We start from the raw sequence: 115,343 nt of genomic DNA, 5'->3' as shown, positions 1-115,343 counted from the left end.
GCGACGTGCGACGGCTTTCCCAGCTGGTGTCCGACGGCGGCAAAGCCTCCGATCCGGCACTGGTCGTGGCGCTGGCGCATCCCGAGCGGCTCGCGCGACGGCGTGCCGCGGGGGCGCAGGTGTACCTGATGGCCGGCGGAACCGCGGCAGAACTGCCACGCGGCAGCGGACTTGCCGACGTCGAATGGCTGGCCGTGGCCGAAGCGACCCGGGATCCCGGCCGCGCGCAGGGAATCATCCGCCTGGCCGCGCCGGCGGACGAAGACCTCGCCGTGCGCGCCGCAGCGAATCTGGTGTCCTCGGCAGACGAAGTGCGGTGGTCTTCGGGCGACGTGGTGGCGCGGTCGGTGCGACGGCTCGGCGCGATCACGCTTTCGGAGAAACCGTTGCGCTCGCCCGAACCGGACGCGATCCGCGCCGCGTTGCTGGACGGGTTGCGCACCGAAGGGCTCGGCCTGCTGCGCTGGACCGACGACGGCAAGCGGCTGCGCGAGCGGCTCTCCTTCCTGCATCGCGTGCTCGGATCGCCGTGGCCCGCGGTCTCCGACGCGACCCTTTTGTCCACTTTGGACACCTGGCTCGATCTCGGTTCCGCTCGCCGCCGATCGGATCTGACCGCGCTGGACGCGGGCGCCGCGCTGCGCGGACTGCTGCCCTGGCCGGAGGCGTCGCGTTTGGACGAACTGGCGCCGGACCGGCTGGAGGTACCGTCGGGCTCGCGGATCAGGGTCGACTATTCGGGTGAGCAGCCGGTACTGGCGGTCAAATTGCAGGAGACCTTCGGCTGGCTCGCGACGCCGAAGCTGGCGGGCGTCCCGGTGGTGCTGCACCTGCTCTCCCCCGCCGGACGGCCCGCGGCGGTCACCGCTGATCTGGAATCGTTCTGGCGCAACGGTTACGCGGCGGTGCGCGCCGATCTTCGCGGTCGTTACCCGAAACACCCGTGGCCGGAAAACCCGCTGAACGCCGCGCCCACCCGGCGGACCTCCCGAGGTCAGTCCATCAGCTGATGCTGCGGCCTGGTCGGCAGCTGTGCCGCCAGCTCCTCGTCGTCCTCGCGTTCGTTCAGCCCCAGCTGCACGGCACTGCGGATCTGTTCCCGGTTCTCCCGCACCACATGCGCGAAGAACTCGTCGATCCGCGGGTCGGTCAGCACTTCGAGGATCACGCGCATCGCGGTGTCGATCACCGACCGCACCACTTCGTCGTGGAACGGCAGTTTCGAAAGCCGTCCGGCCTGCGGATCGTTCTTGAGCTTCTCCGCGATGATCCCCCGCAGCAGGGTCTGGTTCTCCCCGAGTGAGCGCGCGAGGTTCTGCGGATAGTTCCCGGTTTCCAGCACCTTGACGACCTCGTCGAGCACCGCGATCGTGATCGGTTTCTTGATCGCGAGCACGATCGGCCGGGACAGCCGTTCGACCAGCCGCTGGGTGAACCTTTCCCCGAAGGCGCGGTCGGCGGTGCGCGCGAGCCGGACGAGCACCACGATGATCCGCAGCAGCCGGAACCCCCGCAGCGCCGGATGCGCGATGGGGATCATGCCGAGGATCTCGTACCAGTTGCGCAGCGGGAACCGCTTCTCCCAGCCGTTGCGCCGCCACCGCCAGAGGAATTCCAGCGCGAAGATCCCGCACACCGTCGTGTCGATGACGAAAACACGATGCGCCGTCTCCTCCGAATGAGGGAAGAACGTCACGTAGGCGAGCAGCCCGACGGAGAACACGGCGAGGACGAGCATCACCAGGTCGAGCGGATTCACGCGCCGTTGTTCGCGGGTGGTCATGGCGCCGATTGTGCCTTTCCGCGGCGACTCGTGCCGAGCGGCACCTGCCGAAAGTAAGGGGTGCCCGATGACTTCGGGGCACTGCGCCCGGCCGCCCCAGCGCCGGAGGATTCAGGGACACGAAGGAGGACGCGGATGATCACGCTTCGAGGACTCACGAAGCGCTACGGCGAGAAGACCGTCGTCGACGGGCTGACCTTCGCCGTCGAGCCGGGCAAGGTGACCGGTTTCCTCGGCCCCAACGGGGCGGGCAAGTCGACGACCATGCGGATGACGCTCGGCCTCGACGCGCCGAGCGCGGGCGAGGTGCGCATCGACGGCAAGCGGTACGAGGACCTGCGGTTCCCGCTGCGCGAGGTGGGCGCGCTGCTGGATGCCAAGGCGCTGCATCCGGGACGGAGCGCGGGCAAGCACCTCCTGGCGATGGCGCGCAGCAACGGGATCCCGGCGAGCCGGGTGGACGAAGTGCTCGCGACGGTGGGCCTCACCGACGTCGCGGGCAAACGCGCCGGGACGTTTTCGCTCGGCATGGGGCAACGTCTCGGGATCGCCGGCGCCCTGCTGGGCGACCCGGGCGTGCTGATGTTCGACGAGCCGGTGAACGGCCTCGACCCCGACGGCGTCCGCTGGGTGCGGCACCTGATGCGCCTCCTCGCCGAGGAGGGCCGCACGGTGTTCGTGTCGAGCCACCTGATGAGCGAAATGCAGCTGACCGCCGACCGGCTGGTCGTCATCGGCAAGGGAAAGCTTCTCGCCGACGCGCCCGTCGACGAGTTCATCGCGGGCAATTCGCGAACGTCGGTCGTGGTGCGGGTGCCCGCACCCGATGACCTGCGTGTCCTCGACCAGCGGCTTCGCGCCCTCGGCGCGACCACGGAAACCGACCAGGACGAACTGCTGGTGCACGACCTGCCCGTTCATCTCGTCGGCGACGCGGTGCACGAACTGGGGATCCGCGTGCACGGGCTGACCGAACGGACCGCGTCGCTGGAACAGGCGTACATGGAACTGACCGCGTCGTCGGTCGAATACGGAACGGGAGTCGCGGCATGAAGTCCCTCATGGTCCTGGTGGCGGTGATCGCCGGCCTGCTGGGGGTGCCGGCGGCCGCGTCGGCGGCTCCGGAGCTGTCGCTGCCCGCGCCGGGCGGCCCGCTTCCGATCGGCTTGCGCACGCTGCACCTCACCGATCAGCGGCGAGCCGACCCTTGGGTGCCGGAGAAGCGGCGCGAGCTGATGGTCAACGTCTGGTACCCGGCCGTTCCGATCGGGCGCGCGCCGCTGTACATGACCAAGGCCGAGTCTGCCGCGACGGTCTCCGGGCGGAAACTCGACCTGCCGCCGGACGCGCTGAGCAAGGTGCGGGTCCACTCACGGGAGAACGCGCCTTCCCTGCCCGGACGTCGTCCGCTGGTGGTGCTTTCGCCAGGCGCGGGCAACAACCGGATCACCCTGACCTCGGTGGCCGAACACCTTGCCGCGCAAGGCTTCGTGGTCGCCGGGATCGATCATGCCTACGAAGCCTGGGCGACGGAGTTCCCCGACGGGCTGCGCCAGTGTGTCGCTTGTGGACTCCCCGGTGAGCCGTGGCCCGCCGCGATCGCGAACCGCGCCGTGGACACGACGTTCGTCGTCGACACGCTGCTGAAGGACCGGCGCTGGTCGATCGACGCGACGAAGATCGGGATGGCCGGCCACTCCGCCGGAGGTTCGGCGACCGCCGCCGCGATGGCCGCCGACCGGCGGATCAAGGCGGGCGTGAACGTCGACGGCCCGTTCTACGGCGTCGTCTCGCTCGACCGGCCGTTCCTGCTGCTGACCAGCCCGACCGGCGAGAAGTACTTCCGCGCGTCCTGGGACGAGACCTGGCCTCGGCTCACCGGCCCGAAAAAGCAGGACCTCGTCGAGAACAGCGGCCATTCGTCGGTGACCGACGCGGCGATCCTGATCGACCAGCTGGGGCTGCGACCGCAGCTCCCGCCGTCCGAGATCGAGAACCAGTACGGATCGATCGGCTCGCGGGGGGCGCTGGAGTTCTTCCGTGCCGAGCTGACCGGTTTCTTCAAGCAGTGGAGCGCACGATGAACGCGATCTCTTCGGAATGGACCAAGTTCTGGTCGGTCCGGTCGACGTGGTGGTGCCTGATCAGCGGGCTCTTCCTCATGCTCGCCTATTCGGGCGCGCTGGGCCTGATGTCCCACACGGGCACCGAACGGCAGGTGGCGCCCCACGCCGTGGTGACCGGGGCGGCGTTCTACCTCACGCAGTTCGCCGTGGTCGCGCTGGCGACGCTGTTCATCACGAGCGAGTACGCCAGCGGCAGCATCCGCTCGACCCTGCAGTGGATCCCCGTGCGAAACCGCGTCCTCGCCGCGAAATCGGCCGTCCTGGTGCCGGCGCTGTTCGGCTACGGCGTCCTGAACACCCTCGCCGGCGTCGCGATCTCGGCGCCGCTGATCACCGATCGGGACTCCTCGGTGGGTGATGTCCTCGCCACCTCGGCGGGGATGGGTGCTTACTTCGCGCTGCTGGGCCTGCTCTGCCTCGGTCTGGGGACGGCGCTGCGCTCGACGGCGGGGACGATCGTGTCGATGTTCGTGCTGCTGGTGATGATCCCGATGTTCGCCGGTTCGCTGGGCGGGGAAGACCTCGTGAACTACTTCCCGGGCTTCGCGGGCGTCAACGCGATGGTCACGCCGGGGCAGCCGAACCCGATCTTCGGCGGCGTCGCGCCCTACGCGCCCTGGGTCGGCGTCGCGCTCTGTGCGGCTTGGGCCGCGGCTGGGCTGGTCACCGGTTCCACGGTCCTCAGGCGCCGGGACGCCTGAGGGGGAGCAAGGGACCTTTGCTACCGCTTGGGCACCCGGCACGTCGCGAAAGCCACTTTCAGGACATCAGGTGTCCCGAAAGTGGCTTTCGCGGCATCCCGTTCTTGAGCCTGCGGGCGACGCGCGTGTCTCAACATTGAGAGAGTGGTAGCAAAGGTCCCTTGCTCTCTTTCCGCAGGTGACCGTGTGGGTTTCAGGTCATCCAACGCACCAAAACCCACACAGTCGGTCATTACCGCTACACGGAGCAAAGGGTGTGTGGAAATAGGGACACTCAACGTCCCTATTCCCGCACACCCCCGGCGACAGCAAAGGTCCCCCGCTCACTTTCCGCAGGTCAGAGCCCCCAGCGGTAGCAAAGGTCCCTTGCTACAGCGCCACCCCGAGCCCGGCCAAAACCTCCCGCGCCCCCACCGTCAGCTCCTCCAGCCCCGGCGGCCGCAGCGACCCGGTCCCGGCCAGCGCGTCGAAGACCGTCCCCTCCAGCCAAGCGACGAGGACCCGCGCGTGCCGCTCCGGCTCCGCCGATCCGCATGCGGCGAGCACCTCCGCACACCGCCGCCGGATGACCAGCCCACCCCGGTCGTAGGCCTCCCGCAGCTCCGGCCGCCGCGTCGCCTCCAACGCGAATTCGTATCGCGCGAGCATCCGCGTCCGCCCGTTCGTGATGGCCGCGTGAGCGAACCCCGCCACGTACTCCGCCAGCCGTCCGGGCGGCGGGTCGAGGGTGACTTCGTCGAGTTCGACCATCCGCGAGATCGCCAGCTCCAGCAGCGCCGCCCGCGTCCGCGCGTAGTACGAGGTCGAACCCGGCGGCAGCCCGGCGAACCGGTCGACCGCGCGATGCGTCAGCCCCCGCATGCCCTCGGCCGCGATGACCTCGATGGCCGCGTCCCCGATCGTCGCCTTTCGCACTCTACAAGTGTAGTAGTACTCTACAAATGTAGAGGAGGTCGATATGCGCAAAGCGATCGTGATCGGCGGGGGAATCGGCGGGCTGAGCGCCGCCATCGGGCTGCACGGCATCGGCTGGGAGGTCACCGTCCTCGAACAGGCGCCGGAGCTCACCGCCGTCGGCGCGGGCATCTCCCTGTGGCCGAACGCCCTGCGCTCACTCGACACACTGGGCGTCCGCCTCACGGGGCAACGCGAACAGTCCTCCGGCGGCCTCCACGACCGCGAGGGCCGCCGCATCACCCGTTGGGACGCCGAGGCGTTCCGTCGTCACCACGGCCGCCCGCTCGCCGCCATCCACCGCGCGGATCTCATCGGCGCGCTCCGCGACGCCCTCCCCGACGGCTGCGTCCGCACCGGCGTGGAGGTCACCGGCCTCGGCGAACTCGACGCCGACGTCATCGTCGCCGCGGACGGCATCCACAGCATGGCCCGCAAGGAACTCTGGCCGCGCCATCCCGAACCGGTCTACAGCGGCAGCACCGCCTTCCGCGCGGTGACCGCCCTCCCCCACCCCGCAGAACTCAGCACGAGCTGGGACGACGGAGCCGAGATCGGTGTCATCCCGCTGCGCGACGGCCGCGTCTACTGGTGGGCGAGCTACGTCGCCGAGGCGGGCGTCCGGCACGAGGACCCGAAGACGTATCTGCGAAACCGCTTCGGCGGCTGGCACGAACCGATTCCCGAACTCATCGACGCGACGGCGCCCGAAACGCTGCTCCACCACGATCTCTACCTGCTCGGCACTCCCCTGCCCACCTACGTCAAAGGGCGGGTCGCGCTTCTCGGCGACGCTGCCCACGCGATGCCGCCGTTCCTCGGCCAGGGCGGCTGTCAGGCGATCGAAGACGCCGTCGTCCTCGCCGCCGCGCTCAGCACCACCGAAGACGTCGACACGGCATTGAGGAGCTACGACGAGCAGCGCCGCCCCCGCAGCCAAGGCGTCGTGAAAGCCTCGGTCCAGGCGGGAAAAGTCGGGCCGCAGCTGCGCAACCCGCTCGCCGTGGCGGTCCGCAACGGCGTGTTCCGGCTGCTCCCCGGCGCGCTCACCGCCCGCATCGGCGCCGGCGTCAGCGGCTGGACTCCGCCTGTCCCCCGCCGACCAGCCCCGCCTCGTACGCGGTGATCGCGGCCTGCACCCGGTTCCGCGCGCCGAGCCGGTTCAGGATGGTGCTGACGTAGGCCTTCACCGTGCCCTCGACCACGAACAGCTTCGCGGCGATGTCCGCATTGGACAGTCCGGAACCGAGCAACGCCAGCACTTCCTGTTCACGCGGGGTCAATTTCCCGATCAACGCCTTCGCCTCTTCGGCACGGGAGACCTGATTGCCGGAGAAACGGGCGATGACCCGCTGCGCGACCTTCGGCGAGAGGAACGCCGCCCCACCCGCGACCGCGTGGATACCGCCGAGCAGTTCGCGGGGATCGCCGGACTTCAGCAGGAAACCGCTCGCGCCGAGGCCGAGCGCGCGTTCGATGTAGGCGTCCTCGCCGAAGGTGGTCAGCATGATCACACCCACCTCGGGCAGCAACCGGCGGATCTCTTCGGCCGCCTTCAGCCCGTCCATGACCGGCATCCGGATGTCGAGGAGCACGACGTCCGGCCTGGTCGCGCGGGTCTGCTCGACGGCGGCGCGCCCGTCCTCGGCTTCCGCGACCACCTCGATCCCGGCGTCCGCGGCCAGGATCGCCGACACCCCGGCACGGATCATCGCCTCGTCATCGGCCAGCACCACCCGGATCATCCGGGTCCCCCTTTTTCTCGTCTTCGCTGATCACGTCCTTCGCCACGAGTTTCCCCTCGGCGAAGCACAGCCTGTAGGCCTCGTAGTTCAAGTTGAACACGCTGCGCTCGGTGCCGTAGTACTCGCATGTCGCCCCCGCGGGAACCGGCGGCTCCACCGCGCGCGGCCGCGCGATCCGTTGACCGCCGGGCAGAAGGGACGCGATCTCCGCCCGCGTCTGGCCGATCCGGATGCGGTCGTAGTCGCCGACGGCGAGTTCGGAGCGGTACCACTGGACGAGGAACACCGCGCCGCTGATCCCGACCACCAGGCCGAACAACCCGATCGGCACGACGACCGCCTGGATCAGGCTGCGCCGGACGTCCCGGCGGGCGCGTTCCAGTTCCCTCGCCGACGTCGACTGCCCCACCTCGGCGTCCATCGCCGCCTGGCTCTCGGGTGACTCCTCCGACGGCGCGGCGTCGTGCGGCAAGGTCGCGCTGACCTCGAATCCGCCGTCATGGGGGCCCGCCCGCAGAGTTCCACCGACCAGCCGGACCCGTTCACGCAGGCCGATCAGCCCCCGTTTGCCCGACGTCCTGCCCGGAAGCGGCCCCGCGGGCGGCGCGGCGTTGGTGACCACGACGTCCGTCCGCCCTTCGGACCGCACGACCCGGACCGCGACCGCGGCACCCGGCGCGTGCTTCACCACGTTCGTGACCGATTCCTGGACCACGCGGTACGCGGCGCGGTCGACCATCCGCGGTTCGCCGTCGAGGGGTGCGTCCACAGAGGACTCGATCAGCACGCCCGATGCCCTGGTGCGGTCGAGCAGTTCGTCGATGCTCTCGTGCACCGGCTCGGTCGGCGCGTCGTCCTCACGCAGGACCCCGATGATCTCGCGCAGCCGTTCGGTCGCCGTCGCGGCGCTCTGCCGCAGCTCACCCGCCGCCTGCCGCTGCTGTTCGTCGAGCCCGCCCGCGACCTCCAGTGCCGCCGCGCGCACCGCGATCAGGCTGAGTTCGTGGCCCAGCGAGTCGTGCATGTCGCTGGCGATCCTCGTCCGTTCGCGCAGCCGCGCGCGGTCGGCGACGAGCCGCTGACGGCTCTCCATCTCCTCGGCGCGCCGCCAGCCGTCGCGTGCCATGTCCTCGCGCTGCCGGATGTAGCGGCCCAGCAGCCAGGGCGTCACCCCCGCGAACACCAGGACGCCGAGCAGCGCACCCCAGGACGCGAACCCGTCCTTGCTCCACACCAGCGCCACGGGGACCGCGATCACGGAAACGACGGCGAACAGCCGCAGCATCGGCTTCGCGACCGGCCGCCGGTAGCCGGCGAGGTAGCTCACCGCGACGAGCACGAACCCTTCCCAGATCGGCACCCGGCCACCGAAGCTGCCCATGACGACGAAAGCGGCGAACATCGCGATGGCGAGAGACACGAGCGGGTACCGGCGCGCCACCGCGATCGCGGCCGTGGTCGTGGTGAGCCCGAAGAGCAACTCCCAGTGCCTCGTGCTGGATCCGGCGTCGATCACCACCCAGCCGCAGAGCCCGAGCCACAGCGCGACGTCCATGACCAGCCGCCGCCCGCGCCGCACGGGTTCCTCAGGATCCTTCACACGACAGGACGCTACAAGCCGTGACGAGCGCTCCGCCATGGACGAAAGTAAAGGTCCCCTGCTTCCCCACGGTCGATGAGGCATGATGATCGACCATGGCCGAGCGCACACTCACCGGTCAGCTAGGCGGTCCTGTCCCGGCAGGCATCGAAGCCCTGGCCGACAACGAGAAGCAAGACCTCTCCGACGCGCTGCGCGACGCGCGCCACCGCCAGGCCAAGGCCTTGGCCGAAGCGGGCGAAGAGGGCCTGAAGTACGTACCCGCGCTTCTGCGCGGCGCCGTACGCAAGGTGGTGGGCCTGTGACCACCGAAAACTTCGCCGCGCAGGCGGAGATCCTCAAGCTCGCCCGCGTCCTCGGCACCACCCCGGAGCGGCTTTCGTACCTGGAGCGCGTGGACGCCGCCGAGCTCCAGGCGTTCCGCGAGCAGGTCACGGACACGCTGTTCGACGCCAACCTCGCCGCCCTGGAGCGGATGGCGATGGCGAGCAAGCTCGTGCCGAGCCCGATCCTCGCGAAGATCGCCGAGAAGGTCTTCGGCCCGCTTCTGTGCGCACGCATCGCCGGGCTGGTCGACGTCTCCCGTGGCGTCGACGTCGCGAAGCGGCTGAGGACACCGTTCCTGGCCGACGTCGCGGCCGAGCTGGACCCGCGCCGCGCGAGCGCGATCATCGCCAGGATCCCGCTCGACACCGTCGTCGACGTGGCCGGTGAGCTGGTGCGCCGCGAGGACTGGATCACCGTCGGCCGGTTCGTCGGCCACCTGCCCGATCCGACCGTGCGCCGGGCGCTGGCCGTCATCGGTGACGAGGCGCTGATCCGGATCGCGTTCGTCCTCGACGACAAGAGCCGGATCGATCACGTCCTCGGGCTGCTCTCCGAAACCCGGTTCCGCGGTCTCCTGGGCGTCGCGGCCGCCGACGAGGACCTCTGGGCGCCGGTGCTCGACCTGCTCACGCACCTGAGCGAGAAGAGGGTCGAGCAGTGGTCCCACCTGCTCGACGAGCTCCCGCCCGCCCTACGTGCGCGCGTCCAGGAAACCCTCGACCGAGCCTCCTGACCGCCGCGGGGGAGCAAGGGACCTTTGCTACCACTTTGCGGCGAAACCGCTGGTCAGCCGCTTCCCCCGCCGCCACACCCCAGCCGTCAGCGGCACTCCCGGCCGGTATGCGAGGTGCGTCGTCGAGGGCGCCTCCAGCACGTGAAGATCGGCGCGCGCCCCAGGCCGCGCGAAGCCCACATCGTCTCGCCGCAACGCGCGAGCCCCGCCCGCCGTCGCTGCCCACACCGCCTCGTCGATCGTCATCCGCATCTGCAGCACGGCGGTCGTCACGCAGTACGCCATCGAGGTCGTGTACGAGCTGCCCGGGTTCGCGTTGCTGGCCAGCGCCACTGTCGCCCCCGCGTCGAGTAGCCGCCGCGCGGGCGCCAACGCCTGCCGCGTCGACAGGTCACACGCCGGCAGCAAGGTCGCGACAGTGTCCGAAGCGGCGAGAGCCTCGACGTCCGCTTCGCTCAGGTACGTGCAGTGGTCGACACTGGCCGCCCCCAGCTCGACGGCGAGCCGCACTCCCGGCCCCTCCCCCAACTGGTTGCCGTGCACCCGCAGCCCGAGACCGCGCTCCCGCGCAGCCTTGAGCACCCGCCCGGACTGCGCCTCGTCGAACGCGCCGGTCTCGCAGAACACGTCCGCCCACCGCACGAGCGGCGCCACGGCGTCGAGCATGTCACCGCACACCAGGTCCACATAGGACTCCGAGTCCGCGCCCGGCGGCACCAGATGCGCGCCGAGGAACGTGACCTCGTCGGCCACTTCGGCCGCGATCCGCGCCGACCGAGCCTCGTCCTCGACGTTGAGCCCGTATCCGGTCTTCGTCTCCAGACAGGTCGTGCCCTGCCTCGCCGCTTCGTCCACGTGACGCCGCAGGTTCGCTACCAACTGCTCGTCGGAAGCAGACCGCGTCGCGTCGACCGTGACCGCGATGCCCCCGGCGCTGTACGCCTTCCCGGCCATCCGCGCCTCGAACTCGGCGGTGCGGTCCCCGGCGAAGACCAAGTGCGTGTGACTGTCCACCCAGCCGGGCAGCACCGCTCGCCCCTCGACGTCGACCCGCTCGTCCGCATCGGGCGCGTCCGCTGCCGAACCGACCCACGCGATCTCTTCGCCCTCGATGACGACGGCCGCGTCGCGGAGCTTGCCCAGTTCGGCGTCGTTCGTGGTGAGCTCGCCGATTCCCGTGATCAGGACTGCCACAATGCCTCGATCTCCTTGGCCAAGACCGTTTCCGGCCGGTCGATCAGCTGATGCACGCCGTCACGGACGATCTCACGCCCGGCGACGACGACGTCCCGGACGTCCGCGCCGGAAGCGGCGAAGACCACCCCGGACGGCTCGATCCCCGCGGTCCGGACCGATCCGAGCCCGACCGTGACCAGGTCCGCGCCCGCGCCCGGAGCCAGTGCGCCGACCTCGTCCCAGCCGACCGCGCCGTGATCCGTGGCCGCCGCGAGCAGTTCCTCCGCGGTGAACCGGCCGCGTTTCTCGCTGGCGAGCCGCTCGTTCAGTTCGAGCGCCCTGGTCTCCTCGAACGCGTCGACGACCGCGTTGCTGTCGCTGCCGATCGACAGCCGCACCCCCGCGTCCAGCAGCGTCCGCGCGGGGCCGATGCCGTCGCCGAGATCCCGTTCGGTCGTCGGGCAGAAACAGGCACGGCTCTCCGCCTCGCCGAGCCATTTGATGTCCCCTGGTGTCAGGTGCGTCGCGTGCACTGCGGTGAGCCGCTCAGTGAGCACACCGTTGTCCCAGAGTAGCCCCGTCGGAGTCCAGTGATAAGCCGCCATGCACTGCTCGTTCTCGGCCCGCTGCTCGGAAAGATGGATGTGCAGCGGACGATCCTCGGGCGTCCCATTGTCCACTTCGGACAATTCGTCCTCGGGAACGGCGCGCACCGAATGGATCGCCCCGCCCACCCGGAACGTCCCGTCCTCCCGCAATTCGCCGGCTCGTTGCGCCCACCTGGTGGCCGTCCCGTCGGAGAACCGCCGCTGAACCTCGTCGGGTTCGATGCCGATCCCACCCGCGAGGTAACACGTGTCGAGCAACGTCAGCCGGATCCCGGCGTCCCTGGCGGCCTGACGCAGTGCCTCGCCCATAGCATTCGGCTCGGCGTAAGGCTTTCCGCCCGGAGCGTGGTGCAGATAGTGAAATTCGCCGACACTCGTGTACCCCGCGAGCACCATCTCCGCGTAAACCCCGCGGGCCAGGCGGTAGTACGAGTCCGGATCCAGCCGGGACGCGAGCGAGTACATCCGCTCGCGCCACGTCCAGAAGGTTCCGCGGTCATGGTGCGTCCGCCCGCGCAGCGCCCGGTGGAACGCGTGCGAGTGCCCGTTCGCGAGGCCCGGCAAGGTCAGTCCACTCAGGACAGTTCCCACGCGAGGCGCGTTCGCCGTCACCGAAGTGATCGTGGCACCGTCGACCTCGATCCGGACGGCATCGGCGATCCCGTCCGACAGCCAGGCCCGTTCACACCAATATGTCGTCATGTCGACAACTTCTCCAGCACGTCCGCGAGTGCGCGAGCACCATGGTCGACGTCCGCCGCCTCGGAGAACTCCTCCGGCGAATGGCTGATGCCGGTCGGATTGCGCACGTAGAGCATCCCGGACGGGACGAACCCGGCGAGGATCGCCGCGTCGTGCCCGGCGCCGGTCGGCAGTTCCGGCGGCCCGCCCAGCCACGTGCTCAGGTCACGGCGCAGCGCGTCGTCGAAGATCACGTCGTCGGAGTACGACTCCCTGCTGACCTCGACACGGCAGCCTTCCTGCGCGGCCGACTCTTCGGCCAGCTTCGCGATCTCCGCGACCAGCTCGGGCGTATCCGTGCCGGGCACCCGCGCGTCGAGCCACAAGTCCACAGTGGACGCGATGACGTTGGTCCCGCCGGGAGTCGGCACGAGCCTGCCGACGGTCGCCCTCGCGTCGGCCGTCGCCTTCGCCAGTTTCCGCACGGCGAGCACGGTCTCCGCCGCCGGGATCATCGGATCACGACGATCGCCGATCAGCGTCGCACCGGCGTGGTTTCCCTGCCCCTGGAAGGAGAATCGCCACCGGCCGTGCGCGATCACCGTATTGCCGATGGCGACCGGCGAGCCGAGATCGATCAGCCCCCGCCCCTGCTCTACGTGCAGTTCCAGGAACCGCCCGATCAGCCCGAGCCGCTCGGCGTCCCGGCCGACCAGGTCGGGATCGAGGCCGGATTTCGCTGCGGCTTCGGCGAACGTGACGCCGTCCGGGTCGCGCAGGCTCCGCGCCTTGTCGGCGTCGATGGTCCCGGTCAGCAGACGCGATCCGAGGCACGGCACACCGAATCGGCCGCCCTCCTCTTCCGCGAAGACCACGACGGCGAACGGCTTGGCCGGGCGGAATCCCTTGGCCTGCAAGATCTCCACCGCGTCGAGCGCGCTCGCGACACCGAGCGGACCGTCGAACGCGCCCCCGCCGGGCACCGAGTCGAGATGGCTCCCGGTGACGACCGCGTCCGGGCCGGGTGTGCCCCACCAGGCCCAGATGTTGCCGTTGCGGTCGGTCTCGACGCCCAGACCCAGCCGCCCGGCGCGCTCGACGAACCACGCGCGCAGCTCGGTTTCGGCCGCGTCGAAGGCATGGCGGGAATAGCCGCCACGCTTCGGGTCGCGGCCGACGTCCGAGATCTCCTCCAGCAGCGAGGACGCGGTCACTCGGCGTCCCGCATCGGCACCCGCACGCCACGCTCGTCGGCGACTTCGGCGGCGCGGTCGTAGCCCGCGTCGACGTGCCGGATGACGCCCATGCCCGGGTCGTTGGTGAGCACGCGCTCGAGTTTCTGCGCCGCCAGCGGGGTTCCGTCGGCCACGCTGACCTGGCCCGCGTGGATGGACCGGCCCATGCCGACGCCACCGCCGTGGTGGATCGACACCCAGCTGGCCCCCGACGAGGTGTTGACCAGCGCGTTCAGCAGCGGCCAGTCGGCGATCGCGTCGGAACCGTCGGCCATGCCCTCGGTCTCGCGGTACGGCGACGCGACGCTGCCCGAGTCGAGGTGGTCACGGCCGATGACGACCGGCGCCTTCAGCTCGCCGCTGGCGACCATCTCGTTGAACCGCAGGCCCGCGAGGTGCCGCTCGCCGTAGCCGAGCCAGCAGATCCGCGACGGAAGCCCTTGGAAGGCCACACGTTCCCCGGCGAGCCGGATCCAGCGCGCGAGGGATTCGTTCTCCGGGAACAGTTCCAGCATCGCGCGGTCGGTCGCCGCGATGTCCTCGGGGTCGCCGGACAGCGCCGCCCAGCGGAACGGGCCGTTGCCCTCGCAGAACAGCGGGCGGATGTAGGCCGGTACGAATCCCGGGAAGTCGAACGCGCGCTCGCAGCCGCCGAGTTTCGCCTCGCCACGCAGGGAGTTGCCGTAGTCGAAGACCTCGGCGCCCTTGTCGAGGAAGCCGAGCATCGCCTCGACGTGCTCCGCCATCGACTCGCGGGCGCGCTCGGTGAACTCGTCGGGCTTCTTGTCCGCGTAGTCCTGCCACTCGTCGACGCCGATTCCCTTGGGCAGATAGGAAAGCGGGTCGTGCGCGGACGTCTGGTCGGTGACGATGTCGACCTCGACACCACGGCGCAGCAGTTCGGGCAGGACCTCGGCGGCGTTGCCCACCACACCGACGGACAGCGCGCGCTTCTCCTTCTTCGCGGCCTCCACCCGGCGGATCGCGTCGTCGAGGTCGTCGGCGACCTCGTCGAGGTAGCGGGTCTCGACGCGGCGATGGGCGCGCTGCGGGTCGCATTCGATGACGAGCGCGACGCCGTCGTTCATCGTGACCGCGAGCGGCTGCGCGCCGCCCATTCCGCCGAGACCGGCGGTGACGGTGAGCGTGCCCTTGAGGCTGCCGCCGAACCGCTTCTTCGCGACGGCGGCGAAGGTCTCGTACGTGCCCTGCAGGATTCCCTGGGTGCCGATGTAGATCCAGGACCCCGCTGTCATCTGGCCGTACATGGTCAGGCCCTGGGCTTCCAGGCGACGGAACTCCGGCCACGTCGCCCAGTCGCCGACGAGGTTGGAGTTCGCGATCAGCACACGCGGCGCCCATTCGTGCGTGCGGAACACGCCGACGGGCTTGCCGGACTGGACGAGCAGCGTCTCGTCTTGCTCCAAAGCGGTCAGTTCGCGGGTGATCGCGTCGAAACTGGCCCAGTTACGGGCGGCTTTGCCGGTGCCGCCGTAGACCACCAGGTCCTCAGGGCGCTCGGCGACCTCGGGGTCGAGGTTGTTGTGGAACATCCGCAGCGCGGCTTCGGTCTGCCAGTTCTTCGCGGTGAGCGTGGTGCCTCGGGCGGCACGGACCGTGCGGGTCATGGGCTCAGACCTCCAGTTGGGCCGCGGCGAGGACGGCACCCGACGCGACGAGTTCTTCGGCGGCGGCGATCTCCGGCGCCAGATGACGATCGGGGCCGGGGCCCTCGACCTTGGTGCGGACGAGATCCCGGACCCGGCCGGTGACCGGCGACGGGACCAGGGGCGCGCGCATGTCGAGGGCGCGCGCGGCGGTGAGCAGTTCGATGGCGAGGACGGTGTTGAGGCCCTCGACGGCCTTGCGCAGCTTGCGGGCGGCGGACCAGCCCATGGAGACGTGGTCCTCCTGCATGGCGCTGCTCGGGATCGAGTCGACCGACGCCGGCACCGCGAGCCGCTTGAGCTCGCTGACCACGGCCGCCTGCGTGTACTGGGCGATCATGTGGCCGGAATCGACGCCGGGGTCGAACGCGAGGAACGGCGGCAGGCCGTGCGAGCGGGCCTTGTCGAGCATGCGGTCCGTGCGGCGTTCGGCGATGCTCGCGACGTCCGCGAGCGGGATCGCGAGGAAGTCGAGCACGTACGCGACCGGGGCGCCGTGGAAGTTGCCGTTGGACTCGACACGGCCGTCGGACAACACGACCGGGTTGTCGACCGCGGAATGAAGCTCACGCTCGGCGACGAGTTCGGCGTGCGTGAGACTGTCGCGGGCGCCGCCGTGCACCTGGGGCGCACAGCGAAGCGAGTAGGCGTCCTGGACGCGGTTGCAGTCGGGACCGCGGTGGCTCTCGACGATCTTCGAGTCCTGAAGCGCCGTCCACATGCGGAGCGCACTGCTTGCTTGCCCGGGGTGCGGGCGCAGCGCCTGGAGATCGGCCGCGAAGGCGCGATCGGTGCCGAGGAGCGCTTCGACGCTCATCGCCGCGGTGATGTCGGCGGTGTCGAGCAGCTTGCGAAGGTCTGCGGCGGCCAGCAGGAGCATGCCGAGCATGCCGTCGGTCCCGTTGGTGAGAGCGAGACCCTCCTTCTCCGCGAGAACGACCGGCTCGATTCCCGCGTGCTTCAGCGCTACGGCGGCCTGGACGACTTCGCCGTTGTACTCGACTTCGCCCTCCCCCATCAGCGCGAGCGCGACAGCGGCCAGAGGCGCGAGGTCACCGGAGCAGCCGAGAGATCCGTACTCGTGTACGAGCGGCGTGATCCCGGCGTTGAGCAGGGCCGCAAGCGCTTGCGCGGTCTGCGGCCGGATGCCGGTGTACCCGCTGGCGAGGGTGCGGAGACGCAGCAGCATCAGCGCGCGCACGACCTCGGTCTCGACGACCGGCCCCGCGCCGGCCGCGTGCGATCGGATCAGCGATCGCTGGAGCGCGGTGCGGCTCTCGAGCGGGATATGCCTGGTCGCGAGCGCCCCGAAGCCCGTCGAAACGCCGTACGTCGGCGACTCGGCGTGCGCGAGGTTGTCGATGTGCTGCCGCGTCGCGGCGAGGTTCTTCTCGGCCGCTTCGCTGACCGCGACGGGCGAGTGGTCACGGGCGACCGCGACGACCTGTTCGGGCCGAAGCGGTTCGGAGCCCAGAAGTACGGTTTCCGGCATAGCCCCATTGGACAACGCCATGCCCGCTGGTGGGCGGCACCAACCGGTGGTTGTGTCTGGTATCCAAGACACGCACGGTGGGAGCAAGGGACCTTTGCTACCACTTTCGTCGCCGGGTTCGGGGTGTGTGGAAATAGAGACGTTGAGTGTCCCTATTTCCACACACCCCCTACCCCGCGTAGCGGCGACTACCGACCGTGTGGATTTGGTGCGTTGGATGACCCGAAATCCACACAGTCACCGCTCCCACCTGCGAAAAGGGAGCAAGGGACCTTTGCTACCGCTCTCTCAACGTTGAGACAAGCGGTAGCAAAGGTCCCTTGCTCCCCCGCCGAAGCGAAACAGGAGGTCGACATGGGCGAGAGCAGCGAGGTACCAGCCCTCCGACGCGGCCTAAGCATCCTCCGCGCCCTAGCCGCGAGACCCGGCCCAGTGTCGGCGGCCGCGATCGCGCGCGAACTCGGCCTCCCGCGGTCGACGACGTATCACCTGCTCGCCGAACTCGAAGCCGCCGGTTTCGTGACACACCTGTCCGCCGAGCGCCGGTACGGCCTCGGCATCGCCGCGTTCGAGCTCGGCTCGGCCTACCTGCGGCACGACCCGCTGGAACGGCTCGCGCTCCCACTGCTGCGCAAACTCGCCGACCGCGTCGGCCACACCGCACACCTGGGCGTGCTCCACGGCAACGAGTCGCTCTACCTGGTCAAAGAGCGCCCCACCCGCCCGGAAACCTTGGTGACCGAGGTCGGCGTCCGGCTCCCGGGCCAGCTCACGGCGTCGGGCAGGGCGATCCTGCGGCACCTGCCCTCACCGCATGTGCGAGCGCTCTTCCCGGCCGCGTCGGCGTTCGTCCTGCGCACCGGTCGCGGCCCGCGCACCCTCGCCGAACTGCGCCGCACGCTGAACGCGGAGGGCAGGCTCGGCTGGGCGGTCGAAGACGGTCACGTCACCGAAGGATTCGCCTCGGTGGCCTGCCCGGTCTTCGACCATGGCGGCCGGCCGATGGCCGCGATCAGCGTGACCCTCCGCCACCTCTGCCCGGGAGCCGAGGGGTGTGAGGAGACTTGGCCGGACCTCGCCGAGGAGGTCCGGCTGACCGCGGCCGAACTGACCAGCCGGATCGGGGGTCAGGTGCGCTGAGCGTGCTTCTTCTGGACTCCCTCGAGTCCGAGCATCGCCAGCAGTTCCGCGCAATCGATCGCATCCGAGGCGTGCCCTGCGACGGTTCGAGCGGCTCTGCCGTTCTGCAGGGTGAGGCGGACTTCTTCCTCCGCACGCACACCGGCCATCCGGCTCTGGTCTTCAGCGGGGTCGGGACGACTGGAATGCCTGGCCCAGGTCATCTGCCACCTTCTTCCGGCTCTCCGGCGACACGGGGTCGTTTCGAAAGAGAGCCATGGTCGGACACACAGCATGACACTTCGCCGGAACAAGATCGCCATTGCGGGTGAATCGAGATGAAATCAACTACCCTCTGTGATTCAGAAAATCTTCCAAAAGCTCGTTGAACGGCGCGCCCGTGTCGGGCACCAAATGCCCCATTCCGCGCACGGTTTCGCGCCGAGCGCCGGTCCCGTCCACGATCGCGTCGGCGATGATCTCGTACTCCGGCCGGTGGCCGCCGGTGATCACGAGCATCGGGAAGCCCGCCGAAACCAGCAGGTCGAGCGGCAATTCCGCGTCTCCCGGCGGCCGCATCCCGATCAACGCGCGAGCGCCACACCGCAGCGTCTCCGGTACCGGATCCGGGATCGGCAGCGGCACGCCGGCCAGCGGGAAGAACGCCTTGAACACTTCGCGAGGATCTTCGAGCGGCCCGTCGAGAAATCGCCGCAGCTCGCCGTCCCACGCGTCGACGACCTCGTCCCCTTGGACGACTCCGGCCGCGGGCGGTTCGATCACTGTCAGCGTCCGGACCATCTCCGGTCGCCGCGCGGCGGCCAGCATCGCGACGATCGCGCCGTAGGACAGCCCGACCAGATGCGCGGGCTCGTCGAGCACCTGCTCAGCGATCAGCTCGGAGTCGACTTCGAAATCCTGTACGCCGTCCGGTGATTTCCCGTGACCAGGACGATCCGGTGCGAGCAACGTCCACCGCTCGGTCAGCGGGCGCTGAGCCCGCCACGCCTCGCGGCCGCCGAGCAGCACGCCGTGTACGAGCACAACACGCGGCCCGGAACCCCACTGATGCACATGAAGGCGCATGACTTCGAGGCTATTACCGGAAGCGGGATCGGCCCATGTCCGAAGGTGCATGGTGCCGGCACCTGCCGCACAGAGAAGCGGCCCCACCCCTGAGGGGTAGGGCCGCTTCGGCGAAACGGTGGAGGTGCCGGGAATTGAACCCGGGTCCTCTGGCGCATCACCAGGGCTTCTCCGTGCGCAGTCCGCTCTGTCTCTACTTGGCCCCTTCAGTCACGCGAACAAGCTGAAGTGACGAGCCCAGCCACTGTTTGATTCCCAACCACACCCCGTAGCCGGGTGTGACGGTAAGCCTCCTAGCTGATGCCGGTGACCGGGTCGGAGGCGACCCCGGACCGACAGAGTTGCTCTACTGCTTAGGCAGCAAGAGCGAACTCGCGCTGGCTCTTAGGCTCGGCGCTTATTGGTTTGCGATGACGCTTACGGTGGTCTCTCGCCTGCACCGGCACGCTTCTCCTGATTCAACGTCCAAAGTCGAAACCGTTCACCCCCTTGATGGGACACAACCTGTACATCATAACGCGGGCGGCAACCGGGTTAATCCCGCAGGTGGGGCTAGCCCTACCTGGGAGATGCCCGCGCGCACCATGTCTCCAGGCCCCGCCGGGCGCGATGCTGGACTCCTCACACAGGAGAGGAGCACGACCATGAGTTCGCTGGCGGCCGAGCGGGAGCTGAGCAGGTCCGATCCGTCGTTCGGCGGCTCGCTGGTCTACCTGCTGATGAATCTGCCGATGGGCGTCCTGGCCTTCGCGCTCCTGACGTCCTTGATCTCGGCGGGGATCGGCACGGCGGTCGTCTGGGTCGGGTTGCCCGTCCTCGCGCTGGTGATCCTGACGGTCCGCGGCGCGGCCCGGATGGAGCGCGCCCGGGTGTACGCGCTGCTCGACCGCTACATCGACCTGCCGTACCTTCCGCTGCCCGTCGCCGGCCAGTCCGTGCGCTGGAAGGCACGGCTGAAGGACGGCTCGACCTGGCGCGACCTCGGCTACTTCTTCCTGCTCTTCCCGCTCGGGATCATCGAGTTCGTCCTGGTCACGGTCTTCTGGTCGACCAGCCTCGGCCTCGCCGGGCTGCCGATCTACTACCGCTTCCTGCCCGGCGGCGAGTACCGCTTCCCGACCTGGGAGAACGCGTGGTTCACCGTCGATTCGACGGTCTCGGCGCTGCCTTGGGCGGCGCTCGGAGTGCTCTGCATCGCTCTCTCGGTAGCGTTGACGAAGGCGCTGGCCGGGACACACGCCCGGCTCGCGGCGGCGTTGCTCGGGCCGACCTACGCCCAGCGCCGCCGTCTGGACGATTCTTGGGGCGAGGTTCACGGATGACGATCGACCAGCAGGTACAGCAGGTGGGGATCCCGCGGCCGCGGCCGATGCGAACGATCGCCTACATGTTCGTCAGCTTCTTCTTCCGGCTGCTCCAGTTCGTCCTCATCGTCGTCGGGCTGGCGGTCGGCATCGCGACCGCGGTGGTGTGGATCGGCTTCCCGATCCTGATGGCCACGACCAGCTTCATCCGCTGGTCCGCCGACCGGGAGCGGGCCTGGGCGCGCACGATGCTCGAAACCCCGCTGGAGCCGGTCGAGCGGCTCCCCCTCGAAGGACTTTCGCTGGTCAAGCGCTGGCTGACCCGCTTGACCGACGCGACGACGTGGCGCGACCTCGCCTACCTGATGGCGGCGTTCCCGTTGGCCTGTCTGGAGCTGCCGATCGCGATCGCGTCGATCGTGCTCCTGCCGATGGCGATCTGGGTGACCCCGTGGGTGGGGTGGCTGCACGGCAACCTGGCGTACTCGCTGCTCGGCCCGAACCGCGCCGCGAAGCTGGAGCAGAAGGCCGAGCGCCTGCAGGCGTCGCGCGCTCGCGGTGTCGACGCCGCCGAGGCCGAACGCCGCCGCATCGAGCGCGATCTGCACGATGGCGCCCAGCAGCGCCTGGTCGCCGTCGCGATGAGCCTCGGCCGCGCGAAGTCGAAGTTCGATCAGGACCCGAACGCGGTGCGCGAACTGATCGACGAAGCCCATCTCGACGCCAAGCTCGCGGTGTCGGAACTTCGTGATCTCGCTCGCGGGATCTACCCGGCCGTGCTCGGCGACCGCGGTCTCGACGCCGCGTTGTCCGCGCAGGCCGCTAAATCGCCGATCCACGTCGACGTCGAGGTGGATGTCGAGCCGCGACCGCCGGCGGCGGTCGAGACGACGGCCTACTTCATCGTCGGTGAGACGCTGACCAACATCGCGAAGCACTCGGGCGCGACCGAAGCGGGCGTGAAGGTGTGGCGCACCGAGTCGATGGTCATCGTCGAGATCACCGACAACGGGCACGGTGGCGCCGAAGTCCGGCCAGGTGGCGGCCTCGCCGGGCTGGCAGACCGCGCCGCCACGATCGACGGCGTCATCACCGTCGTCAGCCCGCCCGGCGGTCCGACGGTGATTCGCGCGGACCTGCCGTGCCAATGGTGACCCGCTCGTGAGTGAATAGGTTCTGCCATTCACTCACGACGCTGGGGGCAGCATGCGGGTTGTCATCGCCGAAGACGCGGTTCTGTTGCGCGCGGGGGTGATCCGACTGCTCGCCGACGAGGACATCGAGACGGTCGCCGCCGTGGACAACGGCGACGACCTGCTGGGCGCCGTCAAGGAGCACCGGCCGGACCTCGCGATCGTCGACGTCCGCATGCCGCCCACCTTCACCGACGAGGGCCTGCGCGCGGCGCTGGGCGCCCGTGAGGCCGTTCCCGGTCTTCCGGTTCTCGTGCTTTCCCAGTACGTCGAAGAGAGCTACGCCGTCGAGTTGCTGTCCGGCGGCGCGGGCGGAGTCGGTTACCTGCTCAAGGAACGCGTCGCCGACGTCGGGGACTTCCTCGACGCGGTCAAGCGGGTCGCCGGCGGCGGCACCGCCATCGACCCGGACGTCATCGCGCAGCTGATGGCCAGGGGGCGCAAGAACCCGCTCGACGCGCTCACCGCCCGCGAGTCCGAGGTGCTGGGGCTGATGGCGCAGGGCCTGTCGAACACCGCGATCGCGAACTCGCTCGTCGTTTCGCACGGCGCGGTCGAGAAGCACATCGGCAACATCTTCGCGAAGCTCGGCCTCGAAGCCAGTTCGGTGGAACACCGCCGGGTCCGCGCGGTGCTCACCTACTTGGGACGCTGAAGTAGCTCTTGGTGGCGAAGCCGTCACTCACCTAACATGGGCAGACTGTCAGATGAGTGCCGAGCCGAACCGAGGGGGACCCATGACCGACAGGCCCTCCCACAGCGCCCGCTTCTTCGGCGGCCCTCTCGACGGACGCGTCCAGGAGCTCGGTGACACCGAGCCCGTCGCGGGCACCGTCCTCAAACACGTCCATCTGCACGACGGGCCGAAGATCGAGACCCGGTACGAACTCGGTCTCGCCGAGGACGACCGCTGGGAGTTCCGGCTGTGCCCCGCCCCGCTCCCGGAGCCCGAGACCGACGGCGTGGGGTAGGGAAAACTCCACCTTCCGAGGACGAAAACAAGAAGATCGATACGGCGGCCCGCACCGCTGTTTTCACCGCCCCGAAGCACCAGGCTCTTTTCCATGCACACAAGCGGGAAACAGGGCCGGGACAGGTTCCTGGACATCGTCCGAGCGGTCGCGATCCTCGCGGTCGTCGTCCAGCACTGGGGAATGCCGGTGCTCTCCTACGCCGACGGCCGGCTCTCCACCGGCAACGCTCTCGCGACGCCCGGCTGGTGGATCATCACCTGGCTCAGCCAGGTCATGCCGCTCGTCTTCTTCGCCGGCGGCGCGGCGAACCTGATCTCGCTGAGCCGCGCCGAAAGCTCCCGTTCCTGGCTCGCGGCGCGCCTCAAGCGGCTGATGCTCCCGGTGCTGCCGCTGGTGGCCGTCTGGCTGTTCGTCCCGGACATCCTGCGCGGCATGGGCGTTCCGGAGCAGCCGTTGCAGGTCGGCGGCGCGATCGCCGCACAGCTGCTGTGGTTCCTGGCCGTGTACGTGCTCACCGTGCTGCTCACCCCGATGCTGGCCGCGGCACATCGCCGCTGGGGCCTGAAGGTCCCGCTCGCGATGCTCGGCGCCGCCGTGCTCGTCGACGTCGCCCGCTTCAACGACCTCGGCCTGATCGGTTTCGCGAACGCCGTCTTCGTCTGGATGGCCGTGCACCAGCTCGGTTTCCACTACACACAAGGACGTCTCGGCTCGCTGAGCCGTAACGCCGCGCTGGGGATGTCCGCAGCCGGTTTCGGCATCACCGCGCTGATGGTCGCCTTCGGCCCGTACCCGGCGAGCATGATCGGCATGCCGGGCGCCCCGGTGTCGAACATGAGCCCGCCGACCGTGCTGCTGGCCTTCCTCGCGATCGGCCAGATCGGGCTCCTGCTGGCCTTCAAGCCCCAGCTGAACGCCTTGGCCGCCCGGCCGAACCTCGACGCCGCCCTGAAGTGGATCGGCCCGCGGTTCATGAGCGTCTACCTGTGGCACATGCCGGCGCTGATCGTCGTCTCCGGTGTCGCGGTCTACGGCCTGGGTTACGAAACCCCCGAACCGGGTTCCGTGCTGTGGCTGACGATGCTGCCCGCGTGGCTCGGCGCCTGCGGGCTCGTGCTCCTCGGTCTGCTGCGGATGTTCGCCCGCTTCGAAGCGCAGGGTTCCGGCCCCGCCTCGACCGCCCACACGCCTCAGCTGGTGGTGGCCGGGCTGGCGATCGCGGGCGGCCTGCTCGGCCTGGCCGCGCACGGTTTCGCCCCGCTGAGCGACGGTCTCGCGCAGGGCCCGGCGCCGTGGGTGGCGCTGGCGACGGGTGGATTCCTGCTGGCGGGCAAGCAGATCCCTGTCTCGGAGCTGGGGACGCGGCTGCTCGGCCGCGCCGTGTCGGTCACCGAGGTGGCACAGCTCAAACGCTGAGCAGTTTCGCGGGGGTGTCGTGCAGCACCGCCCGCAGGAACGGCTCACCCAGGCGATCGTCGGCGGCCCAGCCGGCGATCGCCTGCAGCTGCGTGGCGTACGAGTACGGGATGTTGGGGAAATCGGTGCCGAGCACGACGCGATCCGGGAACTCCGCCAGCAGGTCCTGCCAGTCCGGCGGGAGCGGGTTGCCCCGCAGCGTGAACTCCACCCCGACCATCGTGGTGTCGAGGTACACGCGCGGATACTTCCTGGCCAGCTCGAACGCGAAATCGATCTCCGGCATACCCGCGTGCGCGAGCACCAGCGTCAGGCTGGGATGCCGGACCAGGATCTCCTCGAACAGCCGTAGCCCGGTGTAGGCGCCCCTCAACGGACCGTGTCCACAGTGGACGACAACGGGGACACCCGCGTCCGCCAGCGCACCCCAGACGCCGTCCAGCAGCTCGTCACGCGGGTCGTAGGCGCCGACCTGGACGTGCGCCTTGAAACAGCGGGCGCCCGCGCGCAGCGCACCGTCCACAACGGACAGCGCGCCGGGCTCCGGGTAGAACGTGCCGGTCGGCACCGCCTCCGGCACGCGCTCCGCGAACTCCAGCACCCACGAGGTCAGCCATTCGGCCATACCCGGCTTGTGCGGGTAGACCAGCGGCGCGAACCTGCGCACGCCGAACGAACGCAGCGTTTCGACGCGTTCTTCCTCCGGTGTGCGGTAGTGCACCGGCCAGGCCATGCCGTAGTGCTCCTCGGCCTGGTCGAAATAGGCCCACACCTTGTCCATCACCGGCTTCGGCAGGAAGTGCAGGTGAAGGTCCACGAGCCCGTCGATGCCCAGCGCCGAGATCCAGCCGGGGATCTCGGCGTCCGACGCGGGCCCGTGGATCAATCGTTGTACCGGCCCTTGAGCGCCCGGCCCATGGCCCGGCTGATGGTGCGCTCCGCGTCCCGCTTGGCGATGTCCTGCCGCTTGTCGTAGGACTTCTTGCCCTTCGCCAGCGCGATCTCGACCTTGACCTTGCCGTCCTTGAAGTACATCGACAGCGGGACCAGCGAAAGGCCGCTCTCCTTGGTCTTGCCGATGAGCTTCTCGATCTCCTGGCGGTGCAGCAGCAGTTTCCGGGTGCGCCGCGGCGTGTGGTTCGTCCACGTGCCCTGCACGTACTCCGGGATGTGCACGTTGCGGAGCCAGACCTCGCCGTCGTCCACCGTGGCGAACGCGTCGGCCAGCGATGCCCGTCCTTCACGCAGGCTCTTCACCTCGGTACCGACGAGCACGAGACCGGCTTCGTAGGTGTCGAGGATGGAGTAATCGTGGCGAGCCTTGCGGTTCGACACGATCACCTTTTGTCCACGTTCCTTGGGCATGACGGCGACTCTACGTGAGTTTCTGTGTTCGGGCAGGTGGTTATCGGGCGGCTAGTGGCGCACGTACAGACGCAGCGTCACGTAGCCGGTGATCGCCGAGATGACGATCGAAACGGCGAGCAGGATCGGCGCCACCGGGAACAGCAATTCGAGCATGCCGACCGCGGGGAACACGTCCCCGGTGAGCACCAAGTCGAGCAACAGCACCTTGGTGAGGATCAGGAAGACGATCCCGATGATCGCACCGACCAGGCCGGCGACCACCGCCTCCAGGAGGAACGGCAGCTGCGTGTACCACCGGGTCGCGCCGACCAGCCGCATGATGCCGACCTCGGTGCGCCGCGTGAACGCCGATACCTGGATCGTGTTGGCGATCAGCAGCAGCGCGGCGATGGCCATGATCAGCGCGGCACCGAAGGCCAGGTTCCGCACACCGTTGAGCGCGTTGAACACGCGGTCGAGCGCCTTCTGCTGGTCGTCGACCTTGGAGACGCCCGGCTTGCCGGTGTACTCCTGGATGATCGCCTGGCTGCGCTCCGGGTTCTTCAGCTTGACGTGCAGCGACGCGGGCAGCGCCTCCGGCCCGGTCAGCGCGAGCAGTTCCGGCTGGCTCTCGAACATCTTCTTGAACCGCTCGTAGGACTGTTCACGGTTCTCGAAGACGACCGACTCGACGCCTTCGTTGCCCTGCAGCTCCTGACGCAGAGACTGGCAGGCGGACTGCGAGCAGTTCGGGTCACCCGCGCTGATGTCGTTGACCAGATAGACCGAAACCTCGACGTCGGCGAGGAAGTTGGCCTTCATCTTGTCGATCGTGCCGACGGCCAGCAGACCGAAGCCGAGCATGGCGAGGGAGACCGCGGTGGTGAGGATCATCGCGATGGTCATCGTGACGTTCCGGCGCAAGCCGGTGACTACCTCGCTGAAGACGAAACTGGCGCGCATCGGGGTTGATGTCCCTTGGAAGTCGTGGGTTACGGAGGAGGGCGGGGCCGGTCAGCGGCCGATGCCGTAGACGCCTCGGGCGTCGTCACGGATGACCTTGCCGAGCTGGAGCTCGACGACCCTTCGCCGCATCGAGTCCACGATCGAATGGTCGTGGGTGGCCATCAGCACCGTCGTGCCGGTGCGGTTGATCCGCTCCAGCAGCAACATGATGTCCTGGCTGGTGTCGGGGTCCAGGTTCCCGGTCGGCTCGTCGGCGAGCAGCACGAGCGGGCGGTTCACGAACGCGCGGGCGATCGCGACGCGCTGCTGCTCACCACCGGAGAGTTCGTTGGGGAGACGGTCGGCCTTGCCGTCGAGGCCGACGAGTTCGAGCACCTCGGGCACGACCTTGCGGATCGTGGGGCGCGGCTTGCCGATGACTTCGAGCGCGAAGGCGACGTTCTCGGCGACGGTCTTGTTCGACAGCAGACGGAAGTCCTGGAAGACGCAGCCGATGGTCTGCCGCAGCCGCGGCACCCGGCGACGGGCGAGCTTGGCGACGTCGAAGTTGGAGACCATGACGCGACCCTTGCTCGGCACCTCTTCGCGCAGCAGGAGACGCAGGAAGGTCGACTTCCCGGATCCCGAGGGACCGATCAGGAAGACGAACTCGCCTTTGTCGATCTCGACCGACACCCGCTCAAGGGCGGGACGGGTCGAGGTCTTGTAGACCTTGGAAACCTCTTCGAGCCGGATCACGGTTCGGCATACTACCCATGCCCGCCGTTAAGCCCGGGTAGCCCGGTCCCGGCGGCCAAGCGAGCAAGGGACCTTTGCTGTCACTCTCTCCCGGAGAGTGACAGCAAAGGTCCCTTGCTCTCTCACGCAGGGTTGTTACGCGGCTCCGGACTGCTTGCGCCAGCGGATGCCGGCCTCCAGGAAGCCGTCGATCTCACCGTCGAGAACGGACGACGGGTTGCCGACCTCGAACTCGGTCCGCAGGTCCTTGACCATCTGGTACGGGTGCAGCACGTAGGAGCGCATCTGGTTGCCCCAGCTGGAGCCGCCGTCCTTGAGCGCGTCCATCTCGGCGCGCTCCTCCTCCTTCTTCCGCTGCAGCAGCCGCGCCTGGAGCACCTTCATCGCGGCCGCCTTGTTCTGCAGCTGCGACTTTTCGTTCTGACACGAAACGACCACGCCGGTCGGGATGTGCGTGATCCGCACCGCCGAGTCCGTCGTGTTCACGCTCTGGCCACCGGGCCCGGACGAGCGGTACACGTCGACGCGGATGTCCTTCTCGGGGATGTCGACGTGGTCGACCTCCTCGACCTCGGGCATCACCTCGACGTGCGCGAAGGAGGTCTGGCGGCGGCTCTGGTTGTCGAACGGCGAGATGCGCACCAGCCGGTGCGTGCCCTGCTCGACCGAGAGCGTGCCGTAGACGTACGGGGCGCTCACCTTGAAGGTGGCGGACTTGATGCCCGCTTCCTCGGCGTAGGAGATGTCGTAGACGTCCGTCGGGTAGTTGTGGCGCTCCGCCCACCGCAGGTACATCCGGAGCAGCATCTCGGCCCAGTCGGCCGCGTCCACGCCGCCCGCTTCGGACCGGATGGTGACCACGGCGTTGCGCGGGTCGTATTCACCCGACAGCAGGGTGCGGACCTCGAGCCCGTCGATGTCCTTGGTGAGCGCCGTCAGCTCGGACTCGGACTCGGCCACACTGGCGGAGTCGCCTTCGGCCTCGGCCAGCTCGTAGAGGACGCCCAGGTCGTCGAGCCGCTGCCGCAGCTCGGAAATGCGTCGCAACTCACTCTGCCGGTGGGACAACTGGCTGGTGACCTTCTGCGCCGCTTCGGGGTCGTCCCAGAGGTTCGGGCTGGATGCCTGTTCCTCCAGCTCGGCCACCTGGGCACGCAGCGCATCCAGGTCCATCACCGACTCGATCTGCGTCAGCTTGCCGGCCAGGTCCTTCAGTGCCGCATCGAACTCATCACTCACGTCGGCCAAGGTTACGGCAAAACCCACGACCGGTTGCGGGGAACCGGCCGTGGGCACCTGTCCGGGTCAGGACTGGGGGATGGAATCCAGCAGTTTCAGTGCGGCTTTCGCCTGCGCCTGCGCGAACTCGGCGACGGCCTTGGCGTACGGGCCGTCGGCGGCCTTGGTGGCGGCCTTGGCCTCGTCGAGCTGCTGGGTGTAGCTCGCGCGGGCCGACTCGAGCAGGGCCGAGCGCTGCTTGACCGTCAGCGAACCGGCGTGCACGAGACGCAGGATCAGCGGGCTGCGGAGGTGGTCAGGACCGGCTTCGGAGGTCAGCCACGTCTTGAACGCCTTCTTGCCCGCCGCGGTGATGAGGTACTGCTGGCTCGACCGCGGGCCCTGCTTGCCGAGGCGGACGAGGCCTTCCTTCGACAAGGCGGGGAGCTCCCGGTACACCTGGCTGCGGGTCACGCTGAAGAAGGCGCCGAAACGCTCACCCGCCCCCGCGACCAGTTGCCCGCCCGTGGCGGGACCGTCGTGGAGCAGACCGAGCAGTGCGGCGGCTGTTGCATTCAATTCGGACACGTCCTCTACGGTCCCACTTTTCGGAACCTGTGTCCACTGTGGTCAACACATCTGTCCATTGTGGCTAGTGATATGCGCTCATTCGGCCCAACGCGCTACGCCTGTCCACAATGGACCGGCACGCTACGCGACGACGCCTGCCACGGACAGCCGTACCCGTCCCCCGCCCCGACCAGCGACAGGGAGTGATCGGCCCGCGAACCACGGAAACCCGGAAACGAAGAAGCGCGGATCTGCGATTTCCGCAGATCCGCGCTTCGTTTTCTTCAGTAGCGGGGACAGGATTTGAACCTGCGACCTCTGGGTTATGAGCCCAGCGAGCTACCGAGCTGCTCCACCCCGCGTCGTTGTGTGTCATTAGATTACACGGGGGCGAAACCGGGTTTCAGGTGGGTACCCCTAACGTCCCAGCGGGCCGTTGACCAGCCTTTATGACCCGACTTTGTCATCCAGCCAGCCGAAGACGCCATTGAGCACCATGGTCAGCCCGTCGGCGAACCTGCCCTCGATGTCCTCATCGAACACCCAGGCCGTGGGCGTGACGTCGTAGCGCGGGTCCCGTTCGCCCGGAACCGGGTAAACGGCCTGCTCCTCAATGGTGAAACCGACGACATAGCTGTAGACGGTGAACAACGCCCGCCCGGCCAGGTGCGGCTCAAGTCCCGCGTCGACGCGCGCTTGAAACGGATTGTCACCGAGAAGACTGTCATCGGTCATGAAAGTCCCAGCGAAGACCTTCGCCCCGTCACGGTAAGCAAGCATCATCCGGCGCAAACCCTGTGACGCCAGCTCGAGAGCCTCCCGCTCCCCCGTTCCTTCGGGAACACGGCCCGGCATCGCGTCCGCGTACATCCGCGTCGCCATCTCGTCGAGCAGCTCCTGCTTGTTCTTCATGTGCCAGTACAGCGCGGGCGCCTTGACGCCGAGTTCCTGCGCGATCAGGCGGAGCGTCAGCCCGTTGAGCCCGACGTCATTGAGCAGCCGAAGCCCGGCGCGGACGATGTCCTGCCTGGTCAGACCCACTTTCATACCTCGTCCCCATGGAAGCGCCTTGACAATTTAACGATGTTAAGGGCACGCTGGCCGCAGGTCAATTTAACGTCGTTAAGGAGTGGTATGAACAACCTGGGGACGGACGTGGTCGTGGCCGGAGCGGGGCCGACGGGACTGATGCTGGCCCACGAACTCGCGCTCGCCGGCGTCGATGTCGTGGTCCTGGAACGACATCACGAGCGCACGGGACTGTCGAAGGCGCTGAACCTGCAGCCGCGGACCGCTGAAATGCTGGAGCTACGCGGACTTCTGGACGGCGCCGAGGCGCGTTCGTTCGCGACGGTGCAGGACGGGCATTTCGCGATGATCCCCATCGGCTACGACGGCTGGGACACTCGATTTCCTTTCCAGCTGGGGATTCCGCAGGAAGAGGTCGAGGCGTACCTCGAGGAACGGCTTGCCACACAAGGAACAAAGGTGGTCCGCGGCGCCGAAGTAATCGATTTCGTGCAGGACAAGGACTTTGTCTCTGTTCGGTACCGAACAGACAGTGGCGAGAACCGGCTGCACGCGAAGTTCCTCGTCGGCTGCGACGGCGCTCGAAGCGTTGTACGAAAACGACTGGACGTGGACTTTCCCGGCGTGGACGGTGAAGGACACGGGGTGGTCGCCGACGTCCTGTTCGACAAAATCCCCGCCGGTGCGCAAAAACAGTGGCGAACGATGCGGAACGTCGGCGAGCCGACCGGGGCGACCACGTTCAAAGGCCTGATTCCACTGGGAGAACCTGGTCTCTACCGCTTCATCTACGGTGATCGGGCTTCGCGCCCCATGGACATCCGGTCCGCCATCTCGCACGACGAAGTCCGGCAGGCCCTGCTGGACTCGTACGGTGAGACGGCGACGGTGTCGGAAATCCGCTGGGCGTCACAGTTCTCCGACGCGGCGCGACAGGCGGAGCGCTACCGCGTCGGGCGGGTACTGCTGGCGGGCGATGCCGCGCACATCCATTTCCCGGCAGGCGGCCAGGGGTTGAACCTGGGTGTGCAGGACGCCATGAACCTGGGATGGAAGCTCGCCGCGACCGTGCGCGGCTGGGCCGGTGACGACCTGCTCGACACCTACGAGGCCGAGCGGCACCCCGTCGGCGCTCAGGTGCTGCACAACGTCGCCGCTCAGCTGGGGCTGACTCCGCGGTCGCACGAGTCTCGCGCGCTCCGCGCCCTCTTCGGCGAGCTTGCGGAGCTGCCTGAGGTGAGCCGGTACCTGTCGGGCATGGTTTCCGGCCTCGGCATCCGCTACCCGACGCACGGCACGTCGCATCCCGCGCTCGGCTCGCGGCTCACCGACCAGGACGTCACGACGGAGGCCGGCCCGCTGCGTCCCAGCACGCTCTTCCGCGAAGGCGGCTTCGTGCTCCTGACGACCACTCACGCCCACGTCGATGCCGCTCGCGCTCACGCTCGTACGCCCCGTCTGACCACCCAGCTGGTCACAACGCTGCCGTGGCCTTCGACGGATGCCGTCCTGTACCGCCCCGATGGCTATGCCTGCTGGGTCGCCCCCACGCGGTAGCAAAGGTCCCCCGCTCCCCCGGCGATAGCAAAGGTCCCTTGCTCCCCCCGCCACCTCGGGCACCCCCCAGTACCGACTACTCCGGGGGTCCAGGGGGCGGAGCTCTCCTGGCGGGGGTCCGGGGGTTCGACCCCCGGGACAAATGCGAAAGAGGCCCGTGTCTGCGTTTTCCGCAGACACGGGCCTCCTACCTCTGTAGCGGGGACAGGATTTGAACCTGCGACCTCTGGGTTATGAGCCCAGCGAGCTACCGAGCTGCTCCACCCCGCGTCGTGACACCTACCTTACGCCTGCGTTTCGAGCAGGCGCAAAGCAGGTGCCCTTTAGGTAAGCGACGTCACCCTCCAGGCTGGCCGGAGGTCGGGGGCGCACCGGACGCCGGCGGGGTCGCCTTGGCCGACTCGTAGGCCTTGGAGGCGGCTTCGAGTGCGGCCAGGGCGGCACCCTGGTCGGCGTAGTTCCCGGATTGCTGGGCGGCGCGGAACTTGACCCAGGCGTCGTGCATGTCGCCCGCGGCCTTGTCGAGTGCCGGGTTACCGCTGGCGGGCGGCTGCGGCGTCGTCGTCCCCGGTGGCGGAGGCGTCGTGGGCCCGGGGGTGCCGCCGGTCTGCGGTGGTGTGACCCCGGAGCCCGTGCCCGCGCCGAAGACCTGGTCGAGCGCTTCGTTCAGCGTCGGCGCGAATCCGATCTTGGTGCCGTAGGAGACCAGGACCCGGGCCAGCTGCGGATAGCTCAGCTGGTTCCGTTGCCGGATGTAGACCGGTTCCACGTAGAGGAAGCCGTTGGCGACGGGCAGCGTGATCAGGTTCCCGTAGGTGACGGTGACGTTCGGGTTGTTGAACAGTGTCCGGTCCTGTGCGACCCGTGGGTCACTTTGGAATCTGTTCTGGACCTGGACGGGACCGTCCACCTGGGTGGCCCCGCTGGCACCTGTCGGCAGTCTGAGGACGCGCATCTTCCCGTAGTCCTCGGGATCCGAGGACACCGACATCCAGGCCGCCAGATACTGCCGTTGGAGACCGGTCAGCGAACTGGTGAGCTGGAACCGCGACTTGGTGTCGCCCGGCGCGGTGGCCAGGACGTAGTAGCCGGGCTGGTTGGCGATCCCGGAGGCGGACGCGTTCACGCCGCCCTCCTGCGTCGGATCCTGCGGGACGCTCCAGAAGGCCTGCTGGGCGTAGAACTCCGCGGGGTTGTTCACGTGGTACTTCGACAGCAGTTCCCGCTGCACCTTGAAGAGGTCTTCGGGGTAGCGGAAGTGCGACCGCAGGTCCGGCGAGATCTCACTGCTCGGCTTGACCAGCCCCGGGAAGACCTGCTTCCAGGCGTTGAGCACCGGCTCGTTGTCCTCGACGCCGTACAGGGTCACAGTGCCGTCGAACGCGTCGACGGTGGCCTTGACCGAGTTGCGGATGTAGTTGATCGAGGAGTTCGCCTGACGGGTGGTGCCGCTGAGCGAGTCGTTGGTCGCCTGGCCGAGCTGGGTCTGCTGGGCGTACGGGAAGTTGTTCATCGTCGTGTAGCCGTCGACGATCCACTTGATCTTGCCGTCGACGACCGCCGGGTACGGGTCGCCGTCCAGCGTCAGCCACGGAGCGATCTTGGCGACCCGGTCCCGCGGTTCGCGGTTGAACATGATCTTCGATCCGTCGCCGATGGCGTCGGAGAAGAGGATGTTGCGCTCTCCGTACTCGGCGGCGAAAACGAGGCGGTTGAACCAGTTGTCGATCGGCACGCCGCCGGAACCCTTGTAGATGTAGGCGCGGTCGACGGCGGTGTCGTACTCGCCGGGCGCCTGCCCGGCCTTGCCGCCGACGATCGCGTACGCGGCGTCGGTCGCGAGCTCGCCGTAGTAGATCCGGGGCTCGTCCACCTTGATGCCCGGCTTGCTCGGGTCGGTCGACCCGGCGCCCGCCGGGTTCTGCGTGTCGCTGGTGGTGGCGATCGGGTAGCCGCCGTCGGAGTTGGCGTCCTTCAGCGCGCGGTCGATGGTGTTGGCCGGCGCGGCGACGAACCCGTTTCCGTGCGTGTAGACGAGGTGCTTGTTGATCCAGTTCGTCTGGTTGCCGGTGAGGCCTTCGGTCTTGATCTCCTTGGCCGCGACGATGTAGTCCTGCGTGACCCCGTTGAGGGTGTAGCGGTCGATGTCCAGCTTGGACGGGAAGCCGTAGAAGTTCTCACGGCCGACGCGCTGGGTGAAGGTGTCGCTGAGGATGTTCGGGTCGAGGAGCCGGATGTTCGGGACGGTCCCCTTGTCCGCCTTGATCTCCGCGGAGGTCGCCTCGGACTTGCCGGTGTAGTCCTTGTACTCGACGTCGGTCAGGCCGAACGCCTGACGGGTCGCGTCGATGTTGCGCTGGATCGACGCCGACTCTTTTTCGTTCGCGTTGGGTTTCACGGAGAACTGGTCGAGCACCGCGGGCCACGCGACGCCGATGAGCACGTTCGAGAGGATCAGCAGCACCAGCGCGATCGCGGGCAGCTGCAGATTGCGCAGGAACGCACCGGCGAAGAACGCGACGGCACAGATCACCGAGATACACAGCAGGATCAGCTTGGCGGGCAGGACCGCGTTCAGGTCGGTGTACGTCGCACCGATGAACAGCGGATAGGCACGATCCGACAACAGCAGGTTGTAGCGATCGAAGAAGTACTCGACCGCCTTCAGCAGCACGAAGATGCCGATGGTGATGGCGAGCTGGGCGCGGGTCGGGCCGGCGAGCTGGCCGCCCTTACCCGCGAGCCGGATGCCGCCGAAGATGTAGTGCGAGATCAGCGCGCCGAAGAACGCGATGACGACCGAGATGAACAGCCAGCCCAGGAGCCAGTTGTAGAACGGCAGGTCGAAGGCGTAAAAGCCGACGTCGTTGCCGAACTCGGGATCGGTCTGTCCGAACCGCGTGCCGTTCAGGAACAGCTGCACGACCTGCCAGTCGCTCTGCGCGGACGCGCCGGCGATGAGCCCGGTGAGCACCGGGATGCCGATGCCGAACAGGCGGATCCGGCCGACGATCGCCGACCGGTAGCGCGCGAGCGGGTCGTCGTTGCCGGAAATCGGCACGAAGACGGGCCGGGACCGGTACGCGATCATCAAGCTGACCGCGAGCGAGCCTCCCACCAGAAGCCCTACGGCGAAGAACAAGACGACACGGGTGATCAACACCGTGCTGAACACCGTCCGGGCGCCGACCTCGCCGAACCACAACCAGTCGACGTAGGTGTCCAGCAGTCTCGCGCCCAGCAGGAGGGCCAGAATGACTACGGCGGCGATGATGAGCAGTATCCGGCTGCGCCGGGACAGCTTCGGCAGGCTCACGGGGGGCCTAGTGGCCACTGCACACGCTCCTGGTTTGGTGAACTTTTCGCGGGGGCGCGCGTACCGCGTGCGGCCCCTGATGCTCTAACTCTACGGATGCCGTCAGAAGTTCCCGGAACCCGCCCAAACCGGACTCGGAGGGCCGCTGCCCGGACCGCCTGGAACGATGTGCCAATGGCACCGAGTGAGCAGCAGGGCGTGGCCGGGCTGGCCCGCGAAGTCGAGGAGTTCGTCGCTTCGGGAGGCTGGGACCAGCCCCCGCAGTTGTTCGCGCTGGTCCCGACCGCGGCTCTGCTGGACGAGCAGCCCGAACTGGCCGGTCAGCTCGACGCGTCGGCTCCGCTGACGCCGGTCGCTCAGGAGGCCCTGCCCGACGGTGACCTGGGTGAAGCGCTGGCGCAGATCGCGTGGCCCGATCTGGTGCTGGGCTGCGCACTCGCGCAGGAGATCATCGTGCTGCCGCCGGACGCCGAAGCCGAGCTTCCCGTCGTGCCCGAGACCGACGCCGAACGCCTGCGTCAAGCGGCCGCCGACCACCCGCGCCGGACGGAAGCCCGCCTCGTCGCGGCCGTGCTGCGCGATGGTGCCGGAGCGTGCGTCATGCGGCTTCGTGGTGCCGGGCAGTCGTCCGAACCCGGTGACGTCCCCGTCGACGAGATCATCGAGAACCCGGAGCTGGCGCCCAACCTTCTGGAAGCCCTGAAGGCCACCTTGCTGCCCTGACCTGCAGAAAGAGAGCAAGGGACCTTTGCTACCGCCTGCCCAGCCACGCGGCGAGTGATAGCAAAGGTCCCTTGCTCTTTTCAAGCAGACCCATGAGGCGGTAGCAAAGGTCCCTTGCTCCCCCGAGGGTCAGCAGGAGGCGGTCGGCCTACCCGCCTTGAGGTTGTCGAGCTGCGTGATCGCCTCGTCCAGGGTGGACACCTTGATCAGGTTCAGGCCCTCGGGCGCGGACGTCTTCGCCTCGGCGCAGTTGTGCGCGGGCACGAGGAAGTCGGTGGCGCCGGCCTCGCGAGCACCGACCACCTTGAACGAGATGCCGCCGATCGCGCCGACGTCACCCTTCTCGGAGATCTCGCCCGTCCCGGCGATATGCCTGCCACCGGCGAGGTCGCCGGGCTCCATCTTGTCGACGATCGCGAGCGCGAACATCAGGCCCGCCGACGGGCCGCCGACGTCCTGTAGCGAGATCTTCACGTCGAAGGGAACGTCAGCACGGTCCACCGCGGTCAGGCCCATGAAGCCTTCCGGCCCATCGGGCCGCTGCGCGAGCGTGAGCGGCACGGTGCGTTCGGCCTGCCCGTCGGATTTGAAGGTGATCTGGACGGTCTGCCCGGGCTTCGTCCCGTTCAGCGCGGCCCGCACCTCGGTCGCCTCGGTGACCGTCTTCCCGTTGACCACCAGGAGCCGGTCGCCGGGGGCGAGCACCTTGTCCGCCGGACTGCCGGAGACGATCGTCTTCGCGAGCACCTTCACCGGGAACTTGCGGCGCAACGCGGCGACCTGGGCGGCGGTCTGCGAGTCCTGCAGCTGCTGGATGTTCTCCTGCCGGACCTGTTCGTTGGTTTCGCCCGGCTTGAAATATTCCTCTCGCGGCGCCAGCGCGTACCGGCCGCTCGCCCAGAGCCCGAGCGCGTTGAACAGCGTGATGCCACCGTCGCGCAAGGAGACCGTCGTCATCCGCAACTCGCCGGAGGTCTGGAAGACCTCGTGCCCGTTGACCTGGATCACTGACTGCCCGGCGGCGTCCTTGCCGAGAGTGTCGTAGGTCGGCCCGGGGCTGATCGCCACATACGGCACGGGGATGAAGAACCCGACCAGCGCGAAGACGACGAACAGCACGCCGCTGACCAGCAGCGTCCAGCCGCGCCGGGTCAGCCGCCGTTCGGAGCGGTCCTGGTCACCCGCGGAACCCGCACGGCTCCGCGCTCCTGTGGTCTCCTCCGAGGGCTCTGTCACGCGTGACAGCGTACGGTGACCGTGTTCGCTTCTCGGTGAAGGCCACGCTCATCACTCCACTTGACGAGCTGTGAATCCCAGGACCCGCGTACGGTGGTGCCATGAGCAAACCCCCGTTCGGCTTCGGACCGCCCGATCCCGACAAACGAGGCGAGAACGAGCCGTCGGACTCCGGCGGCCAGCCCTCCGGCGCCGAGGCCTTCAATCAGCTCGGTCAGATGCTCAGCCAGCTGGGCCAGATGCTCAGCCAGGCCGGCAGCTCGACCGGGCCGGTCAACTATGACCTGGCGAAACAGATTGCGTTGCAGAACCTCAGCAGCAGCGGAAGCGCCGACGTCCAGCTCGGCTTCTCGTCGTCCAGCGGAGGCGACTCGAGCACGGCCGTCCGTGACGCCGCCCATCTGGCGGAGCTGTGGCTCGATGCCGCGACGATCCTGCCCGCCGGAGCCACGACCACGGTCGCCTGGTCCGCGCGTAACTGGGTCGAGAAGACCCTGCCCACCTGGCAGCGCCTCTGCGACCCCGTCGCCCAGCAGGTCTCGGGCGCGTGGGTCCAAGCCCTGCCCGAGGAGGCCAAACAGGCCGCCGGCCCGCTTCTCTCGATGATGGGGCAGATGGGCGGGATGGCCTTCGGCTCCCAGCTCGGTAACGCTCTGGCTCAGTTGGCTTCCGAAGTGCTCACCTCCTCCGAGGTCGGCCTCCCGCTCGGCCCCGCGGCCACCTCCGCGCTACTGCCGGCGAACATCGAGAAGTTCACCGAGGGCCTGGAGTTGCCGACCAGTGAGGTGCTGGTCTTCATCGCCGCACGCGAGGCCGCCCACCAGCGGCTGTTCGCCCACGTCCCGTGGCTGCGGCAGCGGCTCCTGGCCACCGTCGAGGAGTTCGCGAGCGGCATCTCCGTCGACACGTCGGCGCTGGAACAGCTCGCGGGCCAGATCGACCCGTCGAACCCGGCCAGCATCGAAGAGGCCATGTCGTCCGGCCTGCTCGAACCGCAGACCTCGCCCGAGCAGAAGGCGGCGCTGAACCGCCTGGAGACGCTGCTCGCGCTGGTCGAGGGGTGGGTCGACGTCGTGGTCGCCGAGGCCATCGGCGACCGGCTTCCGGGCGCGGACGCGCTCCGGGAGACGCTGCGCCGCCGCCGGGCAACGGGTGGCCCCGCCGAGCAGACCTTCGCCACCTTGGTCGGGCTGGAGCTCCGGCCCAGGCGGATGCGGGCCGCTTCCTCGCTGTGGAAGCTTGTCGGCGACCAGCACGGCATCGAGAAGCGGGACGGACTCTGGTCCCACCCCGACCTGATGCCGACCGCCGACGACCTCGACGAACCGCTCGACTTCTCCGAACGTCTCGGCGATGGCGAGTCGACGCTCGAAGGCATCGACCCGATCGCCGAGATCGAACGCACCGAGCGTGAGAAAAACAAGCCCACGGGCGACGAAGAACAGAACTGAGGCACGTCAGTCCTCCGCCGCGATGCCCCATCCGGCGGCGGAGGACAGGCCCTCCAGGTAGCCGATGGCGCGTTCGGTCTTGGGATAGCGGCGAACGAGCTCCCAGAACGCCGCGTTGTGCCCTGGCTCCTTCAAATGCGCGAGTTCGTGCACGAGGACGTAGTCCAGCACCCATCCCGGCACCCGGCGCAGGCGATCACTGACCCTGATCGTCGCGTCGACCGGCGTGCAGGACGCCCACCTCGTCCTCATCGGCGGTACCCAGCGAACGCTCGCGGGTATCGCCTTCCCATCCAGATACTTCGCCGAGAGCACGGCGCAGCGTGCCAGCAGCGCCTCGTCCGACGCCTTGGGCGGCGCGGCCTGCCTCGGGCCCTTGCGCAGCAGCTTGCGCTGCATCTCGGCAACCCAGTGCTTCTCCTCCGCCCGGGTCATCCGGGCAGGGATCAGCACGACGAGGGTGTCCTCGTCCCAGTACGCGGTGACGGTCCGGTGGCGGCGTTGGCTACGCCGTACCTCGACCTTGTGTTCGGGAGTGTCCGACGGATTCGTCGTGTCCCGGCCCCTCAACGAGGGCGTCCGTGCTTCGACCACTCGACCACGGTAAGGCCAGTCACCGACAACTCCGAGAGTCGAAAGGTCACAGCCTCCAGTTGTCCACAACGGGGCCAACCTGTGGATAACTAGCGTTTTTCCGAGCGGGCAAGCGGTCGGTGAGTGCGATCCTGCGATCATGAACCTTCGCGAACCGGATCTTCGCTCGATCATCCTTCCCGCCTTCCCCACCCTGCTTCCGGGGCTGGATGTGCTGGAACGGGGAAACGGCGAGATCCAGATCGGCCTCGACCCCGCACACGCCGTGGTGATCGCCGGTGTCGCCACCGAGGTGGCCGAAGCCCTCCGCGGACTGGACGGGAAACAGGCCACGGACGACATCGTGCTCGCGCAGAGCGAACACGACGAACAGCTGCGAGACCTGATGACGGACCTGACGGCCCGGGGGCTCGTGACCGAGGCCGGCCAGTCCGACCGGCACCCGAGACCGAGAGCCGAGACAGGGCTTTGGTCGCTTCGCGCCCGTCACCATCAAACGGCCATGACGGCCCGCCGCAAGCGCACCGCGGTGGCGATCCACGGCGACGGCAGACTCGCGGTGGCCATCGCCGTCCTGCTCGCCAACGGCGGAGTCGGGCACATCGACGTCCGGGCTTCCGGCACGGTTCTCGAAGCCGACCTGGGGTCGGGCTACACCGAAGCCGAAGTCGGCTTGCCGCGCCGCGACGCGATGGCCCAGGTCGTGCGCCGCACCAGGGCGAGCACCGTGACAACTCGGCTCTACTCGGACCGCCGGCCGGAACTCGCCCTGCTCACCGACGCCGTGGTGCCCGCTCCCGAGGTGGTCGACGAACTCGTCCGCGACGGGATCAACCACCTGCCGGTCCGCGTCCGGGACGGGGTCGGGATCGTGGGACCTTTGGTGGTGCCCGGCCGCAGCAGCTGCCTGCGCTGCGCCGACCTGCACCGGGCCGGCCGCGACGATTCCTGGCCGAGGGTGGCGAGCCAGCTCGTCGGCCGGGTGCAGCAAGCCGATCTCGGCTCCGTTCAGGCCTGCGCCGCGCTCGCCGCCGCACAAGCGCTCAGGCTCCTGTCGCCGAGCGATCAGGCGCCGCCCGCGTGGAACGCCACGCTGGAGATCGACTTCTTCGACGGCAAGATCCGTCATCGCGACTGGCCGCCGCACACCGGCTGCGGATGCGGCGCTCGTTGATACGGCGAGCGACGTAGCCCACACGCACACCCTCAACAGGCTGCGCGGGCGCAGTGAATCAAGGCAGAATCGCGAAGGTGACCGACTCCCGCAACGCCGAGGACCGTGAAGCCGCCATCCCCCGCAACGGGGCCGCGCGAACGGCGAAGCTGGCCAGTATCCCGCTGGGTATAGCGGGGCGAGCGGTCGGCGGCTGGGGTAGGCGGTTGACCGGGCAAAGCGCTGAGGAGGTCAACGCGACGCTGTCGGCCAAGGCGGCGGAGCAGCTCTTCGAGGTCCTCGGCACTCTCAAGGGCGGCGCGATGAAGTTCGGCCAAGCGCTGAGCGTCTTCGAGGCCGCGGTGCCGGACGAGATGGCGAAGCCCTATCGCGAGGCCCTGACGAAGCTTCAGGCCGCCGCGCCCCCCATGCCCACCAGACAGACCCATCGGGTCCTCGCCGAGCAGCTGGGGCGCACCTGGCAGCAGCGGTTCGCGGCCTTCGACGACGAGCCCGCCGCCTCCGCGAGCATCGGTCAGGTCCACCGCGCGACCTGGCACGACGGCCGCGAGGTCGCGGTCAAGGTGCAATATCCCGGAGCCGACGACGCCTTGCGGAGCGACCTCCGGCAGCTCCAGCGTTTCAGCAGGTTGTTCCAGGCGTTCGTACCGGGGACCGAGGTGAAGCCGCTCCTGGCGGAACTCGCCGACCGGATGAACGAAGAGCTCGACTACCAGGCCGAAGCGCAGAACCAGCGAGCTTTCGTCAAGGCGTTCGAAGGCGTCCCCGGGTTCCTGATCCCCCGCGTGGTCGCCAGCGCGCCGAAGGTCGTCGTCACCGAGTGGGCCACCGGAACCCCGCTGTCGAAGATCATCGCCGGCGGTGACAAGGAGACACGAGACCGCGCCGGACGCCTGCTCACCGAATTCCACTATTCGTCGCCGGAACGAGCTCGGCTCCTGCATTCGGATCCGCATCCCGGCAACTTCATGCTGACCGCCGACGGCAGGTTGTGCGTCATCGACTTCGGAGGCGTGTCGCGGCTGCCCGAGGGGATCCCGCAGCACCTCGGCGAGATGACCAGACTGGCGCTCGACGGTGAGTCCGCGAAACTGATGCGGCTGCTCAGGGAGTCCGGCTTCATCCGGGGCGACGCGGATCTGCGGGCCGACGACGTGCTCGCGTACCTGGCACCGTTCACCGAACCGCTGGCAGGCGACACGTTCCACTTCACCCGCCGCTGGATGCAGCGGCAGGCGGGCCGGGTCGGCGACACCCGTGGCCGGGACTTCCGGATCGGCCGTTCCCTCAACCTGCCGCCCGAGTACCTGATGATCCACCGGGTGACCGCCGGATCCACCGGCATCCTCTGTCAGCTCGACGCCGAGATCCCCGCCCGGGCGATCGTCGAACGGTGGCAGCCGGGCTTCGCGGCCTGAGAAGTTATCCACAGGGAACGGGGCGACTGAGCCGAAAACGGGTCCGTCCCGGCGAGTTGTCCACAAGTTGGCGGAAGTGGTTCCACCCGGTCGGCGCAACGTCCATCCTCGGATCATGACCACTACACGAAGCGCCCGACTCATGGCGCTCAGTAACACCAGCGAATCCGGGATCATCACCAGTCGCGAGCTGCGGCAGGCGGGCGTCACCGCGCGCTATGCCGCGAAGCTGTGCGGCCCGGGCGGCCCTTGGCGAAGGCTGATGCCCGGCGTCATCCTGTTGCGCGACTCCGCGCCCACCCGGCTTCAGCTGCTGCAAGCCGCTGTCGCGCGGTTCGGGCCGGAGGTCGTGGTGACAGGCACCGACGCGCTACGCGCACGAGGTGTCGACTGCCCGCTGACACGGGAGGTCCACCTGCTCGTCCCCGATTATCGGCGCTTGCCGGCGGAACCGGGCATGCTGCCGCGAAGAACCACGCGGATGCCGTCGCCGACCATGATCGACGGCGTCCCGTTCGCCCCGCCGGCCCGGGCGGCGCTCGATCTTGCCCGGCTGGAGCTCGACCCCACACGGATCGACGAGCTGATCTCGCTGCCGCTCTATTGGGGGCTGTGCACGCTCGACGAACTCAGCGAGGAGCTCGATTCCGGCAACCGGCGAGGTTCCGCGCGGTACGAGCGGCTCTGCGACGCGTCGATCCCGAAGAGACGTACGCGCACGGGCTGGCGAAGAAGGTCCTCAGCGGCTGCCCTCTGCCTTCTCCGTCGTGGAACACGACGCTCTGTGACAGACGAGGGCGCCCCATCGGTACCGCCGACGCCTGGTGGGACGACATCGGCATGGCGTGGCAATTCCGGGCCCCGAAACAGGGCACAGCCAATTTCCACCCGTTGGCGCTGACCGCGACCGGGACCGTACTGGTCCGCTGCACGATCGACCAGCTGAAGAAGGTCCCGCTGGAAGTCGCGGAAGAGCTCGTCAGGGCGTTCGCCGAAGCGACGCGGACGCCGAGGCCGAAGGTCCGCACGATCGGCCGGATCGACGCCGCCTGAGGGTTCACCAATACTCGTCCGGCAGCTTTCCTTCGATGTCACGGGTATGGCGGCGAGCGCAGGCGGGGCACATCCAGCGCACAGCGTTCTTCTCGCGGGTGGAAGCCCAGGCGAGTGTCTGCGCGGGCTTCTCGTCGCCACCGCGGATCCGGCCGCACAACGAGCAAGTGACCTGCTCACTCACGATCGCCGTCCACAATGGATGGTCTTCGCCCCTTGCAGGAAGAGATCCCGGCGAGCGCCAAGGAAGGCCGGGTTCGCCGGATCCACCAGTGCGGCCGCGGTCTCGTGGTCGTCATCGCCGAGGCGATCGCCCGCGACCTCGTTCAGCCAGGTCACGCGTTCGATGACGAACTCGGGCAGCAGTTCCGGGCCCGGCGCCGGGTGGTGGATGAGCACCCCGAAGGAATCGACGTCGACGAGGCCGGCTCGCTGCAGCGCGATGTTCCAGCCGTAGGGCATGGAAACCGAGCCGGGGATTCCTGCCCTCATCTCGGCGAACCATTCGCCGCGCGCGGCGAGCAGCCTCTCCTCGAGTCCGGGGCGGCCGATGCCGAGATCCCAGGGGAGGCAGTTGAAGTCCAGGCCGCCCTCCGAGATGGCGACCAGCCCGCCGGGGCGGGCGAGCCGGGCGAGGGTGTCGATGGCCGCCTGCTGATCGGGCAGGTGGTGGACCACGCGGGAAGCCCAGACAAGATCGGCGGCGGGGAGCTTGCCGGGCAACCCTTCGTCGGCTACGTCGGCGTGGACCGTCTCGACGACGGCCCTGTCCCCAGCGGCCGCGCTCACGGCTCGGTGCGCTTCGGCGAGCAGATGTTCGGTCGCGTCGACCAGCACGATCCTGGCGCCGGCAGCGGCGAGCTCCTCGGCGAAGAGCACACTCATCCCACCTGCGCCGCAGCCGACGTCGAGGATGGTCGGCCCGTCCGGCATCGTCTCCAGCAGCCGCCGAGCCGCCGCCCGCATCGGCTCGGCGTCAAGTGCCTCGGCCATGCGAAGCGAGCGAAGCCGATCAGACCAGTCGATGTCGTCATGCGTGTGTACGGCCATTCCTCCAGTGAACACCACGCCGAGCCGCACCACGCCCGAAAAGGGAGCGGGGGACCTTTGCTACCGCGGCGCGGTAGCAAAGGTCCCCCGCTCCCCCTGAGTGGTCAGGCCTGGAAACGCTCGGCTCGCCGGGTCGCCCAGCGGGCGACCTTGGTCCACCTGCGCGCGGCACGTGGGCCACTCCGAGCCCGCTGCGCGCGGACTCCCTCCTCGAGGTCTCGTATTCGGGCCCTGGACAGTTCTTCATAAAGCAACATTTCGCTGGTCTCCTCGACCTTGATCTCGTGCAATTCGGTCGGCGCGTGAGTTCCCGTCAGCGCCTCGTAATCCCTGGTGGTGATGAGTTCGACGGTCATGCCGCAGCGCTCCGCTCGACCTTGCGCGCGACCGGGCGAGCCTCGGCGGCGGGCTCGACGACCGCGTTCTTCCGGGGGCGGCCACGGGGCCGCTTCCGTGCGACGACGACGCCGCGCTCGAAGATTTCGCCACCCCAGACACCCCACGGCTCACGCCGCGAAAGCGCGCCCGCGAGGCACGCGGAACGGACCGGGCAGTCCGCGCAGAACGCCTTCGCGCGCTCGAGCTCTGCCGGCGACTCGGCGAACCACAGGTCCGCGTCGCCCGAACGGCAGGGAAGCATCGACTCGGGCGAGTCGATGGCGTCGAGCAGGTCGACGACGCCTGCGTCGGCGAAAGGCAGGGCCTCCCCCGGCGCGAAAGCTATGGCCGATGACATAAGTGCACTCCTCTGTGCCGTAACGGATTTCGTACTCACGGTGGAACTGGACAACGCTGAACCCCAATTAGGTTGTGCAGCCAACTTGTTTGTGCAGCAAAAAACACGAAGGCCGCGGATCCGGTAACCGGTTCCGCGGCCTTCGTGAGCCTCTGGTCCTGACTAGGTCAGGAACTTCGCTCCCGTTCGGACAACGGAACACGGAACTGCTTGATGACCGGCAGATCGACGCCACCGTTCACGTACGCTCCACCGAAGGCGGCAGCGTGCGTGAAGGTCTCGTCGGCGGTAACCCAGCGCCGGTTGAGGCGCTGAGTGCCACGGGCGGCAAGGATGCTCACGGGCATGAAGGTGCCCTGGCGCTGTGCCTGCGGGACTTCCGCGACGCAAGACAGACGGGTGCCAGGGTTCGTGAGCATCATGTTGATCGTCATTTCACCGGCACCACCTTTCTCTGTCGCGCGCGAACCGCCCTGCGGTCTACGCTGTGTTGTAGATGTTCTTCCCCAGACCGGGCGCTTCCCGCCCGGTACCTGCAGGTTATTGCCCCCGGCCACACCGGGGCAACTTATTTTCCGGAAAATCCGTCGAAGTTGCGAAGATCGGCTCTGAGCAGCAGGTTCGCCGCGTGTATCCAGCCTGGAACGCGGTCAAGTCTCCACCGAGGCCCGCACGACGTCGAGCACCTCCGCTCCGAAACGTTCGAGCTTCGTCGCTCCGATCCCGGAGATGGCACACAACGCCGTGTCATCAGTGGGCCGCTGCTCGGCGATGGCGACCAGAGTCGCGTCCGTGAAAACGACGAAGGCCGGCACCTTGAGCTCGCGCGAGCGCTCACCTCGCCAGGACTTCAGCTTCTCGAGCAGCTGCTCGTCCACGTTGGACGGGCACCGGGAACATCGGCCGAGCTTGATGTCCAGTGTCTCCAGCAGCGGCCCGCCGCACACGCGGCACCGAGCCTTGTTTCCGGACTGCTTCGGCTGCTGCGATCGGGCGACCCGCGCCGCAGGGTGGTCTTCGGGGATGAGCCCGTAGAGGAACCTGCTGCGTCGCCGATTACGGCGATTTCCCGACGTCCTGGCCAAGGCCCACGACAGCGAGAGATGCTCTCGAGCTCGTGTGACGCCGACATAGAAGAGGCGACGCTCTTCCTCGATGGCGGCGTCGTCGCCGTCGGCGTGAAGGATCGGCATGGTCCCTTCGGCGAGCCCCACGAGGAACACGGCATCCCATTCGAGGCCTTTGGCCGCGTGAAGCGAAGCCAGGGTGATGCCCTCCACCGTCGGTGGATGCTGCGCTGTCGCCCGCTGTTCGAGTTCCGCAACGAATCGAGGAAGATCCGCATCTTCGACCGTGGCAGCCAGTTCCTCGGCCAACTCGACGATCGAGAGAAGCCCGTCCCACCGCTCTTTCGCCGCGCCTCCGGCGGGGGGCTGGTCGGTGAGCCCCACCTTCGCGAGAACCGAGCGAACACGGGTCACCAGCTCGCCGGCGTACGCGTCGGTCGACGCCATCCGCAGCGCGGACATTGCCTGCCGGACCTCGGCCCTGGCAAAGAACCGCTCACCGCCGCGGACCAGGTATGGGATGCCCATCTCCGCCAGAGCCTGCTCGTAGGCCTCGGACTGAGCGTTGACGCGGTACAGCACCGCGATCTCGCTGGCCGCCACTCCGCTGTCGAGCAGGTCACGGATCCTGCGCGCGACAGCCGCGGCCTCAGCGGTCTCATCGTCATACTCCGCGAACCGCGGGGCAGGCCCGGAAGGACGCTGACCGATCAGCTTCAACCTCGACCCCGCAGGACGGCCGCGCGCGGCACCGATCACTTGATTGGCGAGAGCCACGACCTCCGGAGTCGACCGGTAGTCCCGCTCGAGCCTCACGACGGTCGCCTCGGGGAACCTGCGCGTGAACTCCAGGAGCGGCCGGGGAGATGCGCCGCCGAACGAATAGATGGTCTGGTTGGCGTCTCCGACGACGGTCAAGTCGTCGCGGCCGCCGAGCCAGGCGTCAAGCAGCCGCTGCTGTAGCGGGGTGACGTCCTGGTACTCGTCGACGACGAAGCAGCGATAACGCTCGCGGAACTCCTGGGCCACCACCGTGTGCTCCTCGAGGACGGCCGTGGTGTGCAGGAGCAGGTCGTCGAAGTCGAGGACCTGTGCCGCGTTCTTGACCTTCTCGTAGTTGCGGTAGACCTCCGCGACCTGCGAGGCAGGCGCCGGGGTGTCCCGCTGTGTCCGTGCGGCTACCGCGGGATAGTCGTCCGGCGATACCAAAGAGGCCTTGCTCCACTCGATCTCACTGGCGAGGTCGCGCAGCAGCTCCGTCTCGGTGCCGAGACCGGCCTTGTTGGCGGCTTGGCTGATGTAGCGGAACTTGTTCTCGAGCAGCTCCCAAGGCCGGTCCCCGACGACCTGTGGCCAGAAATACCGCAACTGACGACGGGCTGCGGCGTGGAAGGTGAGCGCCTGGGCGGCGTCCACACCCAACCCCCGGAGACGGGTGCGCATCTCGCCCGCGGCGCGGGTCGTGAAGGTGACGGCGAGGACCTGACCAGCGGCGACGTGGCCGGATCGGACCAAGTGGGCGATGCGGTGAGTGATCGTCCGGGTCTTGCCGGTCCCTGCTCCGGCGAGGACGCAGACCGGCCCCCTCGGCGCGCAGGCGGCGGCGCGTTGCTCGGGATCGAGCCCATCGAGCAGGCCTGGACGACTCTTCGGGGACGATGCGCTAACCACGTCCCGATCCTCGCAGAGTGCCCGCCGGGTTCGGCGCAGGGCACGCAGCCGTATCCTGGTCACATGGCGGGAAAGCAGGACAAGGAAGCAGCGAAGCTGGCCAAGAAGGAGAAGCGTGCCGCGAGCAAGGCTCGCCGCGGGCAGATCTTCGAAGCCTTCAAGATGCAGCGCAAGGAAGACAAGGCGCTCATCCCCTGGATGGTCGGATCGCTCCTGGTCATCACCGGTGTCGTGTTCGGCATCGGGTTCATCTTCGACGTCCACTGGGTCGTGCTGCCGCTGGGCATCCTGCTCGGCGCGCTCGCCGCTGTGATCATCTTCGGCAGGCGGGTCCAGAAGACCGTGTACTCGAAGGCCGACGGGCAGCCGGGCGCCGCGGCGTGGGCGCTCGAGAACATGCGTGGCCGTTGGAAGGTGACGCCGACCGTGGCGGCCACCACCCAGCTCGACGCCGTGCACCGAGTTCTCGGTGGTCCGGGTGTCGTGCTTGTCGCCGAGGGTGCGCCGCACCGCGTGAAGTCCCTGCTCGCGCAGGAGAAGAAGCGTGTGTCCCGCTTGATCGGTGAGACACCGATCTACAACGTGATCATCGGCAACGAAGATCAGCAGGTGCCGCTGAAGAAGCTTCAGAGCTACCTGATGAAGCTGCCGCGCAACCTCAAGCCCGCCCAGGTCGACGCGCTGGAAGCGAAGCTGGCCGCGCTCGGCAGCCGCGGCGCCGCCATGCCGAAGGGGCCGATGCCCGCCGGCGCGAAGATGCGCAACGTCCAGCGCACCATCCGTCGCCGCTGACTAAACGAGCATCAGGGGTCATTTGCTACCGCCGCGTGCGATAGCAAATGACCCCTGATTCGTCTCCGGAGGAAAACTGTCGGTGGGTGGTCGCATGATCACTGTGTGGACGGAACCTCGAGCGCCCGGGAGAGGGCGCTGGCAGCGATGTTCCCGGACGGCGTGGCCGCCCGGGCAAAACTTGTCGCCCTTGGGCACTCCCACTCCTCGATCTCGCGCCGTTGCCGTGAGGGCGGCCCGTGGCGCCGTCCGATCCCTGGCGTCATCCTCCTGACCAATGCCACGCCGACCAGACACCAGCTCTTGAAGGTCGCGCTGACGCACGCGGGGCCGGAGGCGATGCTCACCGGGATACAGGCCGCCAGGTTGTACGGGGTCCGAAGACTCCCGCCAGAAAGACGGGCGCACACCCTGATCCCTCACCGGAGCAAGGTCGCCACCTGGGGTTTCGCAGTCGTAGAACGAACGATTCATCTGCCGGAGCCGGTGGAGATTGATGGGTTGCCTGTCGCTCCTCTAGCCCGAGCCCTCATCGATGCTGCCCGCCGTATGGACGAACTCGAGTCGGTGCGGGCGATGATCCACGACGCTGTCCATCGCGGGCTCTGCACTCCAGAGGAACTTCGAGACGAACTGGCCCAGGCCAGCACGATCGGCTCCGCGCTCCCTCGAATAGTCGTCAACTCTCTCCAGGACGGCGTCAACTCCGCCGTCGATCAGTGGCTGAAATCTGCGGTCGAGCGCAGCGGCTTACCCAAACCCGAGTGGAAGGCAGAGCTACGAACTCCGGACGGAGAGGTAGTCGGGATCGCCGATGCCTGGTGGCCGCGGGTCGGCGTCGCGCTGCAAGTCCGCTACGACGAGGTCGCCCTCGGGCCGGACAAGGTGTCCGAGATGCAGGCCCTCGCCGCTCCAGGCCTCATCGTCGTCCAGGTAAGTCCTGGCCGGCTACGTGACGAGCCACTGGTGGTGATCCAAGAGCTGCGAGCAGCCCACAACCGCGCCCGGCAACGGCCGCCTCCGGATCTCGGGAGCGTTCCTGCTGCACCTGCTGCCTGATCGCTGCCGGTCCGACAGTCGCTTCCCTCCGGAGAGAGCAAAGGTCCCTTGCTCCCCACCGGCGGTCACCGCATGCGGATTACAACGGTTCCAGTCAGCCGATCGAGCCAGCTTCGCCCGTCGATATTGCGAATCGCGGCTGGAATGATCACGAAGGTGAGTGCCCCACGCACCACCGCACGCCACACTCCGACCATGTGGGCGCCGTCGAGCCTGGCAACGCGGATTCCGACGACTGCCATACCGGGAGTGAACCCGAAGAAAGCCGCGGGAACGGCCGTGATCACCGCCCAGACGCCGACCGACCAGAGGTTGAAGGTCTGCATGACGGCCGGATCCTGAAGGCTGGGAGTCACGAAGAGGGCGGTGACCAGCGAGGCAAGAACCAGGTCGATGAGCAGCCCAAGAAGGCGCGCGCCGCCGCCCGCTACCGAGCCGACACCCGATTGGGGCAAGCCGAGTCGCTCACCACGCCACCGCTGCGTACCCTCGCCACCGGCCGTCGTCTCATCGCCGGCTCCGGGCAGCCATTCTCCGGTCCATCTCGCCACCCATCCAGGGTATGCCGGTGGCGCGGGCCACATTCGCCCTGGTCGACTACCCGATATCGCCGCCCCGTTAACACCGGCGAAACATACGGGTGACGGTCGGGCAACACCGCGCTCTTAGCGTGAGCCGAAGAGAGTACTGCCGCCGGCAACGAACGAGAAGGAGTCACCGAGGGTGCCCACTACTCCAGACGACATTCAGCGCCTTATCGCCGACGAGAACGTAGAGGTCGTCGACGTCAGGTTCTGCGACCTGCCCGGCGTTATGCAGCACTTCACCGTTCCGGCGAAGGCGTTCAACGAGGAAGCCTACGAAGAAGGCCTCGCCTTCGACGGCTCCTCGGTGCGTGGTTTCCAGTCGATCCACGAATCCGACATGCTGCTCCTCCCGGACCCCGAGACGGCTCGTATCGACCCGTTCCGCAAGGCGAAGACGCTCTCGCTGAACTTCTTCGTGCACGACCCGTTCACCCGCGAGGCGTACAGCCGCGACCCGCGCAACATCGCGCGCAAGGCCGAGCAGTACATCTCCGAGTACGGCGTCGCCGACAACGTGTTCTTCGGCCCGGAGGCCGAGTTCTACATCTTCGACTCGATCCGGTTCGACTCGGCCGAGCACGCCTCGTTCCACGAGATCGACTCTGTCGAGGGTTGGTGGAACACCGGTGCCGACGTGCCGGGCGGCAACCAGGGTTACAAGACGAAGTTCAAAGGCGGCTACTTCCCGGTTCCGCCGGTCGACCACTTCGCCGACCTGCGCGACGAGATCGTCCGCAACCTGCAGGGCTCCGGTTTCGAAATCGAGCGCGCGCACCACGAGGTGGGCACCGCCGGCCAGACCGAGATCAACTACAAGTTCAACACGCTGCTGCACGCTGCGGACGACCTGCAGCTGTTCAAGTACATCGTGAAGAACACCGTGTTCGCCGCCGGCAAGACCGCGACCTTCATGCCGAAGCCGCTCGCCGGTGACAACGGCTCGGGCATGCACTGCCACCAGTCGCTGTGGAAGGACGGCACCCCGCTGTTCCACGACGAGTCGGGGTACGCGGGTTTGTCCGACACCGCCCGCCACTACATCGGTGGCCTGCTCAAGCACGCGCCGAGCCTGCTGGCCTTCACCAACCCGACCGTCAACTCGTACCACCGGCTCGTGCCGGGCTTCGAAGCTCCGGTCAGCCTGGTGTACTCGCAGCGGAACCGGTCGGCTTGCGTCCGTATCCCGATCACGGGCAACAACCCGAAGGCCAAGCGCGCCGAGTTCCGGTGCCCGGACTCGTCCGGCAACCCCTACCTCGCGTTCTCGGCGATGATGATGGCCGGGCTCGACGGCATCAAGAACAAGATCGAGCCGCCGGAGCCCATCGACAAGGACCTCTACGAGCTTCCGCCGGAGGAGGCTCAGAACGTCAAGCTCGTTCCGGGCGACCTCGGCGCGGTTCTCGACACGCTGGAAGCGGACCACGACTACCTGCTCGAGGGTGGCGTGTTCACTCCCGACGTGATCGACACGTGGATCTCCTACAAGCGTGAGAACGAGATCGACCCGCTGCGGCTGCGCCCGCACCCGTACGAGTTCTCGCTGTACTACGACGTGTGATCGTGCGGTAGGAAACACCAAGAGCACGCCGGTGGTGAGGTGCGGAAGCGCCCTCACCACCGGCGTTTCTTGTTGGACCAGGAAGTACGACTACTCCGAAGTGGAAAGAACCTTCAGGTCGACGCCCGCTCGCTCGATCCGGCCACGCGGGTCGCCCACCAGTTTGCGTCGCTCGAGATCCATCAACCCCAGCGTGCACGTGATCTCCGCCGAGAGGGTGCCATCGACCTTGTAGATGTTCGAGTCCATGTGGAAGGTCTTGCCGGTGCCGAATTTGGCGTCGCAGGTCACGTCGACGACATCACCTGCGCGGAGCTCTCGTCGGAAGACGATGTGGGATTCGAGCAGCACGAAGGCAAGATTCGCCTCGCGCATACCCGCGTTGAGGCCGCCGGCGAGTTCCATCAGCTCAAGTCTGGAGACCTCGCCGTACGAGTGGTAGACGGCATGGTTGAGGTGTCCGAGGGTGTCCAGCTCGTAATGACGCACCTTGATCCGGGTGCGAAATGGCTCGCGCACAGTCACCGGTCCACTGTAGGCGGCGGCCACCGTCCGCGACGCAGAGTGTGAGCAAGGGACCTTTGCTGTCACCTCGTCCGCTCATGCCAAGCGATAGCAAAGGTCCCCCGCTCCCCTACCGCAGGTTCAGAGCGGTCAATCCTGGTAGAAAAGGGTCTCCACGACGGCATGGGCACGTCGCGTCGTCCGCCGGTAGGCGTCGAGGAATTCGCCTGGATCGTCATCGGCCGAGTAGCCGAGCACTCGCGCGACCGCGGCAAGGTCGCGACCGGAGCTGGGAATCTCGTCGACCGCCTTACCGCGGACCAGCATCCCGGCGTTACGGACGCGCGTCGCCAGCAACCAGGCCTCGGTCAGGGATTCGATCTCGGCGGGCTCGGCGAGCCCCGCCTCCGCTGCGGCCTTGAGGGCATCGATCGTCGAGGTGGTTCGAAGCCCCTCGACTTCGTGTCCGTGGCGGAGCTGCATGAGCTGCACCGTCCACTCCACGTCGGCGAGCCCGCCACGGCCGAGTTTCGTGTGCCGGGTCGGGTCGGCGCCCTTGGGCATCCGTTCCGTTTCCACGCGCGCCTTGATCCGCCTGATCTCCCGCACCCGAACCGCGTCGAGGCCCGCCCGCGGGTAGCGGATGGGGTCGATCATCTCGATGAAACGTGCACCGAGGTCGTCGTCACCGGCGATGAACCGAGCGCGTAGCAGCGCCTGCGATTCCCAGACCTCAGCCCACCGTCCGTAGTAGCTGCGGTAGGACTCGAGGGTTCGCACCAACGGGCCGCTCCGCCCCTCCGGACGGAGATCGGCGTCGACGACCAGTGCCGGGTCAGGACTGGGGGCACCGAGGATCTTGCGGACGGTTTCGGCGACGGAGGAAGCGAACTTCGCTGCCTCGGAGTCCGACACGCCCTCGGCGGGCTCGCACACGAAGAGAACGTCCGCGTCAGAGCCATAGCCGAGTTCTGCCCCGCCCAACCGCCCCATGCCGATGACGGCGATCCTCGCTGGAGTTTGGCCGAGCTCGGCCTGGCGCTGGCGATAAGCAGCCGCCAAGGCACCCTGGAGCACGGCGACCCACACACTGGACAGCGCTTCGCACACTGCTGGGACATCGAGCAACCCCAGCAGATCAGCCGACGCGATCCGGAGCATCTCGTGCCGGCGCAACGATCTCGCAGCCGCGACCGCGGCGTTCAAACCCGGCTGACGCCGCACGGCGGCTCGCAGCGAAGTGGCCACCTCCGCCGGAGTACGGCCGGTCAGCCGCGTTGGATCACCGAGCAGCTGCAATACTTCCGGCGCTCGGGCCAGCAGGTCGGGAACCAGACGTGACGTGCCGAGCAAGAAGGCGAGTCGCTCGACGACGGCACCCTCGTCCCGAAGAACCCGGAGGTACCAGGGTGTCGCTTCGAGCGCTTCCGAGACCTTCCGGTAGGACAGAAGTCCACGGTCGGGATCCGGGGTGTCGGCTAGAAGATCCAACAAGACCGGCAGCAGAGCTTGCTGGATGGCCGCCCGGCGGGACATTCCCGCGGTCAGTGCCTTGATGTGTTGCAGGGCCCCGTCCGGCGCGGCGTAGCCAAGCGCGGCGAGACGGCTCTCTGCCTGTTTCGTGGTCAGCCGTAGTGCGTCCGTCGGCACGTTCGCGACCGATTGCAGCAGGGGCCGGTAGAAGAGCTTCTCGTGAAGACGCCGGATGCTCTGCAGGTGGCGGCGGAACTCCGCCACCAGCACGTCCCCTTCGCTTCTGCCCCTGGCCGGCCGCACACCGCTCGCCCTCGCGATCGTCCGCAACTCGCTGACGTCCGAAGCGGCAGGGAACAAGTGCGTACGCCTTAGTCGGCGAAGCTGGAGCCTGTGCTCGATCGTCCGGAGGAACTCGTAGGAAGATGCGAGCTCCGCAGCGTCCTTCCGGCCGACATACCCGCCGTCCCCCAGCGCAGCGAGTGCGTCCATCGTGGACGGGGAACGCAGCTCAGCGTCGATCCGGCCGTGGACCAGCTGCAGCAACTGCACGGCGAACTCGACATCGCGAAGGCCGCCGCGTCCCAGCTTGAGCTCCCGTTCGGCGTAGGCGGACGGCACGTGGCCTTCGACACGGCGCCGCATCTTCTGCACTTCGGGAACGAAATTCTCCCGATCGGCCGCAGCCCACACCTTGGGTGCGACCATCTCCGCGTACTGACGCCCGAGCTCGGCATCACCCGCGACCGGCCGCGCTTTGAGCAATGCCTGGAACTCCCAGGTCTTGGCCCACTTCTGGTAATAGGCGGCATGGCCATCGAGGGTTCGGACCAAGGCGCCCGCCTTGCCCTCCGGCCGCAACGCCGCGTCGACCTCGAAACATGCCTTGCCGACCACACGCATCATCGTGCTGGCCAGCCTCGTGGAGACCGAAAGATCTCCATCTCCGACGAAGATGACATCCACGTCGCTTACGTAGTTCAGCTCACGACCACCACATTTGCCCATCGCGATCACGGACAGGTGGCCTTCGGCCGCTGCTCCAACCTCGGCTTCAGCGACCAGCAGGCCAACCGTCAGCGCGGCCTCGGCCAGAGTCGTGAGCTGGGCCCCGATCTCGGCATAGGGTGGTTGACGGAGGCCGGGTTCGACGAGATGCCCGAGGTCGGCCGCAGCTATTCCGAGCAGCAGTTCGCGGTAGCCGATGCGAAGGGCCTGCTCTGACTCGAGCCCGGTGAGCAGCTCGTCGTCCGGTCGCAAGTGGCCGAGAAGACTGTTCACATACTGATCCGGGGCGATGTTCTTCTCGCCCTGGAGGGTCTTCCAACAGTCTGTGTTCGCGACCAGGAAGTCCGCGAGCGCGCTCGAAGTGCCCAGAACACCGAGCAACCGGCCGCGGAAGGTTCGGTTGGTGCGAAGCGCCTGGTCGAGCTCATTCCAGGCCCCAGGGTCGGCCTCCCTGATCCGGTCCAGTCCGCTCAGGGCCAGATCGGGGTCCGCCGCGCGGGAAAGTGCCGACATCACGTCGGCAGCGGAGCCGTCCGGGCCGGATTCGGTCCACCAACCGGCAGCACGCAGCTGCCCGTCGGCTCGGGGGTCGGTGAAGCCGTATCTCGCCACGGAAGCGGTCGGCCTGGCGCGCTCAACCATCGGCTTCCACCGTAGTCGCCCTTCCGTCCGAGACCAGACGGACGCGCAAGGGAGCAAGGGACCTTTGCTACCGCGCGGAGGCCGGTAGCAAAGGTCCCTTGCTCTTCTAAGCGGCGATCTTGCCGACTTCCTGTTCGGGGAGAGCCGGGGCGGGGCTGGCGAAGCTGTCCGCATTGACGGGGCTCCGCCGCGAAAGGAAGTAGATCCCGACACCGATCGCGAGGCCCACGACACCGACGGCGATCGTGCCCACCGTGCCCGTCGAGGTCACGAGACCGGCTCCGGCACCGACGATGGCGGCGGCGGGGAGAGTGAACAGCCAGGCGACCACCATGCGGCCGGCTGTGCGCCAGCGAACCGGTGATTCGTTCCTGCCAACCCCGGAGCCGACGATGCCACCGGAGCAGACGTGGGTCGTCGAAAGCGGGAAACCGAAATTCGTCGAGGCGAGAATGACCGCCGCCGAGCTGGTCTGCGCGGCGAAGCCCTGGGGGCCTGCGATATCCGTCAGGCCTTTACCCAGCGTCAAGGTGATGCGCCAGCCGCCAAGGTAGGTTCCGAGCGCCAGCGCCAGCGCCGCGCTGACGATCACCCAGAGCGGCGGCCCTGCCCCGGCTGGCAGGGTTCCGGCGGTGATCATCGTCAGCGTGATGATGCCCATGGTCTTCTGCGCGTCGTTCGTGCCATGGGCGAGCGAGACCAGCGAGGCCGAGATGATCTGGCCCACCCGGAAGCCGGCGGTGCGGCCACGACGGACGAAGATCCGGTAGACGAAGTACGTCACGATCATCGCGACGAGGCCGGCCAAGACCGGTGAAAGTGCTGCTGGGACGAGCACCTTCTCGACGATCTTTCCGAAATGGACGGAGTCCATTCCGGCCGATACCCACGTGGCACCGATCAGCCCGCCGAACAGCGCGTGGGACGAACTGGACGGAAGCCCGACGAACCACGTGATCAGGTTCCACACGATCGCCCCGACCAGTCCGCCGAAGACGATCGCCGGTCCGATCTTGGAGTCGTCGACGAGTCCATTCGAGATGGTCTTGGCCACCTCGACCGACAGGAAGGCTCCGACCAGGTTCAGGACCGCCGAGATCGTCACCGCGACTTTAGGTCGCAACGCCCCGGTGGCGATCGACGTCGCCATCGAGTTGGCCGTGTCGTGGAACCCGTTCGTGAAATCGAAAATTAGGGCCGTGACGACGACGAGCACGACCAAGACTGAGGGCTCCACCCCGACCTCCGAACCCTTCGAAATTCCCTTCGCAAGGTACCTGACGGCCAGACCTGAGTGTTAATAACCCGTACGTATTTGAGACATAGGTCGTTAAGCCATCGGCAATGTACGTTGACGGTCCGCAGCCGGAGCGAGGTCACCGGACACCAGACGGACGAAGCGATGGGCGAACGGTCGCCAGGTTTCGGTGATGTCGGCATGCACCCGAGCGAGGTTTTCCGGGGTCAGTACGTCCGGCCGGGTGAGTTCTGCCATTTCCGGCGACTGCCGCGCCCAGTCGAGGACCACATCCGGTGTCGTCTCGATGTGGAACTGGACACCGTAGGCACAACGGGCGAATCGGAAAGCCTGATAGGTGTACCGAGGAGAGGAAGCAAGGAGCTCGGCGCCCGCGGGCAGCCTGGTGATCGCGTCGTTGTGGAACTGCAGGACGTCTTGCATGAGTGGCAAGTCCGCGAAGAGCGGGTCGGTCCAGGCAGCGTCCTTCTTGGACACAAGGCCGGGGCCGACCTCGGGCCCTTGATCACCTGTGGCGACACTGCCGCCCAAGGCAACCGCCAGGAGCTGACCGCCGAGGCAGATCGCGAGAGTCGGGATGTGTGCAGCCGCGGCCGCTGAAAGGAGCCTCCGCACATCCGCCAGCCAGGGATGTGTGCCGTCATCGTTGGCGCCCATCCCGCCGCCGAGGCATACGACGCCCGCGTACCCGTCGAGATCGACGGGGAGCGTCTGATCGGGCAGCAGCCGGATGTCGAGTTCGGCGCCGGCCTCGGTGAGCCAGTCACCGAGGGGGCCGATCGGGTCTGACGCATCCGGCTGGATGACGAGCAACTTGAGAGCGGTCACATCCCCCAGCCTACGACCGCCGGGAGAGCGGGGGACCTTTGCTACCGCTCGGGGCGGCGGTAGCAAAGGTCCCCTGCTGCTCTGGTCAGCAGGCGCAGCGGGGGGTGGGCGTCGAGGTGATAGCGGGTACCGAGGAGTCCCGCTCGACGGGATAGCCGGCCGCTTGCCAGGCAGTGATGCCACCGGAGAGGCGCTTAACCTTGAAGCCGAGCTCCGCGAGCTTCAGCGCTCCCTTGGTCGCGGCGTTGCAGTGGATGCTCTCGCAGTAGCAGACGTAGACGAGTTCGCGGTCCAGGCCACTGACCGACTCAGCGGTCATCGCCCGATACGGGAGGTTGATCGCGCCCGGGATGCGAGCCGACGCGAAAGCTTCAGGGGCCCGGGTTTCGACGACGGTGTACCCCTGCGGGGAACCACCGGTGAGGTCTCGGACCAGGTCATCCGGGTCGACTTCGAGGGCGAGCTCGGCGCGCAGGTGGGCGGCCGCGGCCGCGCTTTCCAAGGCCGGAAACATGAGTACGCGGGGTTCGGTCGTCATGCCTCAATCCTCCTGGCCGGCGATCATCCGCGACATCGGACAATCCAGGTCTTGTCGGCGGCTAGCCTGGAGATTCCTGGTGGGCGCGACGATCAACCTGGAGTTCTGTGAACCTCGACGATCTCGACTGGCAACTGCTCGAACTGCTCCAGTCCGACGGCCGGCTGACTTTCTCTGAGCTTGGCCGGCGCGTGTCGCTGTCCGCGCCCGCTGTGACCGAGCGGGTTCGTCGACTGGAGGAGAAGGGGATCATCACCGGATACTCGGCCAACGTCGACCTGGCGAAGCTCGGGTTACCGATCGAGGCGATGGTTCGGGCGAAAGTGCGCAGCTTGGACACGGCCCGCTTCCGCGAGACCATCCTCGCGCTTCCCCAGATCCTCGAGGCCGACCACGTCACGGGTGACGAGTGCTGGCTGGTGCGCGTCGCCTGCCGGAGCACGGCAGAGTTAGAGGAACTCGTAGAGCGGATGCAGCGCTATGGGGAGACGACGACTTCGCTGGTCTTCTCATCGCCTGTACGTCGGCGCGCGGTTGGCCGGCAGAACTGCTGAGCGACGCCGCGGGAGCAAGGGACCTTTGCTATCACTTGGTGGGGTGTGGGTATGAGAAAAGGGCCCAGATCGGGAGAACTCGTGGTTCTCGACCGATCTGGGCCCTTCTCTTTTTTCTAATGTTAGTCCGGCGGTGTCCTACTCTCCCACAACCCTTCGGTTGCAGTACCATCGGCGCTGTCAGGCTTAGCTTCCGGGTTCGGAATGGGACCGGGCGTTTCCCTGACGCTATAACCACCGAAACACTATGAAACACTACCCACCACCATCGGTGATGGTGGTGTGGTGTTTCAGAGCTGTAGAGTGGATGCGTAACATCTTCGTGGGCAAGTCCTCGGCCTATTAGTACCAGTCAACTCGACAACACATTACTGTGCTTCCATTTCTGGCCTATCAACCCAATGGTCTGTTGGGGGCCTTAACCCACAAGGGGTGGGATACCTCATCTTGGAACAGGCTTCCCGCTTAGATGCCTTCAGCGGTTATCCCTTCCGAACGTGGCCAACCAGCCATGCCACTGGCGTGACAACTGGCATACCAGAGGTTCGTCCGTCCCGGTCCTCTCGTACTAGGGACAGCCTTCCTCAAGTATCCTACGCGCGCGGCGGATAGGGACCGAACTGTCTCACGACGTTCTAAACCCAGCTCGCGTGCCGCTTTAATGGGCGAACAGCCCAACCCTTGGGACCTACTCCGGCCCCAGGATGCGACGAGCCGACATCGAGGTGCCAAACCATGCCGTCGATATGGACTCTTGGGCAAGATCAGCCTGTTATCCCCGGGGTACCTTTTATCCGTTGAGCGACACCCCTTCCACCAGGTGGTGCCGGATCACTAGTCCCGACTTTCGTCCCTGCTCGACATGTCTGTCTCACAGTCAAGCTCCCTTGTGCACTTGCACTCAACACCTGATTGCCAACCAGGCTGAGGGAACCTTTGGGCGCCTCCGTTACTCTTTAGGAGGCAACCGCCCCAGTTAAACTACCCATCAGGCACTGTCCCTGAACCAGATCATGGTCCGAGGTTCAGATTCCCAATCCGACCAGAGTGGTATTTCAACAACGACTCCACCAACACTAGCGTGCCAGCTTCACAGTCTCCCACCTATCCTACACAAGCCGAACCGAAAACCAATACCAAACTATAGTAAAGGTCCCGGGGTCTTTCCGTCCTGCCGCGCGTAACGAGCATCTTTACTCGTAGTGCAATTTCGCCGGGCCTGTGGTTGAGACAGCCGGAAAGTCGTTACGCCATTCGTGCAGGTCGGAACTTACCCGACAAGGAATTTCGCTACCTTAGGATGGTTATAGTTACCACCGCCGTTTACTGGCGCTTAAATTCTCAGCTTCACCCCGAAGGGTTAACCGGTCCTCTTAACGTTCCAGCACCGGGCAGGCGTCAGTCCATATACATCGTCTTGCGACTTCGCATGGACCTGTGTTTTTAGTAAACAGTCGCTTTCCGCTGGTCTCTGCGGCCACCCACCCCTAGTCCGCAAGGGACTTCAGAGTGTTTGGCCCCCCTTCTCCCGAAGTTACGGGGGCATTTTGCCGAGTTCCTTAACCACAGTTCACCCGATCGCCTTAGTATTCTCTACCTGACCACCTGTGTTGGTTTGGGGTACGGGCCGTGCACGCACTCGCTAGAGGCTTTTCTCGGCAGCATAGGATCACTCTACTTCACCTCAATCGGCTACGCATCACGTCTCAACCTATATGGAGTGCGGATTTGCCTACACTCCGGTCTACACGCTTACACCAGTACTACCACTCACTGGCGGAGCTACCTTCCTGCGTCACCCCATCACTCGACTACTACGGAATCAGATCCCACGCTCCACACAGAAACCTCCATCCGAAGACTTCGGTAACTGGCTTTGGGTGGTTAGTATCAACCGCCTCATCCTGGGCGCACGTGCTCGGGTACGGGAATATCAACCCGTTATCCATCGACTACGCCTGTCGGCCTCGCCTTAGGTCCCGACTTACCCTGGGCGGATTAGCCTGGCCCAGGAACCCTTGGTCATCCGGCGGCAGAGTTTCTCACTCTGCATTCGCTACTCATGCCTGCATTCTCACTCCCACACCCTCCACGACTGGCTTCCGCCGCCGCTTCCCTGGATGCAGGACGCTCCCCTACCCATCCACACGACTAGACGTCCCTGCAAGAGAGACGCCGATCTATATGTGTGAATGACACAGCTTCGGCGGTGTGCTTAAGCCCCGCTACATTGTCGGCGCAGGACCACTTGACCAGTGAGCTATTACGCACTCTTTCAAGGGTGGCTGCTTCTAAGCCAACCTCCTGGTTGTCTGGGCAATCCCACATCCTTTCCCACTGAGCACACACTTAGGGGCCTTAGCTGGTGTTCTGGGCTGTTTCCCTCTCGACGACGAAGCTTATCCCCCGCCGTCTCACTGCCACACTCTCACACCACGGTATTCGGAGTTTGGTTGATTTCGGTAACCCGGTAAGGCCCCTAGACCATCCAGTAGCTCTACCCCCGTGGAGAAACATGTGACGCTGCACCTAAATGCATTTCGGGGAGAACCAGCTATCACGGAGTTTGATTGGCCTTTCACCCCTACCCACAGCTCATCCCCTCAGTTTTCAACCTAAGTGGGTTCGGCCCTCCACGTCGTCTTACCGACGCTTCAGCCTGGCCATGGGTAGATCACTCCGCTTCGGGTCTAGACCACGCGACTCAATCGCCCTATTCAGACTCGCTTTCGCTACGGCTACCCCACACGGGTTAACCTCGCCACGCAGCACTAACTCGCAGGCTCATTCTTCAAAAGGCACGCCATCACCTCAACATCACAAAGATGTGCTCGGGCTCTGACGGCTTGTAGGCACACGGTTTCAGGTACTCTTTCACTCCCCTCCCGGGGTACTTTTCATCTTTCCCTCACGGTACTAGTCCGCTATCGGTCTTCAGGAAGTATTTAGGCTTACCGGGTGGTCCCGGCAGATTCACAGCAAATTCCACGAGCTCGCTGCTACTCGGGAACACCAAACAAACAATCCACAACGTGTTTTCGCGTACGGGACTCTCACCCACTCCGGTCGCCCATCCCAAGGCGTTCCACTAACACGCGTAATCGTTCCGAGGACTGTCAGATCCTCGACGCTGGGTCCCACAACACCACACACACAACGCCTGACAGCTTGACATGTGCAAGGTTTAGCCTCTTCCGCTTTCGCTCGCCACTACTCACGGAATCACGGTTGTTTTCTCTTCCTACGGGTACTGAGATGTTTCACTTCCCCGCGTTCCCTCCACACACCCTATATATTCAGATGCGGGTAACACCACATAACTGGTGCTGGGTTTCCCCATTCGGAAATCCTCGGATCACAGCTCGGTTGACAGCTCCCCGAGGCATATCGCAGCCTCCCACGTCCTTCATCGGCTCCTGAAGCCAAGACATCCACCATGTGCCCTTAACAACTTGACCACAAAGATGCTCGCATCCACTCTACAGTTCTCAAACACCACACCAGAAACAAACGTCCCTAGAGGCATAAGCCCCTCGGCGTGTTGCCTCAGGACCCAACAGCGTGCTTGTGAACAATTCTCGACCAGACCCAGCGCAACACTTTCCACGCTCCTTGCGGAGCAGTACTCGCCCTCGCCGGCAACCCGGTCGCGAACCCTAACCAGTAGTTCCACAATTCCTTGAGCAACCAGCGCCACCACACATTCGGTGGTGAAACCCTGGCCACTCCACAGCGCTGGTCTCGGGTATCCCGAGGACTGTGGATGTGTTGCTCCTTAGAAAGGAGGTGATCCAGCCGCACCTTCCGGTACGGCTACCTTGTTACGACTTCGTCCCAATCGCCAGTCCCACCTTCGACCACTCCCCCCCTTGCGGGTTGGGCCATGGGCTTCGGGTGTTACCGACTTTCATGACGTGACGGGCGGTGTGTACAAGGCCCGGGAACGTATTCACCGCAGCGTTGCTGATCTGCGATTACTAGCGACTCCGACTTCACGCAGTCGAGTTGCAGACTGCGATCCGAACTGAGACCGGCTTTAAGGGATTCGCTCCACCTCGCGGTATCGCAGCCCTCTGTACCAGCCATTGTAGCATGTGTGAAGCCCTGGACATAAGGGGCATGATGACTTGACGTCATCCCCACCTTCCTCCGAGTTGACCCCGGCAGTCTCCCACGAGTCCCCGCCATGACGCGCTGGCAACGTAGGATAAGGGTTGCGCTCGTTGCGGGACTTAACCCAACATCTCACGACACGAGCTGACGACAGCCATGCACCACCTGTACACCAACCACAAGGGAAGCCCTATCTCTAGGGATGTCTGGCGCATGTCAAGCCCAGGTAAGGTTCTTCGCGTTGCATCGAATTAATCCACATGCTCCGCCGCTTGTGCGGGCCCCCGTCAATTCCTTTGAGTTTTAGCCTTGCGGCCGTACTCCCCAGGCGGGGCGCTTAATGCGTTAGCTACGGCACGGACAACGTGGATGTCGCCCACACCTAGCGCCCAACGTTTACAGCGTGGACTACCAGGGTATCTAATCCTGTTCGCTCCCCACGCTTTCGCTCCTCAGCGTCAGTATCGGCCCAGAGACCCGCCTTCGCCACCGGTGTTCCTCCTGATATCTGCGCATTTCACCGCTACACCAGGAATTCCAGTCTCCCCTACCGAACTCAAGTCTGCCCGTATCGCCCGCACGCTCCACGTTAAGCGTGGAGTTTTCACGAACGACGCGACAAACCGCCTACGAGCTCTTTACGCCCAATAATTCCGGACAACGCTCGCACCCTACGTATTACCGCGGCTGCTGGCACGTAGTTAGCCGGTGCTTCTTATCCAGGTACCGTCACTTACGCTTCGTCCCTGGCGAAAGAGGTTTACAACCCGAAGGCCGTCATCCCTCACGCGGCGTCGCTGCATCAGGCTTGCGCCCATTGTGCAATATTCCCCACTGCTGCCTCCCGTAGGAGTCTGGGCCGTGTCTCAGTCCCAGTGTGGCCGGTCACCCTCTCAGGCCGGCTACCCGTCGTCGCCTTGGTAGGCCATTACCCCACCAACAAGCTGATAGGCCGCGGGCTCATCCCGTACCGCCGGAGCTTTCCACAAGTTCCCATGCGAGAACCTGTCATATCCGGTATTAGACCCAGTTTCCCAGGCTTATCCCAAAGTACAGGGCAGATTGCCCACGTGTTACTCACCCGTTCGCCACTAATCCACCCCGAAAGGCTTCATCGTTCGACTTGCATGTGTTAAGCACGCCGCCAGCGTTCGTCCTGAGCCAGGATCAAACTCTCCAACAATGTCAAATTTGATCGAGGCAAATAAATGCTCTCAAAGGAACCTCAAACGAGGTTCAAATATAAGCTCTACTGGCTTAGTTCACTAGCACACTGTTGAGTTCTCAAGCAACACGCTTTGCTTCAAGCGACATTCACAAGCTTTTGGTCGAGCATGCCGAATCCTACGTTGTTAGTCGTAGGGGGTCGGCGGCCGCTCGTGGGCCGACGCTGAACATTACCTGGTCCGGTTCGCGGTGTCAACCCGCTCGGCCCTGGTTCCTTGCCTCGGGGCTTTCGGCCCCGGCGGCCCGGTGTTCCTGGCGACGAAGAGAAGATTACATGCCCCGGAACCCCCTGAAAACAGGGGGGTCACTTAACGACATCGCCGCAGGTCAGCCGGTATGCACCGCCGTCATCCGACGGTCTTCAGGTAGCGAGGCGGTTTGCGGGCGGGGACGACGCGTTCGAAGTCGGCCGCGTAGGCGAGCACTCGGGCGTCCGCCCACTGCCCCGCCATGAACGAAACTCCGACCGGGAGCTCGCCGACGAAGCCGGCGGGCACGGTCACCGCGGGGTAGCCCGAGACTGCGGCCGGCGTCGACGACGGGATCACGTCGTTGTCGCCGGTCTTGCAGTCGGTCTTCCAGGCGGGCGGGTTCGTGGGCGCGGCGATCGCGTCGAGGCGGTACTTCGCGAGCGTCTCGTCGATCGAGCGTTTCGCCAGATCGGTGAGCTCGCGGCGGTTGGCCTGGTAGGCGGGGTCGGACGGGCTGGGCGCGACGAGTGCCTGTTCGAAGAGTTCCTGTCCGGCGAAGCACGTCTGCTCCAGCGGGTCAGACCGGTTGTAGGCGATCAGCGCGGCGAGGTCGCGTGGGCCTTCGGGGCGCGTGGCCAGGTAGCGATCGATGTCGCGGTGGAACTCGGTGAGCAGGGCCGGAAACTCCAGTTCGCCGAGCCTGGCCTGGTACGGCGGCGTCACCTCGACGACCTCAGCGCCTGCCTTGACCAGCGAATTCTTGGTCTTCGTCATCACCGCTTCGACGTCCGGGCCGAGGACCGGCAGGCGCCAGAGCCCGATCCGGGAGCCCTTCAGCACGCCGGGCCGCAGGTGCGCGGCGTAGTCGGTCGTCTGGTTCGGCGGGTAGGTGCCGGTGACGGGGTCGCTCGGGTCGCGGCCTTGGAGCGCGGACAGGGTCAGCGCGACGTCGACGACGTGCCTGGCCATCGGGCCGGCGGTGTCCTGTTCGGCCGAGATCGGCACCACGCCGGTGCGGCTCACCAGGCCGAGGCTCGGTTTGTGCCCCACGGTCGCGGTCATCCCGGCCGGGCAGACGATCGAGCCGTCGGTCTCACTACCGATCGCCACCTGGGCGAGTGACGCGGCCACACCCGCGGCGGATCCGGCGGACGACCCACACGGGTTGCGGTCGAGCACGTACGGGTTGTTCGTCTGCCCGCCGACGCCCGACCACCCGGAAGTGGGTTTGGCGGCGCGGAAGTTCGCCCACTCGGACAGGTTCGCCTTGCCGAGAACGACCGCGCCCGCGTCACGCAGACGGCGGATCAGGGTCGCGTCCTTCGCGGGCTTGCTGCGGAGGGCGCGCGACCCGGCCGTCGTCTGCTGGGACCGGGTGTCGACGTTGTCCTTCACCAGGACCGGGATGCCGTCCAGTGGTCCGCGGGTCTTGCCGGCGCGGCGCCGGACGTCGCTCTCCGCGGCTTGCGCGATCGCGGCCGGATTGACCGCGATGACCGCGTTCACCTTCCGGTCGACCTTGTGGATGCGGTCGAGATAAGCCGAGGTCAGGCCGACGGCAGTCAGCCGTCCGGAGGACATCCGGGCCTGGAGCGCGGGGATGTCGGCGGCGTCGAGATCGAGTGGTTTTCCTGCGGCCGATGCCGCTGGTGCGGCACTTGCCGCGATGGTCGCGGCGACCAATGTCGTCAGAACTCGGAACACCGGTCGCCGCACCATCAGGTCTCCTTCGTCTAGAGAACCGGAAGCAGGGTCCGCAGCTCGTACGGGGTCACCGCGCTGCGGTAGTTATCCCATTCAACACGTTTGTTGCGAAGGAAGAAGTCGTAAACGTGCTCTCCGAGCGCTTCGGGCAGAAGTTCCGATTTTTCCATTTCCGCCAGCGCCTCCCCGAGGTTCTGCGGGAGCTGGGCATACCCGGCCGCGCGGCGCTCAGCGTCCGACAGCTGCCAGATGTTGTCCTCGGCGGGTGGCGGGAGCTCGTAGCCCTTCTCGATGCCCTTGAGACCGGCGGCCAGGATGACCGAGTACGCCAGATAGGGGTTGCACGCGGAGTCGAGCGTGCGGATCTCCACGCGGCGTGACGACGCTTTGCCCGGCGAGTACATCGGCACCCTGACCAGCGCGGAGCGGTTGGCGCGGCCCCACGAAACGGTGGTCGGGGCCTCGCTGCCGCTGATCAGCCGCTTGTAGGAGTTCACCCACTGGTTGGTGACCGCCGAGATCTCCTTCGCGTGGTGCAAGAGCCCCGCCACGAAGGCCTTGCCCGTCGCGGACAACTCGTACGGGTCTTCCGCGTCGTAGAAGGCGTTGCGATCGCCCTCGAACAGGCTCACGTGGGTGTGCATGCCGGAACCCGGCTGGTCGGTGAAGGGTTTCGGCATGAAGGTCGCGCGGACGCCCTGGGTGAGTGCGACCTCCTTGACCACGTAGCGGAAGGTCATCACGTTGTCCGCCATGGTCAGCGCGTCGGCGTACCGGAGGTCGATCTCCTGCTGCCCGGGCGCGCCCTCGTGGTGGCTGAACTCGACCGAGATCCCCATCGCCTCGAGTGTCTCGATGGCGTGGCGGCGGAAGTGCGTCGCGGTCGCGTGGCTGGCCTGGTCGAAGTAGCCGCCGTTGTCCGCGGGCTCGGGCTCGCTGCCGTCGTCCGGCAGGTTCGAGAGCAGGAAGAACTCGATTTCGGGGTGGACGTAGCAGGTGAAGCCCGCTTCGCCCGCCTTCGAGAGCTGCCTGCGCAGGACGTGCCGGGGATCCGCCCAGGACGGGGAGCCGTCCGGCATCGCGATGTCGCAGAACATGCGCGCCGAGTACGGGCCGCCGTCCGGGGTCTCCCAGGGAAGGACCTGGAACGTGGCGGGGTCGGGCTTCGCGACCATGTCCGACTCGTAGACGCGCGCGAACCCTTCGATGGCTGATCCGTCGAAGCCGATGCCTTCGCTGAAGGCGCCTTCGAGCTCGGCCGGCGCCACCGCGACGGACTTGAGAAACCCCAGCACATCCGTGAACCAGAGCCTGACGAAACGGATGTCGCGCTCTTCCAAGGTACGGAGCACGAACTCCTGCTGGCGATCCATGGCCGCACCCTAACGAGAACGTGTTAACGACATGTTTCGCGACGCGCCGATCCGCCGGAAGTGGTGGATCACCCCACGAGAACCGGTTCGGGTTTGGTCGCCTTCTTGATCGCCAGAGAAGCGACCGAAGCGATCACCGCGAGGCTCGCCGCGATGTACCAAGCGAGCGCGTAGCTGCCCGAGGAATCGCGGATCGCGCCCGCACCGAAGGCCGCGAGACCGGCGCCGAGCTGGTGGCTGGCGAAGACCCAGCCGAAGACGATCGGCCCGGCCGCACCGTATTGCCGGACGCAGAGCGCGACGGTGGGCGGCACCGTCGCCACCCAGTCGAGGCCGTAGAAGACGATGAACGCCCACATGCTCGGTTCCACCGTTCCGCTCAGAAGTTGCGGGAGCAGAGCGAGCGAAACACCGCGAAGGGCGTAATAGACGCCGAGGAGGATCCTCGGATCTACGCGGTCGGTAAGCCAGCCAGAGGCGATCGTGCCGACCACGTCGAAGATCCCGACGAGGGCGAGTAGGCCGGCGGCGGTCGTCTGCGGCATGCCGTGGTCGTGCGCCGCGGGCACGAAGTGGGTGCTGACCAGGCCGTTCGTCGTGGCACCGCAGATCGCGAAGCCGACGGCGAGCAGCCAGAACGTCCTCGTGCGCGCAGCCGAGCCGAGTACCGACAGCGCGCGGCGGGCGGAACCACCCGTGCGGGCGACGGGAGCGACTTCGCCTGGCTCCGCTCCGTAGGCGGTCGTTCCGACGTCGGACGGGTGATCGCGGACCACCAGGAGGACGACGGGGACGACGGCCAGCGCGGCGATGGCGATGACGAGCGACGCCGTCCGCCAGCCCTCGTCGACGGCGAGGTTCGCCACGATCGGCAGGAAGATCAGCTGGCCGGTGGCGCCCGCCGCGGTGAGGACGCCGGTGACGACGCCGCGGCTGCGGACGAACCAGCGGGCGGCGACCGTGGCGGCGAAACTCATCGCCATCGAGCCGGTGCCGACGCCGACCAACACGCCCCAGCAGAGGATGAGCTGCCAGCTCGCGTTCATGAACACCGTGCCGCCCGCGCCGATCGCGACGACGAACAACGCCGTCGAGGCGACGCGTCGCATGCCGAAGCGCTCCATGAGAGCCGCGGCGAAGGGCGAGAAGAGGCCGTAGAGGACGAGGTTCACGGAGACGGCCGAAGCGATCGTCGCGCGCGACCAGCCGAACTCGTTGTGAAGCGGGTCGATGAGCACGCCGGGGGCCGCGCGGAAACCTGCAGCGGCGAGCAGGGCGATGAACGCGGCGGCGGCGACGAACCACGCGCGGTGGAGACGGGTCTCGGATTGCACGGGTACAGCGTCATGGGCGGCGGCGCCCGGCGAAAGCGGCCGGAAGGACACTGTGCGAAAGATTCGGGCCATGGCCATAGGCTCGGGCCATGCGCTGCCGTCACCTCGTGCCGGCGCTGCTGCTCATGGTCGGGCTCATCGGCGGCTGCGCGGGGTCTCCCCCGCTGCCGCCCGCCCAGGACTACGTGAGCGCGGCGGCCGACTCCCTCGTCTCGTTGCGCAGCGTGCGGTTCACGCTCGGGGTGAACGGTGTCGTCACCGGGTTGCCGGTGCGCGGACTCGACGGCGAGGTCAGTATCGAGGGTGGCGCTGTCGGTAAAGCCGACCTGCAGGACGACTCCGGGCGGAGGAAGGTCGAGTACCGGCTGTCGGGCTCGGAGGTCACGCTCAGCGGGCCTGACGGGAAGCAGGTGTTGCCGGCTTCAGCGCCGTACACGCCTGAAGCGATGCTCGGGCCCGAAGGCGGGCTTCGACGGCTGCTGACCGGGGCGACCGACTTGCGGGGCGAGCGGTGGGAGCGGGTGCAGGACACCGAGTCGTTCCGGATCGCCGCGAAGGTGCCGGCCGCGGTGATCGGCGGGATCGTGCCGGAGATCAGGTCGGACGTGTTCGTGAAGCTGTGGATTTCGCGGGACGAGCCGCGGCGGCTGGTGCGGGTGTGGCTGCAGGTGCCGCCGACGAGGCCAGAGGAGTTCGCGGTGATGCTGGAGCTGGCGTTGACCAGGCACAACGCGGTGGTCGTCGGGGCCGAGCGGTAGCAAAGGTCCCTTGCTCCCCCGCTAGGAGCAGCGGGTGTCCGGAGCAGGTAGAGCGCCGTCGATCAGGTACGCGATCCCGGCTCTGTCGACGCACTCGTTGCCGTCGAGGAAGACGGTGTGCTGCGCCCCCTCGAACGTGAGCAAAGCTCCCTTGAGGTCCCGCGCGAGGTTCACGCCGGACGCGTACGGGGTCGCGGGGTCGTCGGTGGTCGAGATGATCAGGGGCTTCGGCAGGCCGGCGATGTCCGGTTTGTGCACCTCCGAGGTGGCGGGCACGGGCCACACCGAGCAGATGTCGAGCTCGCTCATGTCCGGGGTACCGCCGGCGAGGAACGGCGCGCCCCGGAGCATCCGCTGGTGGGCGCCTTCGATGACCCGCCTGTCGGCGATCCGTGCGCTGTCGACGCAGCGGACCGCGAAGTACACGTCGAGGATGCCGGTGTACCGGCCGTCCGTCTCGCGGCCGTAGTAGTTGTCCGCGAGCGCGACCAGGGTCTTGCCGCTCCCCCGTTTCAGCTCGGCGAGCCCGTCGTTGAGGAACTTCCACGCGTCCTGCGAGTACAGCGCGGCGCTGGTCCCGGTGATGGCGTCCTCGAACGAGAGCTTGCGGGTCCCGGCGGGCACCGGCTCGGTGATCAGCGGCCGGACCAGGTCCTGGAACGCCTTCGTCACCGCGCCCGCGTCCCGGCCGAGCGCGCACTCCGCGCGAGCGGCGCACCACTTGCCGAATTCGGCGAACGTGTTCTGGAAGCCGGCCATCTGTGTGACCAGCGATTCGGCGGTGTCGAGTTGGGGATCGACCGCGCCGTCGAGGAGCAACGCCCGCACCTTGTCCGGGTAGGCCTCGGCATAGGCGGTCCCGATCTGCGTCCCGTACGAAAAGCCCAGGTAGGTGAGTTTCTCGTCGCCGAGGGCCGATCGCAGGACGTCGAGATCGCGGACGACGTCCCTGGTCCCGATGTTGGCGAGCAACTCTCTACCGTGCTTCGTGCGCTCGGCGCACTTCGCCGCGTACGCCTTGGCGTCGGCGAGTTGCTTCGCGATCCCGCCAGGTGTCGAGTCGCTTTCCGAATCCTCCGCGCGGTCCGCGTCGCGTTCGGCGTCGGTGAGGCAGACGAGTTTCGGCTCGCTGGCCCCCACTCCCCGCGGATCGAATCCGACGATGTCGAAGCGCTCGGCCAGCGCCGCAGCGGGGCGGGATTTCGCGATCCGCGCCGCGGCCGACACGCCTGAACCACCGGGGCCGCCGGGGTTGAGCACGAGGGAGCCGATCCGCTTGCCGGTGTTCTTCGTCTTGTGCCGGAGGACGCCGATTGAGATCGTCTCGCCGTCCGGCTTCAAGTAGTCGAGCGGCACGGTGAGCTTCGCGCAGTCGAACGCCTTGTCCTCGTGGCTCGCGCACGCACCCCACGCCAGCTTCTGCGCGGTGAACTTTTCGAGTGCCTTCGGGTCCGGTGTGGGTGACGCCGTGGTGGTCGGCGTCACCGGTGGCGCGGGCTGCGGCCGCTGCGTCGTGCACGAAGCGACGAGCACGGCGGCAACGAGCACGGCCGGGACGCGGCGAAGGCTCATCTCGCGATCTTCGCAGCGTCCCGGCCGCCCAGGGGCCTTCGCGCCGAACTCGTTACTTGGCCGCGCAGCGTGTGCCCTCGTCCGGCAAGGTGCCGTTCACCAGGTAATCGATGCCGATCTTGTCGACGCACGAGACGCCCTGGAGGAACACGGTGTGCTGGTTGCCCTCGAACGTGAGCAAAGCTCCCTTGATCGCTTTCGCCAGGTTGACGCCCGCCTGATAGGGGGTCGCCGGGTCGTTCGTGGTCGAGATGACCAGCGTCTTCGGCAGCCCTTCGACGTTCGGCAGGTGCGGCTCGGACGTGTTCGGCACCGGCCAGAAGGCGCAGGCGTCACGCGCGGATCCGTCCGGCCTGCCGTCGTCGAGGAACGGCGCCGCCTCCGCATAGCGCTTCTGCGCGTCGAGGATCTTCGCCGGATCGGTGACCCTAGGGTCGTCGACGCAGCGGATCGCGACGAACGCGTCCTGCGTCGTCCCGTAGCGGCCGTCGGCGCCGCGCTCGTTGTAGAGGTCGGCCAGTTTCTCCAGCCCGTCGCCGCGCTGGCGCTTCAGATCGTTGAGCGCGGAGTTCAGCGGCTCCCAGAGATCTTCCTGGTAGAGAGCCTGTATCACGCCTGTCGTCGCGTCCTCGTACGACAGTTTCCGGCCGTCGCTGACCGGCACCGGGAAATCGATCAGCGGGCGCACCAGATCCTGGAACGCCTTCGTCACGCCGGTGGCGTCGCGCCCGAGGGCGCAGTCCTCGCGCGCGGCACACCAGGTCGAGAACTCCCCGAACGCCTTGCCGAAACCCTGCCCCTGCGCGACCAGCGACTCCACCGCGTCCTGCTCCGGGTCGACGGCCCCGTCGAGCACCAACGCGCGGACGTTCGCCGGGAACGCCTCGGCGTAGGCGGACCCGATCCGCGTCCCGTAGGAGTAGCCGAGGTAGCTCAGCTTCGGTTCGCCGAGGACCGAGCGCAGGATGTCCATGTCCTTGACGACGTCACGCGTCCCCAGATTCGCGAGCATCGCGGCGCCGTGTTCGGTCCGCTCGGCGCACTTCGCCGCGAAGTCCTGGGACTCGGTCTCCTGCTTTTTCACTCCCTCGGGTGAGCCGTCGGTCTCGCTGTCGTCGGCGCGGTCCGCGTCGCGTTCGGCGTCGGACAGACAGCGGACCTGCGGCTGGCTCGCGCCGATCCCGCGCGGGTCGAAACCGACCATGTCGAAGCGTTTGCCCAGCTCGTTCGTCGCCGTCCGGGAGGCGAGACCGGCCGCGGCCTGCATCCCGGAGGCGCCGGGGCCACCGGGGTTGACCACGAGCGACCCAATCCTTTCGTCGGTTTCCAGCGCCTTCCGGCGCAACAGGCCGAGCGTGATCGAGTCGCCTTCGGGTTTCGCGTAGTCGAGCGGGACGGTCAGCCGCGCGCACTGTGCGTCCTTCACTCGAAACGCCGCTTTCGCGTCATCGGATGTCGCGTAGGGTGCACAGTCGGCCCAGGTCAGGCTCTGTCCGTAGAACTTTTCGAGTCCCGCGGGCACCGGTCCGGTCGGAGCGTGCGACTCGGTGGCCGGAGGCGGCGGCTGGGTTCTACCCTCTCCCGACGAGCACGCGGCGACGGTGACGGCGAGCAGGCCGGACATCGTGATCGCGGCGAATCGACGGGCACGGGACCTGGCGCTGACATGAGTGGACACGGTTGGATCGTGCCATCGGCCGTGGAACTCGGCCGCACCACCACTGCGTTGGGCATACGGGTGCGGACGGCAGAAGAACAGACGGGAGCACAGGGGTGGCAGCACTGATCAGCCGGGTGGGCAAGAAGCTGCGCCGGATCATCCAGCGGCCGGGCAGCGTCGAGCTGACCCGCTACGAAGCGCTGCTGCCGGCCATCGAGAAGCTCGAGCCCGAGTTGGAGAAGCTTTCCGACGAGGAGCTGACAGAGCGGGCCGGCAAGCTTCGGGAGGCCGCTTCCTTCGGCAACGACCAGCTGATCGAGGTCTGCGCGCTCGGTCGCGAGGCCGCGCGGCGGGCGCTCGGCGAGCGCGCCTTCGACGTCCAGCTCCTGGGCACGATGGGCCTGCTCAGCGGGCATATCGTGCAGATGGAGACCGGTGAGGGCAAGACCCTGGCGGGTGCGCTGGCCGGCGCCGGGTACGCCTTGCGCGGGAAGCACGTCCACGTCGTCACGGTGAACGACTACCTCGCCCGACGTGACGCGGAGTGGATGGGCCCGATCTACGCCCTGCTCGGTGTCTCCGTCGGCTGGGTCGAGCCCGCGCACTCCCGCGACGAGCGCCGCGAGGCGTACGCGAAGGAGGTCACGTACGGCGCCGTCAGCGAGATCGGCTTCGACGTGCTGCGCGACCGGCTGGTCACCCGCGAGGAGGACCTGGTCCAGCGCGAGCCCGAGGTCGCGATCGTCGACGAGGCTGACTCCGTGCTGGTCGACGAGGCCCGGGTGCCGCTCGTGATGGCCGGATCGATCGACCACACCGACGCCGACGAAGAGGTCGCGAACATCGTCCGTCGGCTGCGGCTCGGGCTCCACTACGAGACCGACGCCGACGGCCGCAACGCCTGGCTGACCAAGGCCGGTGCTTCGGTGGTCGAGAAGGCCCTCGGCGACGACATCAACCTCTACGACGAGACGGGCTCGGACAGGCTGCCCGCGGTGAACGTGGCGCTGCACGCGCACGCGCTGCTCACCCGCGACGTCGACTACCTCGTGCGCGACGGCAAGGTGCAGCTGATCAACGCCGCGCGCGGCCGCGTCGCCGAACTTCAGCGCTGGCCGGACGGGCTCCAGGCCGCGGTCGAGGCGAAGGAGCAGGTCAAGGCGACCGACCGGGGCGAGATCCTCGACTCGATCACCGTGCAGGCGCTGCTCGCGCGCTACCCCGAGGTCGCGGGCATGACCGGTACCGCGGTCGCGGTCGCCGAGCAGCTGCGCGAGTTCTACAAGCTCGAGGTCGCGGTCATCCCGCCGAACACGCCGAACATCCGTGAGGACCAGGAGGACCGGATCTTCGGGTCGCCGTCGCAGAAGCTGCGCGCGATCGAGGAGGAGATCCGGCGGGTGCACGAGAGCGGGCGGCCGATCCTCGTCGGCACCCAGGACGTCGCCGAATCCGAAGAGCTGGCCGAGAAGCTGGCGAAGGCCGACCTCGAATGCGTCGTGCTCAACGCGCGCAACGACGCCGAGGAAGCCGCGATCATCGCCGACGCCGGCAAGAAGGGCGCGGTCACCGTCTCGACCCAGATGGCGGGCCGGGGCACCGACATCCGGCTGGGCGGCAAGGACGGCGACGGCCGCGACGAGGTCGTCGAGCTGGGCGGCCTGCACGTGATCGGCACCGCCCGCTACCCGTCGAGCAGGCTGGACGGCCAGCTGCGCGGCCGGTCCGGGCGGCAGGGTGACCCGGGTAGCGCGGTGTTCTTCGCCAGCCTGAACGACGAGCTCGTGCTGTCGAACGCGCCGGACATCCCCGAGGGCATCAGCTCGGACGTGGGCAGCGGCGAGATCGTCGACCCGGCGGCGTTGCGGCAGATCAACCACGCGCAGCGCGTCGCCGAAGGTGTCGACCTGGAGATCCACCGGAACACCTGGCGCTACACGCGGCTGATCGAGCGGCAGCGCGGCGAGCTGCTGGAGCACCGGGACAAGGTGCTGCGGACGAAGCACGCGGCGGAGGTGCTGGAGAAGGCGCACCCGGAGAAGTTCAAGGAGCTTTCGGAGAAGGTCGACGACGAGGCCCGCGTCGAGCAGCTGAGCCGCGAGGTGCTGCTGTTCCACATCGACCAGCTGTGGTCGGACCACCTGGCGTTCCTGACCGACGTGCGGGAGAGCATCCACCTGCGGGCGCTCGCGCGGGAGACGCCGATCGACGAGTTCCACCGCGCGGCGATCCCCGAGTTCCACAAGATCATCCCGGAGGCGGCCGAGCGGGCGGCGAAGACGCTCGAGGAGGCCGAGATCACCGACAAGGGGATCGACCTCGGCGACGCGGGGGTGCGGCGGGCGAACACGACGTGGACGTACCTGGTGCACGACAACCCGTTCGACTCCGACTTCGAGCAGACCATCAAGAAGGTGCGGAGCATGATCAAGCGCAAGTAGCACGCGGGGAGCGGGGGACCTTTGCTGTCACTCTCTTTCGGAGAGCGAGAGCAAAGGTCCCCCGCTCTCTTTTCGGCCGGCCGTGCCCAGGTGGGCGATTCGGCACATCCGGTCGTCCCCGCGGACGCCGGTGGGTGAGAATGTCGGCATGCCGCAACTGCGCATCGCACTGGCCCAGGTCAACACCACCGTCGGGGACCTCGAAGGCAACGCCGAGCTCACCGTCGAGTGGACTCGCAAAGCCGCCGAAGCAGGCGCCCACATCGTCGTCTTCCCTGAGATGTCCCTCACCGGCTATCCCGTCGAGGACCTCTCCCTCCGCCCGACCTTCGCCTCAGCTTCGAAGCAGATGGTCGACGTTCTCGCGCGGCGGCTCGAAGAAGCCGGCTGTGGCGAGGTGCTCACCTACATCGGCTACCTCGACCTGGACGAAGCCGGCCCGCGCGACGCGGCCGCCGCGCTGTACCGCGGCGAAGTGGTCGCTCGCCAGTTCAAGCACCACCTGCCCAACTACGGCGTCTTCGACGAGCACCGCTGGTTCAAGCCGGGCCAGGAGCTCGAGATCGTCCGCTTCCACGGCGTCGACGTCGGCATGGTGATCTGCGAGGACGTCTGGCAGGACGGCGGCCCGATCTCCGCGCTGGGCAAGGCCGGGGTCGACCTCGTGGTCGCGCCCAACGCCTCGCCCTACGAGCGCGCGAAGGACGACATCCGTCTGCCGCTCATCGCCCGCCGCGCGGCCGAGGCCGGGGCGCCGCTGGTGTACACGAACCAGATCGGCGGCCAGGACGACCTCGTCTTCGACGGCGACTCGATCGTGGTCGGCGCGGACGGCCGGCTGCTGGCGCGCGCGCCGCAGTTCGTCGAGCACCTGCTCGTCGTGGACACGGACCTCGTCGCCGGCGGGCACACTGCCGAAGGCGAGTTCGAGGGCTTGCGGGTGAAGCGCCGCGTGCTCAGCGAGGAGCCGGTCCCGGCGTACACGCCGCGCACCGAGTCCGCGATCAGCGAGCCGCTCTCGGACGAGGCCGAGGTGTGGCACGCGCTCGTCGTCGGCCTGCGCGACTACGTGCACAAGAACGGCTTCTCGTCGGTGACGTTCGGGTTCTCGGGCGGCATCGACTCGGCGGTCGTGGCGGCGCTGGCCGCCGACGCGCTGGGCGGCGACAACGTCTATGGCGTTTCGATGCCTTCGGAGTACTCCTCGGAGCACTCGAAGGGCGACGCCGAAGACCTCGCCCGCCGGATCGGCGCGCACTATCGCGTCGAACCGATCGCGGACATGGTCAAGGTCTACGTCGAGCAGCTTCAGCTGACCGGGCTCGCCGAGGAGAACATCCAGGCCCGCGTCCGCGGCATGCTGCTGATGGCACTGTCCAACCAGGACGGTCACCTGGTGCTCGCCACCGGCAACAAGACCGAGCTCGCCGTCGGCTATTCGACGATCTACGGCGACGCAGTCGGGGCCTTCGCGCCGATCAAGGACCTGTTCAAGACACACGTCTGGCACCTGGCCAAGTGGCGCAACGCCGAAGCCGAGAAGAACGGCGAAACCCCGCCGATCCCGGAGAACTCGATCACCAAACCGCCGTCGGCGGAGCTGCGGCCCGGCCAGCTGGACAGCGACTCGCTGCCCGACTACCTGATGCTCGACGACATCCTCGACGACTACATCGAGGGCGACCGCGGTTACGTCGACCTGGTCGACGCGGGCTTCGAGCCGGAGACCATCGACCGCGTGGTGCGGATGGTCGACAAGGCCGAATACAAGCGCCGCCAGTACCCGCCGGGCACCAAGATCACCTTCAAGGCGTTCGGGCGCGACCGGCGGCTGCCGATGACCAACGGCTGGCGAGAGGGCACGGTCGTGACCCGCTCAGCTCAGCGCGACCTGCTTCCCCGCTGAGTTCGTCAGCACGGCCACCAGGCCGGGCTTCGTGTCACGCCGGACGAGCATGTCCATCCCGAGCGCGCGGACCGCGGCTTCGACCGCGGCCGGCTCGGGGTGGACACCGGTGACCATGAGCAGCGGAATCGACGGGAGCCCCCGCGTCGTCGGATGCGGGGTGCTCCCCCAGTCGATGAGGAAGGGCGCGAGCCCGCCGAGACCGCCCGCACCGGTGAGACGCCAGGTCAGCAGTTCGCCGTCGTCGGTGGTCCGCGACATCTCGGACGCTTCGCCCGGGTCGTAACCACGTTCACGGGCTTCGGCGATCGCCGTGTCGATGCCGTCCACCCGCGCGGCCCAGGTGACCAGGGCGGGTGCGGTCAACTCGTCGATGCCGAACGGGCGCGGTCCGATGTGCTCGGGCTGGTCCGGGTCTGGACCGACCACCTCGAGGTAGGCGCCGGCGCCCAGATCGGCCAGGTAGTTGGCCGTACCGAACCCGACATGCCTTCCGCCGCGTACCGGCGTGACGCCGGTCAGCTCGGCGACGCGCGCGACGGCCTCTTGGAGGTCCGGCCCGGCGTACACGAGGTGGTCAAGCACGAGGTCGCTCATGTGCATACTCCTACCGCAGCCGCGGCTCCGGCGGCACCGCGGCATGGCCGCGCACCCGAAACTGTCGGACCGCTCTCGTACCCTGGGCACATGACGGCACCGGGCTATTCCGTGTTCGGCACCGCGATCGGCGACTGCGGAATCGCGTGGAGCGAACGCGGGGTCGTCGCGGTCCAGCTCCCCGAGGGCAGTGAAGAGAAGACGAGGGCGCGACTGACCGCGCGCCTTCCCCAAGCGACCGAATCCACTCCGCCGGGCGAGATCCAGCGCGCGATCGACGGGATCGTCTCGTTGATGGACGGCAAGCGCACGGATCTCACCGGCGTCGGCCTCGACTACGAAGGAGTACCGGACTTCCACCACCGGGTCTACGAGTTCATCCGCACCATCCCCGCGGGCAAGACGCTGACCTACGGCGACATCGCGAACATCCTCGGTATGCCCGGCGGCGCGCAGGCCGTCGGGCAGGCGATGGGGCGGAACCCGTTTCCGATCATCGTGCCGTGCCACCGTGTGCTCGCCGCGGGCGGCAAGGACGGCGGATTCTCCGCGCGCGGAGGGGTCGCCACCAAGCGCCGGATGCTGGTCATCGAAGGCGCTTTGGCGGACGAACCGACCTTGTTCTAGTCGTGCAGCAAGAGTTAAGAATTAGATGCATCAACTATCAAATCACCAACGTGACTAGATAGCGCAACCTTCAATACAGTAGCCAGAACTTCAACAAATCTTACGTTCTCACTCAAGTCAGAGCGCGCCAAATGAGCCGATTGTGCACTATGCGCCACCTGGTTTCTCGACACAATTAGACTATTCAATTTATCCGAACAATAAGTCGTCGATACAGCAGCTCCCCAAAGTTTCTCAAATTCGAGTTTAACGGACGCAAAGACATCGCGGTATCCTACATTTTTGAACATCCGCTTAACGCATGCAGAGTCTGGATTACTCTCTGTAGATGACATAGCTCGCGGAGTAAAGAACCCGCCCGAAATAGCTCTAACCGCAGCCAGAACTCCCGGAATTCGCTCTTTTTTCTCGAGTCCACGAGTACTGTGATCACCCTTTAACGCCAACTCGAGAGAAGCAAATATTGCGCCAGCGTGGAGGTCCTCCGAGTACTTTGATAGCGTAAAACCTGCTCGAACAATTCGATCTAACTCCTCCTCAAAGCAGGACCTAAGGAATGCTTCAAAGCTGGCGACCGTGAGCACGGTTGCACCACCCCTAAGACCAAGCACAGCTGCCATATCACCGGAGTCAGGCGGGTCAGAATATGTCGATTCCAACTTTATGATCTCACGAACCTGATCTAGAGAGGTCGCAAGATTGGAAAGTGCACCCACCCTCGACCTACTCCCCCAGTATGCCCGTTATCATAGCTCTAACAGCTTTAATGCGGTCTCGAAAATATGTAGGCGTATTTGTCGCCGAGTCGACCGACTTCCTAAACTCCCGGTCCTCAAATAACTCCACCAACCCGATCACTAGTCGCTCACGGTTCTCGCGAAGCTTTTCCTCGTCAAATTCCAGGACCGCGAAAATTTCTGCATCATAGGCTGCCGCCAGAACCTGCCGACGCCAGTACCCTTTACCTTCCCCGCCAACCCACCTACGAAACACGTGGTCACCAAAAGCTGCTACAGCTTTTTTGACCGCAACCCTGAAGGACTCACGAAGTGCTTCCACTTCACCTTTCGGAAGACTTTGATTTTGAGCCATGTACTCGTCGAGACGCCTTCCCATTCCACCCGAGAACGTGTCCCAATCCTCATGGAAAGTTAAAAACCGAAGAACAAATTCAGCGTCGCGCATCTCCCTAAAGACCGAAGATTTGGATTTGTCCCTGATTCCAAGTGCGCGATGAAAGTCATCCGACTCCGACTCTTCAAGAATCATACTGTTAAGCTCGCCCGGCCAGGCACTGTTTCTAATTTCTTGCGGATTCAGCTTGATACCACCAGTGTTCAGCCGCTGAAAGACCTGATACTTTATATCCGGATCCGACTGGCGAAGAATAATTATCGCACGCAAATTTGCACGCGTTTCCAACACCGTTTGAAGCGTACTCGGAAGTTGATCGAAATACATTTCATTTAGCTCTGAAAATACTTCTAAGCCCTCAAGAGCGAACCTCCCCAAGAGAAACTCGTTAATTGCAGTAAGTCGCTGTTTTCCGTCAATCACAGAATAGCGACCATACTCGTCTTCGTTCAAGAAAACAGGAGGAATAGGGACGTTCATTAAGAATGACTCAACTAGCTTGGACTTGCGCTCTGCGGTCCACCTGTTCCGCCTCTGATACTTTGGCGATAAATCGATTTGCTTCCCGCGAACTAACGAAGAAAGAGCATTGAGATTGTAGTCGACAGCGCTTGTCAGCAGGTCTCGCTGCTTCTCCTCCCAAAAACCAACTGGATCGTCCGATGGGTAGTCATCGAGCGCCTCCTCGGACTCCTCGACGTCGCGCCCACTTTCTAGCGAAGATTCATTCTCCGACATCATTTCTCCCTGACCAAAGCGTCAAATTACCCGCACAATACCGCACGATTACAACAGAAAAGCATCAACATGCCGATACTTTCCGGTCGGTCACTCGCGCAAGACACAGGCTTGTCTCGCATGCTTGGCTCAACTGCGAGTTTCCTGACAAGGCAGTGTCCGCTCAGGAAGCACGAGTTGACATTGCCGAGTGCGCACATATGCGAGCAAGCCCCAAGGCAGCGACCACGTTTGGCGCACTTTTCAACTTGGCTTTCACGCCGGCGACCAGGGCTTGAGCCATGGCGTCTCCGGCCAGCCTTCCGCGGCGGCCATCAGTGGGATCGCCGTCGCGCCGTCGATGTGCTCGCGGATGATGTCGGCGTGCCCGGCGTGGCGCGCGGTCTCCTCGATGAGGTGGAGCAGCACCCAGCGGACCGACCACGCGTCGACGTCCTGCGGGTACCAGGGCACGCCCTTGGGCACCGGGACCAGCTGGCCGAGGTCGGCGATACCCGCGATGACGTCCGCGGTACGGCGGGCGACCTCGTCGTAGCGCGCGAAAACGTCTTCGAGCGTCTCGCCGTCGGCCATCACGTAGCCGGCTTCGTACTCCTTCATCGCTTCGTCCATCGGCTTCGAGGGCTTCTCGAGCAGGATGTCGATCCAGCCGTCTTCCGTGAACGCGGTGTGCTTGATCAGGCCGCCGACGCTCAGCGAGCTTCTGGTCGGGGTGGCTCTGGCCTGTTCTTCGGTGAGGCCGTGCGCCGCGATCCGCAGGACGTGGCGCTGCTGCTCGAGGTAGGCGAGAAGACCTTCGCGCTCGTCGGCGACCGGGGGAACGTTTCCAGCCATGGTGGCTCCTTCCATCGGGAAGGGGATCATGGCATCCGGAACCGGCTTGCTGGGGCGATTCGGCCAGGAAGGGAGCAAGGGACCTTTGCTACCGCCCAGGCGGGACCGGGCGGACGGCGACGAGGGCGTGGGGAAATAGAGACGTTGAGTGTCCCTATTTCCCCACACCCCTCACCCCGCGTAGCGACACCGGCCCCACCGTGTGGATTTCAGTGCGTTGAATGACCCGAAACCCACACGGTCACCCCAGGCCGAAGTCCGAAAAGAGAGCAAGGGACCTTTGCTACCACTCTCTCGACGTTGAGACAAGCGGTAGCAAAGGTCCCTTGCTCCCTCAGGTGTGGAGGGTCAGGCGGCGGCGTCCAGCTTCGCCCGCTGCTCGGCGGTCAGCGTGATGTCGACGGCTTCGAGACTCTCGTTCAGCTGGGCGACCGAAGAAGCGCCGACGAGCGGGATCACCGGAGCGTCGCCACCGATCAGCCACGCGAGCACGACCTGGTTCAGCGTCGCGTCGATCTCCTTCGCGACCTCGCGCAGCGCGGCGAGCCGGTTCGGGGTGCCGGGGTGGTCGTAGTCGAACTCCAGCGGTTTGTCCTCGCGGACGTACGCGCCGGCCAGCAGCGGCGAGTAGGCGACGAGCCAGAGACCAGGGTTCTCGGTCAGGTAGGTGAGCAGTTCGCCGGAGACGAACCCGTTGGCACCTTCCGGCGAACGCCGGGCGGGACGGTCGGTGCGGGGACGCAGGTAGGTGTGCTGGTACTGCAGCACGTCGTACCCCGGAAGCCCCTTCGCAGCGGCGTGGGCACGGCTGCGCTCGACCTTCCACGCGAAGTGGTTGCACACCCCCAGCAGGCCCACCGACCCGTCGGCGACGACCTGCGCGAAACCCTCGACGGTCTCTTCCAGCGGAACCGACCGGTCTTCGACGTGCGCGTACAGCAGGTCGAGCTTGTCGACGCCGAGGTTCTCCCGGCTGCGGTCGACGGCTTCCTTGATCGCCTTCGGGGAAAGGCCTTCGATGTTCTCGAACTTGCCGGTGTCGGCGAAGCTCATGCCCGGCGCTTTCGCCCGCGCGCCCATCTTGGTGGCGATGGTGACCTCACCGCCGATACCGCGGTCGGCACGCCACCGGCCGAGCAGTGCCTCGCTCTCGCCACCCTGCGTTCCGTTGTGCCAGAAGGCGTAGTTGTTCGCGGTGTCGACGAACGAACCGCCTGCCTCGACGAACCGGTCGAGGATCGCGAACGACGTCTCCTCGTCGACGCCGGTGCCGAACGGCATCGCACCCAGCGCCAGCGCGCTCACTTCGCGCCGCGAATCCGGGTTCAGGCCGATCGTGCGAAATTTCATGGGTCCCATCACTTCCTGCGGTCACGGTTGGCGAGCGATCAGGTGCTCACACAACGCTATCGGAACGAATCGCGCTCTGGATCAGATTCATCACGGCTTCCCCGGAATCGACCACGTACATGTGCGCGCCGGGGAGTTCGACCGCCTCGAAGCCGGCGGTGGTGAACTCGGCCCACTCGCGGATGTCGTCGGCGGAGACCAGTTCGTCGCCGGTGCCGCGCAAGGCCGTGATCGGCACCGTGAGCGGCTCAGTGGTGCTGGGGACGTAGTTTTCGTGCATCGTCACGTCCGCGCGCAACGCCGGAAGGAGCAGTTCCCGCAGATCCGGGTGATACAGCGCCTGGTCGACGTGTCCGGACAGGAACTGGACCTGCGCCAGGAAAGCGTCGTCGTCTTCGTGGACGGACGCGCGGATCTCGAGCGGCCGTTCCGTGCGCGGACCGGGCGACCCGCTGACGAACAGGTGGCGCACGGACGGCAGCCGGTGCGCGAGTTCGTAGGCCAGCACGGCCCCGACGCTGTGCCCGAACAGCACCACGTCCGCCGGCTCACCCAGCTCGCCGAGGAAGGCGTCGACGGCGTCGGGCACCGACCGGTACGGCTCTTCGTCGATCAGCCGTTCCCTGCCGGGCAACCGCATCGGCACGACTTCGAGACCGTCGGCGGCGAAGGCCGACCACGGGTGGAAGAAGGCGGCCCCGCTCCCGCCGAAAGGCAGGCACACCAAGGAAGTCATCGGGGCAGCTTCCGGTCGTAGCGGATCGGCAGTCGTTCGAGGCCCCGGCTGGCCGAGTTGTCGAAGCGCCACGGCAGGTCCTCCGGCGCCACGGCCAGGCTCAACCCGGGCAGCCGCCGCAGCAGCGTGGTGAACGCGACGGCGCCTTCGATCCGGGACAGCGGCGCGCCGGGGCAGAAGTGCACGTTGACCCCGAACGAAAGATGCCGGTTCGGTTTGCGGGTGATGTCCAGTTTTTCGGGGTCTTCGAACACTTCGGGGTCGTGGTTGGCCGAGTTGATCAGCAGGTGGACGACGCTCTCCTTGCCGATCCGCTGGCCGCACAGCTCCAGGTCCTCGGCCGCGAACCGTTGCGGCGCACGGTAAACCGGTCCCTCGAAGCGCAGGAACTCCTCGATCGCCGTCGCCACGAGTTCCGGTTCGCTCTTGAGGAGCTCGAACTGGTCCGGATGCCGCAGCAACGCCTGCATACCGTTCCCGACGAGGTTCGCGGTCGTCTTGTGGCCCGCGATGATCAGCAGGATCAACGTGGAGACGATCTCCTCGTCGCTGTACGCCTCGTCCGCGTCGGCCGTCTCGAGAATGACGCTGACCAGGTCCTCGCGCGGATCCGCGCGCCGCTCGGCCATCAGGTTCAGCAGATATTTCTCGACGTCGTCGCTGACCTGCTTGAGCCGCCGGTTGCCCTCTTCGTCCAGGTACGGCGCGTTGCTGAGCACCATGCCCCAGTCGTGCAGCAGCGGCCAGTCCTCGATCCGGACACCGAGGAATTCGCAGATCACCCGCATCGGCAGCTGCAACGCGAAGTCGTTGTAGAGATCGGCGACGCCTTCGCCGGGCAGCGCGTCGATCAGGTCGTCGGTGATCTCCTGGATCCGCGGCCGCAGTTCGTTCATGCGTCGCGGGACGAAGGCGTTTCCGACCAGCTTGCGCAGGCGGGTGTGCTTCGGCGGGTCCGCGGTGAGCATGTTCTTGATCAGGATCGGACTGCTCTGTTCGAGTGCCTCGCGGAACCAGCCGGGCGCGTTGTCGACGCTCTTCGACAGCCGGCGGTCGGCGAAACCCTTGCTCACCGTTTCGTAGTCGGCGATGACGTAGGCCTCGGAGTTCGGCGGGTACTCGATCGGGCGCACCGGGCACGTGGCCCGCACTTCGGCGTAGCCCGCGTACGGATCCGGGCCGGGGTGGGTGCAGAACTCGGCGGGAAGCGGCTCCGGGGACGCGGTGGTCTGCTCAGGGGTTTCCAGGCTCATTTTCCATCCTCCGAAGTCGTTTGCTTGGCGAGCTCTTCAGGGGCGGGCAGCGTGCGGATGCGTTTGCTGAGGGTCGGCAGCGCGAAGAGGGTCCCGGCGACGGCCATGAAGACGAAGACCCACGTCGGGCCGGCGAGGTCGAAGATCGCGCCGACGGCGAAGATGCCGATCGGCTGGGCGATCATGCCGACGAACATCACCGCGCCGATGACCCGGCCCTGCAGGTTGTCCGGCACCAGTGCGGCGATGTAGCCGTAGATCAGCGCCCCGACGACACCGGCGCGCAGGAAGATGCAGGCGACGATGATGCCGAGCGGCAGCGTGCCGGGCACGAAGGTCAGCAGCACCGCCGCGACCGGGCCGATCCAGATGGCGTAGGCCATGATCACCGGCGGCCGCACGTACTTCAGCACGATGCCCGCGAGCAGCGCGCCGGTCAGGCCGCCGCCGCCCGCGATGGCGAGTGTCGTGCCGATCAGGGCTTCCGACGCGCCGCGGTCCTGCGCGGTGGCGATCAGGGCGAGGAACATCCCGGAGTGGTTGAAGGCCATGTTCGAGCCCATCGCCCACAACACCAGGGTCAGGATGATCGGCTGCTTCACGATGAACTTGAAGCCGTCGAGCATGCTGCCCTTCGGCGCGGCCTTGGTTTCGACGGTCCGCGGTGCCTGGGTCGGCTTCTTGACCAGCAGCAGGATCACCGCGGACACCAGGAACGAGAGCGCGGCGGCGAAGAACGGCAGCGCCCTGGCGAGGGCGAACAGCGCGCCGCCGGCGGGCGGGCCGGCGACGGTGGCGCCGAAGAACCGGATCTGGTTCTGTGCGGTCGCCTGGGTCAGCTGGGAGGCGGGCACGAGCTGTTTGATCGCCGCCATCCCGGCCGGGTTGGACACGCCGAGACAGGTCGCGGACAGGATCACGATGGCGAAGGTGAACCAGACGTTGACGCCGTCGCTCATCACCAGCACGGCGAACAACGCCAGCAGCACCAGTCGCGCCAGATCACAGAAGATCATGATCAGCTTGCGGTTGAAACGGTCGGTCAGGCTGCCGCCGGGCAGGGACATCACCCCGGCCACGACCAGTTGCACCGCGCCGACCGCGCCGGCGTAGGTCGCCGATCCGGTGGTCGCGAGGATCAGCAGCGGATACGCGATCTCCGCCGCTTCCTTGCCGAAGGCGGCGAAGAACTGGCTGATCCACATGGCCTGGAAATCACGGTTACGGAAGAGCGGCTTCTCCTGGACCGGGGGTTCCGGCGCCGCCGTGACGGTGGGTTGACTCGTCGCTGTGGATTCAGCCGACATGATCCATCCTCTCGGCGCCCGCGAGAGCACCGTTCAGTTCGCGGGCGAGGGCGCCCACATGGGGTTGCGTGAGCAGTGACCAGTGATCGCCGGGGGTGGTGAACACCTGGACACCGCCGCCGTACAGCGGGGCGAGACGGGCGCGGAGCCGGGCGGCCCCTCGCCGGTCCGAACCCGCCCGGAACACCAAGGCCCTGGCGGGAACGAAAGGAGGCCGGTACGGCACCAGCGCGCGTGCCTTGCCCAGCAATTGCGTGCGCAGCGCCGGATTGCGCCGCGTCTCACGGCCGATCGCGCCGAACCCGAAGACCGCGTCGACGAGGGTTCGCCCGTGGCTCGCCAAGAAGCCGGGATCGACGGCCATGGGCAGGTCGCGGCGTCCCTGCACGAAGCCGTCGAGGCCGACCACCGTGTCCACGTCCGCGCCGCGGCGGGTCAGCTGCCGCGCGACCTCGTGCGCCAGGACGGCCCCGAACGACCAGCCGCCGAGAAGGTACGGGCCGTCGGGCCGCGTCCGCAGCACCGCGTCGACGTACTGGGCCGCGATCGCGTCGATGCCTTTTTCCCGGCCGGAAACGATTTCGAATCCGTGGACCGGACGCGCACCGGCCAGTTCGTCCGCCAGCGCGCGATAACTGAGCGCGCTGCCAGCGGAGTCCGCGATGAGCAGCAAGGGCGCGCCGGGGCCGTCTTCGTGGAAGGTCACGACATCGACCGTGTGCCGCGGCCCCGGTGCGGCGGACCGCTCCGCGACCAGTCGTGACAACCGGCCGAAGGTGGCCTCCTGGTCGAACTCCGCCACGGGTACCGAAGCGCCGGTCCGCTCGCGGATCTTCGACATCAAGTTCACCGCCATCAGCGATTCGCCACCGAGCGCGTAGAAATCGTCCGCCGCGTCGGCCGAGGGGACGCCGAGCGCCGCGCACCACAGTCTTTCCACTGTGGACTCACCTGGATCATCCACAGTGGACTTGACCAAGGGCGGCCTCCTGACGGCGAAATCCGGCTCCTCGTCGCTGAAGGGGTAAGTCGGGAGCGAGCAGATAGCGGGCCGTTCACCGGGCTCTTCCAGCAATCCGGTGACGGTGTCCGCGCCACGTTCCCAGAGCGAGCCGAGCGCGCGGAGGACACCGCGATCTCCGTCCTCGGCCCGGCCCAGCAGCGGCACGGTCACGTTGCCTGCCTTCCAGGCTTCGTGACGGCGAAGTGTCGCGAGCATGGACGTGCCGGGCCCCAGTTCGAGGAAGGTGTCGCAGCCGGATTCGAGCAGGGTGCCCGCGCACTCCTCCAGCAGCACCGGTTCGCGGAGCTGCCCCGCCCAGTAACCGGGGCCGCGCAACGAGTCCGGTTCCGCCCATCCGCCGGAAGTGTTGGACACCAGCCGGATTCGCGGCGCCGCGTTCGGCTTGGCGGCCACCACCTCGGCGAGTTCGTCGGCGGCGGGATCCATCAGCGTGCTGTGGAAGGCCCGCGGGATGTCGAGTACCCGGACGTCGAGACCGGCCAGGAGGTCTCCGTCGAGCAGCCGGGTCATCACCGCTTCCGGCCCCGAGACGACGACTCGGCCCGGCCCGCGCACGGCGAGGGAGAGTTCACCGAAACCCTTGTCCGCCAAGCGGTCCGCGAGTTCGTCCGCGGCGGCCCCGACGGCGGCCATCCGGCCGGGCCGGGTGGCCAGCATCGCCGAAGCACGCAGGTGGACCAGATCCACCGCGTCCGGCAGGCTCCAGAGCCCGGCCAGCGTGGCGGGCGCGTACTCGCCGATGCTGTTGCCGAGCATCGCGACCGGCCGGACACCGAGCTCCAGGAGTTGCCTGCCCAGCGCGTAACCGAGCGCGAACAGCCCGACCTGGTGAGGGACGAGTCGCGAGAACCAGGCCGGTTCGGCGTTCTCGGTGACGATCGGTGCGAGGTCGAGCCCGTGCCGCTCGCGGACGAGGTCCCGGACCTCGTCGAACGCGGCCCGGAACCCGGGAAGCAGCCGGTGCGCGGCCACCCCCGCGGGGTGGGTCAGCAGACCGTGCCCCGGGAAGACGAACGCGACCTTGTCGAGCGTGCCCGGAACGGACGCCCCCGGCGCCGCGAGCAGCGTCGCGGCTTCGGCGGTGTCCTCCGCGACGACGGTCTGCCGGTGCTGATGCACCCGGCGGGACGCCAGCGTCGCGCTGACTTCGGACAGGTGCAGATCCGGTGTGGCGCGCAGGTGCTCGGCCAGGTTCGCGCGGAGGCGGCCGAGGGCTTCCGGCGCGGCCGCGGACAACGTCAGCACCCGGCGCCCGCCACGCACGGGCGGCGCCGTCCGGGCCGGCGCCTCTTCGAGGATGACGTGCGCGTTGGTGCCGCCGACGCCGAACGAACTGACCCCGGCGAGCCTGCCGTCCCGGCCGGTCCACGGTTCGGTGCGGGTGCTCACCACGAACGGGGTGGTTTCCAGTTCCAGCAACGGATTCGGCCGGGTGAAGTGCACCGACGGCACCAGTTCCCGGTGCCGCAGCATCAGCACGGCCTTGATCAGGCCCGCCACCCCCGCCGCGGAACCGGTGTGCCCGATATTGCTCTTGACCGCGCCGAGCCGGCACCAGCCGGTGGCGCCGGTGTCCGCCTGGAAGACGTCGGTGAGTGCCTGGACCTCGATCGGATCGCCGATCCGGGTGCCGGTGCCGTGCGCCTCCACGTATCCGATGTCGCGCGGATCGACACCGGCCAGCCGCTGCGCGTAGCCGATGAGTTCGCTCTGCCCTTCGACCGACGGAGCGGTGTAGCCCATCTTTTCCGCGCCGTCGTTGTTGATCGCCGAACCGCGGATCACCGCGAGGACACGGTCACCGTCACGCCGCGCGTCGGCCAGCCGCTTGAGCACGACCACGCCGACGCCCTCGCTGGGCACGGTGCCCCCGGCTCGTTCGTCGAACGTGCGGCAATGGCCGTCCGGGGAAAGGATTCCACCGGGTTCGTAGAGGTAGCCGCGTTCGCCGCCGGCGATGACCGCGACCCCACCGGCGAGCGCGACGTCGCATTCCTCGCCGCGCAGGCTCGCGGCCGCCATGTGCACCGCCGTCAACGACGTCGAACACGCCGTCTGCACGGTGACGGCCGGACCGCGGAGGCCGAGTTTGTAGGCCACCCGCGTCGCCAGGAAGTCGGGGCCGAGCCCGATGTAGCGGGCCAGTTCGCCGAGTTCGCCGTCCGGCTCGGCGGTGACCTGGTCCGCCCCGCCGTACACCCCGATCCAGCCGGGAAAGCGGGCCGGGTCGAGCGCGGCGTCGTCGAGGGCGGCCACCACGCATTGCAGGAACACCCGCTGCTGCGGATCGATGCTCGCCGCCTCGGCACGGCTGTAGCCGAAGTAGGTCCAGTCGAAGCCGCGGGCGCCGGTCAGCAACCCCATCGCCGGGACGAACTCGGGACGCCGTGTCAGCTCGGGGTCGCCACCGGCCGCGAGGATCTCCTCGGCGTCCAGCCTGCTGATGCCTTCGGCGCCCCCGCGCAACAACGACCAGAACCGGCCGACGTCCGGCGCGCCCGGGTACCGGCAGGCCATCCCGATGACGGCGACCGGCTCCTGCCTGGTCATGAGGCGCTCGCGAGGAGCCTGCCCAGGCCTTCCGGCGTCGGGTCGCGCAGGAAGTCGCGCACCTTGAGGATCGCTCCGGTGCGTTCCTTGGCCAGCGTCACCAGCCGGATGGCCGCCATCGAATTCCCGCCGACGGTGAAGAAGTCCGTCCGCGCGGTGATGTCCACGGCGGGCTCGCCGATCGCCTCGGTGAACATCGCGAGCGCCGGGCCGAGGTCGTCCTGGGCTTCCGGGGCCGCGGTCGCCGGGGCCGCCACCGCGGCCAGCGCGCGGCGATCGATCTTCCCGTTGCCGGTCACCGGGATCCGCTCGACCAGCGCCCACAGCGTCGGGACCATGTACGCCGGCAAGCGCCCGTTCAGGGCGTCGCGCAGGTCCGCCGTGCCGAACGCGGCACCGGGCGCCGGGACGACGGCGGCCATCAACCGCTTCTCCGCGCTGTCGCCGTCGCTGACCGCGACGACGGCGTCCTGCACCCGCGGGTCCGCGGTGAGCGCGTCGCTGATCGCCGACAGTTCGACGCGGTAACCGCGCAGTTTGACCTGATCGTCGCGTCTGCCGAGGTACCGGACCCGGCCCTTCGTGTCGACGCGCACCAGATCCCCGGTCCGGTAAAGGCGTTCGGGGACGTCCGGGGAGAACTCGCCGAACACGCGGGCCGTCTCCGCCTCGTCACCGAGGTACCCGTCGGCGAGGCCGAGACCGCCGGTGTACAGCTCGCCGACCGCGCCCGGCGGCACGAGCCGATGCCGGGCGTCCAGCACGTAGACCCGGGTTCCGGGCAACGGCGTGCCGATCGGCAGCGGGCCGTCGACGTCGTCCGGGTCGGTCACCGAATACGTGGTGGTGAACGTGGTGTTCTCGGTCGGCCCGTAGCCGTTGGTGATGACCAGGCCGGGATGGCGCCGCAGGACCCGGGCGACGTGCTCGTGCGGGACGACGTCGCCGCCGGTGAGCAGCTGCCGCAGCCCGGCGAACGCGTCGGCCGCGAACTCCTCCACCAGCCGGAACAGTCCGGCGGTGAGCCAGGCGACGGTGACTTCGTTGTCCAGCAGGAATTCGCCGAGCTCGGTGGGCGTCGGCAGGCCCGCCGGGTACACCTCGAGCGTGGCACCGGTCAGGAGCGCGCCCCAAAGCTCCAAAGTGGACGCGTCGAAGGCGAGCGGGGACAACCGCAGCACCCGTTCCTCCGGGCCGAGGTGGACGTAGTCCGCCTCGTGCACCAGCCGGACGATGGCGCGGTGCGGGACGCAGACCCCCTTCGGTTCACCGGTCGAGCCGGAGGTGAAGGCGACATAGGCCGGCCGCGTCGTGTCCGGATCCACCGGCGCTTCGACGACCTCCCGTACCTCCCAGGACCGATCCCACGCCGCCACCACGGGAATCCCGAGTTCGCGGAAGCGTTCCGCCGAGGCCGGGGGCACGAGGGCGGCGACCGGAGCGGCGGACCGCACGATCCTGCCGGAATGCTCGGCGGGGACGGCGAGATCGACGCCGACGTACGCGGCGCCCGCCCAGACGACGCCGAGCACCGCGACGGCTTCCGCGATCGATCGGTCCAGCCCGACGAGCACGCGGTCGCCGGGGCGGACACCGGCTTCGCGCAGCAGCCGCGCCTGGTGGGAGGCCGCGGCGGCGAGTTCGCGGTAGCTCAGCTGGACTTCGTGTTCGCGGACGGCGATCGCGTCCGGGTCCCGGAGCACCGTTTCGCGGAAGAGCGCGTCGATCGACGTGGCCGGGAAGTCCTCCCGGGTCCGGTTGATCCCGTCGAGCAGGGCCCGCCGTTCCGGTGACAGGCAACGGATCTCCTCGACCGCGACGTCGCCGGCCGTCGCCAGCTGGTCCGCGGCGGCGAGGAAGTCCGCGATGAACCCTTCGGCGTCGGCCGGACCGAAGACCGCGGACGCGTATTCCAGGTGGCCCCCGAATGACGGCTCGGCCCGGCCGATCAGCAGGGAGAGGTCGAACTGCGCGCCGCCACCGTGGCCCTCTTCGATCCTCAGCCGCGCGCCCGAGGTCTCGATCCGTTGCGGGACAAGCTGATCGTGCATGCCGAACGAGACCTGGACCAAGGGGTGACAGCCCAGCGTGCGTTCGATGCCGAGCCGGGTGACCAGCTCCTCGAACGGCAGGTCGCCCGCGTCGATGCTCTGTCCGAGCGACTGGTGCACCGAGCGCAGGTACGTCGCCACGGCGGCGTCTTCGGCGATGTCGATCCGGACCGGGACCAGATTCCCGGCGACGGCGACGAGTTCTTCGAGTTCGGTGCTCCCCCGGCCGGTGAGCGGAACCCCGACCAGCAGATGCCGCATGCCGGTCCAGCGGCTCAACGTCAAGCCGAAGGCGCCGAGCAGGAAGGCGAACGGCGTGATTCCCAGCGCCTTTGCTCGTTCGGTGACCGCCGCGCCGGCGGGCACGCCGAAGTCGATCGGCGCCCGCGCGCCCGCGGCGTCCTGGATCGGAGGACGCTGCCGATCGGACGGGAGTTCCAGCACCGACGGCACGCCGTCGAGGTGCTTCGTCCAGAACTCGGCCTGCCGGTCCCATTCCCCGGAGGCGCGGGCCTCCTCTTGATGGCGCAGGAGAACCCGGGGCGAGACACCGGGCTCCCCCACGGTCTCGGGCTCGCCGCCCGCCAGGTTCGCGTAGCGGGCGAACAATTCGTTCAGCAGCAGGCCGACCGACCAGCCGTCGAGCACCATATGGTGCGCCACCAGCACGACGGCCTGTCCGCCCGTGCCGCCTTCGACCCGGAGGAACCGATACGCCGGCGCCTCCGCGAGGTCGAACGGCCGCCGTCCGTGCCGGGCCGCGAGGGACCGGACCCGCTCCTCGAACTCGCCCGCTTCGCCTTCCCAGGTGTGTACTTCGACGGCCGGGACGTACGACTCGAGCACCTCGGGCACGACGTCGCCGGTGTCACCGCGGTAGACCGTGCGGAGTCCGGGGTGTCTCGCCACGGTCCGCGCGACCGCGCGCTCGAACAACTCCGGCACCAGGGTCCCGGTCTCCACGAAACAGGTGAAGACCAGGTTGTACGGAGATCCGCCGGTGACCCGCTCGATCAGCCACATCCCGCGCTGGGCATGGGAAACAGCTTCGGCGGCCGGTTCTCCCCCGCCGACCGGCTTCCCGGCCGGGATCGCGCCGGCGAACACCTCGGCGACCGGAGTGTCACCGAGCAACGCGGCCACGGGGATTCGCAGGCCGAGCTTCTCCTGCGTGATCGCGACGAGCCGCAGTGCGCGCAGTGAATCCCCGCCGAGGCCGACGAAACTGGTGGTGGCGAACGCGCCGGCCTCGATGTCCTGGCCGAGGACGGCACTGGCGTACTCGTGGAACGACATGGCTTTTCTCCGGTCGGGAGGAGGGAGGGTCAGGCCTGGGTTTCGGCCGCGCGCCGTTCACGGGCGGCGCCGAGCAGCCGCTCACGGCTCCCGCGCGCTCCCCCCGTCTGCTTCTTCTCCGCGCCGACCAGCAGATCGGCGTGGCCGCGGACGGTGCCGGCGCGGAACAGGTCGACCGTCTTCACCATCCGGCCGGACACTTCGCGCAGCTTCTCCACCAGCACCACCAGGCGCAGCGAATCGCCTCCCGCGTCGAAGAAACTGATGTCGTCGCCGAATTCCTTGTTGTCGAGCACCTCGCTCCAGACACCGCGGACGAGGTCCAGGCGCACGGCCGGATCGTCGAGGTCGAGGGCTTCGGTGGCGGGCTTGAGCACGGCTTCCTCCGGGGATCGGGCGAGATCCGCGACACCGCGTCGCAGATCGAGAAGCAGGCCGTCGATCGTTTCGTCGGTGAAGAGATCGGCGGGGTAATCGAGGGTGAGCTCCAGGCGGGATCCGTCCGCCACATGCACGAAAAGCGCGAGATCCCACTTGCTGTACTGGGGTTCCAGCGGCCGGAACCGGCCGGTGACGCCGGGCGCGAGGTCGAACGGGGCGGGTACCTCGGCGAGGTTCACCAGCACCGGGGTCAACGGCAGCCTGCCGACGTCGCGCTCGTCGTCCAGTTCGGCGGCGAGCGCGTCCAGCGGGACATCCGCGTCGATGAACGTCTCCATGCCTGAATTCCGCGCTTCGAGCAGGAGTTCGCGCCACGTCGTCGTTTCGTCGAGGCGGATCCGCAGGACGAGGGTGGACATGAACATCCCGACGACACCGGCGGAGACCGGGTCGTCACGACCGGGCCAGACCACCGAGAACAGGAAGTCGCGTTGCCCGCCGCGGCGGGCAAGGGTCGCGGCGAGGATCGCGACCCCGGTCATGAACGCGGTGCAGCCCGCTTCGGCCGACGCCGCCAGGACTCGCGCGGTGACCTGTTCGTCGAAGGTGGTGCGGGCCTCGGCGCCGATCATGGACAGGTCCGGGTCGGGCAGCCGGTCATAGGGCAGGTCGACCGTGGTCGGCGCGCCCCGCAGTCGCTCGACGGCGTCCGCGATCCGGGGCGCCAGCTCGGTTTCCGGGATCGGGACCTGGACCCGCGCGGGATGGATCGGTTCGGGCAGAACGACTTCTTCACCGCTCAGCGCGCCGCGGTAGAACCGGCCGATCTCGTCGAGCAGCAGTTTTCGTGACGTGGCGTCGAAGACGATGTGGTGCACGGTCAGGACGAACAACGTGGTGTCCGGGCCGACGCGAATCAGCTCCGCTCGCGCCGGCGGTTCGTCGCCGAGGTCGAAGGGGGTGTAGCAGAGAACCTCGACGAGCCGCTTCACCTCGTCAGTGGTCCAGTCCTCCTCGACGGCGTCGAGGAAGCCGGCCTCCGCGGGCTCGCCGTCGGTCCGGTACTCGACGCGACGGTGCGTGGTTTCGAGGCGGAATCGCGATCGCAGCGCGGGATGCCGCGCCAGCGCGCGGCTGACGGCATCCGCCAGCGCGACGTGGTCGATCGGGCCGGTGAACTCGATGACCGACGGGATCAGGTACGTCGGGCGCAGCCGATCGATGCGGTCGACGATCCAAATGCCCTGCTGAGTGGGCGTGGCGACATGCCAGACACTGGCCGATTCAGATGGCATACCTCTGCCGCTTCCCCCGGTCGGTGGACAGCCTGAATGGAAAGAAGAAATGCACGACGAAAAGCCGTAATCAAATCAACGCGGTGGCTGAATTCCCCAGAAATCGAACCCCCATTTGCCATCCAGACGCTACGAGGGCACCGCCGCGACTGTCAACTCGTCCATTCGTGGACATCTCACCACTGAACTACGAAAGCAGTGATTCGGACACCCTTGACACTGCTCGAACACGCGTGCTTGACTCGGCCGACATCTGGGGAAGAAGCAACGAACCTGCCCACACGGGCGTGGATGCGTTGTGCTGCAAGGAAACTCTAGACGGCGAGCAGTGCAGCTCGCGTATTCGCTGCTCCATTGGACGCAGTGGCCACTGGGGTGTTCAGCGCATACGGCCACTATGCCATTCGGGTGCGGATAAATCATGGCGGTACGCCGCGAAATGAAGGGAACGCGCGCATGACGCTCGAGGACACCACCAGGGGTTGTCCGGTGCATTTCGGCGGCGCCGACCTGGTCGACCCTTTCCTGTACGCCGACGGCGACGCGCATTCGATATGGCGTGAACTCCGCGCGCAGGACGGGCTGACCTGGCACCAGGTCGACGCCGAGCGCGGCTTCTGGTCGGTGGTGAAGTTCGCCGACACCGACTTCGTCATGCGCACCACGGAACTGTTCACCTCCGAACGCGGCACCATGCTCGAACTGCTGGGCATGGACGATCCGGCCGGCGGCAAGCAGCTCGTCGTCACCGACCCGCCGCGGCATACGATCATGCAGGCGCGGCTGAAGAAGGCGCTCGCGGTCCGCGCGGTGGACAAGCAGCGCGACATGGTCCGGGAACTGGTACTGGGCCTCATCGCCCCGCTGGGTGACGGCGGTGTCTTCGATTTCGCGGAAGCCATGATGACCATGCCGATGGCGGTCACCGGGCGGATGATCGGCCTGCCCGAAGAGGACTGGCCGTGGCTGACGAAGCTCACCAGCGCCTGCGTCGCCGCCGACGATCCGGAGTTCCAGATCGCGGACGGCAAGGACGCGACGCTGGCCAGCGCGCACCGGGAACTGTTCGTCTACTTCCAGGATCTGGTCTCCTACCGGCGCGACCACCTCAGCGACGACCTGCTCAGCGTGCTGATCTCGACCGAGTTCGAGGGCAGGCACATGTCGCCCAGCGAGATCGTGGCCAACTGCTACAGCCTCCTGCTCGGCGCGAACGTCACGACGCCGCACGCGCCGAACTTCGTCTTCGCGGAATTCATCGAGACCGGTGTGCTCGAGGACTGGACGCGGCATCCGGAGACCGGGCAGACCGCCGTCGAGGAGGCCTTGCGCTGGTCTTCGCCGGTCAACCACATGCTGCGGTACGCCACCCAGGACGTCGTGCTGCGCGATACGAAGATCTCCGCCGGCGACGCGGTGGTGGTCTGGCTCGGTTCGGCCAACCGCGACGAGGAGCAGTTTCCGGACGCGGACACCTTCGACATCCGGCGCAAGCCGAACAAGCACCTCGCGTTCGGGATCGGGCCGCACTACTGCGTCGGGCACAGTGTGGCGCGGATGAGCATCCGGATCCTGTTCGAGGAGCTGCTGAGCCGGTTCCACGATTTCGCCCCGGCGGGGAAGCCGGAGCGGATCACGTCGAACTTCGTGTCCGGGTACAAGCGGGTGCCGATCACCGCGGCCCGGCGGTAGCAAAGGTCCCTTGCTCTCTTTCCGCAGGTCAGCGGGCCGAGCGGGAGCAAAGGTCCCTTGCTACCCCTGCGGACGCACGAACGGGAACAGCACCGTCTGCCGGATCGACGCCCCGGTCAGCATCATCAGCAGCCGGTCGACACCGATGCCGAGCCCGCCGGTCGGCGGCATGCCGTGTTCGAGCGCGAGCAGGAAGTCCTCGTCCAGCTCCATCGCCTCGACGTCCCCGCTCGCCGCGCGCAGCGACTGGGCCTCCAGCCGCCGTCGTTGCTCGAGCGGGTCGGTCAGCTCGGTGTAGGCCGTACCCACCTCCGAGCCGAACGCGATGAGGTCCCAGCGCTCGGCCAGCCGCGGATCCACCCGGTGCTGCCGGGTCAGCGGCGACACGTCGGTCGGGTAGTCGGTGTAGAACGTCGGCAGCACGGTCGCGCCTTCGACCAGGTGCTCGTGCGCCTTCAGCACGAGATCGCCGTGCCCGGCCTCCTCGTTCACCGGCACTCCCGCCGCGCGGCACAGCCGCTGGAGTTCGGCGACGGAGGTGCTCGCGTCGATCTTCTCCCCGAGCGCGGCCGAGACGGCTTCGTGGACCGGGATCACCGGCCAGTCGCCGGAAATGTCGTACTCGACGACTTTCCCGTCCGGCCCCGGTCGGCGAACCACCTGCGCGCCGTACGCGGCCTCCGCGGCGCATTGCACGAGTTCGCGCGTCAAGGTGCGCATAGTGTTGTAGTCGGCATACGCCTGGTATGCCTCCAACATGGTGAATTCGGGGTTGTGCGTCGCGTCGACACCCTCGTTGCGGAAGTTCCGGTTCAGTTCGAAAACGCGCTCGACGCCCGCCACGCAGAGCCGCTTCAGGTAGAGCTCGGGCGCGATCCGCAGATACATCCGCATGTCGTAGGCGTTGATATGGGTGATGAACGGGCGCGCGTTGGCGCCGCCGTGCACGGTCTGCAGCATCGGCGTCTCGACTTCGAGGTAGTCGCCCTGGTGCAGCCGCTCCCGCACCGCGCGCACGACGGTCGAGCGCATCCGCAGCATCGCCGTCGAATCCGGGTTCACCGCGAGGTCCAGGTACCGCTGCCGCACCCGCGTCTCCGGGTCGGTGAGGCCTTTTCGCTTGTCCGGCAACGGATGCAGGCTCTTCGCCGTGACGGTCCATTCGTCGACGAGCACGGAAAGCTCACCGCGCCGTGACGTCACGACCTGCCCGCTCACGCCGACGTGGTCGCCGAGGTCGACACCACGCCGCCAACCGCTCGGGTCGAGCACGGAAGCGTCGAGCATCAGCTGGATCTCGCCGCTGAAGTCCTTGACCCGCGCGAAACAGAGCCCGCCGAGATTACGCATCGCGAGCACCCGGCCCGCGACGCGGACCCGATGACCGGTGTGGGTGTCCGGGCCCAGATCACCGAACTTCGAAACGACGTCGCCGAGCAGGTCCTCCCGGGCGAAACCGACCGGATAGGGATCGATCCCGGCTTCCCGCAGGCGATCCAGCTTCGCCATCCGCACCCGGACCTGGTCGGGGCGCCGGACCTGGTTCGGCGCGGGAGTGGCCGCGTTCGCTTCGATGCGGTGGACCTCGGCGACGAACTCGTCGGTGACGGTCTCCAGTTTCAGCGCTCGTCCCGACCGCCCCGTCGGGACGAATCCTTCGAGCGCGCCGGCAACGATGCCGACTCGCGGCAGCCGTCGAGCCGAGGAATAGCACAGGAAACGCGGCTCCCAGTCGGGACCGTACTTGGCGTTGGACCGGTAGAGCGATTCGAGCTGGAAGAAGCGCGACGCCATGCTGAGGACGCCGCGCCAGGCGCGCAGCACCGGGCCCGCACCGATCCTCTCCCCCTCGGAGAAGACCGCGCGGAACATCGCGAAGTTCAGCGAGATCCGTTGCGCGCCAAGGTGTGAACTGGCCGCCACGACCTCGGCGACCATGTACTCGTTGAGCCCGTTCTCGGCATCGCGGTCGCGTCGCATCAGGTCGAGCGACAGGCCACGACGGCCCCACGGCACGAACGACAGCATGCCGCGAAGCTCGCCCTTGGCGTCGTAGGCCTCCACCATCACGCTGCGGCCGTCGCTCGGATCACCGAGCCTGCCGAGCGCCATCGAGAACCCGCGCTCGGTTTCCGCGCCGCGCCACTGCTGCGCGTGCAGCAGGAGCTTGGCCATCTCCTCGGCCGGGATTTCGCTGTGCCGACGGACTTTCGTGCTGTATCCGGCCCGTTCGATCCGTTTGACCGCTTGCCGGACCGAGCGGCGTTCCGGCCCGGCGAGGCTGAAGTCACGGACGTCGAGGACGGCTTCGTCACCGATTTCCAGCGCGCGCAGGCCCGCGTCGGCGTAGACCTTCGCACCACGCTCGCTCGCGCCGAGCACGCCGGGCGTCCAGCCGTAGGTGCGCGCTTCGTTCAGCCAAGCGCGGACCGCGTCGGGCCAGGCGTCGGGATCACCGATGGGGTCGGCGCTGGCGACGCTGGTGCCCGCGAGCACGCGGTAGGCCACGGCGGCGCGGCCGTTGGGCGAGAAGACGACGCTCTTCTCGCGCCTGGTGGCGAAATAGCCCAAGGAGTCGTCTTCGCCGTGTTCGGCAAGAAGGCGGCGTACGCGCAGTTCTTCCTCGTCTGTCCTTAAACGACGGCTACGCACCCCGCGGAAGAGCGTGTACAACGCGGCCGTCGCGACGGCCGTCGCGCTGAGGTCGAGCACGAGGTCGAGCCAGGCGGGGCCTTCTCCGATGCCGACCCGGCGCAGCTGGATGTTCTCCCCGGTCGTGTGGTTGACGACCCAGGCGAAACGCTCCCAGGTATCGGCGAGACGACCGGGAAAGGCTTCGCTCAAGCCCCAGCCGACGAGAATGACCGCGGCCAGGCCACCGAAAAGGACGGTGAGGCCGTCGCGCCACGCGCCGGGCGCGAGCCGGGCGGGGAACGCCGGGCGCAGGATCCAGAGCAGCGCGATCATGCCGAGGGAGATCAGGTCGGCGATGGCCAGCACCCACACCTGGTGCGGGATGTGCCGGACCTGCCACGGGCCGAGTTTCAGCAGCTCGGGCCACCACAACAGCGCGGCTTGGAAGGCCAGCGTCACCGCCAGCCCACCGACCTGGAACAGCAGCAGCGTGTAGAGCGCGGCGCGCTTGCGGCGGCGGAGCGCGGCGCCGAGGACGACCAGCAGCAGGACGATCACGAGGCTCGCGTTCGTCGGGATGCTCAATGCCGAGAAGGCGATGTCACCCGTCCTGAGCACCGGCCCCTTCACCCCGCCGGCGAGCAGGAGGATCACCGAGAACACGGCCGCGAGCTGCACGAGGGTGGCGACGATCCCGCCCGCCCTCGCCTTCCACGGCGCGACTCGGCGCACTGGGTTTGCCATTCTGGTCCTTCGCGGTACACACAGGAGATCGACAGCTGTACTTACTTGACGTCACACAACCCTGCGTGGTTGTCAACGATCATCATCCTGTGGTCTGAATTTCCTCATCCGCAGGCGTGACGGTGCTGTGTGAAGCTGGTCGCAGGGCCTTGGGACGGTCATACCGGCATGTCACGCTTGGCCTGTTCAGCTCCACGACCCGGGGACCTCTTCGAGGCCTCGAGGGAAGGACGGTCGACAAGGATGTCTGCCACCGAAAAGGACTCCGGCGAGCTCGCGGCTCCGTACGGGACCGGCGCGGCGCCCCAGGCCACATCTGGGAAGAAGGTCCGCGTACATCACCTTCGCGACATGAAGGAGCGCGGCGAAGCCTGGCCGATGCTCACCGCCTACGACATGTACACCGCCGCGCTGTTCGACGAAGTGGGCATTCCCGTGCTGCTCGTCGGTGATTCAGCGGCGAACAACGTCTTCGGCTACGACACTTCGCTTCCGGTGACCGTGGACGAGTTGCTTCCGTTGGTGCGGGCGGTGACCCGATCGGTGAAGCGGGCGCTGGTCGTGGCCGATCTGCCGTTCGGCTCGTATCAGCTCTCACCGCAGCAGGCACTGGAAACCTCGGTGCGGTTCATGAAGGAAGGCCGCGCGCACGCGGTGAAACTCGAAGGCGGACGGAAATTCGCTCCGCACGTCGAGGCATTGACGTCGGCCGGTGTCCCCGTGATGGGACATATCGGATTCACCCCGCAGAGTGAACACAATCTGGGCGGCTATCGAGTCCAGGGACGCGGCGAAGCGGCCGAAGCGCTGCTCGCCGACGCTCTCGCCCTGGAGGAGGCCGGCGCCTTCGCGGTCGTCATGGAGATGGTGCCGGCCGAAGCGGCGAAGCGGATCACACACGAACTGAAGATCCCGACCGTCGGCATCGGCGCCGGGCCGGACTGCGACGCGCAGGTGCTCGTCTGGCAGGACATGGCCGGGCTTCGGCGCGGCAGGACACCTCGCTTCGTGAAGAAGTACGCGGATCTCGCCGGCGTGCTGGCGGGGGCGGCGTCGGCGTTCGCGGAGGACGTCCGGCGAGGCGAGTTCCCGGCTCCGGAGCACTCGTTCCACGACTGACGCGCCGCTGACCTGCAGAAAGAGAGCAAGGGACCTTTGCTACCACTCCCGGCCGAGGAGCGCGGTAGCAAAGGTCCCTTGCTCTCCACGCCGTGGTGACCGTGTGGATTTCTGGTCATCTGACGCTCCGAAATCCACACAGTCCGTTAGCACCGCTACGCGGAGTACAGGGTGTGGGGAAATAGGGACACTCAACGTCCCTATTTCCCCACACCCCCCACCCGCCAGGAAGCGCGGTAGCAAAGGTCCCTTGCTCCCCTTCAAAGCGGTCCTTGCCCGACCACCCTCCTTTAGTCGTTCACATACATGAACTTCAATCATGTCCTTGACGCACGTTCGTAAAGAGGCTTAACGTCTAGCCCGTCGCCGCCACGACCGAGCTTCGATCCCTCGACGAGGAGGACCACGGATGCGTGTTCGTGAGCGGGTTCTGGCCATCGCGACCGGTACCGCGTTGCTTTCGACGCTGGCGGCGTACCCCGCACAGGCCGCGACGGTCCGCGTAGGGACTTCGGAGCAGCTCACGGCGGCGCTCGCTTCGGTCACTCCGGGGACCGTCATCGAACTCGCGGCCGACACGACCTTCACGGGCAACTTCAAGGCGGCGAAGAGCGGCACGTCCAGCAGCCGTATCACCCTGAAGGGGCCGCGAAGCGCGGTCATCAAGGCCTCGGCCGGGCGCACGCTGGAACTCACGGGCAGCTACTGGAACCTGACCGGCTTCACCCTCACCGGTGGCCAGAAGGGCCTGATGGCGACAGGCGTCAAGAACACCGTCGTCGACGGCATCAAGGTCACCGGCGTCGGCCACGAGGGCATCCACTTCCAGTACACGAGCACCGACAACGTCGTGAAGAACTCCGAGGTGACCGACACCGGCCGCGAGTACGCGGGCTACGGCGAAGGCATCTACTTCGGTTCCGCGAAGGGCAACTGGCCAGGCGGCACGCCAGACCGGAGCGACCGCAACAAGGCCTTGAACAACAAGATCGGCCCGAACGTGCGAGCCGAGTCGATCGACATCAAGGAAGGCACCACCGGCGGCGAACTGCGCGGCAACGTCTTCGACGGGACCGGGCAGAGCGGCGAGCACTTCGCCGACAGCTGGGTGGACATGAAGGGCAACGACTACGTGGTCGCGGACAACCGGGGCAGCAAGGTCTTCGTGCACGACGCGACCTACGGCGGCTTCGAGGTCCATGTCCAGCTCGACGGCTGGGGCCGCGGCAACACCTTCTCCGGCAACACCGCGGACGTGCAGTCCAGCTACGCGTACGGCTTCTACCTCGTGAAGGCCGCGACGGGGAACAAGGTCTGCGCGAGCAACAAGGTGACCGGTGCTGGGAAGGGATTCGCGAACGTGGCCGCCACGGCGGGCTGCTGACGCGACCGAAGACCGGGGGCCCGCTCAGCCCGGCGGCGGGGGCGGGCCCCCACCCTTCGGACACTCGCCGATTCGGGCAGAGTGTCCTTATGGACGACCTGTACCCGCCGATCCACGTGCGCGCCGAGGGCATGCTCGACGTCGGCGACGGGCACCGGATCTACTGCCAGGAAGCCGGGAACCCGGACGGCAAACCCGTCGTAGTCCTGCACGGAGGCCCTGGTAGCGGCATCTCCTCGATGGCCCGGCGGCATTTCGACCCCGAGGCCTACCGGATCATCCTGTTCGACCAGCGCGGCGCCGGCCGCAGCACTCCGCACATCGGCACGCCGGACGTCGATCTGTCGGTGAACACGCTCTGGCATCTCGTTTCCGACATGGAAAAGCTCCGCGAACGGCTGAATCTCGAACAATGGCAGCTCTTCGGCGGCTCGTGGGGTGTGACTCTCGCCCTCGCCTACGCCGAAACCCACCCGAGCCGCGTCAGCGAGCTCATCCTGCGCGGCGTCTTCACCGTCCGGCGCGGCGAACTCGACTGGATCTACAACGGCGGTGCCGCGAACCTCTTTCCCCGGGAGTGGGAAGCGTTTCTCGACCCGATCCCCGAAGACCGCCGCGACGACCCCCTTTCGGCCTATCGCGAGCTCGTCTATCACCCCGATCGGGCGATCCGAGAGCGCGCCGCCATCGCGTGGAGCGCCTGGGAGGGCGCGATCGTCTGCCTGCGCCCGGACCCGGCGTTCCACAACCAGTACGCGTCGCCGGAGTTCGCCGTCACGTTCGCCCGGCTGGCGCTGCACTACTTCTGCCATGGAGCATGGCTTGAGGAAGGACAGTTGATCCGGGAGGCCGGGAAGCTCGCCGGGATTCCCGGCGTGATCGTGCAGGGGCGGTACGACGCGGTGTGCCCGCCGACGACGGCTTACGAGCTGCACCGGGCTTGGCCGGACTCGAAGCTGGAGCTGGTGGAGGCTGCCGGGCACGCGGTGACGGATCCGGGGATGCTGGCGGCGCTTCGGGAAGCGACGGATTCCTTTCGGTAGGAGCGGCTACAGCCGTCCACCCGACGTCGTGTCGCCGGAAAGCCGTTGTGCCAGATACACCGGCACCGTCGAAGCCAGGATCAGCACCGCGGCCACGACGTTGACGATCGGCGCCTGGTTCGGCCGGAACAGGTTGTTCAGGATCCAGATCGGCAGGGTCTCCAGCCCGGTCCCGAGGGTGAACGTCGTGACGATGATTTCGTCGAACGACAGGGCGAACGCCAGCAGACCACCCGCGAGGAGGGCCGAGCGCAGCATCGGGAAGGTCACCAGCCGGAACGTGGTGAGCCCGTCCGCGCCGAGGTCCATCGACGCCTCTTCGAGGTTGCCGCCCATCCGCCGCAGCCGCGCGACGACGTTGTTGAACACCACCACGATGCAGAACGTCGCGTGCGCGACGATCGCGGTGAACAGGCCGAGGTCGATGCCGAGGATCGTGCGGAAGGCGTTGTTCAGCGCGATACCGGTGACGATCCCGGGCAGCGCGATCGGCAGGATGATCAGCAGCGACACCTGGTTGCGGCCGAAGAAGCGGTACTTCTGCAGCGCGAAGGCCGCCATCGTGCCCAGCACCAAGGCGATCGCGGTGGCCGCGAGTCCTGCTTGGACACTCGTCCACAGCGCGTTCAGCGCGCCCTGGTTCTCCGCGGCCCGGCCCCACCATTCGAGGGTGAAGCTCGACGGCGGCCAGCCGAAGGTGGTGTCCGCGTTGAAGGAATTGAGCAGGACCACCAGCAGTGGGAAGTAGATGACGCCGAGGCCGAGCACCAGCGCCGTGAGCAGCAGGTATTTGGTCGTCCGGGAAAGCCGCATCGCGCGCTCCTACAGGTTGTCCAGCGCGCCCGTGCGGCGCACGGCGGCGAGGTAGGCGAGCATGATCACCACGGGTACGGTCGCGACGGTCGCCGCGAACGGCAGGTTGTTGGCCGCGCCGATGTTGTCGTAGACGACGTTGCCGAGCATCTGCGACGTGCCGCCGACGATCTTCACCGCGATGTAGTCGCCCAGCGACAACGAGAACGTGAAGATCGAGCCGGCGACGACGGCCGGGAAGGTCACCGGCAGCACCACCGAGCGGAACGTCCGGAACGGCCGGGCGCCGAGGTCGCCGGAGGCGTCCACCAGGGAATTCGGCAGCCGTTCCAGGCCCGCGTAGATCGGCAGGATCATGTACGGCAGCCACAGATACGACAGGGTGATCACGGTCGCGAGCACGCCGTAGCCGGGGGTGTCGAGGCCGAACGGGTTCAGCAGCCAGTGCAGCACCCCGTTGCCGGACAACATGGTCCGCCACGCGTAGGCCTTCACGAGGTAGCTCGCCCACAACGGCGTCATGACGGCGATGACCAGGAGGCGCCGCGCCCTCGGCGAGGCGAATTTGGCCATGTAGAACGCCATCGGGAAGGCGATGATCGCGGTGACCACCGTGACGAGCGCGGCGATCCCGACCGTCCGGAAGGTGATCGTGCGGTACACCGCGTCACTGAAGAGGGTGACGAAGTTGTTCAGCGACCACTCGGTCACGACCTGGCCGGTGAAGATGTCGGTGCTCCAGAACGCGGTCACGAACAACGCGGCCAGCGCGCCGAGATAGGCCAGGCCGAGCCACAGCATCGGCGCGGAGAGCAGGATTCCCAGTCGCAGCCTGGGTTTGCGGTACAGGAAGGCGGAGGTTCTCCGCCGTGGCGAATCGAGGGTGGTCGTCATCGTCTCCACCTAGGAATGGGACCGGGAGCGGCCGGCGTGGGGGGCCCACCGGCCGCTCCCGGAGTCGGGAGGTCAGCCCTTGATCTCGGTCCAGGCGCGGGTCCACTCGCCGTAGTCCTTGCACTTGACGTCGGTGCGGCCGTCGAGGCACTGCGCGATCGGCGTCGTCCAGTACTGGATCTTCGCGGCGTACGCGGCATCACCGGCGTGGAAGGTCTCGCAGTGCGCCTTGCTCTTGGTTTCGGCGCACGCCTTGGGGTTCGAGGGCGATTCACCGAAGTACTCGGCCACCTGCGCGTTCGCCTTCGGGCTGACGATGTGGTTCAGCCACTTGTACGAGCACGTCTTGTGCGGCGACTTCGCGCCCACCATCCAGGTGTCCGACCAGCCGGTCGCGCCTTCGGACGGCAGCACGGATTCGACCGGCGCGCCCTCGCTCTTGGTCAGGTTCACCGTCACCTGCCAGGCGGTGCCGACGACCGCGTCACCGCTCTTGAGCGCCTGGCTCTCCTTCAAGTAGTCCGACCAGTACTCCGCCACCATCGGCCGCTGCTGTTTGAGCAGGTCGACGGCGGCCTGGAACTGCTTGTCGTCCAAGGCGTACGGGTTCTTGATGCCGAGTTCGGGTTTGTGCGTCTGCAGGTACAGCGCGGCGTCGGCGATGTAGATCGGCGAGTCGTAGGCGGTGATCTTGCCCTTGTACGGGCTGTTCGCGTCGAACATGACCGACCAGGACGTCGGTGCCGGGTTCACCTTGTCGGTGCGCCAGGTGAGCAGGTTCGCGCCCCAGCCGTGCGGCACGCCATAGGACACGTTGTTCACGCTGTTCCACGGACGGTTCTTGAGGAAGTCGAAGACGTCGGCGTAGTTCGGCACGAGCGCGGTGTTCACCGGTTCGACGTCGCCGGCCGCGATCAGCCGCAGCGACGCGTCACCGGAAGCGGAGATGACGTCGTATTGTCCGGTCTTCATCAGGCTCACGGCCTCGTCGGAGGTACCGAACGCCTTGACGTTGACCTTGCAGCCGGTCTCCTTCTCGAACCCGGTGACCCAGTCGACGGCCGGGTCGTTCGAGCCGTTCTCCGCGTAGCCGGGCCAGGCCAGCACGTTGACCTGGCCTTCCGGCTGGCCGAGCTGCGCGAGCGCGTCGAGCTTCGGCGCGGTGAAGCCCTGACCGCCGGGCGCGGCCGCGGTCGAACTGGATCCGGACGTTCCGCAGGCGGCCACGAGCAGGCCGGCGCCGAGCAGGCCGGCGAGCGCGAGTTTCCTGTTCTTCATTGAACAACCTTTCGGTACAGGGGGAGAACTAACCGGCTTCGGGGACGCGGAAGCTGTGTTCGTGCCGCCAGCTCAGGCGGACGCGGCCGCCTTCGAAGTCCGCGGGTTCGGCGGTGTTCTGCCGGACCACGGAGAGCTGGCCACCGGCGTCGAGCGTGACCTCGTAACGCACGGTCGCGCCGGCGTAGACGGTGTTGGTGACGGTGCCGGTTGCGCTGGTCTCGCCGACCTCGGCGGATTTCGAGAGATCGGCGTCGATGCGGATCTTCTCGGGGCGGATGCTGAACACACCGGGTTCGCCGATGATGTTCTCGGCGCCGCCGCCGCTGAGCAGGTTCGAGGTGCCGACGAAGCCGGCGACGAACGCCGACGCGGGCCGCTCGTAGACCTCGACCGGTGAGCCGACCTGTTCGATGCGGCCGGCGTTGAACACCGCGATGCGGTCGCTCATCGTCAACGCCTCGTCCTGGTCGTGGGTGACGAAGATGAAGGTGATGCCGACGTCGCGCTGGATCTGTTTCAGCTCGGTCTGCATGGTGTGGCGCAGTTTCAGGTCGAGCGCGCCGAGCGGTTCGTCGAGCAGGAGCACCTTCGGCCGGTTGACCAGTGCCCTGGCGAGCGCGACCCGCTGGCGCTGGCCGCCGGAGAGCTGGTCGGGTTTGCGCTCGCCGAACTCTCCGAGCCGGACGGTGTCGAGGGCTTCCTTCGCGCGTTGACGGCGCTCCGCGCGAGGGACGCGTTTCACCCGGAGGCCGTACTCGACGTTCTGCCGCACGGTCATGTGCGGGAAGAGCGCGTAGTCCTGGAAGACCGTGTTGACGTCCCGGTCGAAGGGCGCGAGACGGCTGACGTCGCGGCCGTGGAGTTCGATCGAGCCCGCCGTCGGCAGTTCGAAGCCGGCGATCATGCGGAGCACGGTCGTCTTGCCGGAACCGGACGGGCCGAGCATGGAGAAGAACTCGCCGGGCGGGATGTCGAGATCGACGCCGTCGACCGCGTGGACCTGGCCGAACTCCTTGCGCAAGCCGCGCAGCCGGATGGCCGGAATGTCGCCTCCACCTGCGGAAGTGATAGCAAAGGTCCCTTGCTCCCCCACGGCGGAGGCGGTGGGCGCTTGATGCGGCATGGCCTGCCTTTCGGTGGTCGTCACAGCGCGCTCATCACGTGCTTGACGCGGGTGTAGTCCTCGAGGCCGTAGAGCGAGAGGTCCTTGCCATAGCCGGACTTCTTGAAGCCGCCGTGCGGCATCTCGGCGACCAGCGGGATATGCGTGTTGATCCACACGCAGCCGAAGTCGAGCTTCGCGGCCAGCCGCATCGCCCGTTGGTGGTCGTTGGTCCACACCGACGACGCGAGCGCGTACTCGACGCCGTTGGCCGCGGCGAGCGCTTCGGCCTCGGTCTCGAAGCGCTGCACGGTGATGACCGGGCCGAAGATCTCCGTCTGGCTGATTTCGTCGTCCTGCCGGACGCCGGAGATCACCGTCGGTTCGTAGAAGTAACCCTCGTCCCCATGCCGTTTACCTCCACAGTGGACTATCGCGTGCGCCGGAAGCCGGTCGACGAACCCGGCGACCCGTTCGAGCTGCGCGGCGTTGTTGAGCGGGCCGTAGGTGACCGACGTGTCGTCGGGCTTGCCGGTGGTGGTCGCCCGCGCCTGCCGGGTGAGGGCGGCGACGAACGTGTCGTGGACTTCGTCGGCGACAAGGACACGCGTAGCCGCCGTACAGTCCTGGCCCGCGTTGAAGTACCCGGCGGCGGCGATGCCCTCTGCGGCCGCTTCGATGTCAGCGTCCGCGAAGACCACTACGGGCGCTTTACCGCCGAGCTCCAGGTGTACGCGCTTCACGTCCTTCGCGGCCGAAGCGGCGACCTCGATCCCGGCCCGCACGGAGCCGGTGATGGACACCATCGCGGGGATCTCGTGCTCGACGAGCGCGCGCCCGGTGTCACGGTCGCCGCAGATCACGTTGAGCACACCGGGCGGCAGGAATCCGGCGCAGATCTCGGCGAAGAGCAGGGTCGACGCGGGCGTCGTGTCGGCCGGTTTGAGCACCACGGTGTTCCCCGCGGCGAGGGCGGGCGCGATCTTCCAGACCGCCATGAGGAGCGGATAGTTCCACGGCGTAACCTGCGCGCACACGCCGATCGGTTCTCGGCGGACGAAAGAGGTATGCCCTTCCATGTACTCGCCCGCCGACCGTCCTTCGAGGACACGCGCGGCCCCCGCGAAGAACCGCAACTGGTCGACGATCATCGGCAGTTCTTCGGCCGCGGTGAGCGCGACCGGCTTGCCGGTGTTCGCCGATTCGACGAGCACGATCTCGTCCGCGCGTGTTTCGACGGCGTCCGCGATCTTCAGCAGCGCGAGCTGGCGCTGCGCGGGTGTGGTCTCGCGCCAGGTCTCGAAGGCCGCGGCCGCGACCTCGAGAGCGCGATCGACGTCTTCGGGGCCGGCGACGGCGGCGGTGCGATACGGGCGGCCGGTGACGGGATCGACGATGGCGGCGACCTGGCCCGACGCGGATCCGGTGTACTCACCGCCGATGAAGTGCTTCAACTGCTGCACGAGAGCTCCTGGCTACTGGGCCTGGGGGCGTGAGGCGATAGCAAAGGTCCCTTGCTCCCTTTTGGGGCGGCGAGAGAGCTAAAACATATAAGTCCAGATGTTAAATGACAAGACGATGGTGCAAGATTGCTTCCATCGGGTAGCGGTACGGGCGAAGGGCCACCATGCGTAAGGGGATGTCGCACAGCGCGCGATCAGCGATGTTCGCTCCGCTCGACCAGATCGGCCGGGCGGAAGCGGTCACCGCGCGGCTGGTCGACGCCATCACTCTCGGGCTGCTGGCCGACTCGGAGCAGCTGCCGAGCGAAGCCGAGCTGGCCACCCAGTTCGGCGTCTCCACCGTGACGGTCCGCGAAGCGCTCGTGGCCTTGCGCCAGCAGGGCCTGGTCGAGACGCGACGCGGCCGAGGCGGCGGCAGCTTCGTGAAGACGCCCGCCAACCCTTCGGCCGCTTCGTGGCGAGAGCGCCTTCGCACGGTTTCGCTGTCCGAGCTTCGCGACGTCGGCGATCACTACCTCGCGATCGCGGGCGCCGCGGCCAAACTCGCCGCCGAGCGGAGTTCGCCCGAGGACATCGAGCGGCTCGAACTGGCGACCGAGGACATCCGCACGGCCACCGGCGCGGAGGCGTCGCGCGCCGAGCGTCAGTTCCATCTCGAAGTCGCCGCGGCCGCCCAATCGCCACGGCTGACCAGGGAAGAAGTGCAGTTGCAGAGCGAGCGAGGCGGTCTGCTGTGGTTGCCGCTCGAGCCGCATGGCACCCGTGAGAACGCCTACGCCGAACACCGCGCGATCGCCGCCGCCATCGCGCAGGGCGACGGCGAGCTGGCCAGGAAGCTCACCGAGGAGCACATCCTCGAAGCGATAGACCGGCTGGCGGACGTGCATTTAGACCTTCTGGCCCCTTAAGCTGCGGCATCCGCGCATCCGAGGTGAGCATCGTGAACGACACACCGTCCGCCGGTTCCGAGGTCGTGGAACAGGTATCCACCCTGGTCGAGGACGTCTTCGGCCGGCTGAAGCCGCTACTGGCCGGCGCCGAGGGGCTGCTGGCCGCCTCCACCGATGCCACCGCCGAAGAGCTGACCCGGCTCCGGCCGCAGGTCTTCGACGTCCTGGGCGGCCTGGTCGTCGGCGCCGGGTTCATCAGCGCGCCGAACGCGCTGGCGGATCAGGAATTCGGCTTCGAATGGTGGACCGAAACCGGGGACGACGAGCCGGCGCAACTGGTCATCAGCCTCGATCCGGACAGCGAGAACTTCCTGGACTACACCCGGCAATCGTGGTTCACCGTCCCGCGTGACACCGGCCGCCGCCATATCAACGGCCCGTACGTCGACTACCTCTGCACCGACGAGTACACGCTGACCTTCACGGTTCCCGTCCAGCGTGAAGGGGCTTTCGCGGGGGTCGTCGGCGCGGACATCTACGTGCGCGAGGTCGAGCGCCTCCTGCAACTGAAGCTGCGGGCGCTCGGTGGCCGCGCGGCGCTGGTCAACGCCCAAGGCCGGGTCATCGTGTCGAACAACGCGCGCCAGGCGACCGGATCGCTGGTCCGCGACGTCGACGTCCCGGCCTGGTGGTCCGCCGGCGCGGAGCCGGTCACGACGGAGACCGGCACGCGGCTGCGGCGGTGCGGGGACTCGCCGATCGCGTTGGTCAGGTCCGAGCGCTGAAGGACGCCATACCCGCATCAGATGTAGGTAAAGCGCCCTTCACCGCGTCGCATGCGGGGAAAGCGTCCTTCAGCCCCCGCTGACCTGTAGCGCGAGCCAGAATTCGGCGCGCACGCCAGGGGAATCGAGGTCGCGGCCGGTCAGTTCGGCGACCTTGCGCATGCGGTTGCGCAGGGTGTGCCGGTGGACGCCGAGCCGCGCGGACGCCAGATCCCAGTGACCGTGGTGTTCGAGCCAGCAGGTCAGCGACGCGACGAGCTCGCCACGACCGGTCTCGTCATGGTGCCGCAGCGGCGCCAGCAGGCTGTCCGAAAACGCTTGCGCCGCTTGGGAGTCGACCATTTCCAGGAAACCGCGCCCGGCGTGCTCCGCGAACCGGACCAACGGGATACGCTCGGCCTTCGCCGCTTCCGCCGCCTGTTTCGCCTGCCGGAGCCCGGCCGGGAAGTCCACTGTGGACACCGGATCGGACAGCCCGGCGTGCAGCCCGCCGATCCGGGAGGCCTGCCGGACGGCCGTCTCCACGTCGCCGAGCGCGAGCACGAACGCCCCGGACTCGCCGAAGAACACCTTGTCCCCGGCCGCTTCGGCGTCGAGCGCGTCGGCGAGCGAGCGGCGCGCGCCCGCGGGGCCGGCGACGGCCAGCACGGACCACGGCGCCTCCGGGGCACCACCCCAGAGCGACTTCATCGTCCGCGTGGCGAGTTCGCCGTGTCCGGCGGCGAGCAGGTCGCACAGCCCCGACCTCAGCCGTCGCACGGCGTCCAGGTGCGCACGGTTCTGTTCCAGGGCAAGGGAAAGCAAGGACACCGCGGTGTTGACGATGTGCTGGCCCGCGGCATCGAGCGGCTCGCGGGTGCCGACGGCGAGCACTCCCCGGGCACGGGTGTCGAGCGTCTGGAGGACGACCTCGTACTCCCCCGCCCCCGTCATCAGCGTGCCCGCGCGCAGCCGCGCGAAGTCGTCCTGGAGTTCATCGGCGAAGGGCCGTGCGGAGGGCGAAGCCTCGGTGACCGCGCCAGCCGAGTCGAGCAGGAGCACCCAGCCATCGACCAGCTTCGCCAGCTTGCGCACCACCCCACCAGGGCCACCCTTGCCGACGGCGGTCCTGGTCAGCTCCTGCTGCCCCTTGCCGGTGCGCACGAGCGACGCGTACTCGTCGGCGGCGACCGCGCGGGAGACCGCGCGCGTGATCGCGATGAACGGCGTCTTCCTCGGCACCTCCAGCACCGGCAGCCCGACCTGGTTCGCACTGTCCACAAGGGATTGAGGAATGCTCTCGTGACTGAGGCCGACCCCGAAACCGAGCCCCGCCACGCCCGCGTCGACCAAGCGCCGGATGTACCCGGGCGACGTGGTCTCATCGAGGGCGAGGCCGGTGGTCAGCAGCAGTTCGCCGCCTTCGAGGAAGGCCTGCGGATCGGTCAGTTCGGTCGGGTGGACCCAGCCGATCGCCCTGCCGAGCCCTGCCTCGGCCGCGCGCACCCGCAGGCCGAGCGGGCGTTCGGCCACGAGGGCGGCGAGGGTCAGTGCCATGTTGTCCAACTCTACGCCTTGATATCGACAAGATGTCGAGCTGACGGCGCCGGGCGCGGCTCTCATCCTGGAGGGCGACCACCGTCCCTCGCGTCCGCAGGAGTCTGGCCGTGACCGTCACCACCGAAACCCAGCGCAGGCTGCGCACCGAGATCCCCGGCCCCGCCTCGCGCGCCCTGCAGGAGCGACGCGCCGCCGTCGTCGCCGCGGGCGTGAGTTCGGTGCTGCCCGTCTACGTCACCTCGGCCGAAGGCGGCCTGCTCACCGACGCCGACGGCAACGTCCTGATCGACTTCGGTTCCGGTATCGCGGTGACCAACGTCGGCCACGCCGTCCCCGCCGTCGTGGACCGCGTCCGCGAGCAGGCCGGCCGGTTCACGCACACGTGTTTCATGGTCACGCCGTACGAGGGCTACGTCGAGGTGTGCGAAGCACTCGACAAGCTGACGCCGGGCACCCACGAGAAGCGTTCGGTGCTGTTCAACTCCGGCGCCGAAGCCGTCGAGAACGCCGTGAAGATCGCCCGCGCCGCGACCGGCCGCCAGGCGGTCGTCGTGTTCGACCACGCCTACCACGGCCGCACCAACCTGACGATGGCGCTGACCGCGAAGTCCATCCCCTACAAGCACGGTTTCGGTCCGTTCGCGCCCGAGGTCTACCGGGTGCCGGGTTCGTACCCCTACCGCGACGGCCTGTCCGGCCCCGAGGCCGCGCGGATCGCCATCGACCGGATCGAGAAGCAGATCGGCGGCGACCAGGTCGCGGCCGTCGTACTGGAGCCGGTGCAGGGTGAGGGAGGCTTCATCGAGCCCGCTCCCGGTTTCCTTCCCGCGCTTTCGGCCTGGTGCACCGAAAACGGTGTCGTGTTCGTCGCCGACGAGGTGCAAACCGGCTTCTGCCGCACCGGCGAGTGGTTCGCGTCCACGCACGAAGACGTGGTCCCCGACCTGATCGCCACCGCCAAGGGCATCGCGGGCGGGTTGCCGCTCGCCGCGGTCACCGGCCGCGCGGAACTGCTCGACGCCGTCCCGCCGGGCGGGCTCGGCGGGACGTACGGCGGCAACCCGATCGCGTGCGCCGCCGCGCTCGGCTCGATCGAGGTCATGCGCCAGGAGAACCTCGCGGCGTCGGCGAAGCGCATCGAGAACACGGTGCTGCCGAGGCTGCGGGCACTGGCCGAGGAGACCGGCGTGATCGGTGACGTCCGCGGTCGCGGCGCGATGCTGGCCGCCGAGTTCGTCAAGCCCGGCACCACCGAACCCGACGCCGACCTGACCAAGCGGGTCGCGCAGGCCTGCCACCAGGCGGGCGTCGTCGTCCTCACCTGCGGCACCTACGGCAACGTCGTCCGCCTACTGCCGCCGCTGTCCCTGTCCACCGAACTGCTCGACGAGGGCCTGTCGGTCCTGGAGCACGCTGTCCGTACGGAGGCTTCCAAGTGACCACCTTCCCTTACTGGGTAGCCGGAAAGCCGGTCGCCGGCGGCGAGACCGTCGTCGTCCGTCACTCCTTCGACGGAAGCGAGGCGGGCTCACACCACGTTCCGTCCACTTCGGACATCGAGACCGCCGTGCAGGCGGCGCACGACGTCCAGGACGAGTTCGCGACGCTGCCCGCGCATGTCCGGGCGGGCGCGTTGGACCACGTGTCCCGAGTTTTGGGTGAGCGGTCCGAAGAGCTGGCTCAGCTGATCACCGCCGAGTCGGGCAAGCCGCTGAAGTGGGCGCGCGGCGAGGTCGGGCGCGCGGCGTCGACGTTCCGCTGGGCCGCCGAGGAGGCGCGCCGGTTCTCCGGTGACCTGCAGCGCCTCGACACCGACCCGGGCGGAACCGGGCGGCTCGCGCTCGTGCGCCGTGTGCCGAAGGGCCCGGTGCTGGGCATCACGCCGTTCAACTTCCCGCTGAACCTGGTGGCGCACAAGGTCGCTCCGGCGATCGCGGTCGGTGCGCCGATCGTGCTCAAGCCCGCACCCGCGACACCGCTCACCGCGTTGCTGCTCGGCGAGATCCTCGCCGAGACCGACCTGCCCGCCGGAAGCTGGTCGATCCTCCCGGTGAGCAACGAGGAATCGGCCAAGCTGGTTTCGGACCCGCGGCTGCCCGTCGTGTCGTTCACCGGTTCCGTGCCGGTGGGCTGGGGTATCCGGGACAGCGTGCCGCGCAAGCACGTCGCGCTCGAACTCGGTGGCAACGCTGCGGTCCTCGTCTGTCCCGATTGGACGGACCTGGACTTCGCGGCGCAGCGGATCGCGACGTTCGCGATGTACCAGGCCGGCCAGTCGTGCATCTCGGTGCAGCGCGTGTACGCGCACGCCGACGTCTACGACGAGCTTCAGGCGAAGGTGCTGGAGCAGGTGCGCGCGCTCGGGACCGGCAACCCGCGGACGGACGGCGTGGACGTCGGACCGCTGATCAACACCGCCGCCGCTACCCGGGTGGAATCGTGGATCACGGCGGCCGTCGAGGCGGGCGGCGAACTGCTGGCCGGCGGCAAACGTGACGGCGCCACCGTCGAGCCGACGGTGCTCGCGAACGTGCCGGAGGACGCGTCGGTGATGGCCGACGAGGTCTTCGGGCCGGTCGTGTCGATCACGCGGGTGGAGTCGGTGGAGGACGGGGTGCGCCGGATCAACGACTCGCGCTTCGGCCTCCAGGCGGGAGTGTTCACGCGTGACCTGCCGACGGCGTTCGACGTGTCCGCGAAGCTGCGAGTCGGTGGCGTGCTCGTCGGCGACGTGCCGAGCTTCCGCGCCGACCAGATGCCCTACGGCGGTGTGAAGGACTCCGGCGTCGGCCGCGAAGGGCCCGCGTCGGCGATGGCGGACTTCACCGAGGAACGCGTCACCGTCCTGACCGGCCTGACCCTCTGACACCCCCGCATTTAGTCCTCTAGATGCGCTGGTTCGTAACGCGAACTACCGCATTTAGAGGACTAAATGCGTGAGGTGGGAGTGGGCTTCGACGAGCGAAGGGCCGTACCAGGTCAGGTAGCGCCCTGAGACCAGGACGTGCTTCGCGCCGGGGAACGCTTCGGGGCCGTCGTCCGCGGTGAACTCGTACGGCTCGTCGGGCAGCACGAGCAGATTCGCGTCTCCGGCCGCGAAGCGCGCCTGGAGCTCGTCGAGCTTCGGACGCGGGTAGCGCTCTTCGTGGTCGGCGTAGACGTTGCCGATCCCGACGCGATGGAGGACGTCGCCGCCGAAAGTGTCCCTACCGAGCACGATCCACGGTTTCCGCCAGACCGGCACGACCGCGCGGAAGCGCTCCGGCAGCGTCTCCCGCCAGATCTCTTCGGCCTCGACCAGCCACTCGGGTTCGGCGAGGTCGTAAGCCTGCGTCAGGATCCGCCGGATCGACGCGAGGGCGCCGGGCACGGTCGCCGACGCCTCCATCACCCAGACCGGAATCCCGTTGGCACGTAAGCGTTCCACGTCATCCGGGCGATTCTCCTCGGAGTTGGCGAGCACCAGATCCGGCTCGAGTTCCAGCACCTTGTCCACGTTCGGGTACTTCGAGCCGCCCACCCTCGGGACGTCCAGATCCACCGGATGGGTGCAGTAGTCCGTGGCACCCGCCAGCCGTCCCGGCGCGCTCACCTCGACGGCCTCGGTCAGTGACGGCACGAGCGAGACCACCCGCGTCGCCGGTTCGCGCAGCGGGACGACTTCGCCGAGGTCGTCGATCATGCCCGCTCGAAGGACAGTTTCCGCTTGTCGACGTCCACCGCCGTGAGCCGGACGCGGATCCGCTCGCCTTCCGGCGGTTTCTCGCCCGCGCATTTGCCCATCACCGGCGGATTCTCGATCAGGATCTCCGATTTGGCGTCGTCGGCCCGCAGCACGATCGCGTCGAACTCCTCGCCGATGTGCTCGGCCATGACCCAGGCCTCGACCTGGTCGATGCAGGCACGCTCGACCTTCGCGGCCAGCGTGTCGGACGCGGTCATCTGCTCCGGCACCTCCGCGAGGGCCGCGCGGACCCACTCGGGCACTTCGCGGCCCGCGCTCACCGCGAGACAGATCTCGGTGGCGAACCGGTCGACCAGCCGGCGGATCGGCGCGGTGACGTGGGCGTAGGCGCCGCCGATCCCGGCGTGGGTGGTCAACGCGGGGAGCTCTCCGTCGAACGCGGTGTACCCGGCGCCGCGCAGGAGCCTGGTGGTGTCGGCGAAGAGCGCCATGGACGCGGGCTGGCCGGGATCGAGCGCGGCCAGGAACTCCGACACGCTCTTGCCCTCGGGCCAGTCGATGTTCAACGCCTGCGCGGACCGGCGAAGCCAGTCGATCGCTTCGGCGTCGGGCTGGGGCAGCGTGCGCAGGACCCCGATCCCGGCGCCGATCATGATCTTGGCCGCCGCCATGCCGGTGAGCAGCGAGATCTCGGCGTTCCACGCGTCGACGTCGTTACGCGGCCGCTGGATGAGCGCCCAGCCGCCATCGGGATCTCCGCTGATCTCCTGCTCCGGCAGCTGCAGCTCCACCGCGCCGCGCCGGATCGCGAGTTCGCGGCGCAGACGGCCCAGCTCCGGCAGCGCGGCGACCGAAGGATGCGGGTCGCCCGCGTCGATCGCCGCCTGGACGGTCTCGTAGTCGAACTGCTCGGTGGACCTGACCAGCGCCCGGCGGACGTTGGTCGCCGTCGGCTCGCCGCTCGCGTCGACGTCGATGGTCCACAGCACGGCGGGCCGGGTCTCCCCCGGCAGCAGACTCGCCGCGCCCTCGGACAACACCGGCGGATGAAGCGGGACGTTCCCGTCGGGCAGGTAGAGCGTCTGCCCGCGGCGGCGTGCCTCCTTGTCGAGCGCGCCACCCGGCGGGATGAACGCGGCAAGGTCGGCGATCGCGTAGTGGACCCGGAACCCGCCGCCCTCGACG

Annotated in this window: 94 protein-coding genes, 2 tRNA genes, 3 rRNA genes and 1 other RNA gene (2 of these 100 only partly in view); 36 read left to right on the top strand and 64 right to left on the bottom strand. The window is 67.5% G+C overall.

The window, feature by feature from the left end; genetic code table 11:
* Positions 1 to 1,010, top strand: partial view of an ATP-dependent helicase HrpB gene (gene hrpB, locus ACOCEP_RS17705; protein ID WP_482338499.1) — the 3' end only. 1,384 nt of this gene lie to the left of the window's left edge; 1,010 of the gene's 2,394 nt are visible here — the last part of the coding sequence; its start codon lies beyond the left edge, outside the window; its stop codon occupies positions 1,008 to 1,010.
* Here the strand turns inward: hrpB and ACOCEP_RS17700 are convergent.
* Positions 995 to 1,783 (bottom strand): ion transporter, encoded by a 789-nt coding sequence (locus ACOCEP_RS17700; protein ID WP_016331669.1) that lies wholly within the window; start codon positions 1,781 to 1,783, stop codon positions 995 to 997. The two genes, hrpB and ACOCEP_RS17700, sit on opposite strands and share 16 nt — an antisense overlap.
* Positions 1,784 to 1,918: 135 nt before the next feature.
* Here ACOCEP_RS17700 and ACOCEP_RS17695 point away from each other — a divergent pair, with 135 nt between their 5' ends.
* From ACOCEP_RS17695 to ACOCEP_RS17685, 3 genes are read left to right on the top strand one after another with little or no spacing between them, the layout of a single operon-like run.
* Complete coding sequence (locus ACOCEP_RS17695; protein ID WP_482338497.1) at positions 1,919 to 2,836, top strand: ABC transporter ATP-binding protein; 918 nt, start codon at positions 1,919 to 1,921, stop codon at positions 2,834 to 2,836.
* The gene (locus tag ACOCEP_RS17690; protein ID WP_482338495.1) at positions 2,833 to 3,867 is read left to right on the top strand and encodes an alpha/beta hydrolase family protein; all 1,035 of its coding nucleotides are present in this window, start codon (positions 2,833 to 2,835) and stop codon (positions 3,865 to 3,867) included. The genes ACOCEP_RS17695 and ACOCEP_RS17690 overlap by 4 nt, the downstream gene beginning before the upstream one ends.
* On the top strand, positions 3,864 to 4,610 hold the full coding sequence (locus tag ACOCEP_RS17685) for an ABC transporter permease (protein WP_482338493.1): 747 nt from the start codon (positions 3,864 to 3,866) through the stop codon (positions 4,608 to 4,610). Before ACOCEP_RS17690 ends, ACOCEP_RS17685 begins: the two co-directional genes overlap by 4 nt.
* Positions 4,611 to 4,979: 369 nt before the next feature.
* Here the strand turns inward: ACOCEP_RS17685 and ACOCEP_RS17680 are convergent, their stop codons facing one another.
* Positions 4,980 to 5,525, bottom strand: coding sequence for a TetR/AcrR family transcriptional regulator (locus tag ACOCEP_RS17680; protein WP_482338491.1), 546 nt, complete (start codon positions 5,523 to 5,525; stop codon positions 4,980 to 4,982).
* A gap of 43 nt (positions 5,526 to 5,568) precedes the next feature.
* On the opposite strand from ACOCEP_RS17680, the gene ACOCEP_RS17675 reads away from it, so the two are divergent.
* A complete protein-coding gene (locus ACOCEP_RS17675; protein ID WP_482338489.1) occupies positions 5,569 to 6,690 on the top strand; it encodes an FAD-dependent monooxygenase in 1,122 nt (373 codons plus the stop codon).
* On the opposite strand, the gene ACOCEP_RS17670 is transcribed toward ACOCEP_RS17675, so the two are convergent.
* Complete coding sequence (locus tag ACOCEP_RS17670; RefSeq protein ID WP_482338487.1) at positions 6,635 to 7,309, bottom strand: response regulator transcription factor; 675 nt, start codon at positions 7,307 to 7,309, stop codon at positions 6,635 to 6,637. The two genes, ACOCEP_RS17675 and ACOCEP_RS17670, sit on opposite strands and share 56 nt — an antisense overlap.
* Positions 7,284 to 8,888 (bottom strand): sensor histidine kinase, encoded by a 1,605-nt coding sequence (locus ACOCEP_RS17665; protein WP_482339755.1) that lies wholly within the window; start codon positions 8,886 to 8,888, stop codon positions 7,284 to 7,286. Before ACOCEP_RS17665 ends, ACOCEP_RS17670 begins: the two co-directional genes overlap by 26 nt.
* Positions 8,889 to 9,004: 116 nt before the next feature.
* Here ACOCEP_RS17665 and ACOCEP_RS17660 point away from each other — a divergent pair, with 116 nt between their 5' ends.
* Positions 9,005 to 9,214, top strand: coding sequence for a hypothetical protein (locus ACOCEP_RS17660; RefSeq protein WP_192746427.1), 210 nt, complete (start codon positions 9,005 to 9,007; stop codon positions 9,212 to 9,214).
* The gene (locus tag ACOCEP_RS17655) at positions 9,211 to 9,969 is read left to right on the top strand and encodes a hypothetical protein (RefSeq protein WP_482338485.1); all 759 of its coding nucleotides are present in this window, start codon (positions 9,211 to 9,213) and stop codon (positions 9,967 to 9,969) included. Before ACOCEP_RS17660 ends, ACOCEP_RS17655 begins: the two co-directional genes overlap by 4 nt.
* A gap of 27 nt (positions 9,970 to 9,996) precedes the next feature.
* On the opposite strand, the gene hutI is transcribed toward ACOCEP_RS17655, so the two are convergent.
* The 5 genes from hutI to hutH are packed head-to-tail and all read right to left on the bottom strand — an operon-like array spanning position 9,997 to position 16,828.
* Positions 9,997 to 11,163, bottom strand: a complete 1,167-nt coding sequence (gene hutI / locus ACOCEP_RS17650; protein WP_482338484.1) for an imidazolonepropionase — start codon at positions 11,161 to 11,163, stop codon at positions 9,997 to 9,999.
* On the bottom strand, positions 11,151 to 12,455 hold the full coding sequence (locus tag ACOCEP_RS17645; protein ID WP_482338483.1) for a formimidoylglutamate deiminase: 1,305 nt from the start codon (positions 12,453 to 12,455) through the stop codon (positions 11,151 to 11,153). The genes hutI and ACOCEP_RS17645 overlap by 13 nt, the downstream gene beginning before the upstream one ends.
* Entirely contained in the window at positions 12,452 to 13,648 is a 1,197-nt protein-coding gene (locus tag ACOCEP_RS17640) for an allantoate amidohydrolase (RefSeq protein ID WP_482338482.1), read from the bottom strand. The genes ACOCEP_RS17645 and ACOCEP_RS17640 overlap by 4 nt, the downstream gene beginning before the upstream one ends.
* Entirely contained in the window at positions 13,645 to 15,297 is a 1,653-nt protein-coding gene (hutU, locus tag ACOCEP_RS17635; protein WP_482338480.1) for a urocanate hydratase, read from the bottom strand. The genes ACOCEP_RS17640 and hutU overlap by 4 nt, the downstream gene beginning before the upstream one ends.
* 4 nt (positions 15,298 to 15,301) lie before the next feature.
* On the bottom strand, positions 15,302 to 16,828 hold the full coding sequence (hutH, locus tag ACOCEP_RS17630) for a histidine ammonia-lyase (RefSeq protein WP_482338479.1): 1,527 nt from the start codon (positions 16,826 to 16,828) through the stop codon (positions 15,302 to 15,304).
* 354 nt (positions 16,829 to 17,182) lie between these two features.
* Between hutH and ACOCEP_RS17625 the strand changes: the two genes are divergently transcribed.
* Positions 17,183 to 17,968 carry an IclR family transcriptional regulator gene (locus ACOCEP_RS17625; RefSeq protein ID WP_482338477.1) on the top strand — a complete coding sequence of 262 codons (786 nt, stop codon included), beginning with the start codon at positions 17,183 to 17,185 and terminating at the stop codon, positions 17,966 to 17,968.
* Here the strand turns inward: ACOCEP_RS17625 and ACOCEP_RS17620 are convergent.
* From ACOCEP_RS17620 to ssrA, 3 genes are all read right to left on the bottom strand, one after another.
* Positions 17,956 to 18,171, bottom strand: a complete 216-nt coding sequence (locus ACOCEP_RS17620) for a hypothetical protein (protein WP_037345970.1) — start codon at positions 18,169 to 18,171, stop codon at positions 17,956 to 17,958. The two genes, ACOCEP_RS17625 and ACOCEP_RS17620, sit on opposite strands and share 13 nt — an antisense overlap.
* A 124-nt stretch (positions 18,172 to 18,295) precedes the next feature.
* The gene (locus ACOCEP_RS17615) at positions 18,296 to 19,033 is read right to left on the bottom strand and encodes an alpha/beta fold hydrolase (protein WP_482338476.1); all 738 of its coding nucleotides are present in this window, start codon (positions 19,031 to 19,033) and stop codon (positions 18,296 to 18,298) included.
* A 116-nt stretch (positions 19,034 to 19,149) separates the two neighbouring features.
* Positions 19,150 to 19,522, bottom strand: a transfer-messenger RNA (tmRNA) gene (gene ssrA / locus ACOCEP_RS17610).
* Positions 19,523 to 19,677: 155 nt separating this feature from the next.
* On the opposite strand from ssrA, the gene ACOCEP_RS17605 reads away from it, so the two are divergent.
* From ACOCEP_RS17605 to ACOCEP_RS17585, 5 genes are all read left to right on the top strand, one after another.
* A complete protein-coding gene (locus ACOCEP_RS17605) occupies positions 19,678 to 20,355 on the top strand; it encodes a sensor domain-containing protein (RefSeq protein ID WP_482338474.1) in 678 nt (225 codons plus the stop codon).
* Complete coding sequence (locus ACOCEP_RS17600; RefSeq protein ID WP_482338473.1) at positions 20,352 to 21,491, top strand: sensor histidine kinase; 1,140 nt, start codon at positions 20,352 to 20,354, stop codon at positions 21,489 to 21,491. Before ACOCEP_RS17605 ends, ACOCEP_RS17600 begins: the two co-directional genes overlap by 4 nt.
* 52 nt (positions 21,492 to 21,543) lie before the next feature.
* A complete protein-coding gene (locus ACOCEP_RS17595) occupies positions 21,544 to 22,185 on the top strand; it encodes a response regulator transcription factor (protein ID WP_482338471.1) in 642 nt (213 codons plus the stop codon).
* Between the two features lie 82 nt (positions 22,186 to 22,267).
* Positions 22,268 to 22,501, top strand: coding sequence for a hypothetical protein (locus ACOCEP_RS17590; protein ID WP_482338469.1), 234 nt, complete (start codon positions 22,268 to 22,270; stop codon positions 22,499 to 22,501).
* A gap of 93 nt (positions 22,502 to 22,594) precedes the next feature.
* Positions 22,595 to 23,920, top strand: a complete 1,326-nt coding sequence (locus ACOCEP_RS17585; protein ID WP_482338468.1) for an acyltransferase family protein — start codon at positions 22,595 to 22,597, stop codon at positions 23,918 to 23,920.
* Here ACOCEP_RS17585 and ACOCEP_RS17580 read toward each other — a convergent pair.
* The 8 genes from ACOCEP_RS17580 to ACOCEP_RS17545 all read right to left on the bottom strand — a co-directional run bounded on the left by ACOCEP_RS17580 (position 23,910) and on the right by ACOCEP_RS17545 (position 29,800).
* The gene (locus tag ACOCEP_RS17580; protein WP_482338466.1) at positions 23,910 to 24,806 is read right to left on the bottom strand and encodes an amidohydrolase family protein; all 897 of its coding nucleotides are present in this window, start codon (positions 24,804 to 24,806) and stop codon (positions 23,910 to 23,912) included. The genes ACOCEP_RS17585 and ACOCEP_RS17580 overlap by 11 nt on opposite strands.
* Positions 24,803 to 25,285 (bottom strand): SsrA-binding protein SmpB, encoded by a 483-nt coding sequence (smpB, locus tag ACOCEP_RS17575; RefSeq protein WP_192746442.1) that lies wholly within the window; start codon positions 25,283 to 25,285, stop codon positions 24,803 to 24,805. Before smpB ends, ACOCEP_RS17580 begins: the two co-directional genes overlap by 4 nt.
* A 51-nt stretch (positions 25,286 to 25,336) precedes the next feature.
* Complete coding sequence (gene ftsX / locus ACOCEP_RS17570) at positions 25,337 to 26,230, bottom strand: permease-like cell division protein FtsX (protein WP_192746443.1); 894 nt, start codon at positions 26,228 to 26,230, stop codon at positions 25,337 to 25,339.
* 51 nt (positions 26,231 to 26,281) lie between these two features.
* A complete protein-coding gene (gene ftsE, locus ACOCEP_RS17565) occupies positions 26,282 to 26,971 on the bottom strand; it encodes a cell division ATP-binding protein FtsE (protein WP_005168409.1) in 690 nt (229 codons plus the stop codon).
* Positions 26,972 to 27,106: 135 nt separating this feature from the next.
* Positions 27,107 to 28,210 carry a peptide chain release factor 2 gene (gene prfB, locus ACOCEP_RS17560; RefSeq protein ID WP_037345950.1) on the bottom strand — a complete coding sequence of 368 codons (1,104 nt, stop codon included), beginning with the start codon at positions 28,208 to 28,210 and terminating at the stop codon, positions 27,107 to 27,109.
* Positions 28,211 to 28,276: 66 nt separating this feature from the next.
* On the bottom strand, positions 28,277 to 28,777 hold the full coding sequence (locus ACOCEP_RS17555) for a PadR family transcriptional regulator (protein WP_034322153.1): 501 nt from the start codon (positions 28,775 to 28,777) through the stop codon (positions 28,277 to 28,279).
* A 270-nt stretch (positions 28,778 to 29,047) separates the two neighbouring features.
* Positions 29,048 to 29,121: transfer RNA gene (locus tag ACOCEP_RS17550), tRNA-Met, on the bottom strand.
* Positions 29,122 to 29,206: 85 nt separating this feature from the next.
* A complete protein-coding gene (locus tag ACOCEP_RS17545; protein ID WP_482339754.1) occupies positions 29,207 to 29,800 on the bottom strand; it encodes a TetR family transcriptional regulator in 594 nt (197 codons plus the stop codon).
* A gap of 93 nt (positions 29,801 to 29,893) precedes the next feature.
* Between ACOCEP_RS17545 and ACOCEP_RS17540 the strand changes: the two genes are divergently transcribed.
* The gene (locus ACOCEP_RS17540) at positions 29,894 to 31,345 is read left to right on the top strand and encodes an FAD-dependent monooxygenase (protein ID WP_482339753.1); all 1,452 of its coding nucleotides are present in this window, start codon (positions 29,894 to 29,896) and stop codon (positions 31,343 to 31,345) included.
* A gap of 196 nt (positions 31,346 to 31,541) precedes the next feature.
* On the opposite strand, the gene ACOCEP_RS17535 is transcribed toward ACOCEP_RS17540, so the two are convergent.
* Together ACOCEP_RS17535 and ACOCEP_RS17530 are read right to left on the bottom strand one after the other, a co-directional pair.
* Positions 31,542 to 31,615, bottom strand: a tRNA-Met gene (locus tag ACOCEP_RS17535).
* A gap of 67 nt (positions 31,616 to 31,682) precedes the next feature.
* Positions 31,683 to 34,679 carry a UPF0182 family protein gene (locus tag ACOCEP_RS17530; protein WP_482338463.1) on the bottom strand — a complete coding sequence of 999 codons (2,997 nt, stop codon included), beginning with the start codon at positions 34,677 to 34,679 and terminating at the stop codon, positions 31,683 to 31,685.
* Positions 34,680 to 34,835: 156 nt separating this feature from the next.
* On the opposite strand from ACOCEP_RS17530, the gene ACOCEP_RS17525 reads away from it, so the two are divergent.
* Entirely contained in the window at positions 34,836 to 35,384 is a 549-nt protein-coding gene (locus ACOCEP_RS17525) for a PPA1309 family protein (protein WP_482338461.1), read from the top strand.
* Positions 35,385 to 35,513: 129 nt separating this feature from the next.
* On the opposite strand, the gene ACOCEP_RS17520 is transcribed toward ACOCEP_RS17525, so the two are convergent.
* Positions 35,514 to 36,518, bottom strand: a complete 1,005-nt coding sequence (locus ACOCEP_RS17520; protein ID WP_482339752.1) for a YlbL family protein — start codon at positions 36,516 to 36,518, stop codon at positions 35,514 to 35,516.
* A 203-nt stretch (positions 36,519 to 36,721) separates the two neighbouring features.
* Here ACOCEP_RS17520 and ACOCEP_RS17515 point away from each other — a divergent pair, with 203 nt between their 5' ends.
* Positions 36,722 to 38,071: a zinc-dependent metalloprotease gene (locus ACOCEP_RS17515; RefSeq protein ID WP_482338460.1), complete on the top strand. Its 1,350-nt coding sequence runs from the start codon at positions 36,722 to 36,724 to the stop codon at positions 38,069 to 38,071.
* Between the two features lie 6 nt (positions 38,072 to 38,077).
* On the opposite strand, the gene ACOCEP_RS17510 is transcribed toward ACOCEP_RS17515, so the two are convergent.
* Positions 38,078 to 38,641 (bottom strand): M48 metallopeptidase family protein, encoded by a 564-nt coding sequence (locus ACOCEP_RS17510; protein ID WP_016331633.1) that lies wholly within the window; start codon positions 38,639 to 38,641, stop codon positions 38,078 to 38,080.
* A gap of 163 nt (positions 38,642 to 38,804) precedes the next feature.
* Here ACOCEP_RS17510 and ACOCEP_RS17505 point away from each other — a divergent pair, with 163 nt between their 5' ends.
* From ACOCEP_RS17505 to ACOCEP_RS17490, 4 genes are all read left to right on the top strand, one after another.
* A complete protein-coding gene (locus tag ACOCEP_RS17505; protein WP_482338458.1) occupies positions 38,805 to 39,839 on the top strand; it encodes a hypothetical protein in 1,035 nt (344 codons plus the stop codon).
* A gap of 77 nt (positions 39,840 to 39,916) precedes the next feature.
* Complete coding sequence (locus ACOCEP_RS17500; RefSeq protein ID WP_482338457.1) at positions 39,917 to 41,257, top strand: ABC1 kinase family protein; 1,341 nt, start codon at positions 39,917 to 39,919, stop codon at positions 41,255 to 41,257.
* Positions 41,258 to 41,372: 115 nt separating this feature from the next.
* Positions 41,373 to 42,158, top strand: coding sequence for a hypothetical protein (locus tag ACOCEP_RS17495; protein WP_482338455.1), 786 nt, complete (start codon positions 41,373 to 41,375; stop codon positions 42,156 to 42,158).
* A complete protein-coding gene (locus tag ACOCEP_RS17490) occupies positions 42,149 to 42,310 on the top strand; it encodes a hypothetical protein (RefSeq protein ID WP_482338453.1) in 162 nt (53 codons plus the stop codon). The genes ACOCEP_RS17495 and ACOCEP_RS17490 overlap by 10 nt, the downstream gene beginning before the upstream one ends.
* A gap of 4 nt (positions 42,311 to 42,314) precedes the next feature.
* Here ACOCEP_RS17490 and ACOCEP_RS17485 read toward each other — a convergent pair whose 3' ends face one another.
* From ACOCEP_RS17485 to ACOCEP_RS17460, 6 genes are all read right to left on the bottom strand, one after another.
* Positions 42,315 to 42,497 carry a hypothetical protein gene (locus tag ACOCEP_RS17485; protein WP_482339751.1) on the bottom strand — a complete coding sequence of 61 codons (183 nt, stop codon included), beginning with the start codon at positions 42,495 to 42,497 and terminating at the stop codon, positions 42,315 to 42,317.
* Positions 42,491 to 43,360, bottom strand: coding sequence for a class I SAM-dependent methyltransferase (locus ACOCEP_RS17480; protein ID WP_482338452.1), 870 nt, complete (start codon positions 43,358 to 43,360; stop codon positions 42,491 to 42,493). Before ACOCEP_RS17480 ends, ACOCEP_RS17485 begins: the two co-directional genes overlap by 7 nt.
* Positions 43,361 to 43,464: 104 nt before the next feature.
* Positions 43,465 to 43,716: a hypothetical protein gene (locus ACOCEP_RS17475; RefSeq protein WP_482338450.1), complete on the bottom strand. Its 252-nt coding sequence runs from the start codon at positions 43,714 to 43,716 to the stop codon at positions 43,465 to 43,467.
* Positions 43,713 to 44,096 carry a WhiB family transcriptional regulator gene (locus ACOCEP_RS17470; RefSeq protein WP_378445138.1) on the bottom strand — a complete coding sequence of 128 codons (384 nt, stop codon included), beginning with the start codon at positions 44,094 to 44,096 and terminating at the stop codon, positions 43,713 to 43,715. Before ACOCEP_RS17470 ends, ACOCEP_RS17475 begins: the two co-directional genes overlap by 4 nt.
* A 167-nt stretch (positions 44,097 to 44,263) precedes the next feature.
* On the bottom strand, positions 44,264 to 44,530 hold the full coding sequence (locus ACOCEP_RS17465) for a hypothetical protein (RefSeq protein WP_482338449.1): 267 nt from the start codon (positions 44,528 to 44,530) through the stop codon (positions 44,264 to 44,266).
* A 216-nt stretch (positions 44,531 to 44,746) separates the two neighbouring features.
* Entirely contained in the window at positions 44,747 to 46,834 is a 2,088-nt protein-coding gene (locus tag ACOCEP_RS17460) for an ATP-dependent DNA helicase UvrD2 (protein ID WP_482338448.1), read from the bottom strand.
* A gap of 63 nt (positions 46,835 to 46,897) precedes the next feature.
* Here ACOCEP_RS17460 and ACOCEP_RS17455 point away from each other — a divergent pair, with 63 nt between their 5' ends.
* Positions 46,898 to 47,626: a DUF4191 domain-containing protein gene (locus ACOCEP_RS17455; protein ID WP_482338446.1), complete on the top strand. Its 729-nt coding sequence runs from the start codon at positions 46,898 to 46,900 to the stop codon at positions 47,624 to 47,626.
* 549 nt (positions 47,627 to 48,175) lie between these two features.
* Entirely contained in the window at positions 48,176 to 48,685 is a 510-nt protein-coding gene (locus tag ACOCEP_RS17450) for a hypothetical protein (protein WP_482338445.1), read from the top strand.
* A gap of 65 nt (positions 48,686 to 48,750) precedes the next feature.
* Here the strand turns inward: ACOCEP_RS17450 and ACOCEP_RS17445 are convergent, their stop codons facing one another.
* Positions 48,751 to 49,236 (bottom strand): RDD family protein, encoded by a 486-nt coding sequence (locus ACOCEP_RS17445; protein ID WP_482338443.1) that lies wholly within the window; start codon positions 49,234 to 49,236, stop codon positions 48,751 to 48,753.
* A gap of 172 nt (positions 49,237 to 49,408) precedes the next feature.
* Between ACOCEP_RS17445 and glnA (ACOCEP_RS17440) the strand changes: the two genes are divergently transcribed.
* Positions 49,409 to 50,833 carry a type I glutamate--ammonia ligase gene (glnA, locus tag ACOCEP_RS17440; protein ID WP_005167524.1) on the top strand — a complete coding sequence of 475 codons (1,425 nt, stop codon included), beginning with the start codon at positions 49,409 to 49,411 and terminating at the stop codon, positions 50,831 to 50,833.
* 90 nt (positions 50,834 to 50,923) lie between these two features.
* On the opposite strand, the gene ACOCEP_RS17435 is transcribed toward glnA (ACOCEP_RS17440), so the two are convergent.
* From ACOCEP_RS17435 to ACOCEP_RS17415, 5 genes are all read right to left on the bottom strand, one after another.
* Positions 50,924 to 51,358, bottom strand: a complete 435-nt coding sequence (locus ACOCEP_RS17435; protein ID WP_482339750.1) for an acyl-CoA thioesterase — start codon at positions 51,356 to 51,358, stop codon at positions 50,924 to 50,926.
* Between the two features lie 129 nt (positions 51,359 to 51,487).
* Positions 51,488 to 54,460: a bifunctional [glutamine synthetase] adenylyltransferase/[glutamine synthetase]-adenylyl-L-tyrosine phosphorylase gene (locus ACOCEP_RS17430; RefSeq protein ID WP_482338441.1), complete on the bottom strand. Its 2,973-nt coding sequence runs from the start codon at positions 54,458 to 54,460 to the stop codon at positions 51,488 to 51,490.
* Between the two features lie 106 nt (positions 54,461 to 54,566).
* Positions 54,567 to 55,697 carry an inorganic phosphate transporter gene (locus tag ACOCEP_RS17425; RefSeq protein ID WP_482338439.1) on the bottom strand — a complete coding sequence of 377 codons (1,131 nt, stop codon included), beginning with the start codon at positions 55,695 to 55,697 and terminating at the stop codon, positions 54,567 to 54,569.
* 93 nt (positions 55,698 to 55,790) lie between these two features.
* Positions 55,791 to 56,546: a type 1 glutamine amidotransferase gene (locus tag ACOCEP_RS17420; RefSeq protein ID WP_482338437.1), complete on the bottom strand. Its 756-nt coding sequence runs from the start codon at positions 56,544 to 56,546 to the stop codon at positions 55,791 to 55,793.
* Between the two features lie 85 nt (positions 56,547 to 56,631).
* Positions 56,632 to 57,084, bottom strand: a complete 453-nt coding sequence (locus ACOCEP_RS17415; protein WP_482338436.1) for a rhodanese-like domain-containing protein — start codon at positions 57,082 to 57,084, stop codon at positions 56,632 to 56,634.
* Positions 57,085 to 57,191: 107 nt separating this feature from the next.
* On the opposite strand from ACOCEP_RS17415, the gene ACOCEP_RS17410 reads away from it, so the two are divergent.
* Positions 57,192 to 57,638 (top strand): Lrp/AsnC family transcriptional regulator, encoded by a 447-nt coding sequence (locus ACOCEP_RS17410; protein ID WP_482338434.1) that lies wholly within the window; start codon positions 57,192 to 57,194, stop codon positions 57,636 to 57,638.
* Positions 57,639 to 57,763: 125 nt separating this feature from the next.
* On the opposite strand, the gene rrf is transcribed toward ACOCEP_RS17410, so the two are convergent.
* From rrf to ACOCEP_RS17380, 6 genes are all read right to left on the bottom strand, one after another.
* Positions 57,764 to 57,880: ribosomal RNA gene (gene rrf / locus ACOCEP_RS17405) — 5S ribosomal RNA — on the bottom strand.
* A gap of 80 nt (positions 57,881 to 57,960) precedes the next feature.
* Positions 57,961 to 61,096 (bottom strand): 23S ribosomal RNA (locus ACOCEP_RS17400).
* Positions 61,097 to 61,417: 321 nt separating this feature from the next.
* Positions 61,418 to 62,934, bottom strand: a 16S ribosomal RNA gene (locus ACOCEP_RS17395).
* The 16S, 23S and 5S rRNA genes sit together here, the layout of an rRNA operon.
* Before the next feature lie 391 nt (positions 62,935 to 63,325).
* Complete coding sequence (locus ACOCEP_RS17390; RefSeq protein WP_482338433.1) at positions 63,326 to 64,888, bottom strand: amidase; 1,563 nt, start codon at positions 64,886 to 64,888, stop codon at positions 63,326 to 63,328.
* Positions 64,889 to 64,902: 14 nt separating this feature from the next.
* The gene (glnA, locus tag ACOCEP_RS17385; RefSeq protein ID WP_016331613.1) at positions 64,903 to 66,246 is read right to left on the bottom strand and encodes a type I glutamate--ammonia ligase; all 1,344 of its coding nucleotides are present in this window, start codon (positions 66,244 to 66,246) and stop codon (positions 64,903 to 64,905) included.
* Positions 66,247 to 66,314: 68 nt separating this feature from the next.
* Positions 66,315 to 67,580 (bottom strand): MFS transporter, encoded by a 1,266-nt coding sequence (locus ACOCEP_RS17380; protein ID WP_482338431.1) that lies wholly within the window; start codon positions 67,578 to 67,580, stop codon positions 66,315 to 66,317.
* 89 nt (positions 67,581 to 67,669) lie between these two features.
* Between ACOCEP_RS17380 and ACOCEP_RS17375 the strand changes: the two genes are divergently transcribed.
* Entirely contained in the window at positions 67,670 to 68,338 is a 669-nt protein-coding gene (locus ACOCEP_RS17375) for an LppX_LprAFG lipoprotein (RefSeq protein ID WP_482338430.1), read from the top strand.
* A 21-nt stretch (positions 68,339 to 68,359) separates the two neighbouring features.
* Here the strand turns inward: ACOCEP_RS17375 and ACOCEP_RS17370 are convergent, their stop codons facing one another.
* Together ACOCEP_RS17370 and ACOCEP_RS17365 are read right to left on the bottom strand one after the other, a co-directional pair.
* Positions 68,360 to 69,910 (bottom strand): alpha/beta hydrolase, encoded by a 1,551-nt coding sequence (locus tag ACOCEP_RS17370; RefSeq protein ID WP_482338429.1) that lies wholly within the window; start codon positions 69,908 to 69,910, stop codon positions 68,360 to 68,362.
* Positions 69,911 to 69,962: 52 nt separating this feature from the next.
* Positions 69,963 to 71,534 carry an alpha/beta hydrolase gene (locus ACOCEP_RS17365; RefSeq protein ID WP_482339749.1) on the bottom strand — a complete coding sequence of 524 codons (1,572 nt, stop codon included), beginning with the start codon at positions 71,532 to 71,534 and terminating at the stop codon, positions 69,963 to 69,965.
* Positions 71,535 to 71,683: 149 nt separating this feature from the next.
* Between ACOCEP_RS17365 and secA2 the strand changes: the two genes are divergently transcribed.
* Together secA2 and ACOCEP_RS17355 are read left to right on the top strand one after the other, a co-directional pair.
* Entirely contained in the window at positions 71,684 to 74,011 is a 2,328-nt protein-coding gene (gene secA2, locus ACOCEP_RS17360) for an accessory Sec system translocase SecA2 (protein ID WP_482338427.1), read from the top strand.
* Positions 74,012 to 74,159: 148 nt separating this feature from the next.
* Positions 74,160 to 75,917 (top strand): NAD+ synthase, encoded by a 1,758-nt coding sequence (locus tag ACOCEP_RS17355; protein WP_482338425.1) that lies wholly within the window; start codon positions 74,160 to 74,162, stop codon positions 75,915 to 75,917.
* Here the strand turns inward: ACOCEP_RS17355 and ACOCEP_RS17350 are convergent.
* Positions 75,888 to 76,514, bottom strand: a complete 627-nt coding sequence (locus ACOCEP_RS17350) for a VOC family protein (protein ID WP_482338423.1) — start codon at positions 76,512 to 76,514, stop codon at positions 75,888 to 75,890. The two genes, ACOCEP_RS17355 and ACOCEP_RS17350, sit on opposite strands and share 30 nt — an antisense overlap.
* Before the next feature lie 90 nt (positions 76,515 to 76,604).
* Between ACOCEP_RS17350 and ACOCEP_RS17345 the strand changes: the two genes are divergently transcribed.
* Positions 76,605 to 77,141, top strand: a complete 537-nt coding sequence (locus tag ACOCEP_RS17345) for a methylated-DNA--[protein]-cysteine S-methyltransferase (RefSeq protein ID WP_482338421.1) — start codon at positions 76,605 to 76,607, stop codon at positions 77,139 to 77,141.
* A 14-nt stretch (positions 77,142 to 77,155) separates the two neighbouring features.
* Here the strand turns inward: ACOCEP_RS17345 and ACOCEP_RS17340 are convergent, their stop codons facing one another.
* From ACOCEP_RS17340 to ACOCEP_RS17295, 10 genes are all read right to left on the bottom strand, one after another.
* Positions 77,156 to 77,857 (bottom strand): HEPN domain-containing protein, encoded by a 702-nt coding sequence (locus ACOCEP_RS17340; protein ID WP_482338419.1) that lies wholly within the window; start codon positions 77,855 to 77,857, stop codon positions 77,156 to 77,158.
* Between the two features lie 7 nt (positions 77,858 to 77,864).
* The gene (locus ACOCEP_RS17335) at positions 77,865 to 79,013 is read right to left on the bottom strand and encodes a GmrSD restriction endonuclease domain-containing protein (RefSeq protein ID WP_482338417.1); all 1,149 of its coding nucleotides are present in this window, start codon (positions 79,011 to 79,013) and stop codon (positions 77,865 to 77,867) included.
* A 255-nt stretch (positions 79,014 to 79,268) separates the two neighbouring features.
* The gene (locus ACOCEP_RS17330; RefSeq protein ID WP_482338416.1) at positions 79,269 to 79,847 is read right to left on the bottom strand and encodes a DinB family protein; all 579 of its coding nucleotides are present in this window, start codon (positions 79,845 to 79,847) and stop codon (positions 79,269 to 79,271) included.
* Positions 79,848 to 80,195: 348 nt separating this feature from the next.
* The gene (locus ACOCEP_RS17325) at positions 80,196 to 81,197 is read right to left on the bottom strand and encodes an aldo/keto reductase (RefSeq protein WP_482338414.1); all 1,002 of its coding nucleotides are present in this window, start codon (positions 81,195 to 81,197) and stop codon (positions 80,196 to 80,198) included.
* A gap of 46 nt (positions 81,198 to 81,243) precedes the next feature.
* Positions 81,244 to 81,933, bottom strand: coding sequence for a thioesterase II family protein (locus tag ACOCEP_RS17320; RefSeq protein WP_482338413.1), 690 nt, complete (start codon positions 81,931 to 81,933; stop codon positions 81,244 to 81,246).
* Positions 81,930 to 83,186 (bottom strand): cytochrome P450 family protein, encoded by a 1,257-nt coding sequence (locus ACOCEP_RS17315; RefSeq protein WP_482338411.1) that lies wholly within the window; start codon positions 83,184 to 83,186, stop codon positions 81,930 to 81,932. The genes ACOCEP_RS17320 and ACOCEP_RS17315 overlap by 4 nt, the downstream gene beginning before the upstream one ends.
* Complete coding sequence (locus ACOCEP_RS17310; protein ID WP_394360815.1) at positions 83,183 to 84,493, bottom strand: MFS transporter; 1,311 nt, start codon at positions 84,491 to 84,493, stop codon at positions 83,183 to 83,185. The genes ACOCEP_RS17315 and ACOCEP_RS17310 overlap by 4 nt, the downstream gene beginning before the upstream one ends.
* The gene (locus tag ACOCEP_RS17305) at positions 84,483 to 88,067 is read right to left on the bottom strand and encodes a type I polyketide synthase (RefSeq protein ID WP_482338409.1); all 3,585 of its coding nucleotides are present in this window, start codon (positions 88,065 to 88,067) and stop codon (positions 84,483 to 84,485) included. The genes ACOCEP_RS17310 and ACOCEP_RS17305 overlap by 11 nt, the downstream gene beginning before the upstream one ends.
* Positions 88,064 to 91,414, bottom strand: coding sequence for a non-ribosomal peptide synthetase (locus tag ACOCEP_RS17300; protein WP_482338408.1), 3,351 nt, complete (start codon positions 91,412 to 91,414; stop codon positions 88,064 to 88,066). The genes ACOCEP_RS17305 and ACOCEP_RS17300 overlap by 4 nt, the downstream gene beginning before the upstream one ends.
* A gap of 29 nt (positions 91,415 to 91,443) precedes the next feature.
* Positions 91,444 to 93,090, bottom strand: coding sequence for a condensation domain-containing protein (locus ACOCEP_RS17295; protein ID WP_482338406.1), 1,647 nt, complete (start codon positions 93,088 to 93,090; stop codon positions 91,444 to 91,446).
* A gap of 456 nt (positions 93,091 to 93,546) precedes the next feature.
* Between ACOCEP_RS17295 and ACOCEP_RS17290 the strand changes: the two genes are divergently transcribed.
* The gene (locus ACOCEP_RS17290; RefSeq protein ID WP_482338404.1) at positions 93,547 to 94,782 is read left to right on the top strand and encodes a cytochrome P450; all 1,236 of its coding nucleotides are present in this window, start codon (positions 93,547 to 93,549) and stop codon (positions 94,780 to 94,782) included.
* Between the two features lie 60 nt (positions 94,783 to 94,842).
* Here the strand turns inward: ACOCEP_RS17290 and lysX are convergent, their stop codons facing one another.
* Positions 94,843 to 98,160, bottom strand: a complete 3,318-nt coding sequence (lysX, locus tag ACOCEP_RS17285; RefSeq protein ID WP_482338403.1) for a bifunctional lysylphosphatidylglycerol synthetase/lysine--tRNA ligase LysX — start codon at positions 98,158 to 98,160, stop codon at positions 94,843 to 94,845.
* 243 nt (positions 98,161 to 98,403) lie between these two features.
* Here lysX and panB point away from each other — a divergent pair, with 243 nt between their 5' ends.
* The 3 genes from panB to pip all read left to right on the top strand — a co-directional run bounded on the left by panB (position 98,404) and on the right by pip (position 101,706).
* Positions 98,404 to 99,279 carry a 3-methyl-2-oxobutanoate hydroxymethyltransferase gene (gene panB / locus ACOCEP_RS17280; protein WP_482338401.1) on the top strand — a complete coding sequence of 292 codons (876 nt, stop codon included), beginning with the start codon at positions 98,404 to 98,406 and terminating at the stop codon, positions 99,277 to 99,279.
* A 409-nt stretch (positions 99,280 to 99,688) separates the two neighbouring features.
* Positions 99,689 to 100,663, top strand: coding sequence for a right-handed parallel beta-helix repeat-containing protein (locus tag ACOCEP_RS17275; RefSeq protein ID WP_482338400.1), 975 nt, complete (start codon positions 99,689 to 99,691; stop codon positions 100,661 to 100,663).
* 89 nt (positions 100,664 to 100,752) lie between these two features.
* Positions 100,753 to 101,706 carry a prolyl aminopeptidase gene (gene pip, locus ACOCEP_RS17270; protein WP_482338398.1) on the top strand — a complete coding sequence of 318 codons (954 nt, stop codon included), beginning with the start codon at positions 100,753 to 100,755 and terminating at the stop codon, positions 101,704 to 101,706.
* Between the two features lie 6 nt (positions 101,707 to 101,712).
* Here pip and ACOCEP_RS17265 read toward each other — a convergent pair whose 3' ends face one another.
* From ACOCEP_RS17265 to ACOCEP_RS17245, 5 genes are all read right to left on the bottom strand, one after another.
* Positions 101,713 to 102,519 carry an ABC transporter permease gene (locus ACOCEP_RS17265; RefSeq protein WP_482338397.1) on the bottom strand — a complete coding sequence of 269 codons (807 nt, stop codon included), beginning with the start codon at positions 102,517 to 102,519 and terminating at the stop codon, positions 101,713 to 101,715.
* 9 nt (positions 102,520 to 102,528) lie between these two features.
* A complete protein-coding gene (locus ACOCEP_RS17260; RefSeq protein WP_482338395.1) occupies positions 102,529 to 103,413 on the bottom strand; it encodes an ABC transporter permease in 885 nt (294 codons plus the stop codon).
* A gap of 72 nt (positions 103,414 to 103,485) precedes the next feature.
* Positions 103,486 to 104,691, bottom strand: coding sequence for an ABC transporter substrate-binding protein (locus ACOCEP_RS17255; protein WP_482338394.1), 1,206 nt, complete (start codon positions 104,689 to 104,691; stop codon positions 103,486 to 103,488).
* Between the two features lie 28 nt (positions 104,692 to 104,719).
* Complete coding sequence (locus ACOCEP_RS17250) at positions 104,720 to 105,817, bottom strand: ABC transporter ATP-binding protein (RefSeq protein ID WP_482339748.1); 1,098 nt, start codon at positions 105,815 to 105,817, stop codon at positions 104,720 to 104,722.
* A 20-nt stretch (positions 105,818 to 105,837) separates the two neighbouring features.
* Positions 105,838 to 107,259 (bottom strand): gamma-aminobutyraldehyde dehydrogenase, encoded by a 1,422-nt coding sequence (locus ACOCEP_RS17245; RefSeq protein ID WP_482338392.1) that lies wholly within the window; start codon positions 107,257 to 107,259, stop codon positions 105,838 to 105,840.
* 164 nt (positions 107,260 to 107,423) lie between these two features.
* On the opposite strand from ACOCEP_RS17245, the gene ACOCEP_RS17240 reads away from it, so the two are divergent.
* Both ACOCEP_RS17240 and ACOCEP_RS17235 read left to right on the top strand, forming a co-directional pair.
* Positions 107,424 to 108,167 (top strand): FadR/GntR family transcriptional regulator, encoded by a 744-nt coding sequence (locus tag ACOCEP_RS17240; protein ID WP_482338390.1) that lies wholly within the window; start codon positions 107,424 to 107,426, stop codon positions 108,165 to 108,167.
* A 32-nt stretch (positions 108,168 to 108,199) separates the two neighbouring features.
* Complete coding sequence (locus ACOCEP_RS17235; RefSeq protein WP_482338388.1) at positions 108,200 to 108,934, top strand: cache domain-containing protein; 735 nt, start codon at positions 108,200 to 108,202, stop codon at positions 108,932 to 108,934.
* Positions 108,935 to 109,003: 69 nt separating this feature from the next.
* Here ACOCEP_RS17235 and ACOCEP_RS17230 read toward each other — a convergent pair whose 3' ends face one another.
* Positions 109,004 to 110,470, bottom strand: a complete 1,467-nt coding sequence (locus ACOCEP_RS17230) for a PucR family transcriptional regulator (RefSeq protein WP_482338387.1) — start codon at positions 110,468 to 110,470, stop codon at positions 109,004 to 109,006.
* Between the two features lie 110 nt (positions 110,471 to 110,580).
* Between ACOCEP_RS17230 and gabT the strand changes: the two genes are divergently transcribed.
* Complete coding sequence (gabT, locus tag ACOCEP_RS17225; RefSeq protein WP_482338385.1) at positions 110,581 to 111,912, top strand: 4-aminobutyrate--2-oxoglutarate transaminase; 1,332 nt, start codon at positions 110,581 to 110,583, stop codon at positions 111,910 to 111,912.
* Entirely contained in the window at positions 111,909 to 113,339 is a 1,431-nt protein-coding gene (locus ACOCEP_RS17220) for an aldehyde dehydrogenase family protein (protein WP_482338384.1), read from the top strand. The genes gabT and ACOCEP_RS17220 overlap by 4 nt, the downstream gene beginning before the upstream one ends.
* A 54-nt stretch (positions 113,340 to 113,393) precedes the next feature.
* On the opposite strand, the gene ACOCEP_RS17215 is transcribed toward ACOCEP_RS17220, so the two are convergent.
* Positions 113,394 to 114,155, bottom strand: coding sequence for a helical backbone metal receptor (locus ACOCEP_RS17215; protein ID WP_482338382.1), 762 nt, complete (start codon positions 114,153 to 114,155; stop codon positions 113,394 to 113,396).
* A protein-coding gene (locus ACOCEP_RS17210; RefSeq protein WP_482339747.1) for an RNB domain-containing ribonuclease crosses the window boundary here: on the bottom strand, positions 114,152 to 115,343 show its 3' portion. Its footprint extends 218 nt past the window's final position; the window shows 1,192 of its 1,410 coding nt (coding positions 219-1,410); its start codon lies off the right edge, out of view — the gene reads right to left on this strand; the stop codon is at positions 114,152 to 114,154. Before ACOCEP_RS17210 ends, ACOCEP_RS17215 begins: the two co-directional genes overlap by 4 nt.

The sequence above is a fragment of the Amycolatopsis sp. CA-211722 genome (genome assembly GCF_056828465.1).
Note: the sequence above shows the minus strand (reverse complement) of the source record. Positions and strands in the feature narration are given on the sequence as shown.

Excerpts from the sequence above, each read along its gene's own strand:
- ACOCEP_RS17700 (WP_016331669.1), bottom strand. The coding sequence starts at position 1,783 with ATGACCACCCGCGAACAACGGCGCGTGAATCCGCTCGACCTGGTGATG.
- ACOCEP_RS17695 (WP_482338497.1), top strand. The coding sequence starts at position 1,919 with ATGATCACGCTTCGAGGACTCACGAAGCGCTACGGCGAGAAGACCGTC.
- ACOCEP_RS17690 (WP_482338495.1), top strand. The coding sequence starts at position 2,833 with ATGAAGTCCCTCATGGTCCTGGTGGCGGTGATCGCCGGCCTGCTGGGG.
- ACOCEP_RS17685 (WP_482338493.1), top strand. The coding sequence starts at position 3,864 with ATGAACGCGATCTCTTCGGAATGGACCAAGTTCTGGTCGGTCCGGTCG.
- ACOCEP_RS17675 (WP_482338489.1), top strand. The coding sequence starts at position 5,569 with ATGCGCAAAGCGATCGTGATCGGCGGGGGAATCGGCGGGCTGAGCGCC.
- ACOCEP_RS17670 (WP_482338487.1), bottom strand. The coding sequence starts at position 7,309 with ATGATCCGGGTGGTGCTGGCCGATGACGAGGCGATGATCCGTGCCGGG.
- ACOCEP_RS17660 (WP_192746427.1), top strand. The coding sequence starts at position 9,005 with ATGGCCGAGCGCACACTCACCGGTCAGCTAGGCGGTCCTGTCCCGGCA.
- ACOCEP_RS17645 (WP_482338483.1), bottom strand. The coding sequence starts at position 12,455 with ATGACGACATATTGGTGTGAACGGGCCTGGCTGTCGGACGGGATCGCC.
- hutU (WP_482338480.1), bottom strand. The coding sequence starts at position 15,297 with ATGACCCGCACGGTCCGTGCCGCCCGAGGCACCACGCTCACCGCGAAG.
- hutH (WP_482338479.1), bottom strand. The coding sequence starts at position 16,828 with ATGCCGGAAACCGTACTTCTGGGCTCCGAACCGCTTCGGCCCGAACAG.
- ACOCEP_RS17625 (WP_482338477.1), top strand. The coding sequence starts at position 17,183 with ATGGGCGAGAGCAGCGAGGTACCAGCCCTCCGACGCGGCCTAAGCATC.
- ACOCEP_RS17620 (WP_037345970.1), bottom strand. The coding sequence starts at position 18,171 with ATGACCTGGGCCAGGCATTCCAGTCGTCCCGACCCCGCTGAAGACCAG.
- ACOCEP_RS17615 (WP_482338476.1), bottom strand. The coding sequence starts at position 19,033 with ATGCGCCTTCATGTGCATCAGTGGGGTTCCGGGCCGCGTGTTGTGCTC.
- ACOCEP_RS17605 (WP_482338474.1), top strand. The coding sequence starts at position 19,678 with ATGAGTTCGCTGGCGGCCGAGCGGGAGCTGAGCAGGTCCGATCCGTCG.
- ACOCEP_RS17600 (WP_482338473.1), top strand. The coding sequence starts at position 20,352 with ATGACGATCGACCAGCAGGTACAGCAGGTGGGGATCCCGCGGCCGCGG.
- ACOCEP_RS17595 (WP_482338471.1), top strand. The coding sequence starts at position 21,544 with ATGCGGGTTGTCATCGCCGAAGACGCGGTTCTGTTGCGCGCGGGGGTG.
- ACOCEP_RS17590 (WP_482338469.1), top strand. The coding sequence starts at position 22,268 with ATGACCGACAGGCCCTCCCACAGCGCCCGCTTCTTCGGCGGCCCTCTC.
- ACOCEP_RS17585 (WP_482338468.1), top strand. The coding sequence starts at position 22,595 with ATGCACACAAGCGGGAAACAGGGCCGGGACAGGTTCCTGGACATCGTC.
- smpB (WP_192746442.1), bottom strand. The coding sequence starts at position 25,285 with ATGCCCAAGGAACGTGGACAAAAGGTGATCGTGTCGAACCGCAAGGCT.
- ftsX (WP_192746443.1), bottom strand. The coding sequence starts at position 26,230 with ATGCGCGCCAGTTTCGTCTTCAGCGAGGTAGTCACCGGCTTGCGCCGG.
- ACOCEP_RS17540 (WP_482339753.1), top strand. The coding sequence starts at position 29,894 with ATGAACAACCTGGGGACGGACGTGGTCGTGGCCGGAGCGGGGCCGACG.
- ACOCEP_RS17525 (WP_482338461.1), top strand. The coding sequence starts at position 34,836 with ATGGCACCGAGTGAGCAGCAGGGCGTGGCCGGGCTGGCCCGCGAAGTC.
- ACOCEP_RS17515 (WP_482338460.1), top strand. The coding sequence starts at position 36,722 with ATGAGCAAACCCCCGTTCGGCTTCGGACCGCCCGATCCCGACAAACGA.
- ACOCEP_RS17505 (WP_482338458.1), top strand. The coding sequence starts at position 38,805 with ATGAACCTTCGCGAACCGGATCTTCGCTCGATCATCCTTCCCGCCTTC.
- ACOCEP_RS17495 (WP_482338455.1), top strand. The coding sequence starts at position 41,373 with ATGACCACTACACGAAGCGCCCGACTCATGGCGCTCAGTAACACCAGC.
- ACOCEP_RS17480 (WP_482338452.1), bottom strand. The coding sequence starts at position 43,360 with ATGGCCGTACACACGCATGACGACATCGACTGGTCTGATCGGCTTCGC.
- ACOCEP_RS17475 (WP_482338450.1), bottom strand. The coding sequence starts at position 43,716 with ATGACCGTCGAACTCATCACCACCAGGGATTACGAGGCGCTGACGGGA.
- ACOCEP_RS17470 (WP_378445138.1), bottom strand. The coding sequence starts at position 44,096 with ATGTCATCGGCCATAGCTTTCGCGCCGGGGGAGGCCCTGCCTTTCGCC.
- ACOCEP_RS17465 (WP_482338449.1), bottom strand. The coding sequence starts at position 44,530 with ATGACGATCAACATGATGCTCACGAACCCTGGCACCCGTCTGTCTTGC.
- ACOCEP_RS17455 (WP_482338446.1), top strand. The coding sequence starts at position 46,898 with ATGGCGGGAAAGCAGGACAAGGAAGCAGCGAAGCTGGCCAAGAAGGAG.
- ACOCEP_RS17450 (WP_482338445.1), top strand. The coding sequence starts at position 48,176 with ATGGACGAACTCGAGTCGGTGCGGGCGATGATCCACGACGCTGTCCAT.
- ACOCEP_RS17430 (WP_482338441.1), bottom strand. The coding sequence starts at position 54,460 with ATGGTTGAGCGCGCCAGGCCGACCGCTTCCGTGGCGAGATACGGCTTC.
- ACOCEP_RS17415 (WP_482338436.1), bottom strand. The coding sequence starts at position 57,084 with ATGACGACCGAACCCCGCGTACTCATGTTTCCGGCCTTGGAAAGCGCG.
- ACOCEP_RS17390 (WP_482338433.1), bottom strand. The coding sequence starts at position 64,888 with ATGGTGCGGCGACCGGTGTTCCGAGTTCTGACGACATTGGTCGCCGCG.
- glnA (WP_016331613.1), bottom strand. The coding sequence starts at position 66,246 with ATGGATCGCCAGCAGGAGTTCGTGCTCCGTACCTTGGAAGAGCGCGAC.
- ACOCEP_RS17375 (WP_482338430.1), top strand. The coding sequence starts at position 67,670 with ATGCGCTGCCGTCACCTCGTGCCGGCGCTGCTGCTCATGGTCGGGCTC.
- ACOCEP_RS17370 (WP_482338429.1), bottom strand. The coding sequence starts at position 69,910 with ATGAGCCTTCGCCGCGTCCCGGCCGTGCTCGTTGCCGCCGTGCTCGTC.
- ACOCEP_RS17365 (WP_482339749.1), bottom strand. The coding sequence starts at position 71,534 with ATGTCCGGCCTGCTCGCCGTCACCGTCGCCGCGTGCTCGTCGGGAGAG.
- ACOCEP_RS17355 (WP_482338425.1), top strand. The coding sequence starts at position 74,160 with ATGCCGCAACTGCGCATCGCACTGGCCCAGGTCAACACCACCGTCGGG.
- ACOCEP_RS17350 (WP_482338423.1), bottom strand. The coding sequence starts at position 76,514 with ATGAGCGACCTCGTGCTTGACCACCTCGTGTACGCCGGGCCGGACCTC.
- ACOCEP_RS17345 (WP_482338421.1), top strand. The coding sequence starts at position 76,605 with ATGACGGCACCGGGCTATTCCGTGTTCGGCACCGCGATCGGCGACTGC.
- ACOCEP_RS17335 (WP_482338417.1), bottom strand. The coding sequence starts at position 79,013 with ATGTCGGAGAATGAATCTTCGCTAGAAAGTGGGCGCGACGTCGAGGAG.
- ACOCEP_RS17330 (WP_482338416.1), bottom strand. The coding sequence starts at position 79,847 with ATGGCTGGAAACGTTCCCCCGGTCGCCGACGAGCGCGAAGGTCTTCTC.
- ACOCEP_RS17325 (WP_482338414.1), bottom strand. The coding sequence starts at position 81,197 with ATGAAATTTCGCACGATCGGCCTGAACCCGGATTCGCGGCGCGAAGTG.
- ACOCEP_RS17320 (WP_482338413.1), bottom strand. The coding sequence starts at position 81,933 with ATGACTTCCTTGGTGTGCCTGCCTTTCGGCGGGAGCGGGGCCGCCTTC.
- ACOCEP_RS17315 (WP_482338411.1), bottom strand. The coding sequence starts at position 83,186 with ATGAGCCTGGAAACCCCTGAGCAGACCACCGCGTCCCCGGAGCCGCTT.
- ACOCEP_RS17310 (WP_394360815.1), bottom strand. The coding sequence starts at position 84,493 with ATGTCGGCTGAATCCACAGCGACGAGTCAACCCACCGTCACGGCGGCG.
- ACOCEP_RS17305 (WP_482338409.1), bottom strand. The coding sequence starts at position 88,067 with ATGACCAGGCAGGAGCCGGTCGCCGTCATCGGGATGGCCTGCCGGTAC.
- ACOCEP_RS17300 (WP_482338408.1), bottom strand. The coding sequence starts at position 91,414 with ATGTCGTTCCACGAGTACGCCAGTGCCGTCCTCGGCCAGGACATCGAG.
- ACOCEP_RS17295 (WP_482338406.1), bottom strand. The coding sequence starts at position 93,090 with ATGCCATCTGAATCGGCCAGTGTCTGGCATGTCGCCACGCCCACTCAG.
- ACOCEP_RS17290 (WP_482338404.1), top strand. The coding sequence starts at position 93,547 with ATGACGCTCGAGGACACCACCAGGGGTTGTCCGGTGCATTTCGGCGGC.
- lysX (WP_482338403.1), bottom strand. The coding sequence starts at position 98,160 with ATGGCAAACCCAGTGCGCCGAGTCGCGCCGTGGAAGGCGAGGGCGGGC.
- panB (WP_482338401.1), top strand. The coding sequence starts at position 98,404 with ATGTCTGCCACCGAAAAGGACTCCGGCGAGCTCGCGGCTCCGTACGGG.
- ACOCEP_RS17275 (WP_482338400.1), top strand. The coding sequence starts at position 99,689 with ATGCGTGTTCGTGAGCGGGTTCTGGCCATCGCGACCGGTACCGCGTTG.
- pip (WP_482338398.1), top strand. The coding sequence starts at position 100,753 with ATGGACGACCTGTACCCGCCGATCCACGTGCGCGCCGAGGGCATGCTC.
- ACOCEP_RS17265 (WP_482338397.1), bottom strand. The coding sequence starts at position 102,519 with ATGCGGCTTTCCCGGACGACCAAATACCTGCTGCTCACGGCGCTGGTG.
- ACOCEP_RS17260 (WP_482338395.1), bottom strand. The coding sequence starts at position 103,413 with ATGACGACCACCCTCGATTCGCCACGGCGGAGAACCTCCGCCTTCCTG.
- ACOCEP_RS17255 (WP_482338394.1), bottom strand. The coding sequence starts at position 104,691 with ATGAAGAACAGGAAACTCGCGCTCGCCGGCCTGCTCGGCGCCGGCCTG.
- ACOCEP_RS17250 (WP_482339748.1), bottom strand. The coding sequence starts at position 105,817 with ATGCCGCATCAAGCGCCCACCGCCTCCGCCGTGGGGGAGCAAGGGACC.
- ACOCEP_RS17240 (WP_482338390.1), top strand. The coding sequence starts at position 107,424 with ATGCGTAAGGGGATGTCGCACAGCGCGCGATCAGCGATGTTCGCTCCG.
- ACOCEP_RS17230 (WP_482338387.1), bottom strand. The coding sequence starts at position 110,470 with ATGGCACTGACCCTCGCCGCCCTCGTGGCCGAACGCCCGCTCGGCCTG.
- ACOCEP_RS17215 (WP_482338382.1), bottom strand. The coding sequence starts at position 114,155 with ATGATCGACGACCTCGGCGAAGTCGTCCCGCTGCGCGAACCGGCGACG.